Annotated in this window: 92 protein-coding genes and 1 pseudogene (1 of these 93 running past the window's edge); 57 read left to right on the top strand and 36 right to left on the bottom strand. The window is 69.6% G+C overall.

Annotation, left to right across the window (positions count from 1 at the left end; translation table 11 throughout):
* Positions 1-8 precede the first annotated feature (8 nt).
* The gene (locus ACGFIO_RS37850) at positions 9-3890 is read left to right on the top strand and encodes an SDR family NAD(P)-dependent oxidoreductase (RefSeq protein ID WP_392834438.1); all 3882 of its coding nucleotides are present in this window, start codon (positions 9-11) and stop codon (positions 3888-3890) included.
* Here ACGFIO_RS37850 and ACGFIO_RS37845 read toward each other — a convergent pair.
* Together ACGFIO_RS37845 and ACGFIO_RS37840 are read right to left on the bottom strand one after the other, a co-directional pair.
* Positions 3875-5293 (bottom strand): FAD-binding oxidoreductase, encoded by a 1419-nt coding sequence (locus ACGFIO_RS37845; protein WP_392834420.1) that lies wholly within the window; start codon positions 5291-5293, stop codon positions 3875-3877. The two genes, ACGFIO_RS37850 and ACGFIO_RS37845, sit on opposite strands and share 16 nt — an antisense overlap.
* A 283-nt stretch (positions 5294-5576) precedes the next feature.
* Positions 5577-6155: a TetR/AcrR family transcriptional regulator gene (locus ACGFIO_RS37840; RefSeq protein ID WP_392834417.1), complete on the bottom strand. Its 579-nt coding sequence runs from the start codon at positions 6153-6155 to the stop codon at positions 5577-5579.
* Between the two features lie 86 nt (positions 6156-6241).
* Here ACGFIO_RS37840 and ACGFIO_RS37835 point away from each other — a divergent pair, with 86 nt between their 5' ends.
* Positions 6242-7234 carry an NAD(P)-dependent alcohol dehydrogenase gene (locus ACGFIO_RS37835; protein ID WP_392834415.1) on the top strand — a complete coding sequence of 331 codons (993 nt, stop codon included), beginning with the start codon at positions 6242-6244 and terminating at the stop codon, positions 7232-7234.
* Between the two features lie 209 nt (positions 7235-7443).
* Here ACGFIO_RS37835 and ACGFIO_RS37830 read toward each other — a convergent pair whose 3' ends face one another.
* Positions 7444-8133, bottom strand: coding sequence for a TetR family transcriptional regulator (locus tag ACGFIO_RS37830; RefSeq protein WP_392834413.1), 690 nt, complete (start codon positions 8131-8133; stop codon positions 7444-7446).
* Between the two features lie 93 nt (positions 8134-8226).
* Between ACGFIO_RS37830 and ACGFIO_RS37825 the strand changes: the two genes are divergently transcribed.
* From ACGFIO_RS37825 to ACGFIO_RS37815, 3 genes are all read left to right on the top strand, one after another.
* Positions 8227-9108 carry a patatin-like phospholipase family protein gene (locus ACGFIO_RS37825; RefSeq protein WP_392834411.1) on the top strand — a complete coding sequence of 294 codons (882 nt, stop codon included), beginning with the start codon at positions 8227-8229 and terminating at the stop codon, positions 9106-9108.
* A 314-nt stretch (positions 9109-9422) separates the two neighbouring features.
* Positions 9423-9974 carry an RNA polymerase sigma factor gene (locus tag ACGFIO_RS37820; RefSeq protein ID WP_392834409.1) on the top strand — a complete coding sequence of 184 codons (552 nt, stop codon included), beginning with the start codon at positions 9423-9425 and terminating at the stop codon, positions 9972-9974.
* The gene (locus tag ACGFIO_RS37815; RefSeq protein WP_392834406.1) at positions 9961-10818 is read left to right on the top strand and encodes a hypothetical protein; all 858 of its coding nucleotides are present in this window, start codon (positions 9961-9963) and stop codon (positions 10816-10818) included. Before ACGFIO_RS37820 ends, ACGFIO_RS37815 begins: the two co-directional genes overlap by 14 nt.
* Before the next feature lie 206 nt (positions 10819-11024).
* Here ACGFIO_RS37815 and ACGFIO_RS37810 read toward each other — a convergent pair whose 3' ends face one another.
* The 10 genes from ACGFIO_RS37810 to ACGFIO_RS37765 form a co-directional block, all read right to left on the bottom strand.
* Entirely contained in the window at positions 11025-11804 is a 780-nt protein-coding gene (locus ACGFIO_RS37810) for a TIM barrel protein (RefSeq protein WP_392834404.1), read from the bottom strand.
* Positions 11805-11829: 25 nt separating this feature from the next.
* The gene (locus ACGFIO_RS37805; protein WP_392834435.1) at positions 11830-12210 is read right to left on the bottom strand and encodes an MBL fold metallo-hydrolase; all 381 of its coding nucleotides are present in this window, start codon (positions 12208-12210) and stop codon (positions 11830-11832) included.
* Between the two features lie 16 nt (positions 12211-12226).
* Positions 12227-12901 carry a fumarylacetoacetate hydrolase family protein gene (locus tag ACGFIO_RS37800; protein WP_392834401.1) on the bottom strand — a complete coding sequence of 225 codons (675 nt, stop codon included), beginning with the start codon at positions 12899-12901 and terminating at the stop codon, positions 12227-12229.
* A complete protein-coding gene (locus ACGFIO_RS37795) occupies positions 12898-14445 on the bottom strand; it encodes a GMC oxidoreductase (RefSeq protein WP_392834399.1) in 1548 nt (515 codons plus the stop codon). The genes ACGFIO_RS37800 and ACGFIO_RS37795 overlap by 4 nt, the downstream gene beginning before the upstream one ends.
* Positions 14442-14837, bottom strand: a complete 396-nt coding sequence (locus ACGFIO_RS37790; protein ID WP_392834397.1) for a DUF6379 domain-containing protein — start codon at positions 14835-14837, stop codon at positions 14442-14444. The genes ACGFIO_RS37795 and ACGFIO_RS37790 overlap by 4 nt, the downstream gene beginning before the upstream one ends.
* Complete coding sequence (locus tag ACGFIO_RS37785; protein ID WP_392834396.1) at positions 14830-15816, bottom strand: sugar phosphate isomerase/epimerase family protein; 987 nt, start codon at positions 15814-15816, stop codon at positions 14830-14832. The genes ACGFIO_RS37790 and ACGFIO_RS37785 overlap by 8 nt, the downstream gene beginning before the upstream one ends.
* 253 nt (positions 15817-16069) lie before the next feature.
* Positions 16070-17338 carry an ROK family protein gene (locus ACGFIO_RS37780; protein WP_392834395.1) on the bottom strand — a complete coding sequence of 423 codons (1269 nt, stop codon included), beginning with the start codon at positions 17336-17338 and terminating at the stop codon, positions 16070-16072.
* A gap of 204 nt (positions 17339-17542) precedes the next feature.
* Positions 17543-18568, bottom strand: a complete 1026-nt coding sequence (locus tag ACGFIO_RS37775) for a zinc-binding dehydrogenase (protein ID WP_392834392.1) — start codon at positions 18566-18568, stop codon at positions 17543-17545.
* A gap of 298 nt (positions 18569-18866) precedes the next feature.
* Positions 18867-20165: a carotenoid oxygenase family protein gene (locus ACGFIO_RS37770; protein ID WP_392834390.1), complete on the bottom strand. Its 1299-nt coding sequence runs from the start codon at positions 20163-20165 to the stop codon at positions 18867-18869.
* Positions 20162-20764, bottom strand: coding sequence for a hypothetical protein (locus tag ACGFIO_RS37765; protein ID WP_392834389.1), 603 nt, complete (start codon positions 20762-20764; stop codon positions 20162-20164). Before ACGFIO_RS37765 ends, ACGFIO_RS37770 begins: the two co-directional genes overlap by 4 nt.
* Before the next feature lie 57 nt (positions 20765-20821).
* On the opposite strand from ACGFIO_RS37765, the gene ACGFIO_RS37760 reads away from it, so the two are divergent.
* On the top strand, positions 20822-21352 hold the full coding sequence (locus ACGFIO_RS37760; protein WP_392834386.1) for a PadR family transcriptional regulator: 531 nt from the start codon (positions 20822-20824) through the stop codon (positions 21350-21352).
* 63 nt (positions 21353-21415) lie between these two features.
* Here the strand turns inward: ACGFIO_RS37760 and ACGFIO_RS37755 are convergent, their stop codons facing one another.
* Both ACGFIO_RS37755 and ACGFIO_RS37750 read right to left on the bottom strand, forming a co-directional pair.
* Complete coding sequence (locus tag ACGFIO_RS37755) at positions 21416-21811, bottom strand: hypothetical protein (RefSeq protein WP_392834384.1); 396 nt, start codon at positions 21809-21811, stop codon at positions 21416-21418.
* A 247-nt stretch (positions 21812-22058) separates the two neighbouring features.
* Entirely contained in the window at positions 22059-23648 is a 1590-nt protein-coding gene (locus ACGFIO_RS37750; RefSeq protein WP_392834382.1) for a flavin-containing monooxygenase, read from the bottom strand.
* A 395-nt stretch (positions 23649-24043) separates the two neighbouring features.
* On the opposite strand from ACGFIO_RS37750, the gene ACGFIO_RS37745 reads away from it, so the two are divergent.
* Positions 24044-24676, top strand: a complete 633-nt coding sequence (locus ACGFIO_RS37745) for a TetR/AcrR family transcriptional regulator (protein ID WP_392834379.1) — start codon at positions 24044-24046, stop codon at positions 24674-24676.
* Between the two features lie 118 nt (positions 24677-24794).
* Here the strand turns inward: ACGFIO_RS37745 and ACGFIO_RS37740 are convergent, their stop codons facing one another.
* Together ACGFIO_RS37740 and ACGFIO_RS37735 are read right to left on the bottom strand one after the other, a co-directional pair.
* The gene (locus tag ACGFIO_RS37740) at positions 24795-25571 is read right to left on the bottom strand and encodes an alpha/beta fold hydrolase (RefSeq protein WP_392834377.1); all 777 of its coding nucleotides are present in this window, start codon (positions 25569-25571) and stop codon (positions 24795-24797) included.
* A gap of 29 nt (positions 25572-25600) precedes the next feature.
* On the bottom strand, positions 25601-26812 hold the full coding sequence (locus tag ACGFIO_RS37735; RefSeq protein WP_392834374.1) for an FAD-dependent monooxygenase: 1212 nt from the start codon (positions 26810-26812) through the stop codon (positions 25601-25603).
* Positions 26813-27231: 419 nt separating this feature from the next.
* Here ACGFIO_RS37735 and ACGFIO_RS37730 point away from each other — a divergent pair, with 419 nt between their 5' ends.
* Positions 27232-28089: a hypothetical protein gene (locus ACGFIO_RS37730; RefSeq protein WP_392834371.1), complete on the top strand. Its 858-nt coding sequence runs from the start codon at positions 27232-27234 to the stop codon at positions 28087-28089.
* Positions 28090-28270: 181 nt separating this feature from the next.
* Here the strand turns inward: ACGFIO_RS37730 and ACGFIO_RS37725 are convergent, their stop codons facing one another.
* Positions 28271-28957, bottom strand: coding sequence for a response regulator transcription factor (locus ACGFIO_RS37725; RefSeq protein ID WP_392834370.1), 687 nt, complete (start codon positions 28955-28957; stop codon positions 28271-28273).
* Positions 28958-29056: 99 nt separating this feature from the next.
* Here ACGFIO_RS37725 and ACGFIO_RS37720 point away from each other — a divergent pair, with 99 nt between their 5' ends.
* Together ACGFIO_RS37720 and ACGFIO_RS37715 are read left to right on the top strand one after the other, a co-directional pair.
* Positions 29057-30463 (top strand): sensor histidine kinase, encoded by a 1407-nt coding sequence (locus ACGFIO_RS37720; protein ID WP_392834368.1) that lies wholly within the window; start codon positions 29057-29059, stop codon positions 30461-30463.
* 9 nt (positions 30464-30472) lie between these two features.
* Complete coding sequence (locus ACGFIO_RS37715; RefSeq protein ID WP_392834366.1) at positions 30473-31093, top strand: DedA family protein; 621 nt, start codon at positions 30473-30475, stop codon at positions 31091-31093.
* A gap of 144 nt (positions 31094-31237) precedes the next feature.
* On the opposite strand, the gene ACGFIO_RS37710 is transcribed toward ACGFIO_RS37715, so the two are convergent.
* Positions 31238-32131: a M56 family metallopeptidase gene (locus ACGFIO_RS37710; RefSeq protein ID WP_392834363.1), complete on the bottom strand. Its 894-nt coding sequence runs from the start codon at positions 32129-32131 to the stop codon at positions 31238-31240.
* A complete protein-coding gene (locus tag ACGFIO_RS37705; RefSeq protein ID WP_392834362.1) occupies positions 32128-32514 on the bottom strand; it encodes a BlaI/MecI/CopY family transcriptional regulator in 387 nt (128 codons plus the stop codon). The genes ACGFIO_RS37710 and ACGFIO_RS37705 overlap by 4 nt, the downstream gene beginning before the upstream one ends.
* A 291-nt stretch (positions 32515-32805) precedes the next feature.
* Here ACGFIO_RS37705 and ACGFIO_RS37700 point away from each other — a divergent pair, with 291 nt between their 5' ends.
* The 9 genes from ACGFIO_RS37700 to ACGFIO_RS37660 all read left to right on the top strand — a co-directional run bounded on the left by ACGFIO_RS37700 (position 32806) and on the right by ACGFIO_RS37660 (position 42899).
* Positions 32806-33249: a hypothetical protein gene (locus ACGFIO_RS37700; RefSeq protein WP_392834360.1), complete on the top strand. Its 444-nt coding sequence runs from the start codon at positions 32806-32808 to the stop codon at positions 33247-33249.
* 89 nt (positions 33250-33338) lie between these two features.
* Positions 33339-34097 (top strand): ABC transporter permease, encoded by a 759-nt coding sequence (locus tag ACGFIO_RS37695; protein WP_392834358.1) that lies wholly within the window; start codon positions 33339-33341, stop codon positions 34095-34097.
* 108 nt (positions 34098-34205) lie between these two features.
* Positions 34206-34820 carry a hypothetical protein gene (locus ACGFIO_RS37690; RefSeq protein ID WP_392834355.1) on the top strand — a complete coding sequence of 205 codons (615 nt, stop codon included), beginning with the start codon at positions 34206-34208 and terminating at the stop codon, positions 34818-34820.
* A 254-nt stretch (positions 34821-35074) separates the two neighbouring features.
* Positions 35075-36283, top strand: a complete 1209-nt coding sequence (locus tag ACGFIO_RS37685) for a hypothetical protein (protein WP_392834353.1) — start codon at positions 35075-35077, stop codon at positions 36281-36283.
* 336 nt (positions 36284-36619) lie between these two features.
* Positions 36620-37483, top strand: a complete 864-nt coding sequence (locus tag ACGFIO_RS37680; RefSeq protein ID WP_392834352.1) for a hypothetical protein — start codon at positions 36620-36622, stop codon at positions 37481-37483.
* A 329-nt stretch (positions 37484-37812) separates the two neighbouring features.
* Complete coding sequence (locus ACGFIO_RS37675) at positions 37813-40344, top strand: HAD-IC family P-type ATPase (protein ID WP_392834350.1); 2532 nt, start codon at positions 37813-37815, stop codon at positions 40342-40344.
* A gap of 654 nt (positions 40345-40998) precedes the next feature.
* Complete coding sequence (locus tag ACGFIO_RS37670) at positions 40999-41247, top strand: hypothetical protein (RefSeq protein ID WP_392834347.1); 249 nt, start codon at positions 40999-41001, stop codon at positions 41245-41247.
* 26 nt (positions 41248-41273) lie between these two features.
* Positions 41274-42245, top strand: a complete 972-nt coding sequence (locus ACGFIO_RS37665) for an aldo/keto reductase (protein ID WP_392834344.1) — start codon at positions 41274-41276, stop codon at positions 42243-42245.
* A 117-nt stretch (positions 42246-42362) separates the two neighbouring features.
* A complete protein-coding gene (locus tag ACGFIO_RS37660; RefSeq protein ID WP_392834343.1) occupies positions 42363-42899 on the top strand; it encodes a GNAT family N-acetyltransferase in 537 nt (178 codons plus the stop codon).
* 725 nt (positions 42900-43624) lie between these two features.
* Here ACGFIO_RS37660 and ACGFIO_RS37655 read toward each other — a convergent pair.
* Together ACGFIO_RS37655 and ACGFIO_RS37650 are read right to left on the bottom strand one after the other, a co-directional pair.
* On the bottom strand, positions 43625-44440 hold the full coding sequence (locus tag ACGFIO_RS37655; RefSeq protein WP_392834340.1) for an amidohydrolase family protein: 816 nt from the start codon (positions 44438-44440) through the stop codon (positions 43625-43627).
* Positions 44441-44451: 11 nt separating this feature from the next.
* Positions 44452-45912: an aldehyde dehydrogenase family protein gene (locus tag ACGFIO_RS37650; protein WP_392834338.1), complete on the bottom strand. Its 1461-nt coding sequence runs from the start codon at positions 45910-45912 to the stop codon at positions 44452-44454.
* 143 nt (positions 45913-46055) lie between these two features.
* On the opposite strand from ACGFIO_RS37650, the gene ACGFIO_RS37645 reads away from it, so the two are divergent.
* Entirely contained in the window at positions 46056-46619 is a 564-nt protein-coding gene (locus ACGFIO_RS37645; protein ID WP_392834337.1) for a TetR/AcrR family transcriptional regulator, read from the top strand.
* Positions 46620-46671: 52 nt separating this feature from the next.
* Here ACGFIO_RS37645 and ACGFIO_RS37640 read toward each other — a convergent pair whose 3' ends face one another.
* Together ACGFIO_RS37640 and ACGFIO_RS37635 are read right to left on the bottom strand one after the other, a co-directional pair.
* Positions 46672-47478 carry an IclR family transcriptional regulator gene (locus tag ACGFIO_RS37640; protein WP_392834334.1) on the bottom strand — a complete coding sequence of 269 codons (807 nt, stop codon included), beginning with the start codon at positions 47476-47478 and terminating at the stop codon, positions 46672-46674.
* Positions 47479-47497: 19 nt separating this feature from the next.
* The gene (locus ACGFIO_RS37635) at positions 47498-47992 is read right to left on the bottom strand and encodes a VOC family protein (RefSeq protein ID WP_392834331.1); all 495 of its coding nucleotides are present in this window, start codon (positions 47990-47992) and stop codon (positions 47498-47500) included.
* A gap of 106 nt (positions 47993-48098) precedes the next feature.
* Between ACGFIO_RS37635 and ACGFIO_RS37630 the strand changes: the two genes are divergently transcribed.
* The 11 genes from ACGFIO_RS37630 to ACGFIO_RS37580 all read left to right on the top strand — a co-directional run bounded on the left by ACGFIO_RS37630 (position 48099) and on the right by ACGFIO_RS37580 (position 58711).
* Complete coding sequence (locus ACGFIO_RS37630; RefSeq protein ID WP_392834329.1) at positions 48099-48998, top strand: fumarylacetoacetate hydrolase family protein; 900 nt, start codon at positions 48099-48101, stop codon at positions 48996-48998.
* Positions 48940-49896 (top strand): TAXI family TRAP transporter solute-binding subunit, encoded by a 957-nt coding sequence (locus ACGFIO_RS37625; RefSeq protein ID WP_392834327.1) that lies wholly within the window; start codon positions 48940-48942, stop codon positions 49894-49896. Before ACGFIO_RS37630 ends, ACGFIO_RS37625 begins: the two co-directional genes overlap by 59 nt.
* On the top strand, positions 49893-50618 hold the full coding sequence (locus ACGFIO_RS37620) for a class II aldolase/adducin family protein (RefSeq protein WP_392834325.1): 726 nt from the start codon (positions 49893-49895) through the stop codon (positions 50616-50618). The genes ACGFIO_RS37625 and ACGFIO_RS37620 overlap by 4 nt, the downstream gene beginning before the upstream one ends.
* Positions 50611-51354 (top strand): dienelactone hydrolase family protein, encoded by a 744-nt coding sequence (locus ACGFIO_RS37615; RefSeq protein WP_392834322.1) that lies wholly within the window; start codon positions 50611-50613, stop codon positions 51352-51354. The genes ACGFIO_RS37620 and ACGFIO_RS37615 overlap by 8 nt, the downstream gene beginning before the upstream one ends.
* Before the next feature lie 4 nt (positions 51355-51358).
* Positions 51359-52354 carry a hypothetical protein gene (locus ACGFIO_RS37610; RefSeq protein ID WP_392834321.1) on the top strand — a complete coding sequence of 332 codons (996 nt, stop codon included), beginning with the start codon at positions 51359-51361 and terminating at the stop codon, positions 52352-52354.
* Positions 52351-53463 carry an alcohol dehydrogenase catalytic domain-containing protein gene (locus ACGFIO_RS37605; RefSeq protein WP_392834319.1) on the top strand — a complete coding sequence of 371 codons (1113 nt, stop codon included), beginning with the start codon at positions 52351-52353 and terminating at the stop codon, positions 53461-53463. Before ACGFIO_RS37610 ends, ACGFIO_RS37605 begins: the two co-directional genes overlap by 4 nt.
* Entirely contained in the window at positions 53460-55037 is a 1578-nt protein-coding gene (locus tag ACGFIO_RS37600; protein ID WP_392834317.1) for a bifunctional 3-(3-hydroxy-phenyl)propionate/3-hydroxycinnamic acid hydroxylase, read from the top strand. Before ACGFIO_RS37605 ends, ACGFIO_RS37600 begins: the two co-directional genes overlap by 4 nt.
* Positions 55037-56662: a CocE/NonD family hydrolase gene (locus tag ACGFIO_RS37595; RefSeq protein WP_392834314.1), complete on the top strand. Its 1626-nt coding sequence runs from the start codon at positions 55037-55039 to the stop codon at positions 56660-56662. Before ACGFIO_RS37600 ends, ACGFIO_RS37595 begins: the two co-directional genes overlap by 1 nt.
* Positions 56659-57075, top strand: coding sequence for an SDR family NAD(P)-dependent oxidoreductase (locus ACGFIO_RS37590; RefSeq protein ID WP_392834311.1), 417 nt, complete (start codon positions 56659-56661; stop codon positions 57073-57075). Before ACGFIO_RS37595 ends, ACGFIO_RS37590 begins: the two co-directional genes overlap by 4 nt.
* A gap of 32 nt (positions 57076-57107) precedes the next feature.
* Entirely contained in the window at positions 57108-57422 is a 315-nt protein-coding gene (locus ACGFIO_RS37585) for a YciI family protein (protein WP_392834309.1), read from the top strand.
* A gap of 227 nt (positions 57423-57649) precedes the next feature.
* Positions 57650-58711, top strand: coding sequence for a hypothetical protein (locus ACGFIO_RS37580; RefSeq protein WP_392834308.1), 1062 nt, complete (start codon positions 57650-57652; stop codon positions 58709-58711).
* 348 nt (positions 58712-59059) lie between these two features.
* Here the strand turns inward: ACGFIO_RS37580 and ACGFIO_RS37575 are convergent, their stop codons facing one another.
* Genes ACGFIO_RS37575 through ACGFIO_RS37565 form a run of 3 tightly spaced genes read right to left on the bottom strand, consistent with a single transcriptional unit; the run spans position 59060 to position 62048 of the window.
* On the bottom strand, positions 59060-59542 hold the full coding sequence (locus ACGFIO_RS37575) for a CoA-binding protein (RefSeq protein ID WP_392834306.1): 483 nt from the start codon (positions 59540-59542) through the stop codon (positions 59060-59062).
* The gene (locus ACGFIO_RS37570) at positions 59539-60843 is read right to left on the bottom strand and encodes an O-acetylhomoserine aminocarboxypropyltransferase/cysteine synthase family protein (protein ID WP_392834304.1); all 1305 of its coding nucleotides are present in this window, start codon (positions 60841-60843) and stop codon (positions 59539-59541) included. The genes ACGFIO_RS37575 and ACGFIO_RS37570 overlap by 4 nt, the downstream gene beginning before the upstream one ends.
* Positions 60840-62048: a homoserine O-acetyltransferase gene (locus ACGFIO_RS37565; RefSeq protein ID WP_392834302.1), complete on the bottom strand. Its 1209-nt coding sequence runs from the start codon at positions 62046-62048 to the stop codon at positions 60840-60842. Before ACGFIO_RS37565 ends, ACGFIO_RS37570 begins: the two co-directional genes overlap by 4 nt.
* A gap of 98 nt (positions 62049-62146) precedes the next feature.
* On the opposite strand from ACGFIO_RS37565, the gene ACGFIO_RS37560 reads away from it, so the two are divergent.
* From ACGFIO_RS37560 to ACGFIO_RS37500, 13 genes and pseudogenes are all read left to right on the top strand, one after another.
* Positions 62147-62695, top strand: a complete 549-nt coding sequence (locus tag ACGFIO_RS37560) for an OsmC family protein (protein ID WP_392834301.1) — start codon at positions 62147-62149, stop codon at positions 62693-62695.
* A complete protein-coding gene (locus tag ACGFIO_RS37555; protein ID WP_392834434.1) occupies positions 62692-63978 on the top strand; it encodes an NAD(P)-binding domain-containing protein in 1287 nt (428 codons plus the stop codon). Before ACGFIO_RS37560 ends, ACGFIO_RS37555 begins: the two co-directional genes overlap by 4 nt.
* A gap of 7 nt (positions 63979-63985) precedes the next feature.
* The gene (locus tag ACGFIO_RS37550; RefSeq protein WP_392834298.1) at positions 63986-64246 is read left to right on the top strand and encodes a TSUP family transporter; all 261 of its coding nucleotides are present in this window, start codon (positions 63986-63988) and stop codon (positions 64244-64246) included.
* A gap of 89 nt (positions 64247-64335) precedes the next feature.
* Positions 64336-65325 (top strand): aldo/keto reductase, encoded by a 990-nt coding sequence (locus ACGFIO_RS37545; RefSeq protein WP_392834296.1) that lies wholly within the window; start codon positions 64336-64338, stop codon positions 65323-65325.
* Positions 65322-65912 (top strand): TetR/AcrR family transcriptional regulator, encoded by a 591-nt coding sequence (locus tag ACGFIO_RS37540; protein WP_392834293.1) that lies wholly within the window; start codon positions 65322-65324, stop codon positions 65910-65912. The genes ACGFIO_RS37545 and ACGFIO_RS37540 overlap by 4 nt, the downstream gene beginning before the upstream one ends.
* Before the next feature lie 19 nt (positions 65913-65931).
* Complete coding sequence (locus ACGFIO_RS37535) at positions 65932-66708, top strand: alpha/beta fold hydrolase (RefSeq protein ID WP_392834291.1); 777 nt, start codon at positions 65932-65934, stop codon at positions 66706-66708.
* A 374-nt stretch (positions 66709-67082) separates the two neighbouring features.
* Positions 67083-68282: a glycosyltransferase 87 family protein gene (locus ACGFIO_RS37530; RefSeq protein ID WP_392834289.1), complete on the top strand. Its 1200-nt coding sequence runs from the start codon at positions 67083-67085 to the stop codon at positions 68280-68282.
* A gap of 90 nt (positions 68283-68372) precedes the next feature.
* Positions 68373-69818: a hypothetical protein gene (locus ACGFIO_RS37525; protein WP_392834286.1), complete on the top strand. Its 1446-nt coding sequence runs from the start codon at positions 68373-68375 to the stop codon at positions 69816-69818.
* Positions 69819-70462: 644 nt separating this feature from the next.
* Entirely contained in the window at positions 70463-70942 is a 480-nt protein-coding gene (locus ACGFIO_RS37520; RefSeq protein WP_392834284.1) for a hypothetical protein, read from the top strand.
* Between the two features lie 100 nt (positions 70943-71042).
* On the top strand, positions 71043-71696 hold the full coding sequence (locus ACGFIO_RS37515; protein ID WP_392834282.1) for a MarR family transcriptional regulator: 654 nt from the start codon (positions 71043-71045) through the stop codon (positions 71694-71696).
* Positions 71697-71698: 2 nt separating this feature from the next.
* The gene (locus tag ACGFIO_RS37510) at positions 71699-72427 is read left to right on the top strand and encodes an aquaporin (RefSeq protein WP_392834433.1); all 729 of its coding nucleotides are present in this window, start codon (positions 71699-71701) and stop codon (positions 72425-72427) included.
* A complete protein-coding gene (locus ACGFIO_RS37505; RefSeq protein WP_392834279.1) occupies positions 72424-72831 on the top strand; it encodes an arsenate reductase ArsC in 408 nt (135 codons plus the stop codon). Before ACGFIO_RS37510 ends, ACGFIO_RS37505 begins: the two co-directional genes overlap by 4 nt.
* Positions 72832-72834: 3 nt before the next feature.
* Positions 72835-73182, top strand: a pseudogene (locus tag ACGFIO_RS37500) (aldehyde dehydrogenase family protein); the annotation flags it as partial.
* Between the two features lie 142 nt (positions 73183-73324).
* On the opposite strand, the gene ACGFIO_RS37495 reads toward ACGFIO_RS37500, so the two are convergent.
* Positions 73325-75685: a glycoside hydrolase family 65 protein gene (locus tag ACGFIO_RS37495; protein WP_392834277.1), complete on the bottom strand. Its 2361-nt coding sequence runs from the start codon at positions 75683-75685 to the stop codon at positions 73325-73327.
* A gap of 320 nt (positions 75686-76005) precedes the next feature.
* Between ACGFIO_RS37495 and ACGFIO_RS37490 the strand changes: the two genes are divergently transcribed.
* The 5 genes from ACGFIO_RS37490 (at position 76006) to ACGFIO_RS37470 (ending at position 78376) form a co-directional block, all read left to right on the top strand.
* Entirely contained in the window at positions 76006-76296 is a 291-nt protein-coding gene (locus ACGFIO_RS37490) for a 2TM domain-containing protein (protein ID WP_392834274.1), read from the top strand.
* Positions 76297-76327: 31 nt separating this feature from the next.
* Complete coding sequence (locus ACGFIO_RS37485; protein ID WP_392834272.1) at positions 76328-76528, top strand: hypothetical protein; 201 nt, start codon at positions 76328-76330, stop codon at positions 76526-76528.
* 179 nt (positions 76529-76707) lie between these two features.
* Positions 76708-77133, top strand: coding sequence for a spore germination protein GerW family protein (locus ACGFIO_RS37480; protein WP_392834270.1), 426 nt, complete (start codon positions 76708-76710; stop codon positions 77131-77133).
* 434 nt (positions 77134-77567) lie between these two features.
* Positions 77568-77816, top strand: coding sequence for an SHOCT domain-containing protein (locus tag ACGFIO_RS37475; protein WP_392834268.1), 249 nt, complete (start codon positions 77568-77570; stop codon positions 77814-77816).
* Positions 77817-77851: 35 nt separating this feature from the next.
* Positions 77852-78376, top strand: a complete 525-nt coding sequence (locus ACGFIO_RS37470; protein ID WP_392834266.1) for a hypothetical protein — start codon at positions 77852-77854, stop codon at positions 78374-78376.
* A 17-nt stretch (positions 78377-78393) separates the two neighbouring features.
* Here ACGFIO_RS37470 and ACGFIO_RS37465 read toward each other — a convergent pair whose 3' ends face one another.
* Positions 78394-79572 (bottom strand): acetate--CoA ligase family protein, encoded by a 1179-nt coding sequence (locus tag ACGFIO_RS37465; RefSeq protein WP_392834431.1) that lies wholly within the window; start codon positions 79570-79572, stop codon positions 78394-78396.
* On the bottom strand, positions 79521-80195 hold the full coding sequence (locus tag ACGFIO_RS37460; RefSeq protein WP_392834265.1) for a hypothetical protein: 675 nt from the start codon (positions 80193-80195) through the stop codon (positions 79521-79523). Before ACGFIO_RS37460 ends, ACGFIO_RS37465 begins: the two co-directional genes overlap by 52 nt.
* A gap of 79 nt (positions 80196-80274) precedes the next feature.
* Between ACGFIO_RS37460 and ACGFIO_RS37455 the strand changes: the two genes are divergently transcribed.
* Complete coding sequence (locus ACGFIO_RS37455; protein ID WP_392834263.1) at positions 80275-80532, top strand: hypothetical protein; 258 nt, start codon at positions 80275-80277, stop codon at positions 80530-80532.
* A gap of 33 nt (positions 80533-80565) precedes the next feature.
* Positions 80566-81477 (top strand): universal stress protein, encoded by a 912-nt coding sequence (locus tag ACGFIO_RS37450; RefSeq protein ID WP_392834262.1) that lies wholly within the window; start codon positions 80566-80568, stop codon positions 81475-81477.
* A gap of 52 nt (positions 81478-81529) precedes the next feature.
* On the opposite strand, the gene ACGFIO_RS37445 is transcribed toward ACGFIO_RS37450, so the two are convergent.
* Positions 81530-82393, bottom strand: a complete 864-nt coding sequence (locus ACGFIO_RS37445; protein ID WP_392834261.1) for a universal stress protein — start codon at positions 82391-82393, stop codon at positions 81530-81532.
* Positions 82394-82697: 304 nt separating this feature from the next.
* Here ACGFIO_RS37445 and ACGFIO_RS37440 point away from each other — a divergent pair, with 304 nt between their 5' ends.
* Entirely contained in the window at positions 82698-83642 is a 945-nt protein-coding gene (locus ACGFIO_RS37440) for an Acg family FMN-binding oxidoreductase (protein WP_392834259.1), read from the top strand.
* Here the strand turns inward: ACGFIO_RS37440 and ACGFIO_RS37435 are convergent.
* From ACGFIO_RS37435 to ACGFIO_RS37425, 3 genes are read right to left on the bottom strand one after another with little or no spacing between them, the layout of a single operon-like run.
* Positions 83621-83827: a hypothetical protein gene (locus tag ACGFIO_RS37435; protein WP_392834256.1), complete on the bottom strand. Its 207-nt coding sequence runs from the start codon at positions 83825-83827 to the stop codon at positions 83621-83623. The genes ACGFIO_RS37440 and ACGFIO_RS37435 overlap by 22 nt on opposite strands.
* Complete coding sequence (locus ACGFIO_RS37430; protein ID WP_392834254.1) at positions 83824-84696, bottom strand: universal stress protein; 873 nt, start codon at positions 84694-84696, stop codon at positions 83824-83826. The genes ACGFIO_RS37435 and ACGFIO_RS37430 overlap by 4 nt, the downstream gene beginning before the upstream one ends.
* A 54-nt stretch (positions 84697-84750) precedes the next feature.
* The gene (locus tag ACGFIO_RS37425; RefSeq protein ID WP_392834253.1) at positions 84751-85635 is read right to left on the bottom strand and encodes a universal stress protein; all 885 of its coding nucleotides are present in this window, start codon (positions 85633-85635) and stop codon (positions 84751-84753) included.
* A gap of 270 nt (positions 85636-85905) precedes the next feature.
* On the opposite strand from ACGFIO_RS37425, the gene ACGFIO_RS37420 reads away from it, so the two are divergent.
* From ACGFIO_RS37420 to ACGFIO_RS37405, 4 genes are read left to right on the top strand one after another with little or no spacing between them, the layout of a single operon-like run.
* Positions 85906-86109 carry a hypothetical protein gene (locus ACGFIO_RS37420; RefSeq protein WP_392834251.1) on the top strand — a complete coding sequence of 68 codons (204 nt, stop codon included), beginning with the start codon at positions 85906-85908 and terminating at the stop codon, positions 86107-86109.
* Positions 86110-86127: 18 nt separating this feature from the next.
* On the top strand, positions 86128-86988 hold the full coding sequence (locus tag ACGFIO_RS37415) for a universal stress protein (protein WP_392834250.1): 861 nt from the start codon (positions 86128-86130) through the stop codon (positions 86986-86988).
* 19 nt (positions 86989-87007) lie between these two features.
* Complete coding sequence (locus ACGFIO_RS37410; protein ID WP_392834248.1) at positions 87008-87754, top strand: SDR family NAD(P)-dependent oxidoreductase; 747 nt, start codon at positions 87008-87010, stop codon at positions 87752-87754.
* Between the two features lie 41 nt (positions 87755-87795).
* Positions 87796-87984: an SDR family oxidoreductase gene (locus ACGFIO_RS37405; RefSeq protein ID WP_392834245.1), complete on the top strand. Its 189-nt coding sequence runs from the start codon at positions 87796-87798 to the stop codon at positions 87982-87984.
* Positions 87985-88032: 48 nt separating this feature from the next.
* Here ACGFIO_RS37405 and eno read toward each other — a convergent pair whose 3' ends face one another.
* Both eno and ACGFIO_RS37395 read right to left on the bottom strand, forming a co-directional pair.
* Positions 88033-89292 (bottom strand): phosphopyruvate hydratase, encoded by a 1260-nt coding sequence (gene eno / locus ACGFIO_RS37400; RefSeq protein WP_392834243.1) that lies wholly within the window; start codon positions 89290-89292, stop codon positions 88033-88035.
* A 120-nt stretch (positions 89293-89412) separates the two neighbouring features.
* Complete coding sequence (locus tag ACGFIO_RS37395; protein WP_392834241.1) at positions 89413-90279, bottom strand: universal stress protein; 867 nt, start codon at positions 90277-90279, stop codon at positions 89413-89415.
* A 159-nt stretch (positions 90280-90438) separates the two neighbouring features.
* Between ACGFIO_RS37395 and ACGFIO_RS37390 the strand changes: the two genes are divergently transcribed.
* On the top strand, positions 90439-90531 hold the start of the coding sequence (locus ACGFIO_RS37390) for a carboxymuconolactone decarboxylase family protein (protein WP_392834239.1). The gene runs 270 nt beyond the window's last position; only the first 93 of its 363 coding nucleotides appear in the window; its start codon is at positions 90439-90441; the stop codon falls past the right edge of the window.

The following is a 90531-nucleotide window of genomic DNA, read 5'->3' as shown; positions in this document are numbered from 1 at the left end:
AGGTGGATGTGTTGGAGCGGGAGATTCTGGGGGCGTTGGAGTCTGTGCGTCCGGGTCGGGCGCGTCTGCTGATGGTGTCGGCGATGACCGGTGAGGTGTTGGACGGTCCGGAGTTGGGTGCCCGGTATTGGTTCGACAGTTTGCGGGCCCCGGTTGATTTCCAGCGTTCGACGCGGGTGCTGGCTGAGCGCGGATATCGCATGTTCATCGAGGCGTCCCCGCATCCGGTGCTGACTGCTGCGATGACCGAAACCCTTGAGGCAAAACGGATCCACAGTGTCCTGGTTACCGGCACGCTGACCCGGGATGCGGGTGGGGCGGCCGGGTTGTTGACGGCGTTGGGTCGCGCGTATGTGGCGGGCGCCAAGCTGGACTGGGTCAAAGTGTCCGGTCCGGGTCGGCGGGTGGATCTGCCGACGTATGCGTTCCAGCGTGCCCGTTACTGGCTGGAGGCTGCCTCGACGGAAACGGTGGCCGGAGTTCATCCGTTGTTGGGGGCGGTGACTGAGCTGGTGGGTGGTGGCTTGGTGTTCACCGGCCGGGTGTCGGTTCAGAGTCTTCCGTGGCTGGCGGATCATGTTCTGTTGGGCAGCGTGGTGGTGCCGGGTGCGGCGTTGGTGGAGATGGCGGTCGCCGCTGGTGAGCGCGCGGGTTGCGGGCGGGTGGAGGAGTTGGTGTTGCGGGCCCCGCTGGTGATTCCCGCGGACGAGGCGGTTCAGGTGCAGGTGACTGTTGGGGTGCCGGGTGAGGGTGGGGCCCGGTCGGTGGCCGTGCATGCGCGTTCGGGTGGTGGTTCGGCGTCGTGGAGTGAGCACGCTGTGGGTGTGTTGTCTCCTGCTGGGCTTTCCGGGGGTGAGTGGGCTGGGCGGCAGTGGCCGCCGGCGGGTGGTGTCGCGGTGGATGTTTCGGACTTGTACGCGGGGCTGGGGGTGCGCGGTTACGGGTACGGGCCGGCCTTCCGTGGTTTGCGCGCGGTGTGGCGACGCGGCGAGGAAGCCTTCGCCGAAGTCATGCTGTCCGAGACGGAGCAGGACGAGGCCGGGTCGTTCGGGGTGCATCCGGCGCTGCTCGACGCGGTACTGCACGCAGCCGGTCCGGGCGGAGTGCTCGGGGCTTCCGGCGAGAAGACTATGGTCCCGTTCGCGTGGCGGGGCGTGACCTTGCACAACGCCGGGGCGAGTGCGGTTCGGGCCCGGCTTGTGCGCCGCGGCCCCGACGAGCTCCGGATGCAAGCTGTCGACGCCGCCGGCCGGCCGGTCCTGACCGTGGACTCGCTGCTGGTGCGCCCGATGACGGCCGAGCAGCTCGGCGCGGCCGCGGACCGGGACGCGCTGTTCGCCATCCGCTGGGTCCCAGTCGCGGAGTCGGGCCCGGTCGCGGTGCCGGGCCCGGTCGCGGTGACCGGGGGTGGCGGTAAGGAGCTGGCCGCGGCTCTGACGGCGGCAGGTGCCGATGCTCGCGCGTACCCCAACCTGATCGCGGTGGCGAGGGCAGTGGCGGCGGGTGCTCCGGCGCCGCGAGTGGTGCTGGCCCGGATGACCGGCCGGACCAGTGACGCCGCGGCGGGCGGTGCCCGGGTGGCGAGCCAGGCCCTGGTGCTGGCGCAGCAGTGGCTCGACTCCGGGCCCCTGGCGGCCTCCCTGCTGGTGGTGGCGACCAGCGGGGCGGTGTCCGCCGTGCCCGGGGAAGGAGTGCCGGACCTGTCCGCCGCCCCGGTTTGGGGGCTGCTGCGTTCGGCGCAGGCGGAGAATCCGGGCCGGTTCGCCCTGATCGACCTCGACCCGGCAGCCGCCGATGCGGGGCTGACGGCGGCGGTCGCGGCGGTGTTGGCCGGAGAACCGGAGGTGGCGGTTCGTGATGGCCGGGTGCTGGCCCGTCGGCTGGCTCGTCCCGCTCCCGAGGACCTTCAAGGCGGTGATGGTGCTCGCGGGTGGGATCCGGATGGCACGGTTCTGATCACCGGAGGTACGGGCACGCTCGGTGCGGAGTTGGCTCGGCACTTGGTCGCCTCTGATCGGGCCGGGCATTTGTTGCTGGCTTCGCGGGGTGGTCCGGCGGTGCCGGGCGTGGCCGGCTTGGCGGCTGAGTTGGCGACCGCCGGCGCCGCGGTGACGGTCACAGCATGTGACGTGGGCAGCCGGCCGCAGTTGGCGGCGCTGATTGCCGGCGTACCGAAGGGTTGGCCCTTGGCCGCGGTGGTGCACGCGGCGGGAGCTCTGGACGACGGTTTGGTGACGTCGCTGTCTCCCGCTCGTATCGATGCGGTGATGGGGCCGAAGGCGGCCGGCGCGTGGCATCTGCACGAGCTGACAGCGGATCTGAATGTGGGCGCGTTTGTGTTGTTCTCCTCGGCCGCGGCAACATTCGGGTCCCCAGGGCAGGGCAATTACGCTGCCGCGAATGCGTTTCTGGATGGTCTGGCCGCGGAGCGTCGGGCGGCAGGTTTGCCGGCGTCGTCGTTGGCGTGGGGGTTGTGGGAGCAACGCAGCGGGATCACCGCACACCTGACCGACCAGGATGCCGCCCGGATCAATCAGGCCGGGATGCGGATGCTGCAGACCGAGCAGGCGCTGAAGTTGTTCGACACCGCGACCGCCCTCGACGAGCCGCTGACCGTCCTGGCCCCACTGGACCCGGCCGCCCTCGCCGCCGGCGCGGTCCCGCTGCTCGCCGGGTTCGCCCGCCCCACCACCCGCGACGGCAGCAGGTCGGCCGCCGGCGGGATGGCCGGGCAGTTGGCCGGCCTGGCCCCCGCCGATCAGGAGCGGCTGCTGCTCGACCTGATCCGCGCACAGGCCGCCGCGGTCCTCGGTCACTCCTCTCCGGACGCGGTCGGCGGCACGACGTTCCTGGAGATGGGCTTCGACTCGCTGACCGCGGTCGAGCTGCGGAACCGCCTCGGCGCCGTCACCGGCGTCACGCTGCCCGCGACCGCCATCTTCGAGCACCCCACCGCCGCCGCGCTGGCGCCGATTCTGTGGGAGATGCTTTCCGACGCCGGCCACCTGGACGACGGCGTGGAGCAACCTGAGCCGGCCCCCGCGGCGTCCTCGCTGAAGGCCCTCTTCGAGCAGTCGACGAAGAACGGCCGAGGGCAGGAGTTCTTCGACGCGGTTGCCCGCGTCGCGCTGTTCCGTCCGATGTTCTCCGGCCGCGCCGATCGGAAGGACGCGCCGGTTCCGATCAGAGTCTCGCAGGGGAGCGCTGAACCCGGGATCTTCTGCATCCCGACCTTCTACGGACCGTACCGTCCGCAGCAGTACGCGCGATTCTCCCGCCGATTCCGCGAGGACCGCGACGTGTCGATCCTGACGCTGCCCGGATTCGTAGACGGCGAGTCACTGCCGGCCACCGCGCATTCCCTGATGGAGGCGCTCGCCGACAACATCTCCAGCACCGCGCAAGGCGCGCCGTTCGTTCTCGTCGGGCATTCCGCGGGAGGCATCATCGCGTACGCGCTGGCGGAGCACCTGGAAAGCAACGGCATGGCGCCGTCGGGCGTCGTGCTGATCGACACGTACCTCCAGCGCGACAATGTGATCACGAGGAGCGGGCTCCTCAACGACCTGTGGGCGGGAATGGAAACGTACGGGTACAACAACAGTCGCCTGGACGACGAGACCTGGCTGACCGCCATGGCTCACTACGATTCGCTCGGCCTGCGGGATCTCCGGGAGATCGCCGCTCCCACCCTGCTGGTGCGGGCCGGCGAGCCCGTCGGAGAGGCGTCGGCCAACGACGACTGGCGGGTCTCCTGGGAGTTCCCCGGCGCCGCGAGAGTCATCGACACGCCGGGGAACCACTTCACGATGATGCAGGAACACGCCGACGGGACAGCGCTGGCCGTCGGCGACTGGATGACGTCACTGGAGAGTCATCCGTCGAGCTGATCCCCGCCCAGCGGCTTGATGTTGGAGTTGAGACGGAAGAAGTTCTGCGGGTCCCAGGCGGTCTTGACCTGGCGGAGGCGCTGAAGTTTGGCGTCTCCGTAGACATCGGCCAGGGACCCGCTCCCGTCCTGGAACATCATGTTGACGTAGCTGGTGGTCATGTCGAGGTGCTGCCGGGTCGTCTCCCAAGCCCGCCTGGTCCAGCCGACGACGCGCTCACGTTCCTGGGGTTTGGTGAATCCCACTTCGATGCTGCAGTGCCACTGGGCGGCCCGGCCGCTGTAGGCGGTGTCGTCCTCGGCGACATCGCCGGCGGCGCCGCCGATGGAGTGCAGGGAAAAGACCTCTTGAAGTACGTTCGGGGAAGCGATCTCGAGGTGGTCGAGCGAGTGCTGAACGAAGCTCTCGACCAGTGACGAGGAGAGTTCCCGGGTGTGCCCCGACTTCATGTACCAGCCGGTGCCGTGGCCCGACGCATTGTCGAACCGCTGCTGCGCCTCCAGGAAGTTGGCCGGGCCGATGCTGTTGTGGACGGGCTTCGCGAACCCCGTGACCTCCCGGAGCGGTTCGTCGCCGGGCTCGCCCCGGTAGACGACGTTGACGGCCAGCAGCCACTCGGACTCGTCGGCGGCCGGCGTGAAGGCCGGATTGACGGCGAGTCCGTGTGACACGCACATCTCCCGCGGAGCGTGCTCCATGATCTCGCCGAGCCCCAGGATGACGTCGACCGCCTGGCTCATCGGAAAGTAGAGCTGGCCTCCTTGCACGTTGCCGAGCACGTGCGTCCGGCACTCGAACTCGGTCACGATGCCGAAGTTGCCGCCCCCGCCCTTCAGCCCCCAGAAGAGGTCCTCGTTCTCGGTGGCACTCGCGGTGACGACATCGCCGGCGGCCGTGACCACCCGCAGCCGGACGAACTGGTCGCAGGTCAGTCCGAAGGACCGGGTGAGATATCCGATCCCGCCGCCGAGCGCGAGCCCCGCCAGGCCCGTGTGCGACACGATGCCCGCCGGCAACACGAGCCCATGAACGGCCGTTGCGCTGTCGACATCTCGCAGGAGCACGCCGGCCTGGGCGCGGACGATGCCGGTCTCGGGGTCGAGCCGGATGCGGTTCATCCGGCCCAGGTCGATCACCATGCCGTCGTCGCAGGTGGAGTGACCGGGGTAGCTGTGCCCACCGCTGCGAACGGCCACGAGTAGATCGTTGTCGCGCGCGAACCGAACGGCGGCGACGACATCATCGGTGTCGACCGGCCGGACGATGACCCTGGGCCGCCGGTCGAAGTCCCGATTCCAGATCAGCCGCGCGTCCTCGTACTCCGGCACCTCGGGGGTGATGACCTCGCCCTTGAATGTCCCGGTGAACGCCGCACTACCGGCAATCGCTGCAATTCCACCCATCACGTCCCCTTTCACGCCCCACACGCGACACATCGCCATGAACTATTGAAAACGCTCGAAATCCCGACCCGGTTCGGCGGTGTTCACGGAGGCAGGAGGATTGCCCGCGCAGCCTTGCCGAACAACGCACCCGGACGGACATCGTCTCCAGGTCTTCCGCAGCCACAGCAGGAAGGCGCCTTCTGTGTGCACACGACCGGGTCGCCTCCCAAGCTGGGTGCGTTTGCGCTGAGTGACTTCTCGATCTTGGTCAGGCAATTGGTTATCGATATCACTGTGGAGGTCAGTTCAGGAAGGCCAGGGAAAGGTCGGCGACCTGGCGCATGAAGTCGCGGCCACGGCGAGATCGGCCGAGCGCGTCCATGCCACGGACCGTGATCAGCAGCAGCGCCGCAAGCGCGCGGGGGTCGTGCCGGCTGTCGAGATCGCCGGCGTCCTGCGCCTGTGTCAAGCAGGTGACCAGCACCTCTTCATACGTGCCGTACATCCGCTCGGCGCGCAGCGCGACCTCGGGATCGGAGGCGGCGAGCTCGGCACTCGACTTGGCCAGGAAGCATCCGTACTGACTGTCGCCGCAGCTGTCGGCGACGTGGCGCATGTGCGCGCTCAGCCGGGTGGCGGCGCCGGTGTCGTCGCCGTCAAGGTCGGCGTGGACGGCGGCGATCGTCCCGGCGCAGTAGGCATCGAGGGCCCGCAGGAACAAGGCGTGCTTGTCGCCGAAAGCTCCGTAGAGGCTGCCGCGGCTGATCCCGGTCGCGTCGACCAGGTCGTGGATGGAGGTGGCGGTGTAGCCGGCGGCCCAGAAGCAGTTCAGTGCCTTGGCGACCACTTCATCTTCGTCGAACTCTCTCGGCCGCGCCATGAAAGAGAGCCTACCCGTTCACGACCGGCCGTTCCAGAACATGCTATGTTCTGGAACGGCCGGTCGTTAACTCTCAGGAGGAGACCATGATCAAAGCCCTGTCCGTCCTGCGCGCGGGCGCACCGCTGGAACCGGTACGCATCAACCGTCGCGAGCCCGGCCCGGCCGAGATCACGGTCGACGTCGCCTACGCCGGTATCTGCCATTCCGACCTGCACATGGCCCGCAACGACTGGGGTTACTCGACATACCCGACGGTGCTCGGCCATGAGGTGACCGGCTTCGTGTCCGCAGTCGGTACGAAGGTCACCGCGCACACGATCGGCGACCGGGTCGCCGTCGGGATGCTGCTGGGATCGTGCGGAACCTGTCCGAGTTGCCGGGCCGGGCAGGAGCAGTACTGCACGGGCGGCGGAGGGGCCCCGGCGGACGCGGGTGGTTTCAGCGAGCGCATGGTCGTGGGCCAGGACTTTGCGTTGAGCCTTCCCTCGACTTTGGACATGGCCGCCGCGGCGCCGCTGATGTGCGCGGGCATCACCATGTTCTCCGCGCTGCGCGAGTGGGACGCCGGGCCGGGCGTCCGGGTGGCGATCGTCGGCCTGGGCGGACTCGGCCACTTGGGTGTCAAGCTCGCTGTCGCGATGGGTGCTCAGGTCAGCGTCCTGAGTCGCAGTCAGGAGCGGGAGCGGGACGCCCGGCGGTTCGGCGCCACCGGCTTCCACACCGTGCCCGACGCGCCGGCGGGGGCCTTCGACCTGATCATCTCCACCGTCTCAGCGGTTACCGACCTCGCCCCGATGTTCACCCTGCTCGACGTGAACGGAACCCTCGTCATGGCCGGCGCACCGACCACGCCGCTGTCTGTGCCGGTCGGGCCCCTCATCACCGGTCGGCGCCGACTGGCCGGGACGTCCATCGGCAGCCTCCGCGAAGCACGTGAGATGCTCGACTTCTGCGCCACGCACGGCATCGCCGCCGAGGCCGAGATCATCAATGCGGACCAGATGGGTACGGCTTTCGCCCGCCTGGACGCGGCCGACGTCAGATACCGGCTCGTCCTGGATGCCGCCTCGCTGTAGGCACGTCGAGGTATACGTCCGGGTGCGTTTTCGCTGAGCTGAGTGACCCGTGTGATGGATGCCGAACCGGCGTGATCGGAGCGTGCCGCTGCCTGCTGAAGCACCGTCTGGCGATCACCGGTGCCCGCTGGAGCCTGCCGGCGCAGAGGCCGTACTCCTGCTACGCGCCATGATCACCAACGGCGACTTCGAGGCGTGGCCGACCTCGATCAGCATCCGTTGTCGTCGTTGCCCGCGGAGTCCGTGAGGATCACGGTGCCGATGAGGTGAGCCCTGAGGCCAGTACGAAGATCCGCCTCGAAGGAGTCCTCTGCCGGTTCACCCAGCTGCCGAGCCGCTTCCACGAGGGTTTCGGAGCGGCGCTTGTAGGGCCAGACGGCACCGGAGATGATCACCGTCGCCACGGCGAAGGTGAACGCCGATTCATCGGCCAGCCCGGGCAGGCGGTCGGTCAACCACCTGTGGAGCCTCAGCTGGTGCTCGCGCGACCACATCTTGAACTCACGGGCGTACTCAAGGGAGATGTTGTGCTCGAGCACGGCGGCGAGGCTGCTGAAGAGCTCGCACAGCAGGGGCCGCTCGGCGAGCGTGCGGGCCAAGATGTCGGCCACGGCGAGCGACGGGCCCCACGGCCCCCCGGCCGGAGCCGGTGGTGAGTCGTCGAGGGCATCGAGCCATGCGGTCCACTCGGCCTTCAGCAGTTCGAGGAAGATCGCCTCGCGGCTGTCGAAGTAGCGCAACACGTTCGACTTCGAGAGGCCTACCTCGAGGCTGAGCTCGCGAAGGCTGATCTCAGTGAGGCGCCGCTGGGTGAGGAGGTCCCTGGCCACGGCCAGAATCGAGGCCCGCCGCTCGGCGACTTGCTCAGGCCGACGCGCACGCTGGAATCCATCTCGCATGTTGTGAGGATAAGGATCAGTGCCTGCTTGCATAAGAGGCCAGTGGTCCGCTAGCGTGAATGACGGACCACTGGTCTCTTATTGGAGGTGTCCATGTCCGATGCAACACGACGCGCCGTGGTTTTGAGCGGGGGAGGTCTGCTGGGGGCCGCATGGGAGGCGGGACTTCTGCGCGGGCTGACCGATGCGGGGGTCGACCTCGCTGCCGCCGACAGCGTGATCGGAACCTCCGCGGGTTCGCTCTCTGGCGCTTCGTTCACCCTGGGCGGAGATCCGAAGGAACTGCTGAGCACGCTGGATCTGGCGATAGAGTCGACCGAGCCGTTCGTGACCCCGGAACGGTTCTCTACGATGTTCGAGATCATGGCGCAGGCAGCTGCCGACGTCTCACCCGAGGCGGGGCGCCGCCGCATCGGTCGGGCCGCTCTTGAGGTCGAGAGCATCGACGAACCCGCCTTCGTCGAGAAGTTCTCGTTCCTCGGCGAGAAGTGGCCGCAGGCGTTCGTAGCCACAGCTGTTGAGGCCACATCGGGTGAGTTCCAGTCCTGGAGTCACAGTTCGGGTGTCCCGCTATTCCGGGCGGTCGCGTCGAGTTGTGCCGCACCGCTGGTCTTTCCGGCAGTAAAGATCAAAGGACGGCCTTACCTCGACGGTGGGCTCAAGAGCAACCTCAATTCCGATCTCGCACGTGGTCATGGGCGTATCCTTGCCGTGTCCAGCCTTCTGGTCACTACGCCGGTGCCGGATGCCGGCCCGATGCACGACATGATGGCCGCCCAGGTGGTCATGGAACTCGAGGAAAGGCGCCAGGAAGGCAGCCAAGTTGAGCTGATCGAACCCGGCCCGGAGTTCATTGAGATCACGGACGGCGGACGCGACTATATGGTTCGCTCCCGCATCCAGGCCGCGTTTGACGCTGGTCTGCACCAGGCGGCGCAGGCGGCGCAACGCATCAGCGATCTGTGGACGGCGTAGCGGATCGGCAGGTAATAACCACGATCACCCGCGCGGGCGCCCAGCCGCGGCTACTTCCCGCCACAGCGAGATGCCGCTCACGATCCGGAATCCCAGCGTGAGCGGCAAACACTCGCAAAACCACTTCCCAATGTCGGTGTCCGTCCAGGCGCACCGCTGCGCCTGGTCCTGGACCTGGGCGACGTCGGCCCGATCAACCTCCCGCTGGATCGCGAGGCACGTTGTGAGACAGACGCGATCTGTGGCGAGATCGGAGTGCACCCGGACATGTATCCGGTGAGCCGCAGTGCGGTCGTCCCCTGACCGGAGGTGGTATGAACCAGGATACTTTCAGCGCGTTCTATTCGGCTCACGTCGCCGATGTGTGGCGGTTCGCACGTCGCCGTACGGATTCACCCACCGAGGCGGATGACATCACCGCCGAGGCGTTCGCGGTGGCGTGGCGCCGGCGCAGTGAGGTGCCGGCCGGTGAGGGGCGGTTGTGGCTGTTCGGTGTGGCCCGCAACGTGCTGGCCAATCATCGGCGTGGTCATGAGCGCAGGGATCGGCTTCACCTGCGCCTGGCCACCGTCGACCCGACGCCCTCGTCGTACGAGCCGGTGCCACCGCCCGACAACGAGGTCTGGGTCGCGCTTTCGGGGCTGTCGGACGACGACCAGGAATTGCTGCTGCTGCGGGCCTGGGACGAGTTGTCCATCTCGGAGATCGCGACCCTGCTGCAGATAAGTGCCGCGAACGTCTCGTCGCGTCTTTACAAGGCCCGCGCCAAACTGCGGGCCCAATTGCAGCGGCGAGAATCGCGGGCTACCGGACATGAACCTAGCGAATCCCACGCAGAAGGGAGCACCACCCATGACGGGTTCTGAGGACTGGGAGCTCACCGAACTCCGCAGGCTGGATCCGACTCTGCGCGATGCGCCGCCGGCGCCGGGATCGGTCCGGTACGACACCATTCTGGAGCGAGCCATGTCCCTGCAAACCCCGGATACGAACACCCGCACGAATACCCAGGTGCAACGGCCACCGCGTTCGCGGCGATGGATGACCTGGGCAGCGGCCGGAACCGGCGTGGCCGCCTCGGTGCTCGCCACGGTCGTCGTCCTCGGCGGCCACAGCACCTCCGCCTCCGCGGCGGTCCTGACCGCCGCCGAACGCATCGAGAAGGTCGTCACGCTTCGCGGCACCACCCACTCGGAGCTCAAGACGGGCGGGGCGTCGAATACCACCATCGAGGCGAACGGCGCCGACATGAAGATCGTCACGCAGGACGACATCGGCACCATCAACACGACGATCGTCGGCGGCGTCGCATACGAGTCCACTTCCGACTCCGACGGCACCCCCCACAAGAACAAGGGACCGAATGAGCACGGTCTCGCTCCGTTCGCCGAGGCGACCGGGAATGTGGTGCAAGCCGCCCTCGACGGAGCGGACGTGACCGACAAGGGGACCGAGCAGGTACGCGGCGCCGACGCCACGCACTACCAGGTGAAGCTGACGGCCGAGTCGCGCAAGGCCCTTACCGCTCTGCCGGCCGGGCAGACGGCCTGGTTCGAAGTCGAGCACCCCGACCAGATCACGTCCATCGATATCTGGACGGCCGGCGATCTGATCCGCCGCATCACGGTCGACCAGCCGGAGCGGCGCACGACGACCGAGTACTACGACTTCGGGCAGCCCGTGACGATCACGAAGCCAGCCGGCTTCTGAAACAGGGCGGCGAACGAGCGTTACTGCTCGTTCGCCGCTCTCTTCTGTTCCTCGGTGAGCGGCTCGAATCAGAGTGGGCAAACCGCCCAGCTACGAACGTGAGGTCTCTTCTTCCCCGCCTCGTCCGGCCAACCACCATCACCGACCAGCTACAAGCGACACACCGCGACAACCTAACGAAGTCCTGCTGAGTGAACGTCGCCTCGTCACCAGCTTGTGCTGGCAACCTCACGGATGTAGTCGAGCGAGCGAACCGTGTCGCTCGTCGGCCGGTATTCCAATCCGATCACGCCGTCGTATCCGGTAGCGCGCACTTGCCGTAGGCGTAGCGGCCAGTCCTGCGTTCCCGAACCGGGTTCAGTTCGATCGGGGGTGTCCGCGATCTGAATGTGCGCGACGAGGCCCGATGCGGCATCGAGTTCCGCGCTGACGTCTTCGGCCATGCTCACCGAGTGGTATAGGTCGTACAGAAGGCGAAAGCGGGGGGAGGCAACCCTCCGCACGACATCTGCACACTCCGAGGTGCGGTCAAGAAGACTCCCAGGGTGATCGACCCGAGTATTCACATTTTCGAGCAGTAGTGTGACTTCACGCTTGTGGAGAAGATCGGCGGCATGGGCGAAGACCTCGACCAACTGGTCGAGCTGCTGAGCGCGTCGTACCCCCGGGTTGCCGATACCGCTTGTCACGACGAGGTACGGGCATCCCAGGTCTTCGGCCGCGTCCGCGGCCGATTGCAGTCCCTCGTAGAAGGGCTCGTGGCGCGGGTCGAGCATGAATTGTGTACGTGGTTCCACCACCAGGGACAGGAGCTCGACCCCGGTGTCCGTCAGACCGGACTTGAGCGAGTCGATGTTCTTGTCCTGCAGCCCCCAGATCTCGACGGCGTCGAGGCCGGCGTCGGCGGCGGCGCGGACGCGGTCGCCTATGTCCGGCCGGTTCTCCGTGAACAGTAGGTCGAGGCATGCGGAGAGGCGATAACCCATCGTTTCCGTCCTTGGTCGGCCGTCGTCAATGGGCGACGGGGCGGGAGAGGGCGAGGTCGACCAGTTCATCCGCATCGCCGGAGAATGGGTCGCCGTGCCCGGGCAGGATCGTCACGTGGCCTCGCCCGCGGAGGGCGTCGAGGGAGCCGACTGCCTCTGCGACGTTGTGGTGAAACGGACGCGCGAGGAGCTGCGGGCCGTGTACACCGGAGGTGCCGTGCCCGGTCATGAGGGCATCGCCGGTCACCAGGACGCGCTGCCGCGAGAAGGCGAACATCGTGTGCCCTGAAGTGTGCCCCGGCGTTGCGATCGACACCGGGTGCCCGGGCAGGTCGAGCTCCGAGCCCCCTCGGGCTTCCCGAGCTGCCGGATCGACCTCTCGAAGTCGGTGCGCTCGCCTGGGTATCCGCTGTCGATGACGGTCATCCCGTCGGTGTCCGCGTACGGCCTATCTCCGGAACCACAGCCTCAGCAGTGATCGCGGTGTCCGACATGGAGCTTACGAAGTGCTTCGAGCGCTGGGGCCCGAAGCCACTCAGCATCTCCCCGCGCTGCACATCACGGGCGGAGACGTCGTTGAGCAGGAACACCGCCCCGATTGCCTTCGCCGCCGCCTCGGGGCTGGCGTTGTAGAGCGGTTCGGCCAGCACGAACCCGATCTCGAACTCGTAGTCGAAGGCGGTGCTGTACGGAGGCGGAGCTACCGGCGTCCCGGACGGGACGAAGGTGAGAGCGTTGCTCATGTAATAGATTGGCTCCCGATACCACAGCCGATCGGGCCGGAATCGAGGAAACGGGCGCCGACTGACCTGCTCGACGAGGTGGGCGAATCGCGCGACGCGAGGGGCAAACCGTGCGGTCATTCCCCGCGCCGCATCGATCATGTGCCGTTCGAACACCATGAAGTCGCGGAAGGAACGCGGGCGCACGGGAAGCAGGACGGCATCGGTGGAGTCGTCGTGGTCGGGCAACAGCCGCGCCTCTTCCTCAGCGCTGATGGATGTGGCCCATGCCGTCGAGTCTGTGCGCTGCCAGCCGCCGTCGACGAGCTTCTGCGTCTCGATGCGGCCGGACACCAGCCGCCGCCGGAACTTCATCGGACGCGGAATTCGCTAGCGATGGCGCGACCGGTTCGGACACCGAGAGCGACGCTGGTGATGGTGGGGTTGGCGGCCGTCGCGGTCGGGATGACGTTGTTCCCGCCGACGTACAGGTTGCTGGTTCCCCAGACTCGCCCGACGGGATCGCATACCGAGGTCCCGTCATCGTGCTCGCCCATGCGGGTCGCTCCCTGTACATGCATGGACACGCCGCCGGGCATGAGCAGGGGCCCCGGGTGTAGCAGTTCGCCCAGGGCGTCGGCTCCGCGGATCATGGCTTGCCGCATGCCGTCGAGCGACGCGCGGTCCGCATCGGTGACGCGGTAGTGCACGGTTATCGCCGGCATCCCGTAACTGTCCACATCGACCTCGCTGAATTCGATTCTGTCGGTCGCATGTAGCTCCTTCGGTGAGTACCACGACATAGCTACGATGTCCTTCATCTGCTCGACGCCTCCGTTGGCTAGCTGAGCTGGAGAAGCGCCAACCTGCAGGATCTGACCGTGGTACGGGCGGATCGTGTCGACGAACGGCACCCACGTCCCGCCTATGGGCAGCCATGCGGCAGCTGCGTCGTCGGCACCGATCGACGCCTGGTCATCCTCGGCACGCAAGCGGACGGCGGCGAGCATTTGGAAATGGTCGTTGATGTACCTGCCGAGGGCTTCCGGAGTGACACCCGAGGCGAACAGCAGCTGCGGAGTCCGGTAGGCATCGGCCGCGACGACGACCGTTCGAGCGGGCTGCACGTACCGCTCACCCGTCCGCCGGTCCTCCAGTTCGACGCCGACCGCATCGCCGCCTTCCATGACGACGCGGCGCGCCAACGTCTCGTCCCGTAACTCGACCTGCGGCAACTCCAGCATGTCGCCGAGGATTACATCGATGCCGGACCAGACCGCGCGGCCATTTTCGACACGGACGGCGAGTGGAAGGGGCTGCACCGGACGATCGCCGGCCCCGTCGTACACCGCGGACAGGCGTTGCCGCACGAGCCGGTTCACCGGTGCGGCCGCGTTGAGCTGGTGGTCGACCCGGAGCAGGGCGTCCGCACGCTCGAACGCCGATTCCAGCTCATGTGCGGGGATGAACGGTATGCGCTCACTTCCGCTGGGACGAGGGCAGGATGCTGTCCACAGGATGCCCATGCCGCCGACCGCGCTGGTCATCGCGGCGGCGGGCAGCCCGTCCTCCCCGTCGATGCGTGAGCGTTCGCCGATCCGGAACAGTCCGGGTCGTTCGAGCAGCATCGGATCCGCTCCGGGCTCGAGTGCCCGTGCGCGCTCGGAGAACAGCGGGTCCTGATCGACGCGCTGCGTGTAGGGTCCCTGCGCCCTGTGCCGAGCATCGGCCTGGTCAGCCGGATCAGGGATGTTGCCGAGGTGTTGGCCGACCTGATGCGTGAGACGAGGCCCCACCTCGACCAGCAGGACGCGCGCATCCGGCGCCTCATCAGTTATGGTCCGGGCGATGGCGGCGCCGACTGGCCCGCTGCCCACGATGACGACGTCGACGGGCTTGTGCGCGGAGCCGGTGTTCATCGGGCCTCCCGTAGCACCAGGGTCTTCTCGTTGTGCCCTTCGAAGCCCGCCGCGTGGTAGGCGACGCGGACGTGGAGCCGGGCGGCGATGACGTGCTCTCCGACCTCCAGCCCTCCAGGACGCGTCACGGAGAAGGTCGCCGCCTCGTCGAACGGCCAGCGGTCCTCGCTCACCTCCGAGAGCCGGTCGAGCGGGTAGGTGTTCCCGTGCACGGTGAGCGAGGCCGTCTCGGGGGCGATCTCCTCGCCGTCGACGTGGACCGAGACCGTGACCGCCGAGAGCCAGAGACCGCGGTAGTACGGAAGACGGAGGTCCACGGCGAAGCCGGTCACGGACTCGCCCGACTGGGTTGCGCGAAGGCTGTCGTTCACGATGATGTATCGATCAAACATCCGAGGCCACCTTGCTGTGCAGCTCGATGAGACGCTCGAGCATGGAGTGCTGACGCCGAAGTTGATCAACACTGTCGACGGGCATGCGGTCCTGGATGAAGCGGTTCCCCTCGTACTCGCTGGACAGGTACCCGCTCCAGCCGTGACGAGCGAGGACCTCGATCACGCCCGAGTAATCGATACTCGCCTCGTGATCATCGCCGACCATGTCCCAGAACTTGGCCTGGAAGTGGAACAGATACGGCAGGTGAGGGACGAGCGTTTCGGGATCCACCGACGTCATGTATCCCGTCAGGCCGCCGAGAGACGCGTCCGGCCCGGTGGCACCCAGGTAGCCAAGCTCGGCCCCCAAGGTGTGAAGGCTCTTTGGCTCGGGCCCCTCGTAGGCGCTCTTCACGTAGTCGAGCAGGCGGCTCGACGCGCCGATCGATCGCGCCCAGTCGTAGATCACCGGAGCGAACGTCGGCGAGAAGGTCGACATGTCCCCCATCAGACCCAGCCTGCCGTTGTCGACTCGTTCGATCACATCGATGAAGCGCTTGATCCAGCGGCTCTCGTAGGTCATCGGAGCGTGCACCTCGATCGCGAGTCGCTGGTCGAAGTCCTCCGCGTGACGTGCCGCCTCCTCGAAGACGTCGAGCGGGGTGTTCATCTGGACCCTGACGATCTGGCACCCGAGCCGCCACGACAGCCGCATGTCCCGCACCAGGTCATCGAGGAGTTCGTCGTTCGAGAGCACGCGCCCCGAGATCCGCTTGGAGTCGGCGAAGGAGTCGTACGCCACGGGGGTCGTGCCGTGCAGCGCGTGCAGTTCGTGCCAGTGCTCCACCTCGCGATCGCTGAGATGCGGGTACGACGCGAAGGTCTGATGCGGAATGACCTCGATCCCGAGCGCCCCGAAGGAGGCCGCTGCCGCGATCTGAGCGTCGAGATTCATGGTGCCGAGGAAGAACTCCTCCTGGAAGGAGTAGAGACTCACTCCCCGCTGTATGCCCTGCACTGCCACACCCTCCACGGAACGCCACAGGCCGGATGTCGCTGGATGCCATCACCATCGAAAAGTCAACCGGAGGTGAATCAGCAACCCAACCTTTGTTGTTTTCCAGCAAAAGTAACCTGCGTCGGCGACCCTTGCAAGAGAGGTTGGCGACGGCAGGCGGGACGGGCGAGGGGCCCGAACCTGTCCAGGACGCGCGGGAGGTCCGCCCGCCACGGCGGGTCGGGGGCCCGGGCTAGCCCAACTGATCGACCGACTCCGCCAGGTCGGCGAGCGGCCCCGGGTGCGCGCTCCGGCCGTCCTGTCGATACCACTTCAAAAAGGTAGGCGAACGCAGCGCCTGCTCGACGACCAGTTGCGCAGCGCCCATGATGCCGGCGTCCGGACCCAGCGACGAGAGTTCGATCGAAAGGTGCTCAGCCGCGAGCCGCGTGCTCCGCCGGTAGACGATCTCTCGCACTCGCGACAGCACCCTCCCGTCCCCCTCCACCAGCGAACCACCCAGGACGACGACTGCCGGGTTCAGCACGTTGACGAGCATCGCGATGGTTCCGCCGAGCGCGACAGCGGCTTCGTCGACGATCGCCACGGCTACTTGGTCGCCGGACGCCGCGTTCTGAATGACGTCCCGATACGTCCAGGTCTGGTCCGTCGACGGATCACGGCCGACTGCCGGCTGCCGGGCGCGGAGGGCCGCCTGCTCGATGGCGAGGGATCCGATTACGGCGGACAGGCAGCCCGTCGAGCCGCATACACACACCCGGTCGGGGTCGTCCGAGACATGGATATGGCCGATGTCCCCAGCGCCGCCCGTCTCGCCTCGGTGGACCTGCCCGTGGGAGACGATCCCGGCTCCGACCCCACCGGCCGTGTAGATGAAGACGAGGTTCTCGACGGACCGACCCGCACCGGCCCGCAGCTCGCCGAGGGCCATGAGGTTCGCATCGTTGTCGACCCAGCAAGGTGCGTTGAAGGCTCGACTCAGTTGTTGACGCACGTTGTAGCCGTGCCAGCCCGGAAGCGAGAGCGGTGCGATTGGCCGGCCCGTCGTGAACTCGATCGTTCCTGCGATCCCCACGCCCACGCCCCACACCGGAGCCGGTGCCGCGATCGCGGAGAAGAGCGTTCGCAGGTCTCGCTCGACAGCGGAGAGAACCGCTGCGGGCTCTGCGCCGAGCAGGAACTCACCGTCCGCCGCTGAGATGACGGCACCCGAGAGATCGGTGACGGCTACCCGATAGGACTCGATCCCGATACGTGCGGCAAGCGCAACGCCACCACTGTCGTTGAAGCGGTACTCACGCGCTGCTCGACCGCCGGTCGACGCTGCGAACTCTCCCTCCACCAGCAGCCCGGCCGCGAGCAGCGCCTCGAGGCGCTGCGTGACCGGGGCACGGCCGAGGCCGAGCACGGTCGAGAGCTCGCGCCGGGTCGAGACGCCGGCTCGAACGGCGGCAATGATGCGGGCCGTGTCCGCCTGTCCCGCGGACACCTGTTCCGCCATGATGCCTCCTTCTTCGACCGAACCCCTACGACCGGGTAGATACGTCTAGCATAGATAATACTTTTGTTGACCATCAACATAAGATTCGGAACTCTGCTTGCACGGCGCGCATCCACCGGCGACTCCTTCGATGCCAACGAGGCCTGAAAGGAACCGCGCCGGCCGGCCGCCCATGTCCGTCCTGGACTTCACCTGGTTTTCGGACTAGAAGGCGATCAGGGCCTTGAGGACGCTCCGGTCGTTCATGGCTCGGTACGCCGCGGGGACCTCGTCCAGGGCGACGGTGCTGTCGAACACCTGGCCTGGGTCCACCGAGCCATCCAGGACCAGGGGCAGCAGCTCATCGACGTATGCCCGGACGGGCGCGAGGCCGCCGGTGAGGGTGATGTTGCGGCCAAACAGGCTGGCGAAGCCGACCGATGCCTCGTCGTACTGCGGCACACCGACGCGGCTGATGACGCCGCCGGCACGGACCACACCGACGGCCTGATCGTAGGCGGGTCGGTGGCCGACGGCTTCGAGGACCTTGTGCGCGCCGCCGCGGGTGAGTTCGCGAACGGCGGCGACACCCTTCTCGCCTCGCTCGGGTACCACGTCGGTGGCCCCGTATTTGAGCCCGAGGTCGGTGCGGGCCCGGTGGCGGCCCATCAAGATGATGCGCTCGGCGCCCAGTTGCCTGGCCGAGAGGACAGCCAGCAGCCCCACCGCTCCGTCTCCGATGACGGCGACGGTGTCGCCGGCGGAGACGTTCGCCATCTTCGCGGCGTGATAACCGGTCCCGTACACGTCCGCCAGGGTCAGCAACGACGCCAGCAGCGCGGCGTCCGCGTCAGCGGGCAACGGATAGAGGGTGCCGTCGGCGAGTGGGACCCGGACCAGCTCGGCCTGCGCGGCGCTGAACAACCCCGACTCGGGGTGCGAGCAGGAGGTCTGCACGCCGGCGCAGCAGAATTCGCAGGAGTTGTCCTGAGACGAGAACGAGGCGAGCACCAGGTCGCCGGTCTCGACGGTCGCGACTCGGGAGCCGGTCTGCTCGATCACGCCGAGGAACTCGTGACCCATCTGCCGGCCCACTGGCGAGGCGGGCATCGAGTGGTACGGGTGCAGGTCGCTGCCACAGACACAAGCACGCACGACACGCACGATCGCGTCGGTCGGCCTCTCCAGGGTGGGGTCGGCGACGGCCTCGACGCGGACGTCACCTGCGGCGTACATCAGGGCGGCACGCATGATCGCTAGCTCCTCTTGCGAATGGTGGCCGGCATAAGTGGGCTGTTCGGGCCGGCACCTCCACCGCGCGCTGCCCACACCCATCGCAGCGCGCGCGGCGATGGGTGTGGCCGGCATCGCTGGAGAAGCCGGCCCACAACCGGCGGCCCGAACCTCACCATGCGCGCCGCGAGAGCGGTGCGGTGACCGAAGCGGTCACCCAGGGCGCCGGCGGTCAACAGCAACGAGGCGAAGGCCGGCGGGTAACGCGCCGGTCGCCCACCGCAGCTGAGCTGGACACGAGTGGTGGCGCCGCGGATCAGCCTTCGGGCAGCCAGTTGCCGTGGAATCCAATCGGAACGCGTTGCGGCAGGTGGACCGTGGCCACCGGAGCCGCCGCAACGTTCGCGGCATCGAACACGACCAGGTCACTGCGGTCGGTCGTCCGGTCATAGACGTATGTCAGTAGCCACCCTCCACCGTCCTGCGCGGGTACGAAGACCGCTTCGCCGGGGATCTGGGCCGGTGTGAAACGGTGTTCGGCCGACGCGCCGGTGTGCAGGTCATGACGGCGCAGCACGCTCGGGCCGCCGTCCACCACGAGATGGGTGACGTGCCCGAAACGGACGTCGGTGCCGGTCAGCCGGTCGTCGATCCGCGGGAAGTCCGCGGGTCGGTCGTCGAGGCATTCCTCCGTGACGGTGCCGGTCGCGGGATCGAGGGTCCACCGCCACAGTTGCCCCGGTGCCCGGTCGCTGCCGTTGCGCCACATGTAGTCGTGGCGAATGACGTGCACGGCAATGCGGCCGTCGGCGGTGTCGTGGGCGTTGAGGGTGTGGAAGGCGTAGCACGGGTTGATTTCAATCCAGCGGACCCCGGCCGTGGGGTCATTGCGGCGGAGTACGCCGAGACGGGCGCCGTAGCTTTCGTCCCAGTGGTAGGGCATGCCGTTGCCGACCGTGGCGGGGTCGAAGACCACTGGAAGGTCGTAGAACACGGCGTGGCTGGCGGTGAGGGCGAAGTCGTGCATCATCGTCAGGCCCGGCACATCGATGGGCTGTTTGACGACCAGTTTCCCGGCGGCGTCGGCGCGGTAGTAGCTGACGTGCGGTGCGGTCAGGCTGCCGTAGCCGAAGAAGTGGAGCTCCCCGGTCGTGGGGCAGATTTTCGGGTGGGCGGTCATCGAGTCGGCCAGTTCACCGTCGAAGTCGTACGCACCGATCGTGTCCAGGTCGTTTGTCAGCTCGTAGGGCAGGGAGGACTCGACCAGCGCCAGGGTGCGGCCGGCGTGGTTGATGATGTGAGTGTTGGCGCTGCCGTTGCGTAGGTTGCGGGTGCCGTCCGGGTTGTAGATGGGGCTGTTCGGCTGGTCGAAGCTGTCGGTGTGCACCCATCGGTTGCGGTACCACGCGGCGCGGCCGTGTTCGAGCCGGACGCCGTGCACCATGCCGTCACCGAAGAACCAGTGTTTGGAGTCGCTGCGCGGGTTGGGGCCGTTGCGCAGGTACCAGCCGGTCAGTTCCGGTGGGAGGGCTCCCGTTACGGGCAGGTCGTACGCGGTCAGTTCGTCGTGCACGGGCGCGAACGGCCCTGCGAGGTGAAAGTCGGTAGTGGTCATGGGTTCACGACTCCTTCGAAACGGGACCGGACGGCCTTGGGGTAGTAGAAGGTGAAGATCACCGGGAGGGTGAAGGCGGCCACTTTGAGGACGATCTGGCCGACGGTCTGTCCGGGAGCGGCGAGCATGAGCAACGCCCCGGCCGCCGCGGCGACGGTGAAGCTTGCTGCCCAAACCAGAGTGATGGCGACGTTGGCGCGGATGAAGACCGGGTGGTCCCACACCTCGGGCCGGGTTCGCGCACGAGCGATGGCGATGGTGAATGGCTTGCCGATCACCAACGACCCCCATGCGGCCGCGGCCAGCCAGCCCATCGAGATGAAGCCGGTGTACGCCTCGACGGGGGAACGGGGGAACGCGAACGCGACGGCGGTCTGCGCGGCCAAGTAGGTCCAGGCGCTCAGCTCGAGCACCATCAGGTCCCAACCGCGTCCTCTGCGGCGTTCGAAGAACACCACCAGGCAGGCGACGAGGAAACCGGTCAGCCCCGAGACGCGCCAGTCGAACTGCACACCCACCAGGGCGGAGACGATGAACGGGCTGAACCCTTTCAGATAGTTCATGTAACCGACCGCCTCACTATACTCCAATACTGACATGTCGAGAGTAGAAGGTCCTTCTTTGACATGTCAATGGCGGAGTGTAGAGTCGGGGGTGTGAGTCTCAGACACGCTCTGCTCGGGATGCTGCAGGAGCGCCCCAGCAGCGGTTATGACCTGCTCAAACGTTTTGACATGGCGATGGCCCATGTGTGGACGGGCACGCAGAGTCAGCTATATGGCGAGCTGGCGAAACTTCAAGAGGCGGGGCTCATCCGCGTACATGCTGAGGGTCCGCGAGGGCGCACCGTGTACGAGGTGACCGACGACGGCCGCGCGGAGCTGCGCCACTGGCTGGTGGACCTGAAGCCGGGCCGGGCGCCTCGCAACGACGTGTTGCTGCGGGTCTATTTTCTTGGTTCGGTTGCTCCGGAGCAGGCACGTGAGTACCTCGCGTACATGGGCGCGATCAGCTCCCAGCAGCTGAACGATCTCACCGACCTGGAGGCCTCCATCGACTGGACCGCCGACGATGCTTCGCCCTACGGTCACCTCGTTCTGGAATGGGGTAAGCGTTTCGCCGCGATGCAACGCGAGTGGGTCGACTGGGCGACCGATCAGGTCAGCGGACCGGAAACGCTTCCGTAGGCGCCGAGGTGCGGCCGCAGCGGTTCCATACGGAGGGGGCCGGTCTGCGGTGAGTCCATACGACTACTTCAAGCCGCCATGGTGCTGAAGTACCGGGTCGACACCGTGACCGACGTACGCCACGATCCGGCCGTCGGCGGAAACCTCGGCGAACTCCGCCCGTTGGTGAACGACTACCGTGTCGCGGTTCCGGTCGCGTACGGTCCAGCGCAACTCATGAAAGAAGAACCAGTCGTCGGCGTGGCTTTGGGTCACGTCGATCGACAGCACGTCGTAACGCTCGAAAAATGCCATGAAGTGCGCTTGCATCTCGGCGGCGGTGTGCAACTCGACCACGGTGCCCGAATCCGCGACGTAATCACGGACCGCGGTCTGCATCTCCGGATGGGCCAGCTTGACGATGTCATCGTAAGTGTTCAGGACCTTGATGTTCGGAACCGTCCTGCCCGGCTCAAGCACCGGGGTGGCCGTGTACGCCTACGGCCCGGTGGGACTCAAGGTTGCGAGAATCTCGTCGACGACGTCGACCAACTCGGACTGAATGTGGCGCGTTGCGGCGGCGGCCGCACGTATCTGCAAGTCGGACGTACCGAGCAGTTCCTTTGCGCTTACTCGATTCTGCACAGGCTTCCCCAGGTCATTTTCTGCCGGCCGACCGGACACACCGGCGCGTGATCGCATGCCGCAGGAGTCGAACCTGATGAGGTCATGCGATGGTGAAGCCTTCGTACCCGTTCGCAGCGACCTCGTCACACTTCTCGCGGTACAGCCCGACACCGCCGGCGTAAGGAAGGAACACGCGGGGTTTGCCGGGCACGTTGGCGCCCAGGTAATAGGAGTCGGCGGCGGGATAGAGCGTCATGCGGCTGACGTCGGCGACGTGCTGTGTCCATGCGCCCTCGGCCTCGATGGTGGCTTCGAAGGTCGCCGCGCCACGCTCGCGCAGCGCCGCGATGACGTCGGCAACCCATTCGATGTGTTGCTCGATGGAAACGGCCATGTTGGACAGCACCGACGGGCTGCCTGGTCCGGTGACCGTGAACAGGTTCGGGAAGCCGGCGACGGCGATACCAAGATACGTACGCGGGCCTTCGGCCCACTTCTCGGTCAGGGCCAAGCCACCTCGGCCGCGGATGTCGATGCGTGACAACGCACCGGTTATCGCGTCGAACCCGGTGGCGAACACGATCGCGTCGAGCGAATGCTCCTGCTCCGACGTGCGGATTCCGGACGGCGTGATCTCGGTGATCGGTGTCTTGCGCAGGTCTACCAGGTTGACGTGCGGCAGGTTGTAGGTTTCGTAGTAATCGGTGCCCACGCACGGGCGTTTGGTGCCGAAGGGGTGGTCGACAGGTTGCAGCGTCGCGGCGACCTGCGGGTCATCGACGATTTCGGCGATTCGGTCCCGGACGTATCGAGCGACCGTGTCGTTGGCTTCCCTGCTCGTGATCATGTCGGTGTAGCCGACGAGCAGGCCGGCCGGATGATTGTCGGGACCGTACCAATGCTGGTCAAAGTAGGCCGTGCGTTCCTCGTCGCTGACTTGCAACGCCGATTTCGTCGCAAGGGGAAAGGCGGTTCCGAATGCGGACTCACGGTTGGCTTGGCGGAACTGTGCGTAGTTGGACTTGACCGACCGCTGGTGTTCCGGATCGATCGGGTGGTTGTTGGCCGGGATCACGAAGTTCGGTGTGCGCTGGAAGACGGTCAGCTCGGCGGCTTGCCGCGCGATCAGGGGTATCACGTGGACTCCGGACGAGCCGGTGCCGACCACGCCGACGCGCTCGCCGGTGAAGTCCACGGCTTCTTCGGGCCAGTGGCCGGTGTGGTACCAGCGGCCGGTGAAGCGTTCCAAGCCAGGTACCTCGGGAAGCTTCGCCGCCGATAGGCAGCCGGTGGCCATGATGACGTACTGCGCGGTCACCTCGTCGCCGCGGTCGGTACGCACCAGCCAGCGCTGCGCGGGTTCGGCGTAGACGGCCTCGATGACCCGCGTTTTCAGCTGAATGTCGCGACGCAGGTCGAAACGGTCGGCGACGTGGTCGAAGTAGCGTCGCAGCTGTTCCTGTGGCGGGTACTTCTCGGTCCACTCCCAGTCCTGCTCCAGGTCCGGGTCGAAGGAGAAGTTGTACTCCATGCTTTTCACGTCAACCCGGGCACCGGGATAGCGGTTCCAGTACCAGGTGCCGCCAACATCGCCGCCTGCCTCGAACACCTGGACGGTCAGGCCTGCGCCGCGCAACCTGTGCAAAGCGTAGAGGCCAGACATTCCAGCGCCGACGACAACGACGTCCACTGTCCTGATCATCCGACAAACCTCTCCACGAACCGTCGCATCGCAGCCGACGGCAACGCCGTCAACGATGGTTGACTAACGAGCCGATCCGAGTGTTGGGACAGTGTAGGTCTATACGGAGGTCCTACCTCCGGTTCGCGGAACCAAGAGTGCCTTGTCAAGGAGTACTTGGGCACAATACGGAGGTTGAACCTCCGCATCGGCGAGCTTGTTGCCCTTTAAGAACCATCCTGTCATGAAGTGCACTATGCGGTGTACTTTGGATGGCGCGACGAAGCTGGGAAGCAGCAGGCCAGCGGGCCGCCGAAGCTTGGTGCCCTGCCCGGCCGTTAACCTGATGGCGTGGGCGTGTCGATAGTCGGCGAAGGCTATTTCAGCGGAGGCGGGGATGCGCCATGGCGGCTGTGACGGGCCGGCTCCGCGCTGACGCAGAGCGCAACCGCGCCCAGATCGTGGCGGCGGCGCGCGTCGTCTTCATCGAGGCGGGTTCGGCGGCGCCGCTGGAAGAGATCGCCCGGCGCGCCGGCGTTGGCATCGGCACCTTGTACCGCCGCTTCCCGGACCGTTCATCGCTGATCCGGGCCGTGGCGATGGAGAATGTCTCAGCGCTGGAGGCCGAGGCGCGAGCCGCCTTGACCGCGGAGGGCACCGCGTGGGAGTCCCTCGCCCGGTTGATGCGACGCTCGATCGACCTCGGGTTCAGCACCCTGCTGACGATGCTGACTGATGACCTGCAACGGGAGCTGACCGGCGACGCACGATTCCGTGAGTTGCGCGCCGGTTTCATCGTTGCGATGGAGGCACTGGTGACCCGGGCTCAGCAAGAAGGATCGCTGCGTCCCGACGTAGGTACCGGAGATGTCTTCGTCCTGGTGACGCTGTTGCTCCGGAAGGCGCCGGGCGGATCCGCCGACATGAACGACCTGCTGATGCGGCGCTGTGTGGCGTTGATGCTGGACAGCCTGCGGGCGGGCCCGCACGACACGCTCCCGGGCCGCCCGGTTCACGCCGACGACCTTTCCGCCTGACGCCTCTTCCAGTGCCGGATGTCAGCCGGCAGTGCTGGGCGGCGACCAGACAACCTAAGGCCGCCGCCCTGACCGCCATCGCCCTGCTCCGCTGGACCCAAGCGCTGTCAGCGCTGCCTCAGCTGGGCGCGTCGACAGCGGCCCAGAAGTCGGCGAGGACGCGCGCGGAGCCGGCCGGATCCTCGACCATCCACAAGTGGCCCAGGCCATCGAGGGTGGCTGTCCGTGCCCCGGAACGTTCGCTCGCGCCGCGTCGCTGTACCAGGCTGCCGACGAAAGGATCTTCGGTCGGCATCAGGGCCAGACCCGGGCGACCGGCCGCCGCGGGAAGGTCACGGCCCTTACCGGCGAGGGCGGGCTGGGCGGCGGAACGATAGAGCGCGAGGATTGCGCGTCCCATTTCGTCACCCTGCGCGGCGGCGAGCTTGTCGGCGATCCGCGCGGGGAATCCCCATTGTGCCATCATCGCTGCCCGGTCGGCGACGCTGCCGCCGAAGACCTCCTTGATGTTCTGCTCGCCGTCCCCGGGGGTCTGCCAGGTCTGCGCCGTCGGGTGCCACACGTAGTCGGACGCGAACAGTCCGACGGTGTCGGTCGTCCAGCTGTGCAGGAGATCAGGTCGGCCCATCGCGACGTTCATGGTGTGCACGCCGCCGAAGTCGTGGCCGACCAGGTCGACCGGTGCGTCGAACCGCGACAGCTCGGCTATCAGCCAATCCTGGTATCCGTCGAGGGTCGCACCGAACCCGCCGGGCATGGGTGCGCCGAACCCGGGCGGGGACAGCCGGACCACGTCGCGCAGGCCGAGCGCCGCGAGTTCGTCGATGAGTGGTGTCCAGACGTCCGAAGTCTCGGGAACGCCGTGGACAAGGACCTTTGCACGTTCAGGATGCATGGTTCTCCGCCGTTCTGATCGATGGGTGGTCATGCCGCGGCGATGTCGATGAACTTGCCCCTGCCCTGCCTGGCGATGAAGGCTTTCATCGCCCGCGTCGTGACCGGGCTGCCGGCCAGGGTCTGGGTGATCGTCCGGGTCAGCTTGTCGCGGGGTGTCTGCGGTACGAACGTGGGCAAGCCCTCCCGGCGGCCGCTCTGCTGATGAATGTGGACGAACGGCCGCAGTTTCTGTTCCCACTCGCGCAGGCCGCGGGTGAGAGCGCCGGGATTGCGCTGCAGGCTGGTGCCCAGCAGGTCGGCGCCGGCCAGGGCGGTGGAGGCGCCCATGCCGGAGTAGAGGGTCAGGCACCATGCGGCGTCGCCGAGCAGGACGACGCGTCCGGTGTGCCAGCTTGGCATCGTCACCTGGTGGGTGGAGTCGAACAGGTACTCGTCGGCCTCCTCGTACTGCTGCAGGAGGTTCTCCAGGACGGCGCCGGCGGGTTCAGGGCCGAAGGCTCGGCGCAGGGACTCGATCGGCGGACGGCCGAACTCGGTGTCTTCGTGTGTCGTGCGGTAGTTGAACAGCACCGTCGGCTGGTGGTTGGCGAACGCGAAGACCCAGGCTGACCGGCCGGGCTCGGCCAGCACGATGCTGTCGTTGCGGCGGAAGCCCGGCACGGCGCTGTTCAGGATGGCCGCTCCGATGATGTGGTGGAAGGGCTGCACGTAGTCACTGTCGGGCCCGAAGTGCAGGCGGCGCACTGTGGAGCGAAGTCCGTCGGCGCCGACGACGAGGTCGAACTGTTCCGTGGCATCGGTGTGGACGTCTCCCGCGGTGGTACGCAGGGTGACGTCCACACCGTCCGGATGTTCATCGATGGCCACCGGGCCGGTGGAGTACCGGATCTCGGTCAGTGGCTCGACGGCTTCGTAGAGTGCTGTCTCCACGTCGCCCCGAAGCATCAGGGAGGGTTGGGCGGGTATGTCGCCGTAGCCCATTCCCCGTCGGCGACCGCCCGAGCGGTCGATGTCGTAGGTTTCCGTGGTCGGATCGAGCCGGTCACCGATGGCGTCGAGCACGCCCAGCCGCTGCGCCGCCGCGCGGCCGGTGTTGAAGAGCGCGATGAAGTAACCGGCGGAGCGGCGCCCCGCGGCGCGCTCCACGATCACGGTCTCCCAACCGATTTCGTGTAGACGCAGGGCTGTGGCCAGGCCTCCGACGCCCATGCCGACGATGAGGGCACGCTGCGTGGTCATGATTCCTCCCTAACGGATTGCCCGAGTTTTATGCGACAACTCGTCGTAAAGATTACGACGAGTTGTCGGGAAAAACCAACGTGGACGAAAAGGTGACGCTCTTCACCGCGGGCCGGCTACTCCCCGGGGCCGTTGCGCGTGCCGGTCGCACCACTCCGGCTCACCAACCGCTGGGCCGCCGGCCAGGACCGCGCGCACCGCGACGGTCAGCAACCAGCAAGGGGACACCGGATCCGGCCAGCAGGTTGCGGCGCGTCGTCGTGGTGTCTGTTGTGGATGCTGCGGGGTTGGTGGTGCGACTCCGGAAGAGATCGAGCTGGTGCGTCCCCGGGTGCGTCTCGGTCACGCCGACGCTGGTCGGGTGCGGTCTGAACTGTCGGTGGCGGCGCGAACGCCAGCCTCAGCCGGACTATGCCTACGTGCTGAACGCGCGTCGCCCGACCCTGCTCGGCGATGCCCGGCCAGTACGCCTGCCCGACGCGCTGGGACTCGGCGCGGTGTACCGCATCACCCAAGGCCCGGGTCTGGACGCCGCCCGGTCGCCGAACGGCATCATCGGGTCGGCCGATATCGCTGCGAAACCGACCCTGCTCGTCGGTTTCACCACGCCACGGTCGGCCATCCTGGATCCCAGCGAGTGGCTCGCCGCCCGCGTCCTGGTACACGAGGCGTTTCACATTCACCAATCAGGGTGGAAGCCCTATCCCACCCCGCAGCCGAAGCCGATGGAATATCCCCGGGACGCCGAGAACGCGGCACTTGCTCTCCTCGAGGACGCAGTGCTTTCCGTGCCGCCGAGTCGGCCGCTGCCGACTGCGGTCTCGACACTGCGGACGTACCTGGCGATCCGTGCCGCTCGCCGGCTCAGGCTGCCGGAGGCCGACCGCTATGACCGCTTCTACCAGTACTTCGAGGGCACAGCCCGGTTCGTTGAGGACCGGTACGTGCGGATGAGTGGCCATCAGATCGCCGACCGCACTGAGGATCTGACCGACGGGTTCGTGCTGCTGGACTGGCTCGCCAGGCGACGCGGGTACTCCGTCGGCGCCTCGTGCGGCGAACTGCTCGATTCGGTGGTAGGGCCGAAATGGCGCACTCGGATCCCAGAGGGGGAGGCACAGGCCGACATCGCAGCTTCGATCTTGGGCGTGCCGGACGCGGCCTACCGCGAACGGCTGATCGCTGAGGCGAAGGCGACCTTCGACTACCCCAAGCTTCTGGCCATGGTGCAACGAGCCGACCTGCCCAGCGTCGAGGGGCCGCCGACCGGGCGCTGAAGGGGTACAAGCCCTGGCTGAGAACCAGCCCTGTATCCCGGCGCCACGCGGAGCGCTCACGCCGTTGGATCGACTTCGTTCTGGCCAACATCGAGCCGATCCTGTTCGGCATCGTGGTCGTGTCGCTGATCCCGGTGTTCGTCGAGCTTTCCCGCGCGCGGCGGGCCCGGCCGGGACGGATTCAGCCGCCGTCGGTGGCCAGGCGGTAGCCGGCACCGCGGACCGTCTCGATGGCCGTGCGGCCGAACGGATGATCGATCTTCTTGCGCAGATAGCCGATGTAGACCTCGACGATGTTCGGGTCGCCGTCGAAGTGGGCGTCCCACACATTCTCGATCAGCGCCGTCTTGGTCACCGCCTCGCCGCGGTGCCGCAACAGGTACTCGAGCAGCGCGAACTCGCGAGGGGTGACCGCGATCGGGGCGCCGCCACGCTGGACCCGCCGTTCGGCCGGGTCCAGCGTGAGGTCACCGGCGGCGAGCACGGCCGGCCGCTCCGGGGCGCCCCGGCGGATCAGGGCGCGCAGGTGGGCGATCAGCACGACGAACGAGAACGGCTTGATCAGATAGTCGTCGGCGCCGAGGTCGAGCGCGTCGGCCTCGTCGTACTCGCCGTCCTTGGCGGTGAGCATCAGGATCGGCGTCCACACCTGCTTGCCGCGCAGCTGCCGGCAGATCTCGTAGCCGCTGAGCTTGGGCAGCATGATGTCCAGCACCATCACGTCGTAGCGGCCATGGGGGTTCTCCGAGGCCAGCCAGAGGCCGTCGACCCCGTCATGGGCCAGGTCGACGGTGAAGCCCTCCCTGGTCAGCCCATCCCGGACGGTCTCGGCCAGTTCCACCTCGTCCTCGACGACGAGCACGCGCATACGCCACCTCCACCGTTCAGATTGCCGGTCGGCGTCTGTGAAATCCCTGAACCGCCACTTTCAGCGCGTCCTCAGCGCCGCCCCGTTAGCGTGACGGCCATGCGATCCTCAACGGCCCTGGTCGGGCGGCTGCGACGGCGCCTGGGCGTGCGCATGCGCTCGGCCCTGGCCGCTGCCCTGGTCGTCGTGGCCGCCTCGGTGCTCACCGGCGCCGCGCTGCTGGTCACCGCACGCGGCATCCTGCTCGACAACGTCGACACCGCCGCGAGTGACCGCGCCACCCAGGTCGCGGCGGCGCTGCGCAACGGTGACGCGACGGCACTGGACGCGGCGCTGCGTCCCGCCGTGCCGAGCCGGACCGTGGTGCAGGTGCTCGACCCGGCCGGTGCGGTGACCGGCGCGTCCGGCGCCGTCGCCGGGCTGCCGCCTATGTCCGACCGGCGTCCGCTCGACGGCCGGCGGTCGAGGGTGACGGTGCTGCTGCCGGTAGCGCAGGACTCGCCGTACCGAATCGTGGCGGTCGGTGTCGGCGCCCCGGCCGGCCTGGAGACCGTCCTGGTCGGCGAGTCGATGGATGCCGTCGACGACGCGACCGAGGCGATCCTGGCCGCGCTGCTGGTGGGACTTCCGCTGCTGGCGGCCGTCGTGGGGGTGGCCACCTTCGTGTTCGTCGGGCGGACCCTGAGGCCGGTGGACGCGATGCGGCGCCAGGCGGACACCATCACGGCTCGCAACCTGCATGCCCGGCTGCCGGTGCCGGCGGCGGACGACGAGGTCGCCGCGCTCGCGACGACCATGAACACGATGCTCGACCGGATCGAGACCGCGTCGGCGGCGCAGCGCCGGTTCGTCGCGGACGCCAGCCATGAGTTGCGCAGCCCGCTGGCCACCATTTACGCCAACGCGCAGATGCTCGCGTCGGCCGACCTGGCCGAGATCCCGGCCCGCTCGGTCACCCGGATCAGCCGGGAGAGCGGGCGCATGGCCCGTCTCGTCGACGATCTGCTGCTGCTCGCCCGGATCGACGACCAGGCCGTCCCGTCCCGGCGGGACGACGTCGATCTCGACGACCTGGTCTATGCCGAGCGTGAGCGCGTCGCCACCGAGCATCCGGCGCTGCGCGTCACCGGGACCGTGCGGCCGGTCCGGGTCAGCGGTGACCCGGACCAGATCCATCGGGTCTTGCGCAACCTCGTCGACAACGCCGCCCGGCACGCGAAATCCTCCCTCACGATCGAGCTCGCCGCTTGCGACGGGTTCGGCGAGATCGTCGTCGGCAACGACGGCCCGGCCATCCCCGCCGCCGACCGCGTCCGCATCTTCGATCGCTTCGTCCGTCTCGACAGCAGCCGCTCCCGGCAGGGCGGCGGTACCGGGCTGGGCCTGGCCATCGCCCGCGACATCGTCGCCGGCCACGACGGAACCCTGGAGGTGGACGACCTCGACGAGGGTGCGTCGATGCGGATTCGGTTGCCTTTGCCGGACGCACGATCCTACACCTTGTAGGTTTGGAGTATGCCCTCCTTCCTTGATCCTGAATGGCTGATCTCCACCTTCGGCCTGATCGGCATCCTGGCGATCGTCTTCGCCGAGTCCGGCCTGCTCATCGGCTTCTTCCTGCCCGGCGACTCGCTGCTGTTCACCGCGGGCCTGCTGGTCGCCGACGGGACCTACCTGCATCAGCCGTTGTGGCTGATGTGTCTGCTGGTGTCGATCGCCGCGGCGGCCGGTGACCAGGTGGGTTACCTGTTCGGGCGGCGCTTCGGTCCGGCCCTGTTCCGGCGGCCCGACTCGCGGCTGTTCAAGCAGGAGAACCTGACCCGGGCCCGGGAGTTCTTCGCCAAGTACGGCGCTCGATCGATCGTGCTGGCCCGCTTCGTACCCATCGTGCGGACCTTCACCCCGATCGTGGCCGGCGCCAGTCACATGCACTACCGCACGTTCCTGATCTTCAATGTGACCGGTGGTGTGCTGTGGGGCAGTGGCGTCACGACCCTCGGCTACTTCCTCGGCCAGGTTTCCTTCGTGAAGTCGCACATCGAACTGATCCTGATCGCCATCGTCGTCGTTTCTGTCATCCCGATCGGGGTGGAGTTGCTGCGTGGTCGGCGTGGGGTCGCGAACAAATCCGTCTGAAACTACAAGATGTAGGAGTAAGCGGACATCGCGCCCACGTGAGGAAAGACATGACTCCAGTACGACGAGCCCTGCTCGGCGCTGGCGCCGCTCGGCGAGGCGGCGCGCCGCCGTGGGATGCCCAATCTCTGGGCGCCGGCCTGATCAGGCCGACAGCCAGGCGGTGGCCAGGGCGACGAACTGCACGGTGACCAGCACGGCGACAGCCAGGAAGGCGGCGCTCAACAGGATCGGCCCGGCGAGGCGGCGCAGCCTCGCCGCCGGAGCAGGGGCGGCCAGGGCCCGGACCCGCTGGACGAGCGCGCCGCCGTCGATGCCGAGCGCCGTGGGCGGTCCTGCTCCGGTGGCCAGGGCGGCCCTGGCCACCGCCGCCGCGGCCAGGTCGCGGTCGCCGACCTCGGCCGCCGCGTCCTCATCGGCCCAGCGTTCGACCAGGAACGTCACGGTATTCCGGACCGGGATGAGCAGGGGGTTCAGGGCCGCCGCCGCCCCGGCCGCCGCGGTCAGCCGGTGATGCCGGTGGCGCAGGTGGGCCTGTTCGTGAGCGACGACGACGCGTCGCTCCTGGGCGTCCAGGGCGCGCAGGATGCCGGTGGTCAGCAGCAGGTGCCCGGGCCGGCGCGGGCGTCCGGGAACGGCGACCGCGAGCGGGGCCGACCAGTCGGCGATCACCAGCCCGTCCTGGACGGTCCCGACCTCGCGCAGGCGCCGGTTGGTGGTCGTGCGCCGTCGTACATCGAGCAGCAGGCGCAGCCCCGCGCCCAGCAGGAGCAGGCCCGCCACCAGGGCGACCGGGCCGGGCACCGGCTCGGGCAGCTCCAGTGTCGGGTGGTCGTCGAGCGTCTTCAAGGGCGGGACGTCGTCGAGCATGGTCAGCGTCAGCAGGCCGAGCGACCAGGTCGAGCAGGCGGCCGCGACGGTCGCGGTGATGGTGAGGGTCCACACGACCGGACCGGGTACGGCCCGCGCTGCGATCCAATGCGCCGCGAACGTCAGCGGCAGCGCCATGAGCAGGGGCAGGTAGACGGTGAGGGTCATGACGGCCGTCGGCGCGTGGGTTTCACCTCGGCCAGCAGCTCACGCAGCACCGCGGCGTCGGACTCGTCCAGCGACGCGGCGAACTGCTGGAGCACGGCGTGCCGGTCGGAGCGGTCGGCGAGCGCCGCGCGCATCTGCGCCGCGGCCGTGGTGGCCGCGTCCTGCACCGGCCAGTACAGGTGCCCCCGGCCCTGCCGGCGGCGGTCGACGACCTTCTTCTCGTGCAGCCGGATGAGAATGGTCTGCACGGTGTTGTAGGCCAGGTCGCCGCCGACCGCCTCGTGCACGGCGGTCGCCGTCATCGGGTCGTCCGCGGCCCAGAGCACGCCCATCACGGCCGCCTCCAGGGTGCCCGGCGCGCGCCGGCCGTCCTTCGTCGTCACAGTCGCTGACCTCCGGGGGCAGGATATCGTGGCACCATTAGCCTACAAACTGTAGGAGCTCGGGCGGCGGCCGCCTTCACGCTCCTCACGCTGGTCATTCTCGACGCCAGCGGTCCGATTCCCCGCTTCGACAGTTGGGTCAGCGGCGCGGCGCACGCGGTCGCCCTCGCCCATCCGCCCTGGCGCGCGGGCATGGCGACGGTGACAATGGCCGGCAGCACCGCGGTCGTCGGCCCGGCGGCCGTGCTGGGCGGCCTCGCCCTGCTGGCCGCCCAGCGGTGACGTGCGGCCGTGTTCGTGGTGGTCGCGCTGGCCGGCACACTCGGCGTCCGGCTCATCCTGATGAACGCCATTCACCGGCCCCGGCCGGTCGAGCAACTGACGCCCGCGGGCGAGTACGCGTTCCCGTCCGGTCACACCACCGCGTCCGCGGCGGCGGCGTTGAAGGCCGGGCACGGCGTGCTTGGCGATGCCGGCCGCGATGAGGATCAGCAGGAGCGCTGTCCAGGTGAAGAGCTTGCCCAGGTCGATGCGGGCGACCGCCCGGTGGATCCCCACCCCAGCGCCACGGCCGAGAGCGTACCGGCGATCGTTCCCGCCAGGGGAGCGACGGTCTGGGCGGCGGCCTGCGCCGCGGCGAAGACCAGCAGCACCATCTCGACGGGCCTGGCAGCGGTCGGCGCGCACCCGTCGAGGCGCCCACGGCCGGGTGTAGTCGCGTGCAAGCAGGGGTGAACAGCTGCGTGCGGGGCCGTCCGCGCGACGTGCTCGACAACGGTGGGCGCGGATGTCGCGGTCGGGCCGTCGCGGGGTTGAATGCCGGGATGGGACAGGGTGCGATCTCGGTCGGCTTCGGGTTCGTGGCGGTGCTCGTCGTGCTGGCCGCGGTCGCGGCGCTGGCCGCGCTGGCCGGGCGGCTGGGCGTCGGCCGTGGGGTGCTCACCGCGTCGGTACGCGCGGTCCTGCAGCTGGCCGCGGTATCGCTGCTGATCGCCGCCGTTCTGCGCTCGTGGTGGGCGACGGCGGCGTTCATCGCTCTGATGGTGATCGTGGCCTCGGCCACCTCGGCCCGGCGGGCGAGCACGATCCGGCGCGGCTGGCCGGTGGCCGCCCCGATCGTCGCCGGGGCGCTGCCGGTCGGCGCGATCATCGTGGTGTCCGGGACGATGCCGTTGACCGAGGTGGCGGTGCTGCCCGTGGCCGGGATCCTGATCGGCGGTGCGATGACCGCGACGTCGCTGTCCGGCCGCCGGGCGCTCGACGAGCTGCGCGACCGGCACGGCGAGTACGAAGCGGCGCTGGCCCTGGGTTTCCTGCCACGCGACGCCGCGCTGGAGGTGTGCCGGCCGACCGCCGGGCTGGCGCTCACCCCGGCGCTGGATCAGACCCGGACGGTCGGCCTGGTCACCCTGCCCGGCGCGTTCGTCGGGGTGCTGCTCGGCGGGGGATCGGCGGTCCAGGCCGGCGCCACGCAGCTGCTGGTCCTGGTCGCGCTGCTGGCAGCCGAGGCGATCGCCGCCGCCCTCACCGTCGAACTCGTCGCCCGCGGTGTGGTGAGCCGTGAACCGGCCGCCGGGCGGTGACGCGCGGCCGGCGTGGTCAGGTCGGTGGCCCGTCTGCCGAATGGTGTGGCGGTCGAGGCGGACGACGGACGGGGGACGGCTGTGCGGGTGGGACGACGAGCTGCTGCCGTGCTCATTGGTGCGGTGATGGTGCTCGGGACCGGATCCGGGTGTGCCACGGTGGCCGTGACGGCATCCCCGCCGCCGGCCGCGTCGTCGGTGCCGGCCGGGTCGCCCGTACCCGTCCAGGTCCGGACCGTGGCCACTCCCAAGCCTCGCACCGCCGCACCCGGCCTGGCCACGACGGGCACCGCGTGGCCGGCGGTGTTGAGCTCGCTGGCCAGGTACGGTCAGTGGATCCTCGCCAACCCTGACCCCGCCCAGGTCGGTGCCGTCGCCACTCCGGGCTGCGCGTTCAGCGGCCTGCTCTCGCAGCAGGCCGACGGTCTGCTGCGAGACAACGCCTACCTGGTGCCCAGCGCGCCGGTGTTCGGCCCGATCACCGGACCGACGGCCGCCGGCTCGGGACTCGGCACCACCGTGACTCTCAACGTGACCGCCAGCCGCCCGGCCGAGGTGGTGATGAGCCGGTCCGGCCGCCAGATCACCGCGTACGACACTCTTGCGGTGACACCGCTGCAGATCACCCTGATGCAAGGTGCGGACCGGAAGTGGCGGTTCTGCACGGTGGACGCGATGAGTGATGCGGGTGCGCCGGACGACCCGTCGGTACCGCTGCTCTGACGGCGGACGCCGACGAGGTCACGGTGCGCTCTGGGGCGCGTACCTCGGGAAAGGTGGGGAAGGGGCGGTTGGTCGCGCGGACGGTGTGGTCGCGGAACGCCACGAGTACGCGCAGGGGATGTCGTTCAGCGACGTCTCAGCTTTGAACATCCATTCTCCTGTCCGACAAGGCTGCCGCAGGTGGCGGCCGCTCGACTGCGACAGGGGTAACGATGGTCCACTCCGCCATCACAGCGGCGCCGACGCGTCACTGGTTGACGAAGGTCCCGGCGATCACCGCGACGTTCTGGGTGATCAAGGTGCTGTCCACCACGATCGGTGAGACGTTCGCCGACTACCTGGCGGTCAACGTGGGGCTCGGCCCGCTGATCACCGACGCGGTCATGCTGTCCGTGCTCGCCATCGCCCTCGCCATCCAGTTGCGGACAAGCAAGTACACGCCCTGGATCTACTGGCTGTGCGTGGTGCTGGTCAGCATCGTCGGCACGCAGATCACCGACTTCTTCACCGACACCCTGGGCGTGAGCCTGTACCTGAGCACCGTGGTCTTCGCGGTGGTTCTGGCGGCTGTCTTCGTCGTCTGGTACCGGCAGGAAGGCACACTGGCGATCACCTCGATCGACACCCGGCGCCGGGAAGGCTTCTACTGGGGCGCGATCCTCACCACCTTCGCCCTGGGCACCGCCGCCGGCGATCTGGCCACCGAGGCGCTCAGCCTGGGTTTCCGCAACGGCGCTCTGACCTTCAGCGGCCTGATCCTGGTGATCTGGATCGCCCGCCGATTCGGCGCGGCGCAGGTGCTGACCTTCTGGATCGCGTACGTGCTGACCCGGCCGCTCGGCGCCTCGCTGGGCGACCTACTGACCCAGTCCAAGGAGTTCGGTGGTCTCGCGCTGGGGGCGAGCACGACGAGCCTACTGTTCTTCGCCGTCATCCTGGTCCTGGTCGGCCGCGAGCAGGCGCTGGCCAACCGGCATGGGGTAGCCGTCAAGGGCGGCGAGCCGATCGGCGGCCGCACCCGGGACTACGCCTGGGCGGTGGCGGGCATCGTCGCGGTCGCAGTGGCCGGCTGGGCCCTGCAGACCGGTCAGAGCAGCAACCCGGAGACCCCGGACGTCGCGGCCGGCGGCGGCACCTCCTCGGCCGGCGCGACCGCCGAGCAGCCTCGTCCCACCACCCGCCTGGGCAACCTCACCTCGTTCGCCGCGATCACCGGCGACCTGGAGACGAAGGTGGCCCAGAACGACCTCGCGGGCGGCCAGGCTCGGGCCAAGGATCTGGAGGTGAGCTGGGACGACGCCGAGGCCGGGCTCAAGCCGCGGGACCCGGCCGACTGGCGCACGCTCGACGGTGAGATCGACGCCGTACTGACCTCGTTGCGGTCCAGCTCGCCCAGCCGGTCGCAGTGTGCGGTCGATCTCAAGACGCTGCACGCCACGCTCGATGAGTTCGACGGCGTCTGACAGCGCGCCGGAACACGCTCTCGGCTGCACCTACACGTTGTAGGAAGCGGCCCTGTCCGCGTGCCCCGAAGGTGCAGCTGGTGACCGCTGACTACAACGCCCGCGGGTACGCGCGCCGGCCCGCGCCGCCGACGGTGCCATCACCCGCCTCCCGGGCGCGGATCGGTGCGCCGTCGATGTCGTCTACGTGGCCCGCCGCAAGTAGCTTCCCCGGGAGCGGTGCGCCGCGAACGACAACGAGCGAACCACGCCGAGGGTGCGACCGCTTCTTCAGGCTTCTCTTATCAGACATTCCGTACCTTGTTGGCGTTTGTCATCGTCGATCGGAGTGCACTGTTGAGATCTCAGCCGGAAGTCTTCACCGAGGCCGACGTGGCCGGCGTGGGTCGTGTCGTCATGAAGAAGTTGCCCGAGGTGACGCTGGCCTTCTGGGTGATGAAGGTCGCCGCCACCACCCTCGGCGAGACCGCCGGTGATCTGTTCGCGCAGACCCTGAAGCTGGGGTACTTCCTGACGACCGCGGCGTTGTTCGCGGTCTTCCTGGTGACTCTGGTGGTGCAGTTGCGGTCGCGGCGGTACAACCCGTTCTTCTACTGGACCGTCATCCTGGCGACCAGCATGGCCGGAACCACCATGTCGGACTTCATGAACCGCGACGCGAGCTATCTGGCCGCCGGGACCGGCTCACTGGGCTGGGGACCACAGGGTCTGGGCCTGGGCTACCCGGTCGGTGCGGCCATCCTGGTGTCGCTGCTGATCGTCATCTTCGCCGGGTGGCGGGCCTCGGGTCTGACCTTCTCGATCTCCGACATCGACTCGTTCCGCGGCGAGGCGTTGTTCTGGGCGGCGATCCTGGTCTCCAACACCCTCGGTACGTCGGTGGGGGACTTCTTGTCGGACAGCTCGGGGCTCGGCTACGCCGGGGGAGCCCTGCTGGTCGCCGCGGTACTCGGGGTTTTGTTCGGTCTGAAGTACGTCCCGTCCGTACCCGATGTCGTGCTCTTCTGGATCGCGTTCGTGCTGACCCGCCCGCTCGGCGCCACCGCCGGCGACTTCCTCACCAAGCCGGTGGCCAAGGGCGGCCTGGCTCTGGGCACGCTCGGCTCGTCGCTGGTGCTGGTCGCGGTGCTGTTGGCCCTGATGGCGTACGCACACCTGCGGGAGCGCCGTCGTGCGGCGCGAGGCCCGCTACGACCCTGAAGACTGCCGGTGGCAGACCACGATCAAGGATCCTTACTGGCTGCCCGGGCTATGAGAGCACGATCGGCGGTGACGAATAAAGCTGCGGATGGCCGGCGCTGGTGGGAACAATGAGACCGGCGTCCGCCCGCGTCCGCCCGTGTCGGCGGGTGATGGCCGTGTTTTCGGATGAGTCGATCGGCACGCGTGTCAGCCAGAGCGGCCGGGCCGGTGTGGCCACCGAAACAGCTCGCCGCACGACGACTTGGAGCGTCTCCCCGGGTTACACCTACGTCGTGTAGGAAATCGGTATCGTGAAGCCCGGGGTTGCTGACGGTGGGAGATCGCGGATGGACCTGCGTACGGCGCCCGGGACGGTGCCTGTCGGTCTGACGTCCGCGGAGGCCGAGACCCGGCGCCGGCGTGGCGAGGCGAATACGGCCGGCGCCGGCGCGACCCGCGGGTACGCGACGATCCTGCGTACCAACGTCTTCTCGTTCTTCAACACCATCCTGTTCGTCATCGGCGTGGCTCTGCTGGTCCTCGGCCGGTACAGCGACGCCCTCATCAGTGTCGGTCTCGGGCTGATCAACGCGGTGATCAGTGCCGCCCAGGAGATCCGGGCCAAACGCAAACTCGATCAGCTCCAGTTGCTCGACCAGGCGCGGGTGCACGTCGTCCGGGACGGGCGGGAGGTCGAGATCACCCCCGAAGCGGTCGTACGGGGCGACGTGTTGCGCGTCGCGGCCGGCGACCAGATCGTGGTCGACGGACCGCTGCTCGGCGGTGACCGGGTCGAGACCGATGAGTCGCTGCTGACCGGCGAGGCCGATCCGATCGCCAAGAAGCCGGGCGACGACCTGCGCTCGGGCAGCCTGTGCGTGGCCGGCGAAGGCCACCAGCTGGCCCGCGACGTCGGATCACACAGCTACGCCGGACGTCTGGCCAGCGACGCCCGTCGCACCACCACCGACACGACGCCGTTGCAGAGCCGCATCGAGTTCGTGGTGCGACTGGTCATCGTGCTGACCGTCCTGATGAGCGGGGCCATCCTGGCGCAGGCCGTGATCGCCGGGTTCACGCTGCTGCGTACCGTGCAGATCGCCGCGGTGCTGTCCGGGCTGGTGCCGTACGGCCTGTTTCTGCTCATCGCCATCGCCTACACCGCGGGAGCCGCTTCGATCGCCCGTCGCGGCGCACTGGTCCAGCAGGTCAACGCGGTCGAATCGGTCAGCAGCGTGGACGTCATCTGCACCGACAAGACCGGCACCCTGACCACCGGACGGCTCACCGTCGAGGAGATCCGGTCCTTCGGCGACGGCGACGCCGGGACCGCCCTCGGCGTGTTCGCCCGCAGCGTCGCCAGCCCCAACCTGACCACGACGGCCCTGGCCGGGAGCCTGCCCGGCACCCGCCGGCCGGTCCGCGACGAAGTGCCGTTCGCCTCGTCGCTGCGCTGGTCCGGGATCACCACCGCGGAGGGCACCTGGGTGCTCGGTGCCCCTGACGCCCTCGCCGGGCAGCTGACCCGGCCGGTACCCGACGGCGCCGTCGCCGAACTGACCGGGCGCGGCCTTCGCGTCCTGCTCTTGGCCCGGGCGAGCGCGGGGCTCCGCGACGCCGGCGGGCGCCCGCAGCTGCCGGCCCTGGAAGCGGTCGGGCTGGTCGCGCTGGCCGACGAACTGCGGCCGGAGGTGGTGGACAGCATCACCCGACTGCGGGCCGGCGGCGTCGCGCTCAAGGTGTTGTCCGGCGACGATCCGCGCACCGTCGCCGCGCTGGCCGGCCGCGCCGGGCTCGACGTCGGCCAACCGCAGGCCGGCACCGCTCTGGACGGGCTCGACGACGCGGCGTTCGACGCGCTGGTCACCCGCACCGTGGTGTTCGGCCGGGTCGCCCCGGAACAGAAGGAACGGATCGTCTCGTCGCTACGCAGGCAAGGCCTCTACGTGGCGATGATCGGCGACGGCGTCAACGACGCCCGCGCCCTCAAAGGCGCGCAGGTCGGGGTGGCGATGCGCAGCGGCAGCGCCCTCACCCGCGATGTCGCCGACATCGTGCTCCTCGACGACTCGTTCGCCGCGCTGCTGCCCGCCCAGCAGGAGGGCCGCCGCATCATCGACGGCATCTCCACCTCGATGTACGTGTTCCTGACCCGGGTGGCCACCCAGGGGCTGGTCATCCTCACCGTGACCATGCTCGGGCTGGGCTTCCCGTACGCTCCGGCCCAGGTCGGGCTGACCCTGCTCACGGTCGGCGTGCCGACGTTCTTCCTGACCCGGTGGGCGTCGCCGGCCGTGCCGGACGACCGCCTGCTGGCCAACCTGGGCCGGTTCGTCCTGCCGGCCGCGGTCGTCACCACCGCCGCCGGAACGGCCGTCTACGCGATCCTGTACGAGTCCGTCACCACGTTCCTGACCTCGGGCAGCACGCCGGCGGACGTGATCGCCGACTTCGAGAGCTACACCGGGCTGACGTACGGCAAGGACGCCGACTTCGTCCCGGCCGCCGCGTCGATCGGCGCACAGACGGGACTCACCACCTTTTTCTGCCTGGCCTCGTTCGTCCTCATCCTGTTCATCGCGCCACCCGCCCGATTCTTCGCCGCCTGGACGCCGCCGGTCGCCGACCGCCGGCCCACCCTGCTGGTCGGTGTGCTCATCGTGGTCTTCGCCGCGGTGCTGTTCGTACCGGCGCTGTCGACCTACTTCGGCCTCACCGGACCAGCCCCGGCGGTGTTCACCACCGTGCTACCCGCCCTCGTGCTCTGGTTCGCGGTGCTCACCCTCGTCCTGCGACTGCGGCTGCTCGACCGCGTCCTGAAGATCGAGCCGATCAGCCGGCCGGCCGGCCGTCCCGCGCACACCGACGGCGTCTCCTGAGAGGCCGAACGACAGCGTCACCAACGCCTCGACCGGCAGCGAACTCCTGAGTCAGCGGGACGTGGCGAGCGCCCGCAGCAGCCGGCCCCGGCCGCCGGACGCTTCCTCGCGAAGGAAACCCGACAGGTCGGCGAACAGCGCCGACCGGGCCGACGTAGACGTTGCCGGGCACGTCCTGTGTGGCTGCGCGCGACACTCAGACGGCGCCGCAACTCCAGGCAGAACAGCATGACGGCCAGCATGGACGCCTCGTACACGGTACGGGGGCGGGGCCGCCGTGCAGGTGGATTTCGGTGAAGAAGATTCCTTCGCCGGGGGAGTTGGGTGCTGCGGGCGACGCCGACGTAGCCGAGGTGTCCTCCGGGGCGATGCCGCGGATGGCTTGCATCATCGATTCCTGGGTGCCCACGGTCTCGATCACCGAGTGCGTGCCGCATGGGGGCCTTCCTGGGGTGTGGTGCCTCGGGGCGGGCGGGGGCGGAAGTTACTGGTGGAGGGTGTACTGGCAGGGCACCCTGCGCCGGCGGGCTTGCGCGTAGCGTCGATCGGCGTGGACAACCGCAAGGAAGTGAGCGAGTTCCTCACCACGCATCGGGCACGGTTGAGCCCGCAGCAGGCGGGGATCGCACCCGGCACTGATCGGCGGGTGCCCGGGTGAAGCGGGCCGAGGTGGCGTTGCTGGCCGACGGCCAGACCCTGCACGTCACCGCCGGCATAGCGCTCATGCCGGCTCGTGGCGGCGAGGTCATCCGGGTTCACCCCGGCGAGACCGTCTACACCCCGCCGTGCGAAGAACACTGGCACGGCGCCACCGCGGATGACTTCATGGAACACCTGGCCATGCTCGAAGGCACCGCCGACGGCGACGGCACCACCTGGCTCGACCACGAATACCAGGGCTGACCACCGACCTCGTACAGGAGCACCGCATGCGATACACCCGCCTCGGCACCACCGGCCTCACCATCAGCCGTCTCGCGCTGGGTTGCATGAGCTACGGCGACCCGACCACCTCGCACGCCCACCCTTGGGCGCTAACCGAGGACCAGGCCGAACCGTTCTTCCGCCAGGCCGTCGAGCTCGGCGTCACGTTCTGGGACACCGCCAACGTCTACCAGGCCGGCACCTCCGAGCAGATCGTCGGCCGGGCGATCACCCGCTACTCCCGCCGCGAGGACATCGTGCTCGCTACGAAGGTCCGCGGCCACATGCACGACGGCCCCGGCGGGTCCGGCCTGTCCCGCAAAGCCATCCTCGAACAGGTCGACGCGTCCCTGACCCGGCTGGGCACCGACTACATCGACCTCTACCAGATCCACCGCTTCGACGACGACGTGCCGGTCGAGGAGACGATGGAGGCCCTGCACGACATCATCAGGGCCGGAAAGGTCCGCTACATCGGCGCATCCTCGATGTACGCGTGGCAGTTCGCCAAACTCCAGCACGCCGCCGACCTCGGCGGCTGGACCCGGTTCGTGTCCATGCAAAACCAGTACAACCTGCTACGCCGGCACGACGAGCGGGAGCTCATGGCCATGTGCGGCGACACAGGTGTCGGCCTCGTCCCCTACTCGCCCAACGGCAAAGGCCGCCTCGCGCGACCGGCGGGCGAGCAGAGCACCCGATCCAGCACCGACAAGGTCGTTCAGGCCTTCGACTCACCCCACGACGAACCCGTCATCAGCGCCGTCCAGCAGGTCGCCCAGAAGCGCGACGTCAGCATGGCCCAGATCGCCCTGGCCTGGGTGCTACGCAACCCCCTGGTCTCCGCGCCGATCGTCGGCGCGACCAAGTCCCACCATCTGAGTGAGGCCGTCGCCGCCCTCGACATCGAACTGACCGACGACGAGGTCACCACCATGCAGGACCCCTACGTCGAGTACGGCCCCTCCTGGTACTGATGCCCGATCCAACCCCGCTGCGAGGCGCCGTCCTGAGGCGGCTGCCGCTCGTCCTGCTGTTCTCCACCGTCGGGCTGCCGACCGAGCAGTACGTCAGCCCGTGAAAGAGTCGTCGTCATGGCAGCCGCTGCGAATCCGGGTCATGAGGTCGTCCTCGAGACGGATCGCCTCCTGCTCAGACCGTGGCGGGTAGCCGAGGCCGCCGTTGAGCGTGAGCTTTGGACCGAACGTGATCCACGAGTGCCACCGCACCGCCGAATCGACGCAAATGGACATCCCACGGTCTCGGAACTCAGCGACTACATCCGCACCAACCAACCAACTTCTACTCTCGGGATCTTGGCAGCCGAGCGGAAGGCCGATGGTGACGTCATCGGCTACTGCGGGCTGCTCGCCGGACGAGGACCGGAAGGGGAGCCGGAACTGGCGTTCGAACTGCTACGCAGAGCCTGGCGTCAGGGATACGCGACCGAGGCCTCGTTGGCGGTCCTGGATTGGGCGAGATCGTCCGGATACGAACGTCTGTGGGCCACGGTCCGGGACTGGAACACCGCCTCACGCCGCGTGCTCGCCAAGATCGGCTTCACCGAGACCGAGCGCAAGGAAGAAGATCCGGTCCTCGGGACCACTCTCTTCCTCACGAAACGACTCTGACACACCCGGTTCCCAACCTTGGGCGCTTCCCTGAGGTGCGGAAATTCGTGTCCGCGCCTCAACAGCGGTGCCAGCGTAGGACGACAGGGGTCAGTCGCATGCCGACTCCTTGCGAAAATCGCGGGCACTGTTCTGTGCTGACGGTGCGGCGGCTGACGTGGTGCTTGGTGGCGAGAGCGCGGATGGACATGCCGAGCCGAGCGTCGTAGCGGATCGCCGCGAACCGTTCGCGTTCGCGCTGTTCATTCAGGCAAAACTGAACCAACCGTAGAAATACCGCAAGAGATCGGGGTTCAGCGCGGGGTCTCGCCCGACGCCGGGTAGGTCACGGCGACGTGGGGCGCGGCCGCCGGATCAGTCACGGCAAGGTGGGGCGCGTCCGCCGGGTCGGTCACGGCGACGCTGGGTGTGGCCGCCGGTTCGGTTACGGCGGCGGTTGCCACCGTCGGCGCGTCGCCGGGCGCGGCCGTTTGTTCCGACGGCCCCATTCCCATCGGCGCTGCGGCGTGTGCCTCGGCCGTATGGGTGAGGTCCGGCGACTCCACCGCCGCCCGGTGTCGAGCCGGAGGTGTTGGGTCCGGTACCCGTGGTGACCGATCTGTGTCTGCTCCAGACCGCAACCGGCGCAGCTTCGTGGCTGGCGCCTGGCATCGCGCCAAGCTACGGCACGTCCGCGAGAATCCCGGGCAACCTCAGATTCCGCGAGCGCCGTCGAGGGTCGTTGACTACCAATGGCCCTGGCCTGCTGTTTCGGCGGATGGGTGGTGCAGGATCCGTTCGGCGTTCTGGTGGGCGATGAGCTGCTTGTGCTCGGTGGACAGGTCGGCGTCGTGGAGGAAACGCCGGGCGTCTCCGCCGGTGGGCAGGTGGAAGGGGTAGTCGACGGAAAACAGGATGTGCTCGGGGCCCACGAGGTCGAGAGCGCGCTGCAGGAGGTGCTGGTGGAACATCCCGGACGGGGTGAGGTAGAGATTGTCGCGGACGTAGTCGATGATCCTGCGGTCCAGGTTTGGTCTGGACAGCAGGGCGTCCACCCGTTCGATCCAGAACGGGAGCATCTCCCCCCAGTGGCCGAGGACGAGCTTGAGGGTGGGGTGTCGGTCGAACGTTCCGCGCAGGATGAGGCGCAGCGCGGCTAGCCGGGTCTCCATGTGCCAGCCCCAGCCGCCGGCGGCGAGGACGAGGTCGACGACCGGGTCGAAGCCGAGAGTGGCGAACGCCGCGAACCGGTCGGGGTGGGCACGGATTGCCGCGGCCGCCCGGTCGTTGAGATCGCGTGCCATCGACCGGGCTTGCGCGGCCGGCATGCTCTGCGTGGCCGGGGGTCCGACCGACAGGATCTGTACGTCCACGCCCATCTCGTCCATGGCCGCGAGCCGATCATCGGCCAGTTCCTCGAGGCTGCTTTCGATGTTCCGGCCGGCGAAGAGGTCCAGCTCGAAGAAGTCGAGCCCGGCGTCGCGGGTACCGGCCGGCATCGTCCGTAGCGTCTGGAACAGGTCCTGGGTCCACCAGTGTTCTTCGAGCGCGATGATGCGCATGCTAGCTCCTTTCAGCGGCGCGCTTCGGCAGTGCCGTAGCGTTTGAGGTATTGGTAGCTCTCGACCACCGCCGCGCCGGACGCGCTGCCGTGACCGCTCTGCTTGACCGGGTCACCGGCGATCAGCTGGCTGCCCAGGCCCCAGGTGTTGAGCCAGACGTTGGCCACCCGCAGGTGCCGGCCGACGCGGCGGGCCCGCAGGTCGTCGCCGGAGAACACCGACGCTGCCAGCCCGAACTCGGTCGCGTTGGCCCGGCGGATCGCGTCGGCCTCGTCGTCGAACACCTCGAAGGTCTGCACCGGGCCGAATACCTCGGACTGCACGAGGGGCGTGTCCAGATCATCGACCTCGATCAGCGCCGGCCGGAAGAAGGCACCGCCGGCCAGGTCGGGGTCGTCGGGGACGCCGCCCCGAACCAGGATCTTGCCGTACGCCGCGGCCTCCTCGACGATCCGGTCGACCCGCGCGACGGCGGCCCTGTCGATCAGCGGGCCGAGCTGCGAGCCGGGGTCGAGGGAGGGCCCGACGCGGACCGCTTCCAGGGCGGCCGTCAACCGGGGCCGGAGGACGTCGGCGAGGTCGCGGTGGACGAGCACCCGGGCGCCGGTACCGCAGAATTGGCCGTTCATAAAGGTGCTGGCGAAGACCAGGATGGGTACGACGGCGTCGACGTCCACGTCCTCGAAGATCACCAGTGGCGTCTTCCCGCCGAGTTCCAGGTTCAGCCGCTTCACCCGGGCCGCCGCGGCGGCCGCGACCGAGCGACCGACCTGGGTGCTGCCGGTGTAGCTGACGACGTCGACGTCCGGCGAACCGACCAGCATCGGGGCGACCTCGTTGCCGGACTCGGTGACGATGCTCAGCACGCCCGGTGGCAGGGAGGTGGTCGTCCGCGCCAGCAGCGCGTTGATCATCGCCGTCTGGCCGGGCAGTTTCACCACCGCGGTACACCCGGCCGCCAGCGCCGCCGCGAACGACCGGACGCTGAGCAGGACCGGGCCGTTCCAGGGCGAGATGATGCCGGCCACGCCCACCGCCTCGGGCACGTTGTGCCAGTAGACGCCGCCCGGCTGCTCGACGGCCTGCCCGAACACCTGCAACCGGGCGTGCGCGGCGTTGATCCGGAGCGCCTCGACGGCCAGCCCGACCTCGGCGCGGCCTTCCCAGAGCAGCTTCCCGTTCTCCCGCGCGATCATGGTGGCGATCTCGCCGGCGTCCCGCTCGAGCGCGGCCGCGAGTTCGAGGAGCGCCTGCGCACGGCGACCCGGATCACGCGACCAGTCGGTGGTGTCGAAGGCCGTCCGGGCCGCGGCGATCGCGGCCGCGCCCTCGGCGGCACCGGCGGAGTGGTACCTGCCGATGATCTCCCCGGTCGACGGGTCGAGGGATTCGAGCACCTCGCCGCCGTGGTTCCATTCGCCGCCGATCCAGCTGCCGACGGGGTTCGCGCCTGTGTCTGCCGTGGGTGTCATGGTCACCGATGCCTGCCTTCACCGAAGCGGATTATTATCCGGTACGCGTCGAACCGTACCGGATAGTTATCCGCTTACGCAACGACGGACGGACCGCCGTCCGCTACGCTGGCTTCTCAGCGGGGACGAAACGGGAGGCAGGGGTGCCGGAACAGAGGCGCGCGGACGCGCAGCGCAACCGGACGCGCATCCTCGAGACCGCCGTAGTGGCGCTGGCCGAGGGCGACGACCTGTCCCTGAACGCCGTGGCCAGGCAGGCCGGGGTCGGCGTCGGAACGGTGTACCGCCAGTTCCCGACGCCCGAAGCGCTCGTCCTGGCCGTGTACGAGCGGGAGGTCGAGGACCTCGTCGGCGTCGTGCCGGCCCTGCTGCGGCGGTACCAACCCGCGGAAGCCTTCCGGGTCTGGGTCACCGAGCACCTGGCGAATTACATGGCGACCAAGCGCGGACTCGCCCGGGCCCTGCGCCTGGCCGGTAGCGACGACCACGACGGCATCTTCGACCGGATCACCCGAGCGGTCACCGAACTGGTCGCCGCCAACATCACCGCGGGCACCGTCCGCGCGGACATCGAAGCCCGGACGGTCCTGCGGGCCCTCCACGGATTGATGCTGATGAAGTCCGACGACGCCCGGCAGGCCGAGAGCGTCAAACTCGTCGATCTGCTCTGGGAGGGCATGCGGACGCGCGACGACCCGGACGGCTGACGGGTGTTCTACCGCGTCCCGGACCTGCGCCTGAGCGGCGTGATCGGCGGGGTCATCGGTCGCCGACGCGGGCGACCTGAGTGGACAGGGTCGCGGCGGCTTCGCGGACCGCTGTGACATACGGCTCGACATCGACGTCGGTGACGCGGTGGGAGAGTGCGGCGATGCTGATGGCGGCGACGACGCGGCCGTCCTCGGTACGCACCGGTGCGGCCACGCCGAGGACGTCGGGGTCGAGTTCGCCCCGGCTGATCGCGAAACCGGCCGCGCGGATGTCGGCGAGGCGGCTTCGCAGCCGGTCCGGATCGGTCCAGGTCGCGCCGGTGAACCGGGTGAGCGGCGCGGCGAGCAGTTCGTCCAGCTCGGACTCGGGGACCCAGGCGAGCAGGGCGAGGGCGGCGGCGCCGGCGTTGATCGGCAGGACCTCGCCGCGTTCGTACGACAGCCGGAGCGCTTGCTTGGCTTCCTCTCGTTCCAGGCAGACGACGGCGGAGCCGGACCGGCGGGTGAGCAGCACCGGGACGCCGGTCCGGGCGGCGAGATCGCGCATCACCGGCCGGGCCAGGTCGGACAGGCCGACGCCGCGGCGGGCCAGGCGGGCCAGGTCGAGCACCCGCGGCCCGAGCCGGAAGCCGCCGCCGTTCCCGTTCTCCTCGAGGAAGCCGTTGGAGGTCAGCGATTCCAGGTAGCGGTAGGCCGTCGAGCGGGCCACCTGGAAGTGGCCGGCCACCTCGTTGGCCGAGATGGTCAGGCGCTCGTCGTCGAAGAGCAGCAGGATGTCGAGGGCTCGGTCGGCCGTCGAATTGCGGACGCGGTAGCCCGGATTAGTTCCTGTTTCCCGCGGCGCGGTTCCTGACATGCGAAAAAGCTACCAGCCGCTACTGGGCGGGCTGGTAGGCGTCGCCGCCGTCGGTGAGGAGGCGTTCGGCCTCGGCATGGATCTCGTCCGGTTCCAGACCGAAGTCGATCGACTTGCGGAACGGCTGCCTGACGTCTTTCTCGATGCGCAGGTACACCTCGTTGCGGTTGCCTTCGGGGTCGAAGAAGTAGATCCCGTAGGCGTTGCCGTGGGTCACTTCCTGCTGCACCGGAACCCCCTCGTCCTGAAACCTGCGGTGAAACGCGCGGATGTCGTCCAGCGATGCGACCCGCCAGGAGATCTGGTGCTGCTGCTTCTCGCCGATGGCCGAGGTCCGGCCGGTCTGCAGCACGAATTCGTGATGCTCCTCGGCGGGGCGGGCGCTGAAGAAGACGATGCCCATGTCGGTGTCCTGGTCGGTGACGGTAAGGCCCATCACGCGTTCGTAGAAGTCCCGCATGACCGGCAGGTCGTAGACCCACAGCCCGGTGTGTCCCAGTCCGGTGATCGCCATGACGCATCCTCCTGATGTCCTATTTATTGAAACACCTTTCGCGACTAACGAGACAAGAGTACGGTCGGCTTCGTTGACCCGTCAACGACGAAAGGGGTCGGGAACCATGCGACTGGCCACGCTGCGAGTGCGGGGTGGAACGCGGGCGGCGCGCCGCGAGAGCGACGAATATCTGTTGCTGCCGTACCCCGACGTGGGCGCGGTGCTGGCCGCCAGCGCGGCGAGCGCGGACGGCGATGAGCGGGTGCCCGTTCTCGAGGCGGTGTTCGCGCCGCTGGTGCCCCGGCCCAACAAGATCGTTTGTCTGGGCCTGAACTACGCCACCCACATCGCGGAGATGGGGCGCGACACTCCGCGCTATCCGACTCTGTTCGCCAAATACGACGGCGCGCTGATCGGCGCTCACGACGCCATCGTCCTGCCGGAGGTGAGCGACCAGGTCGACTGGGAGGCCGAGCTCGGCGTCGTGATCGGCCGTCCGGCCCGCCATGTGGACCGGTGCGATGCCCTCGGTCACGTCGCCGGCTACACGGTCGTCAACGACGTGACCGTCCGCGACTACCAGCGCCGCACCCGGGAGTTCCTGGCCGGGAAGACGTTCGAGTCGACGACGCCGGTAGGACCGGAACTGGTCACCGAGGACGAGTTCGGCGGGGCCGAGCCCGACCTGGAGATTCGGTGTGAGGTCGACGGCGAGGTGATGCAACGCTCACGTACCTCGGATCTGTTGTTCGGAATCGCCGAGATCGTCGCGTACATCAGCGAGATCATCACCCTGCTGCCCGGCGACCTGATCTGCACCGGCACGCCCGGCGGGGTGGGCGACGGCCGCGACCCGAAAGTCTTCCTCCGGGACGGGCAGCACCTGCGCACGGTGATCGAAGGCCTGGGTGAGACGTCCAACGTCTGCCTGCGGGAGAAGCATGTGAACAGGACGGGAGACCTCGATGTCGCAGCAAGAAGGCCCAGTCATCGGCCGATCACTGACCCTGCATCTGCGTGGTGACTGGGGGACCGCCAACCTGCACCGGGTGTGCGGCTGGATCTCGCAGGAGCTCACCGACCGGTGCGGCCCGTTCACCCGGGTGGCGATCTGGAACGGCCGTGGATTCAGCGACTCGGTTCGCGCGGTCGGCCGTGGTGAGGTCGACATCGCGATGACCACCCCGGTCGCGTTCACCACGGCGGCGCTGGCGGGTCGCGGTGTGTTCGGCGGGGAGCCCTTCCCCGACCTGCGGGCGCTGGGCGTGATTCCGCAACGCGACCGGCTCGTGGTCGGGGTCCGTAGATCCCTGGGCATCACCTCGTTCGCCGAGTGGCGCGAGCGCAAGCCCGCGCTGACCCTCGCGACCTCCGTCAACGACGGGATCAACTACGTCGGCCTGGCGGCGCAGGAGGTCCTGAGCCGCTCCGGCATCGACGTGACCGGTTGGGGCGGGCAGATCCTGGGTGACGAGCGTCCGCCCGAGACCCTCGCCCACCTGCGGTCGGGGCGCGCCGACGCGATCGTGCACGAGGCCTACATGCTGCCCGCCTGGCAGGAGATCGGCCCTGACCTGCACTTCCTCGAGGTGGAAGAGGACGTGCTCGACGGCCTGTGGGCGGACTACAGCTGGCCGGCGTCGTCGGTCGAGGCGGGACACTTCCCGGAGTGCCCGGCCTTCCGGACACTCGACTTCTCCGACTTCCTGGTGCTCACCCGGGCCGACCTGGCCGACGACGTCGCGTACACGATCGCCTGGATCCTCGGCGAGACCCGGCACCTGCTGGAAGCGCAATACCAGCACCTGGCCCCGGAGCGCAGCCCCGTCACTTATCCGCTCGATCCGGTGGCGATGGGCGTGACGCCGGTGCCCCTGCATCCGGGCGCCCGGCGTTACTACGACGCACTACCGCGAGCATGACCCCGGCCGAGGCTCGGGAGCTGGTGGTACGAGCGTCCCGCGCGCTCGCCGCCGCCGGCCAGGGCGACATGGTGTGGGGACATGTAGCCGTCCGCGATCCGGACGGACGCGGTGTCTGGATCAAGGCGCCCGGCTGGGGACTCGACGAGGTCGACGACACCCGCCTGCAGCTGGTCTCCTTCGACGGCGAGGTACTCGACGGCGTGGGGCAACCGCACAAGGAGTGCCACATCCACCTCGAGGTGCTGCGGGCGCGGGCGGAGCTGACCTGCTCGGTGCACACCCACGCGTACAGCGCGGTCGCCTTCGCCGCGCTGGACCGGCCGCTGCTCCCGTTGTCGCACGAGGGGGCCCTGTTCGGCGGTGACGACGTGCCGCGATTCGCTGCCACCGGGGCCCTGGTCGGCACACCCGAGCTGGGGCACGCCCTCGCGACCGTGCTGGCCGACGCTCCGGCCGCCCTCATGCCCAGACACGGCCTGGTCGCCGCGGGACGTGGCGTGGCCGCGGCCGTGATGCACGCGGTGCTGCTCGATCGGGCTTGTGCGATTCAGCTGACCGCGCTCGCGGCGGGCGAGGTCAGCATCTGGTCGAACCCCGCCGAGGCGCGCGCCAAACGCGCCGAGTGCTGGCCCGACAGTCAACTGGACGCGGGCTGGCGCTACCTGACGCGCCGGGCCGGTCTCCCGGACGGAACAACGAAGGAAACACATGATGTCTGAACGCGTCCTCAAGACCGAGTGGGTGAGCCTGTCCACCAAGGACGGTCCGATGCGGGCCTACGTTGCCCATCCACCGGTCCGGGCCGATCGGGCTGTTCTCGTACTCCAGGAAGCCTTCGGGGTCAATGACCACATCCAGGACGTCACCCGGCGCTGGGCCGCCCACGGGTATCTCGGGCTGGCGCCGGATCTGTTTCATCGCACCGGCGTCGAGACCCTGGGGTACGAGCAGCACGACGAAGCCATGCCGCTGATCGGGGCGATCGGGGTGGACCCCATCGTCACCGACGTGACCGCGGCGCTCGAATACCTCGCCGGGACCGAGGGCATTCCCGCCGCGCGTACCGCCGTCAACGGCTTCTGCTTCGGCGGCCGGGCCGCTTTCACCGCCGCCACCGCGATCCCGGGTCTGGCCGCCACCGTGGTGTTCTACGGCCCGGGCATCGCCGCCGGCCCGCACGCTGTCGTGGACCGGGCACCGTCCATCGACGCGCCGATCCTTCTGCACGTGGGCGCCGACGATCCCACCATCCCGGGTGACCAGGTCAAGGCCATCGACACAGCGCTGACCCGGGCCCGGGTCGACCTGGAGAGCCATGTGTACGCCGGCGCGGGCCACGCCTTCGCCTGCGACGCCCGCCCGCACCTGTATCGCCCCCAGCCCGCCCGCACCGCCTGGCAGCGTACGTACGAGTTCCTCGAGCGCCACCTGCCGGCCGAAGCCCGAACGAGGTGACCAGATGGGAATCGTCCAGGAAATGATCCGGACCGTTTTCACCGACCAGCCGGACCGCGCGGTCGCACGCGACGAGGACTGCCTGCTGGCGCCGCCGCACGACAGTCCGCTGCCGATGAAGCTGTGGCGCGACCACGATCCGCTGGCGGTCGTGCACTTTCCGCCGGAATACGTGGCGCAACCCTTCGCTCCGCCGCGCGGCGTCTACGAGAGCGACCGGGTACGGGTCGAGTGGCAGACCATGGACAACCGGCAACCCTTCTACCACCGCAACTGCGACGTCGATGAGATCTCTTACCAGATCGCCGGCGATCGCACCCTGATGACCGAACTCGGCGTCGTCGAGCATCGGCCCGGGGAACTCTCCCGGCTACCGCGCGGCGTTGCCCACGACAACTACGGGCGTCGGGAGAGCCACCTGCTCTTCTACACCCCCGCACCGGTGGCCGAGGAGCGCGCTCCGGAGCGTACCTCGGAGGCACTCTTCCCGGTCTTCCCCGGCTGGGAACCGGCGCCGCACAACGAGGCGATCACCCAATGCCTGGGCGCGCCGGAACATGACATCACCGTTTTCCCGGTCGACGAACGCCTGCTGCTCGAACAGGTGCACGCCACCGACGACAGGCTGACGGTTCTGCGGGCCGCCGACGGCCCCGGAGTCACCTGGTTCTACCGCTCGCCGCACTTCCGGCTGGCGAGTGTCCGGCGCTCGGGCGGCGAAGCGGTCGTCTACCAGCGGACCCTGGACGCGGACGAGATCCAGTACCAGGTCAGCGGCCGGCGCGTGCTGGTCTCACAGCGCGGCATCGTCGAGCTCGGACCGGGCGACTTCGTGCGCGTCCCGCTGGGCCTGGCCCACACCAGCATCAGCACCGAGGACACCGAACATCTGTCGGTGTACGCCGCGACCGAGCTGCCCCAGATCGGGCCGACCGCGCGGACCGCCGAGCCGTACACACCGCGGCGACTCGCCGAACTGCGGGACGGGAGCGGACGATGACCTTGATGCTCGCCGCGCGGGCCAGTGCCGGCTCCACCGCGCTCGAGTTGCACAAGATTCCGATTCCCGCCGTCGGCCCGGACGATGTCCTGATCAAGGTGGGCGCCGGTGGCCTCGCCCCAGGCATGATGAAGCTGCTGGCCATCGGCGCTTTCCGGCATCTGCCGACCACCCTCGGCCACGAGGCGGCGGGCACCGTGGTCGCGGTCGGGGAGCGGGCCGCCGACCAGCCCGATGCGCCGGCGGTGGGCGATCGAGTCCGCGTCCACCCGAACCTGAACTGCCGCACGTGCGAGTACTGCCGTACCGATCGCGACATGATGTGCCACCAGCAGGCGATGATCGGTCACGCCGCGTTCGGCGCCGACCCCATGCCGCTGTACGACCGCTACCACGATGGTGGCCTCGCCGAATACGTCCGCGTCCCGTACTGGCTGGTCGACCCGTTGCCCGACGCGGTCAGCTTCGACGTCGGCGCGAAGGTGCACGACCTGGCCAACGCGGTCCGGGCGCTGAAGTGCGCGGCGCTGTCGTCGGCGGCCACCCTGATCGTGACTGCGGCGACGGGGACGATGGGTACGGCCACCATCAAACTCGCGGCCCAGTTCGGGGTCGGTCGCCTCGTCCTGGTCGGCCGTGACCCGGCCCGGCTGGCGGCCGTCCGCCCTCTGGCCGGCCCGGTCCCCACCGACCTGATCGCCCTCGACGAGTTGCCGACGCGGTGGGCCACCACCGGAGGGCTCACCCACGCGCTGCGCTCGCTGCTACCGCGGGGAGCCGACGCGGTGCTCGACTATGTTCCCGACGGACCGGCCACCGCCCAGTCGCTGGCCGCCCTGGCCACCGGCGGCACCCTCGTGCACATGGGCGGGAACACCACGCCGCTGGCGCTGCCGGTCGCAGCCCTGATGGCCGGCTGCTGGCGCGTCGTCGGCACCCGCGCGTGCACCCGCACCGACGCCGGTGAGGTGCTGGGCCTGCTCGCCTCGGGCGCGCTGGTCGCCGACGACCTCATCACCCATCGGTTCCCGCTGACCGAGGCCGTACGGGCGGTGACGGCTCTGCAGAGCCGTACCGAACCGATCTGGATGTCGGTGGTCCGGCCGTGAGCGGCGGCCGCCACCCGATCCTGGTCGTGGGCGGCGGCCCGGTCGGGCTGACCGTGGCCAACCTGCTCGCCGCCCGTGGAGTGTCCGTCGTCCTGGTCGAACGCAACCGGTCCACCAGCGACGAGGCCAAGGCGATCAGCCTCGACGACGAGTCGTTGCGCACACTGCAGCAGGCCGGCCTGGCCGACGCCGTGATGGACATCGTCGTTCCCGGCACCGGTACTCGCTACTTCGACCGCAAGGGCCGGCCACTGTTCCACGCCGGCGGGCCGCAGCCGTACCGGCACGGCTTCCCGTTCAAGAACCAGTTCGCCCAGCCCGAACTCGAACGGGTCCTGCTCGACGCGCTCCGGGCTCGGCCGGAAGCCGATGTACGTCTGGGTACCGAACTGGTGGCCGTGGACGGCACGTCGGCGAGGCTGCGTTCCGGCGACGCGTCCACCACCCTGGCGACCGAGTGGGTTCTGGGCTGTGACGGCGGCCGGTCCACGGTCCGCGAGCTGTGCGGCATCGGCATGGCGGGCACCAGTCACGATCAGCTTTGGATGGTCGTGGACACCACGGGCGACCACCACGACGAGCGGTACGGGATGCACTACGGCCGCCCCGACCGGCCCACCGTCATCGTTCCCGGCCGGGCCGGCCGCTGCCGCTACGAGTTCCGGCTGCGGGCGGGAGAGGGAACCAAAGGACCGGCCGAGTTCGCCACGATCCGCCGCCTGCTCGAACCCTACCGGCGGATCACCGAGGACCAGATCGAGCGTTCGGCCAACTACACCTTCAACGCCGTCACGGCCGACCGCTGGCGCGACGGCCGCCGGCTGCTGCTCGGCGACGCCGCGCACATGATGCCGCCATTCGCCGGGCAGGGGCTCAACTCCGGCATCCGAGACGCCGCCAACGTCGCCTGGAAGATCGCCGAGGTGTGGCACGGGCGGGCCAGTGCCGGCCTGCTCGACACGTACGAGCCGGAGCGGCGGCCGCACGCGAGCGCGATGGTCCGCTACTCGCGATGGCTCGGCGAGGTCGTGATGACCACTGGCCGGCGGCGGGCCCTCGTCCGCGACGCCGCGATCCGTACGCTGCTGGCCGTCCCGCCGGGCCGCCGCTACCTGACCCACATGCGATTTCGGCCGGACGCCGTGCACTCCGGAGGACTGGTCCTCGACACCCACGAGTTGACCGGCACGCTGCTTCCGCAACCACGCGTACTCATCGCCCCCGAACTGCGTCCCGGGCTGCTCGACACCGTGCTGGGCGAAGGCTTCGCCCTGCTCGGGGTGGATACGCCCGAGCCGGCCTGGGCGAGCCTGGACGCCGCCGGCTGGGGTGCCCTTTCGCTGCCGATCCGGCGCGTCGATGTCGTTCTCGGCGACCGCCTGCCGCGCTGTGCCGAGGGTCGCCTGGCCGTCGCCGACGCCGACGGCCGGCTCGAGGGCGCGCTGGCATCCGCGGCAGGTGGCTTCGTCCTGGTCAAACCCGACCGCTACGTCGCCGCCGTGATCCGGCCGGGCGGGGCGGCGCAGATCGCCGACCGGCTGCGCGCGTTCGACCGATGCAAGGAGGCAGTCTGATGGTGCAGGTCAACGTCGAGCCGTTCGAGATCGAGGTGACGACCCGGGACGGCGATCGAGTCCGCGCCGACGTCTACCTCCCGGCTGACCGCCACGGGCCCGTCCCGGTGCTGCTGGCCGCCTCGCCGTACCAGAAATCGTTGCGTCACCTCCCGGCCCACCCGATCTTTCCGTTCATCGAATACGGCCCCATCCAGCTCTACCTCGACCACGGATACGCCTACGTCGCGATGGACGTGCCCGGCACCGGCCGCTCCGAGGGCATCTGGGACCCGGTCTCGCGAGCGGAAGGCGAGGCGATCCACGACATGATCGAGTACGCCGCGGAGCAATCGTGGAGCACCGGCGCGGTCGGCATGATCGGTATGTCGTACTACTGCTGGAGCCAGTGGAACGCCGCGCGGACCCGGCCACCGCATCTGCGCACGATCGTCGCGTACGACGGTGCCACCGATGCCTACCGCGACTGGATGTATCACGGTGGCATACCGTCGATGGGCTTCCTGCTCAACTGGCTCTATCACGCCGTTCTCATGCAGCATCAGGCGAATGGCATCGACTTCGCCGTCGGCGGCAAGGACCGCTTCCTGTACGAGGCGCTGTCCCACCCCCTCGACGACGACTGGCAACGTCGCCGATCGCCGTTCTGGGAGCTGCCCGACGTCGACATCCCGGTGTTCTCGGTCGGGGTGTGGGGCAAGGCGGGTCTGCACCTGCGTGGCAACTTCACCGGCTTCGAACGCGTACGCGGCCCGAAGCATCTGCTCGTCACCCATCCGCCGACCTTCGACCAGGCGCAGATGTACTACTTCGACGAGGAGTTCCACCGCCGCGAACTCCTGCCCTGGTACGACCGTCACCTGAAGGGCGACGACAACGGGGTGATGGACCGCCCCGCCGTGCGTTACTACGTGAACAACGAACGTGCCTATCGGCGGGCGACCACCTGGCCGCCCGAACACGTGCGGGAGACCGCCTTCCACCTCACCGGTACGCACAGCGGGGTGACCCGGTCGTTGAACGACGGCTCGCTGACCGAGGCCAAGCCGGAGTCGGACGACGACCGGACCACCTGGTCGTATCCCGACCCCCGGTGGCTGGCCGGAGTGACCACCTTCGACCAGCACGGCCGGCCCGACCACGTGGCTCGTGTCACGACCTTCACCAGCGCCCAAATGGACCGGGACCGGGAGTTCACCGGCCAGGGGGTGCTCGTCCTGCACACGTCGACCGACCAGACCGACCTCGACGTCGTCGCCAAGGTCTCGTTGCTCCCGGTCGACGGCGGCCCGCCGCTGAAGGTCAGTCAGGGCTGGCTGCGTGCTTCGCACCGGGCGGAGGATCCGGAGCTGACCACGCCGATGCGGCCGTTCCACACGCACGCGGAGGCCGTGCCGCTCGAACCCGGCCACGTGTACGAGCTGCGGGTCGAGCTGCTGCCGTTCTCCGTCCTGGCCCGGACCGGCGACCGGATCCGCCTGGAGATCAGCAACCACGACTCCTGGGTCACCGACGCCCCGATGACCCACTGGTACGGCCGGAAGGTCGGCACCGACACCTATCACCACGACAAGGCGTACCCATCGGCGTTGATCCTGCACGAGCTGCCACGGGACCGGTCATGACCGCACCCGCACCGCCGCCGACTCATCGGGACCGGATCGCGGTGGTCACCGGCGCCGCCCAGGGGATCGGACAGGCCGTCAGCCGTCAGCTGGCCGCCCGGGGCGCCACGGTGGTGGCCGTCGAGCGCAACGAACCGGCCGAGACCTGCGCGCTGATCGAGGAAGCGGGACATCCGGTCGTGGGGCTGCGGGCCGACGTCGCTGATCCGGACCAGACGGCACGGGTCGGCGAGCAGGTTCGGAGCCGCTTCGGCCGATGCCACATCCTGGTCAACAACGCCGGCATCTACCCGTTCCGGACCATCGACGACCTCGACTACGCGACGTGGCGCCGGGTGCTCGCCGTCAACCTCGACTCCTATTTCGTCACCGGTCAGACGATCATGGCCGACGGTGGACTGGTGCGGCTCTGAACCCCGTCCGGCACCCTTGAAGGAGCAGACCAATGTGGTATCTCACCGTGCATCGCTGGCGAGCGGACCAGCGTACGGCGATCGCCGGCGCCATCGAAGACGGAACCCTCGCCCGCCACCTGACCTGGATGCGCGAGCAGCAGATCGCCGGTCGGGTGCTGATGGCCGGCCCGAGCCCCGACCGTACCCTCGGCATCATCGTCTTCGGGCATTTACCCGAGGAGATCGTCCACGAGCTGTGCCGGAGCGAGCCGATGGTAGCCGCCGGCCATCGTGCCTTCGAGGTCACGCCCTGGGACGTCCACCACGTCCTGGGCATCGGTCAGTTCGAGCTACCCGAAGGGTGACATGACCGGGCCTCGCTGCTGACTGCCGGAGCCGCCAGGAGTTTGCCGCTGCGCGCGGGCCTCACTCGGAGACGGTCGCCGTGGACATTGTGTTCCGCCAATGGGTCTGGTGGAGTTCCACCATGGAACCAATCTCGGCCCTGCTCATCCTGGCTGGCAGCCACGGGGCGGCGGCACTGGTCAAGTCACTGACCGGCGTCGATGAGGCCGGTCAGCTCTCCGGCGAGTTGGTCCGGGCACTGGCCGCGTCGGAGTCACACATCGACGAGCGGCTCGACCGCATCGAGAACAGCCTGGACGAACTGCTCGAGCAGGCCTACCGCGTGGCCCTGCGGCGCGGGGTACGGTACCTGCTTGACGCCACGGCCGGCCACGGTTCCACCCGGGAGCAGGATCTTGGCCGTGCCCGGGACGCGTTCGTCGAGGCGACGGCGGCCGCGCGTGGGCCGCTGCAACAGGCGGTCGCCGAGCGGTACCTGCTCCTGGTGCTGTTGGGACTGGGCCGCCGGAATGCGGGGCCGGCCAGCCTGGCCCGGGTCGAGGAGCACGCCATGGCTAACGCGTTCGACGCGCTGCGGACCAGCGAACACAGCCACGAGGCGACCACCGCACTGATGCGCCGCGATACCACGGTGCTCGGCCGGCTGGCCGGCCGCGACCGCCGACGGCGGGCCCGGTACGAGGTGAAGCAGGCCGCACTCGACTCGATCGGGATGAGCGCCCGGCTACTCGCCGAGATGGCGCTGGTCCGCCAGACGCTCGACCTGCCACCGGTGTCGGCCCCACCGGTCGAGCCGATCGTGGACGACGCGGTCTTCGTCGTCACCGTCAAACAGGACCGCTCTGGGGTAACGACCGAAAACCATGAAATATACAACGAATCGGGCGGCCCGCAGGTGTACTGGACATTGGAGGCGGCATCGCTGTGGCCGTTGCGGATAGGGTCGCTGACCGTCACTATGAGCCCGGAACCGGTTCAAGCCGGCGCGCTGGACCCCGAACTGGCCAAGCGAGTCAAATGGGCCGTAGAGAGAGGCGAGTCAATCCACGGACACGCGCAGGTGGAACTGCGCGCGCCGCTGCCAATCCCGCTGACGATCACCAGTCAAGCGGACTCCGATGTACCTATCCACCCCTACGCCAATGACGAGGATTTCACCGTCACCATGGCCGCCGGACAGACGCTCGTGCACATCCCACTGTGGCTGTCGGCGAACGCCCAGTGTCGTTTACGGCTCACACCACAGTACGTGAACCGCACCCTGATCGAGGTGACCTGCCGGTCATGACCCCCCAGTATCTGGCGCGGCTCGGGGCTCCAACCGGCCGGTGCGCATGCGCGGCGGCATGAAATTCGCATGCCCGAGCTGCCGGGCGGCCGTGAGATCTGGGTGCATTGCGCGTCCGGCTACCGAGCCGCGGCCGCCGCGAGTCTGCTGCGCGCCGGTCATCAGGTGGTGCACGTCGACGACTCCTGTCGAGCGGCGCGGGCGGCTGGCCACTGGTCGCGGTGCAGGACCCCTGCATGATTCGCGAGCGAGCGCTGGACGTGCTGGGCGCGCGGCGTCGAGACCTATGTGGCCTGCGATTCGGGGCGGTTGAGCGGACCGAGCCACGGATTCGTACGATCCCACCGGCTATTGCAGGCCGGTGCGGACCGAGGTGATGCGCTGGGTGTTGAAGCCGAGCCAGTGCATCCGTCCGGCGTACCTCGCGTGTTCGACCTTGAGGCAGCGATCCATGACCACCGTGAGGCCGCCCTCTTCGGCGATCCGGGCGCCCTCGGTGTTGATGACACCGAACTGCGTCCACAGCGACTTGGCGCTGATCGCGACTGCGTCCTGGGCGATCTGTGGCAGCGCGCTCGGTGCGCGGAAGACATTCACCAGATCGATGGGCGCGGGTACGTCAGCCAGGCTCGGATAGCTGGTCTCGCCGAGGATCTCGGGCTCTCGGGGGTTGACCGGGATCACCTGAAAGCCGTGCCGTTTGAGGTAGTAGCCGACGAAGTAGCTCGCTCGCAGCGGATTGTTGGACAGGCCCACGATCGCGATGGTCTTCGTCGTGTACAGCAGCTGCTGAATGGTCGACGGGTTCTGATAGCGCGTGAGATCAGTCATCCGGTCACCCCTTTGAACGCCTGCTCCAGGTCCCAGATCAGATCCTCCACCGACTCGATGCCCACCGACAACCGGACCGTGCCCGGGCCGACTCCGGCGGCGCGCAGCTCCTCGTCGCTGAGCTGGCGGTGCGTCGTGCTGGCGGGGTGGATGATCAGGCTCTTGGCGTCACCCACGTTGGCCAGGTGCGACCAGAGCGAGACGCCGCGGATGAGATCCTGCCCGCCCTCCCGGCCGCCGGCGCAGTCGAACGAGAAGACCGCCCCCGCCCCGAGCGGCAGATACTTCTCCACCAGCGGCCGATAGCTGCTGGAGGCCAGCCCCGGGTAGCTGACGCGGGAGGCCAGCGGGTGCGACTCCAGGAACGCCGCGACCCGCTGGGCGTTGGCGACGTGGCGTTCCATTCGCAGTGACAGCGTCTCGAGCCCCTGCAGGAACAAGAACGCGTTCAGTGGGGCCAGGGCGCCGCCGAGGTCGCGAAGAGTCTCGGCGCGCAGTTTCATCAGGTAGCCGTACGTTCCGAAGGTCTCGTGGAACTGCAGGCCGTGATAGGCCGGGGACGGGTCGGCGACCACCGGGAATCGCCCGTTGGACCAGTTGAAGGTGCCGGCCTCGACCACCACGCCGCCGATGGTGGTGCCGTGCCCGCCGATGAACTTCGTCGCGGAGTGGACGACGATGTCGGCGCCCCACTCGATGGGGCGGCACAGGTACGGTGTCGCGAACGTGTTGTCCACGATCAGCGGCAGGTCGTGCTCGTGGGCGATGCCGGCCACCGTCTCGATGTCCAGGACGTTCCCACCGGGGTTGCCGATGGTCTCGGCGAAGAAGGCCTTGGTCCGCGGCTGCACGGCCGCCCGCCAGGCGTCCGGGGTGTCGGGATCGACCCAGGTCAGCTCCACGTTCATCTTGCGCAGCAGGTGCTTGAGCTGGTTGACGGTTCCGCCGTACAGCGCCGCGGACGCCACCACGTGATCGCCCGGCTCGAGCAGCGTGAACAGGGCGGCTGCCTGGGCCGCGATGCCGCTGGCGAAGGCCACCGCACCGGAGCCGCCCTCGAGGTTGGCCACCCGCTCCTCGAAGACGGCCACCGTCGGATTCATGATCCGCGAGTAGGTGTTGCCGTACTCCTGAAGGTTGAAATACGCGGCGGCCGACTCCGGGTCCTCGAACACGTAGCTCGTGGTCTGGAAGATCGGCACCGCGCGGGCGCCGGTGTTCGGATCCGGCCGCTGGCCGGCGTGCAGCTGGCGCGTCTCGAACCCGAAATCGTGGGCTTCCTCGGTGCGAGGTGTGCTCATGCCGGTCGTTCCTCTTCCAGGAAGCTGCGGACGATGGGAATCTGCCGTGCTTCCTCCAGCAGGAAGCAGTCGTGGCCGTACGGTGCGTCGATCAGGTGATATTCCACCGGTTTGCCGGCGGCGGTCAGGGCGGCCCGGACTTCCTCGGACGCGGCCGGCGGATAGAGCCAGTCGGAGCTGAAGGCGATCAGAAGCGTACGCGCGGAAATCCCCGCCAGCGCGTCCGCGAGCGATCCCTTCCCGTACGCGCGGGCAAGATCGAAGTAGGTCAGGGCCCGGGACAGCCGCAGGTACGTGTTGGCATCGAAGCGCCGCACGAACGAGGCCGCCTGATGATCGAGGTAACTCTCGATCTCGAACTCGGGCTGCTCGAGGGTGTACCGGATGTCGTCGGCGGACTGCAGCCGCCGCCCGAACCGCTCGGTCAGCGCGGACGCCGAGAGGTAGGTGATATGGCCGACCATGCGGGCCACACCCATGCCCGCCTCGGGCGCGTGGCCCGTACCGTAGTAGTCGCCGCCCTGCCACGCCGGGTCCCGCATGATCGCCTCGCGGGCGATCGCGTTCCAGGCGACGCCCTGCGGGTGCAGCGCGTGCGTGGAGGCGATCACCACGATCGCGTCGACCTGATCCGGGTATTGGACCGCCCACTGCAGTGCCTGCATGCCGCCGAGCGAGCCACCGGCGACGGCGGCCAGCCGGTCGATGCCGAGCGCGTCCAGGAAGGCCCGCTCACAGCGCACCATGTCGGCCACGGTGACGACCGGGAAGTCCGCCCCGTACGGCCTGCCGGTGTTCGGGTTGATCGACGAGGGGCCGGTCGTGCCCTTGCAGCCGCCGAGCAGATTCGTCGACACCACGTGGAACCGGTCGGTGTCGAACGCCTTGCCGGGCCCGATCATGCCGTCCCACCAGCCGAGGGCCTTGCCGGCGGCGCCGTCGCGGCGCTCCGCCGCGAACCCGTCGCGGGTGCCGGCGTCCGGCGGGGTGATCGAGTGGCCGGCCGCGTGGGCGTCGCCACTGAGCGCGTGGCAGACGAGGATGACATTGTCGCGCTCAGGGGAGAGCGTCCCGTACGTTTCGTAGGCCACGCGTACCGCTGGTAGCTCGTCTCCGCAGTCGAGCCGCAGCGGACCGGGAAGATCGAGGAACCGGGTCTCCACGCTGCCGACCGAGCCGATGGAATCGGTCGAGGGTGAGACCATGCGGGGAGCATAGCTGTACGACGTCTGTGCAGGCCAGTATGTTTGCCGTTAACACCCATGGGCTTGATAGGTCTTAGAGTAAAAGGGAGCAAACGGATATGACGACGGTGGACAACGGGGTCAACGTGCAGGCGTTGCTCGACGCGCGTGACGCGCTCAAGGGCGCGCCGGAGGCGGCACAGTTCGTCTGGCGCGCGTCGTCGCGGTGGGAGAAGGGTGTCCGCAGCACCGCGACCGTGCAGAAGTTCTTCGGGCTCGGGCAGGAGCAGACCCACAAGGCCGAGTCGACGTTCACCGCCGATCACCCGGAGGTGTTCGCGGCCGAGGACCACGGCATCACCCCGATCGAATACCTCCTGGTCGGTCTGGCCAGCTGCCTGACGGCGGGCGTGGCCTCGGTCGCGCAGAACCGCGGCATCCAGCTGCGCTCGGTCGAGTCGACCGTCGAGGGCAACCACGACATCCGCGGCATCCTCGGCGCCGACAGCGACGTCCGCAACGGCTACAACGACATCAAGGTGACGTTCAACATCGACGCCGACGCCTCCAAGGAGGAGATCGAAGCGCTGGTCGCGCAGTCGCAGAAGCGTTCGGCGGTGTACGACGCGCTGACCAATCCGACCAGCGTCACCGTCGAGGTCGTCTGAAGGCGGGCCGAGCCATCGAACGCGTCACCACGATCGTCGTCGGCGCCGGCCACGCCGGTCTCGCCGCGAGCCACTTCCTCACCGAGCGGTCGATCGACCACGTCGTCCTCGAGCGTGGCGAGGTGGCGAACTCGTGGCGGCGCGAACGATGGGACTCGCTGCGGCTGCTCACCCCCAACTGGCTGAACAGCCTGCCGGGCCGTTTCTACGACGGCCCTGATCCCGACGGCTACATGTCAGCGGCCGAGGTGGCCGGGTTCATCGAGGACTGCGCTGTCGCCGGCCGGGCGCCGGTACGTTCCCGCACCGACGTCACCTCGGTGCGGGCGGCCGGCGACGGTTTCCACCTCTCGACGAGCCAGGGTGACATCCGCAGCCGGGCCGTCGTGCTCGCCGGAGGCGCCTGCAACGTGGCCGCGGTGCCGTCATTCGCCGCGGAGGTGCCGGCCTCCATCGCCCGGCTGACCCCGCTCGACTACCGCAACCCGTCCGACCTTCCCCCCGGCGGAGTGCTGGTTGTCGGCGCGTCGGCCACCGGAGTTCAACTGGCCGCCGAGATCCGGCGATCGGGTCGGCCGGTCATCCTGTCGGTGGGCGAGCACGTCCGGCTGCCGCGCGTCTACCGCCGCCGCGACGTCCTCTGGTGGATGCACGTCAGCGGAGTCTGGGACCAACGCTACGACCAGGTCGACGACCTCACCCGAGCCCGGCGGCTGCCGTCGCCGCAGCTCGTCGGCACCCCGGAACGGCAGACGCTGGACCTCAACGAACTGATCGGTCTGGGCGTCGAGCTGGTCGGTCGCTGGGCGGCAGTGCGCGACGGTGTCGCACTGTTCTCCGGCGGCTTGCGCAACGTGTGCTCCCTGGCCGACCTCAAGATGAAACGCCTACTGGCCGGATTCGACGAGTGGGAACTGGCCACCGGCCGCGACGCCGAGGTCGGTCCGCCCGAGGAATTCCTGCCGACCCGGGTGCCGGCGGATCCGCGGTTGCGGCTCGACCTGACCAGCGGTGAGATCGGTTCGATCGTCTGGGCCACCGGTTACCGCCCGGATTACCACTGGCTGGACGTGCCGGTGGTCGACGAGAAGGGACGGCTGCGGCACGAGGGTGGGGTGCTCGAGCCGCCAGGCCTGTACGCGCTGGGTCTGCCCATGCTGAGACGGCGTCGCTCGTCGTTCATCAACGGTATCGAGGACGACGCCCGGTTCGTGATCGATCATTTGGCCTCTGGGCTGGCCGCGGGCGGTCGCCAGGGAGGGCTCAGCAGTCCGGTTCGGTGACAACGTCGTGGCCGGCCCCGGCGCCCTGGCCCGGTACCGCCGTAACGGCCAGCTCACCGGTCGGCTCGCCCGCCTTCTGATCGCGGGATCCGTTCCGGGCGTCGTGCTCGGCGCGATCATCCGGGTTGTCATCCCCGGACCGCAGGTCTTCCGCATCGTTGCCGCCGTCGTGCTGATCCCGCTCGGAAGCTGGCTCGCCACCCGGGCCCTGCGCGGGCGCACTCCTCGGCGGCTACATCTTCGCGCGGATCCAGCCGCTCGTCCCTGAACGGCATTGCGGCTGCTCGGTCGATCGACGACCTTGCCGGACGAGCAGCCTTGGCGTACTTTACGTGTCGTAACGTAAAGGAGATCGCTGTGGATCATGTCATGCTCGGCTCGCTCGACGTGTCCGCCCAGGGGTTGGGCTGCATGAGCATGAGCGAACACTACGGTCCGACCGATTGGGACCGGGCCACCTCGGCCGTTCACCAAGCCCTCGACCTCGGGGTTTCCCTGCTGGACACGGCCGAAATCTATGGCGCCGGCCACAACGAGGTGCTGCTCGGCCGGGCGATCGTGGGCCGGCGCGACGAGGTGGTCGTGGCCACGAAGTTCGGGGTCGACCGCTCCGCCGGCGACCACCGTCGCTGGGTCCGGGGAGAGCCGGACTACGTGCGCCGCAGCTGTGACGCCTCGCTGCTGCGGCTGGGAGTCGACCATATCGACCTGTACTACCTGCACCGGCCACCGCAGGACGTCGACCTGACCGAGACCGTGGCCGCGATGGCCGCCCTGGTCGCGGCCGGCAAGGTGCGCCATCTGGGGCTGTGCGAAGTCGATGCCGACCAGCTCAGGCGGGCGCACGAGGTGCACCCGATCACCGCGGTGCAGAGCGAGTACTCGTTGTGGAGCCGCGACGTCGAAGCCGTCGCGCCGGCCATGGCCGAACTGGGAGTCGGACTGGTCGCGTACTCCCCGCTGGGACGCGGTTTCCTCACCGGAAGCGTCGCTCCCGCCTCGCTCGTGAAGACGGACTCCCGGCGCGCGCATCCCCGCTTCCAGGGAGGCAATGCGATCGCCAACCAACGTCTGGCGACCAAAGTCGGCGCGGCGGCGGAGAACCTGGGTGTCACCAGCGCCCAACTCGCCCTGGCCTGGGTCCACACCCGCAGTCACCGGCTCGGGATCCCGGTCGTGCCCATCCCCGGCACCAGCACCCCGGATCACGTGACGGACAACGTGAAGGCGCTGGACGTCGTGCTCGACGACGTCGTGCTCGCGGAGTTGGAACCGCTCGCCCAGCAGGTGTCCGGAGACCGCAACGGTGCCTTGCAAACCACCGCGCCCCAGATGGCGCGGCCATGACTCGCTCGCCGGGCCGCCCCCGGGAAAGCACACACGAGGCCCGCGCGCTGGAGAGCGCCAACGAGCTTCTACTGGAAGGCGGTGTGGCCGCCTGCACCGTCGAGGCCGTCAGCCGGCGCAGCGGCGTCAGCAAGCCCACGCTCTACCGGCGGTGGCCACACCGCACCGCACTGGCGATCGATGCGTTCGCCGTCCGCATCGGCCAGCAGGTGCCGCTGGCCGAAACCGGAGATGCCGCGGAAGATCTCGTCCAGGCCGTGGCTCGGCTGGCCGAGCAGTACCAGGGTCGCGACGGAGTTGTCTTCGCCCAGCTCATCGCCGCCGCCGTGCTGGAACCCGGCACCGCCGAACTGCTCAACGACCGCTTCTTCGCGCCCCGGCGCGCCGCGTTACGCGCGCTGTGGACCAACGGCGTCAGCCGCGGCCAACTCGATCCGCACGCCGACGCCGACGCCATGATCGACCTGCTGTTCGGACCGACGACATTCCGCCTGCTCCTAGGACATGCGCCAACCGACGCACGCGCAGCAGTCCAGCTCGCCCGGGCGGCGCTGCGCGGATTCACCCTCAATCCAGCGCACCACTGACATCCGGAGGATCCACCCCATGCTGCCCATCACCGACACTCCGCAGTCAGAAGACGCGACTCACCCCGGTCGCACCCTCGTGACCTCACACTCGTTCAGCTTCGCCCGTCGCGAGTGGATCGAGGCCAGCGCCTCACTGTCGCAACAGTTCCGGGTCGTTGCCGTGGACGCCCCCGGTCACGGCGAGGCGCAAGACATCCCCGGCTACACGATGGCCGAGATGGCAGCCCAGTTCGCCGCCACGATCAACGAGCTCGGCCTGACCGACTACGTGCTCGTCGGTCACTCCATGACCGGTAAGATCATGCAGATCCTCGCCAGCCGCGCGGGCGCTGAGCTGGGACTGGCGCACCCGCCCGCGAAGCTGGTGCTGGTTACCCCCACGCCGCTGGGCCGCGAAGTCGGCGGCCGGGAGCTGCGGGAGTCGCTGTTGGCCAGCCGCCGAGACCGCGCGGACGCCGAGAAGTTCGTCCGCGACCGCACCGCAGTGCCCCTGCCGCAGGAGGTGTTCGATCGCTCCTGCGAGGACTATGCGAGGATGAACCGCAAGGCGTGGGACGCGTGGCTGAACGAAGGCATCTACGAGGACTGGACCGCGCGGGCCGCACCGATCGACGTCGAGACCTTGGTGATCGTGGCCGACCACGACCCGGTCTGGGGCCTGGACATGCAACGCGAACTGACAATGCCCAACTTGACCCACGCGACGATCGCGACGGTCGACAGCGGGCACCAGGTGCCGATGGAAGCGCCGCAGGCCCTCGCCGAGCTCATCACCTCGTTCGTCGCGTCGTGACTTAACTTGAGTTTTGACGTGCCGGACGGGGACGCTGACCCTGGCTGATCAAGGGAAGCCCTTGATCGATGATCTTCTTGTCTAGGGAAGAACATCTGAACCAAGGGCTGTCTGTGATCAGTGTGCACGACGCCGGGCGCAGCCACGGTCACCGCCGCTCAGCTGCACGAGGTCGTTACCCGGCTGATCGTTGGGTACGGCCGGAGGACCTTACCGCCGACCTGGTCGACGGTGCCGCGGTCCTCGTCGCGTAATCCGCCCGCCGCCCGCGCGAAGCAAGCCGGAAACTTCTTCAGATCCATAGTGGACGTGATTGTTCGCCATCAGTAACGCATGTTGTCGAATGGTTCAGGCCGCACTACGGTTCCGGCCTCATGGCCAAACCCTCCGCGCGTGCCTCGATGACCGAGACGGTGCTGGTCGCCGTTCTTGTTCTGCTGGCGGTGCTGGCCCGGTACGCCGGTCGGCGCGAGATCACCATCGACATGCGTACCTTCTTCGCCTGGTACGCGGACCTGACCGAGGCCGGGGTGTGGCACGGTCTGGGCGAAGAGATCGGAAACTACAACGCGCCCTTCCTTTACCTGCTGGCCCTGACGTCGGTGTTGCCCGGTGCCATGGTTCTCAAGGTCAAATTGGTCTGGGTGGCGTTCGACTTCCTGCTGGTGTTCTTCGTGTATCGGCTGGTGGCGGTACGGTGGCCCGGACGGCGGATCCCGATGCTCGCCGCACTGCTGGCCGGGCTGCTGCCGACGGTCGTGATCAATGCCTCGTTCTGGGGACAGACCGACTCCATGTGGACGTCGTTCGCCCTGGGCGGCGTCTATTGTCTCCTCCGGGAGAGGCCGTGGTGGGGCGTCGCGCTGTGTGCCGTCGCCTTGGCGTTGAAGCCGCAGGGAATCTTCATCTTCCCGCTCCTGCTGCTGCTCGTCCTGGCCGGGCGGATCCGGTGGCGGCAACTGCTGGCCGCACCCGCCGTCTACCTGGCGCTCGACCTGCCGGCCCTGCTGGCCGGTCGTGATCCGATGGAGCTGCTCACCGTCTACGACCCCGGGCGGCAGGCGATCCACGTACCCGGCCTGACCTCCAACGCTCCGTCGGTCTTCGTGTTCTTTCCGGTCGACGTCCGCGTGGATTCCCTGAAGGCGGTGGGTTACGCGCTCGCCGCGGCCCTGATCATCGGCCTCTGCTACGTGCTGGTCGCGCGTCGTGTCGAGTTCACGCCGGCGCGGATCGTGCTGGCCGCGGCCACCTTCAGCATCCTCGTGCCGTACACCGTGCCCGGCATGCACGAGCGCTACTTCTATCTGGCCGACGTTCTGACGCTGGTGCTCGCCTTCTACCGTCCGCGGCTCTGGTATGTGCCGGTGCTGGTCCAGACGGCGTCCCTGCTGTCCTACGGCCCGTATCTGTTCGGCCGCGACGCGCCGTTGATGCCGCCGATGGTGCTGGGCACGGTGATGTTGGCCGCGTTGCTCGTCACCGGTCACACGCTCGTCCGGGAAGCCGTCACCGCGCCGGTCGAGGAGGAGGCATCGCCGCCGGCGGCTCCGCGCCACCCTGACGCCATCTGAAGACGCTCTTGGAGGTGTCCGGGACCTTCGACCCCTGCCGCGCACGGCCTCGTCCGGTTGCGTGGACGTACGAGGAAAGGAGCGTCCCCGATGATCGGACGACAACGCGCGGCTGCGACGCGTCTGGCCGCTGTGACCGCGGCTCTGCTGGCCGGCTCGGTCTCTCCGGCGATCCTGCCGGCCCGGGCGGAGGTCGCGCTGCCGGTCGCGGCCCGTTCGCCGGTCCCGGATCCGTGGCTCGATCTGGGTACGCTCGGCGGGGCGAATGCTATTCCCACCGGACTGAACAACCGTGGCGACGTCGTCGGCGTCAGCCCGACCGCCGACGGGACGTCACACGGGTTCCGGTGGCGCGACGGCGTGATGACCGACCTGACCCCCGGAGCGGGCAGCGCCGCTTCCGCGATCAACGACCGCGGTGACATCGCCGGCTCGATCACCGTCGGCGACACCCACCAGCACGCGGCCCTGTGGCGGCAGGGCCGGCTCGTCGACATCGGGACGTTGGGCGGCACCTCGGCCACCGCGACCGCTGTCAACGCGCGTGGCGATGTCATCGGCCAGAGTTCGGTCGCCGGGCACGACGACGACAGCCTGCACGCGTTCTGGTGGCACGACGGCGTCCGCACGCGACTGCCCGGCAACGGCTATCGCACGTTCGCCAACGACATCAACGACCGCGGCGACGTCGTCGGATCACTCGTGCGGCACGACGGAGCCGACCACGGAGCGGCGTTGTGGCGCCGCGGTCGTCTGGTGACGCTCGTGCCGACCTTCGGCGACCCCGACACCGCCGTGGCGACCCGGGTGAACAACCGAGGTCAGGTTCTCGGCTCGGTGCACGTTCCCGGGTCGGGCTGGCACGTCTTCGTGAAGACCGGTCGTACGTACGCCGATCTCGGCCTTGGTGTCGCCGTGGATCTCAATGACCGTGGGGAGGCCGTGTTCGTCGACTTCTCGATCGACCCCAGCCGCGCCGCCCGCTGGTTCCGTGGGGTCACCACGCGGCTGCCGGCGCCGGGCAACGGTGGTACGAGCGCCGCGGACATCGACAACCGGGGGCTGATCGTCGGGAACGCGGCCGGCGCGGTGGTCTGGACACGATCCGGGGACGTCATCGATCTGGGTGCGCTTGTCGGGCGGGCAACGATGATCAACGAGTACGGCCGGGTGGCCGGTTACGTGAACACCCCGGACGGCAACCTGCACGCCGTCGTGACGGACATTCACGGCGCTCCGGATCCTCGGCTGTGGGTACGACCGCCCAGCGCCCGCCCGGGCGACACCGTCCGGATCGGCGGCCTGGTCCCGTTCACCGGGCCCAAGGCCTGCCCGGCCGACGCGGCGGCCGTGCTGACCTCGGTGTCGGCGCTCTTCCCGCCGGAGGGGTTCGGCCCGGCGGTCGAGCGTACGAAGAGCGGTCGCTTCCTCGTGTCCTACCACGTGCCGGCCACCACCCCGCCGGCCACCTACCAGATCGGCGTGCGCTGCTCCGGCGGCAATCTCGGCGTGAACACCACGCTGCACGTCATCTGATCGCCCGGGAGCTCACCGCCGCAAGAGAAGGGACTCCGTCCTGCGCCTCCATCACGTCGCCACAGCCGCAATGCCCGCGGGCGTACCCGGTCGACATCAACAGCTGGGGTCAGGTCGTCGGCTACCTGTCCAACGACTCGGGATGAAGAGGTCGCAGGGAGGGGACACCCGCCGGTCGTCACTCCGGTTCGGCGCTGAAATTGGAGACCTACCTGTGGCTGACTCCGCAGTCGGAGCGCCGGGGCATCTACGCGTACCCCCGAAGGGTCGGTCGACGACCAGGGTGAGCGTTTCTGGAATGCCACCGAGGGCTGGAACGACACCGCACGGTGCCGGCCGTCCGAACCGGTGAGCGTGCTCGCCGTCCACAGCAGCGCGGATGAGACGGTCGCCTTCGGTCCCGCCTTCGCCCCGGCCGTGGTGGATTTCGTGCTTTCCCGGCGCAAGGCTGCTCGATAGCTCGATAGCTCGATGGCTCGATGGCTCGATAGCTCGATAGCTCGTCGGCGAGCCGCGGAGACGGGCGCAGGCTGGGCCCCGCCGGACGCTGCGATGTCAGCACGAGGCCCCGTCGTACGAAGGTCCGGGACGGTCCGGTAGTTCGGCCCTGGCCGGTCGTGGGCCGGGACGATGAGGCTGAAGGCATGACCACGCGAGAGCGGGCGGTGGCCCGCGGCCGGCCGATGGCCGTCCGAACTCTTTTCGGCCTCCTCGTCTTCCTCGGCGTCACCGCTGTTCTGGGCGGCGTGGAGATGGCTTCCGGCCGGTGGCTGAGCGAGCCGCCGCCGGACGCCTGGCTCGATGCGATTCCCTTGATCAGCAACTGGGTCCTGCCGGGGTTCGTGCTGGGCCTGGGCTTCGGCCTGGGCTCGCTCGTCGCCGCGTACGGAATCCGGTGCCGCCCGCGGACGGCCTGGCTGGCGCCGGCCGAGCGGCTGACACGGCATCATTGGTCCTGGAGCATGACGATCCTCCTCGGCCTCGGCATGATCGTCTGGATCGGCGTGGAGATCGCCTGTCTGCCGGCGCGATCGTGGCTCGAGGCCGCTTATGGCGCGGTGGGTGTCGTCCTGACCCTGATGCCGGCCTTGCCGTCGGTGAGCCGGTATCTCGGCGTCCGGTGAGGGCGCGTACGCAGATCTGACCGGGAACGTGGTGACTCACCCCTTGACCGCGCAAAAAATCTCAACAATCATTGACTCAATGGATGCCGAGACTTCTTTGGTGAGGCGGGCGCGGGTGCACTCCGCGCTCGGTGACCCGGCGCGGCTGGCGATCGTCGACGCGCTCTTGATCGGCGACGCGTCACCGGGTGAGATCGGGGATCGGTTCGGTCTGCCCAGCAACCTGGTCGCCCACCACGTCAAGGTCCTCGAGGCGGCCGGGCTGGTCGCGCGGACCCGCTCGGAAGGCGACCGGCGCCGCGCCTACCTACGCCTGGTGTCCTCCACGCTCGCCGCGCTGACCCCGCCGGCCCTGGCCGCGGCCGGGCGGGTGGTCTTCGTGTGCACACGCAATTCGGCGCGGTCGCAGCTCGCCGCTGCCCTCTGGCGCGACCGCGCAGGTGTCCCGGCCGCCTGCGCGGGCACCGACCCGGCCCCGGCCGTGCACCCGGGAGCGGTGGCGGTCGCCCGCCGCCACGGCCTTGCCCTCGACCCGGCCGGCACCGCCCACGTCGACGACGTCCTCCGCGACGGCGACCTGGTCATCGCGGTCTGCGACAATGCCCACGAAGCCCTGCCCGCCCCCGCGGCGGACGGGCCACGGTTGCACTGGTCGGTGCCCGACCCGGTCCGGACCGGCAGCGATCAGGCCTTCGAGGACGCCTTCGCCGACCTGGCCGGCCGCGTCGACCGCCTCGCCCGGGCGGTGGCGTGACCATGGGGCGCCGGCTGCTCGCCGAGTTCCTCGGCACCGCGCTGCTGGTCACCGCCGTCGTCGGCTCCGGCATCATGGCCAGCACCCTGTCCCCGGGGGACGTCGGACTGCAGTTGCTGCAGAACGCGATCGCCACCGCCCTCGCGCTGGGCGCTCTCATCCTCATCTTCGGGCCGGTCTCCGGCGCCCACTTCAACCCGGTCGTCTCCATCGCCGACTGGGCGCTCGGACGCCGCGCCCGCACCGGCCTGCCCACCACCCTGCTCGCCGGCTACCTTGCCGCGCAGACGACCGGTGCGGTCGCCGGGTCGGTGCTGGCCAACCTGATGTTCGACCTCGACCCGATCACTCTCTCGACCAGGACACGGACCGGCGGGCACCTGTGGCTGGGCGAGGTGGTGGCCACCTGCGGGCTACTCCTGCTGGTCTTCGCCCTCGCCCGCACCGGCCGCACCGCCGCCGCGCCGGCCGCGGTCGGCGCCTACATCGGCGCCGCCTACTGGTTCACGTCCTCCACCAGCTTCGCCAACCCCGCCGTCACCATCGGCCGCGCGTTCACCGACACGTTCGCCGGCATCGCCCCCGCCTCGATCCCCGGCTTCCTGCTCGCCCAGTTCGCCGGGCTGGCCATCGGCGCCGGGCTGGTGCTTGCCCTCTATCCGGACGCGGGGCGCGCGGCCGGTGACGTCCTCGTCGGACACCCCGCCACCGCCGAAGGAGACCCGCGATGACCGCCAAACTCAGCGTTCTGTTCGTCTGCGTCCACAACGCCGGCCGTTCCCAGATGGCCGCCGGCTGGCTGCGCCACCTCGCCGGCGACACCGTCGAGGTCCGCTCGGCCGGGTCCGAGCCGGCCGAGGCGATCAACCCCGTCGCGGTCGCCGCGATGGCCGAGGTCGGCATCGACATCACCGCTGAACAGCCCAAGATCCTCGAGTACGAGGTGGCTCGGGACTCGGACGTGATCGTCACCATGGGCTGCGGCGACACCTGCCCGGTGTTTCCCGGCCGGCGCTACGAGGACTGGAAGCTCGACGACCCCGCCGGGCAGAACCTCGACGCTGTCCGCCCGATCCGCGACGAGATCAAGGCCCGGGTGAGCGAGCTGCTCGCCGGCCTTCAGCGGGCCGCCTGAGCCGGACACAACCGGATGCGGGTCTTCCAGGAGGAGATCTTCGGGCCGGTGCTCGCGGTGACGACGTTCGCCGACGAGGCGGAGGCGCTGGCCACCGCCAACGACACCCTTTACGGCCTGGGCGCCGGGGTGTGGACGCGCGACGGCGCCCGCGCTTACCGGATGGGCCGGGGCATCAAGGCCGGTCGCGTGTGGACCAACTGTTACCACCAATACCCCGCTGGAGCGGCCTTCGGCGGATACAAGATCTCCGGGATCGGGCGGGAGAACCATCGCATGATGCTCGATCACTACAGCCAGACCAAGAACCTCCTGGTCTCGTACAGCGATCAGCCTCTCGGTCTCTTCTGAGGGCACCGGAGTCGCCGATCATGCCCCGGGAGCGGGGCCCGGTGGCAGTGTCGGGGTGCTGGTGTCGTCAACGCTATGGGGGCGCGGGCCGGTCCCGGCAGAGGCGCCGGTCCTGGGGGGAGAGAGAACCCCGGACCGCGGGTCAGCCGGTCTCGCGGCGCCGCGGCGCGCGGCCGGCCGGTTGGACCGGGGCGGGCCCGGGCGCGACAAGAGCGGGGATCGGACGGGTCACCGGGCCGGCGCCGGTGACGAGCAGGCGCTCGCCGTGATGCCGGCATTCCAGCTCGGCGGCGCCGGGAGAGCACAACTCGTACGTGGCCTCGTGGGGGCGGACGGTGACCCGCAACCGCTGCCCCCGCCAGAGCAGGGAGAACGCGAGACGGCTGATCCGGGAGGGCAGCCGCGGCGCGAAGGAAAGGGTTCCATCGTGGTCGCGCAGGCCGCCCAACCCGGCGACGAGGGACAGCCATGCTCCGGCCAGCGACGCGATGTGCAGCCCGTCGCGAGTGTTGCGATGAAGATCGTGCAGGTCCATCAGGGCCGCTTCGCCGATGTAGTCGTGCGCCAGATCGAGATGTCCGACCTCAGCGGCGATCACGGCCTGGGTGCAGGCCGACAGCGAGGAGTCGCGTACGGTGCGTTGCTCGTAGTAGCGGAAGTTCCGGGCCTTGTCGGCCGCGGTGAACTCGTCGCCGCACCAGTGCATCGCCAGCACCAGATCCGCCTGTTTGACCACCTGACTGCGATAGAGGTTGAGATAGGGGAAGTGCAGCAGCAGCGGGTACTCGTCGGCCCGAGTCGCGTCGAAGTCCCACTCCTGGAGCAACGTGAAGCCGCGGACCTGCGGGTGGACGCCCAGTTGCTCGTCGTACGGCACGGCCATCGCCGCCGCGGCCGCCCGCCAGGCCGCGATCTCGTCGTCGTCGACCGCGAGCACGCCCCACCGCTCGCGATGACGTTCCGCGGCGTCGGCCGCCGCGATCAGGTTTCGCCGGGCCAGCAGGTTGGTGTAGACGTTGTCGTCGGCGACGGCGGTGTACTCGTCGGGACCGGTGACGCCGTTGAGATGGAAGACACCGTGGCGGTCGTGGTGGCCGTACGAGATCCACAGGCGTGCGGTCTCGATCAGCAGGTCGACGCCCACGCTTCGGTCGAGGGCCCGGTCGCCGGTCGCGTTGACGTAGCGGACCGCCGCGTCGGCGATGTCGGCCCCGAGGTGCACGGCGGCGGTGCCGGCCGGCCAGTAGCCCGAGCATTCCTGACCTCGGATCGTACGCCAGGGAAAGGCGGCGCCCGACCAGCCGAGGGTGGCGGCGCGCTCGCGGGCCAGACCGAGGGTGGCGTGCCGCCAGCGCAAGGCCCCGGCCGCCGCGTCGGGCCGGACATAGGTCAGGACCGGCAGCACGAAGCGCTCGGTGTCCCAGAAGACGTGCCCGTCGTAGCCGGGACCGGTCAGCCCCTTGGCGGCGATGGGCCGATCTTGAGCTCGGGCCGCGGCCTGCAGAACGTGGAACATCGCGAACCGGACGGCCTGCTGCACCTCGGCGTCGCCGTCCAGCTCGACGTCCGCGCTGTTCCAGAACTCGTCCAGGTAGGCGCGCTGAGCCGACAGCAGGCCCGGCCAGCCGTCGTATCGGGCTCCCTCGATCGCAGCGGCCACATCGTCGCGGAGCGCCGTCGCCGAGCGCCGGCCGGACCACCCGTACGCCAGGAATTTGACCAGGCGTAAACGCTCACCGGGCGCGAGCCGCCCGGTCACCGTGGTCCGAGCCAGGTCGGCGTCCGCCTCGCTGGTGCGCCGCAGTCCCGGCGGCCCCGCCCATTCGTGGTCCATCGCGACGGTCAGGCGGAGGCCGCTTTCCCGCGTGAGGTGGGTCAGCATGGCTCCGGAGCTGGTGGTGGAGGCCGCCTCGGCAACCAGCGGAGCCCTCAACACCGCCGACACACGAGGGTCCTTGAGCGAGCCGGGGAGAGCCTCGTTCGCGATCAGCTCCGACTGCACGACCACCCGCACCGGGGTGTCGACCGGCGTGACCTCGTACTCGATGGCCGCGATCGACTGCTGCGCGAAGGACACCAGCCGGGTCGACCGTACCTGTATCGCCCGCCCCGACGGTGACACCCACTCCACCTCGCGCCGCACCACACCGGCGCGCAGATCGAGCACCCGCTCGTGCCGCCGCAGCTGCCCGTGCCGCACGTCGAAGGGCTCGTCGTCGACGGACAGACGGATCACCTTGCCGTCGGTGACGTTGACGATGGTCTGGCCGGACTCCGGGTAGCCGTACCCGCCTTCGGCGTAGGGGAGTGGGCGCAGCTCGAAGAACGAGTTGAGGTACGTTCCGGGCAGAGCGTGCGGGTCGTTCTCGTCGAGATTGCCGCGCAGGCCCATGTAGCCGTTGGCGAGGGCGAAGATCGACTCCGACCGGGCCAGCAGCCGGTGGTCGAGATACCGCTCGCGCAACTGCCACGGCTCGACCGAGTAGGCCGGATCACGGATCACGTCGTCCCCCCGGGGCCGGGTTGCCGAGCACCTTCCGGTGACCGTACCGCCAAACGTACGGCCGCACGGGCCCGCCAGGCAGAGGTGTCGATCCTACCGGCGCGGGTCGTCCGGATGACGACGGTTCTCGATCGGCGGTCGCGAGGCGCTCGGGGTGGGGCGACGTCGCGGCACCGCCCCATCCCGAGTGGGGAAGTGGGGCAGGACCAAGGGCGGCGCGGCGTGACCTTCGGCTCTGGGCCGGCCCTGATGGCCCCTCGTACGTTGACGGAAGGGAACAGCGTGCGGCGCGCGGCCGCGCGACCGGAGGGAGGCCGACGATGACTCCGGAAGAGCCGGATCTCACCACCATGAGTGACCTTCGCCAGGCGGCGGTCACCCGGCTTCGCAAGAAGCGAGACCTGCAGGCCCACGTGCTCTCGTACGTGCTGGTGAACCTGTTCCTCAACGCGATCTGGCTGCTCACCTCGCCGGGCGGCTTCTACTGGCCGATGTTCCCGCTCCTGGGCTGGGGGATCGGGCTCGCGTTTCACGTCTGGGACGTCTACGTCAGCTCGAACCCGTCGGAGGAGGACATCCGCACCGAGATGGAGCGACTGAGCCGGCGCTGAGGAACTGAACGAGCCTGGAAGGGAGACGGGGATGAGTGAGAACACGCGGACGAGACGCGCCGGTGGCTACGGCGGTGCGGGCAACGTCGTGTACGGACTCGGCCTGATCGGCGCGCTCGTCTGGTACATCCAGCAGGCCGGCGACTTCTGGGCCGGCGTGGTGGGCATCCTCAAGGCGATCGTCTGGCCGGCCTTCCTCGTCTACGACCTGTTGCGATCGCTCGCCGGGTGAGGCGGCCCGGCCGTGGCTCCAGGTGCGCAGACCGGGCGGGCCGCGCTGGTCGTGGAGGTGCCGGGCCGTCTGTGCGGGGGACTGGCGGTCATCGCCGGGTCGCGGTGGATCAACTCTGGCCCGGCATCCCGGTCGCTCCCGGCCGGGAAAGGCTCTTCCGACGAGGAAGGAGGATTCGCGTGGGACAGGTGTTTGAGGACAAGGGAGTGTTGGAGGTGCTGCGGCGGGCCGTGGACGCCGGCACGGCCGGCCGGGTGTTCGGCGAGCCGATCGTCCAGGACGGTGTGCTCGTGCTGCCGGTCGCCAAGGTCGCGGGCGGAGGCGGAGGTGGCGCCGGAACGGCGCCGGACGACGGGGAGACGGAGGGATCCGGTACGGGTGGCGGATTCGGCACCGCGGCCAGGGGCCTCGGCGTGTTCGTGGTCAAAGACGGCAAGGTGTCCTGGCGCCCGGCCGTCGACATCAACCGGGTGGTGCTGGGCGGGCAACTGGTAGCCGTCGCCGCGTTGCTGGTGCTGCGCAGCGTCTGGCGTGGCCGGGGGCGGGTTCCGGTACGTGCGTCGCGGTGCTCGGGAAGAAGGTCCCGGCGCGCCCGGAGCAAGTGACGCAGTCCGGGACCTGGTGCCATTTTCTCCTGTCCCGGTCGGCCCTACCGGGGTAGGAGAGCGGCCGCGTCGGCTTGACCTCATGGGAAGAAGGTTGAGCGCATTCGCATTCGGGGCGATCGCCGGGCTTTCCGCGCTCGTCCTCGCGGATCAGCGCGCGTTTTCAGGCCGACCTTCGTCGGCTGGTGCGGATCCACAAAGGAGACGAAGCGTGCCGGGCGGCCGGGGGACGCATGGTTCCTCCTTCGGCTACGCCGGGACCCCGTGAGGTCGGTCGGACTCCAGCACATCGCGGCGCGCCGGACGATCGACAGGGCCGAACGACCCATCCCGCCCGGAAGAGCACTACGGCGCCGATCGGCGGGTCGTCCGGCCCGTGCGCCGGCCACGGCCGGGGCCGACGATGAGGGGCGGAAGCGTGGAAGGGGAAGACAATGATGTATTACGGGCACGGCATGGGCATCGGCTGGATTCCCATCCTCGCCGTCGTGCTGGCGGCTCTGCTGGCCGCCGCGGCGCTGATCGGCACGCAGCTGCGCCGGCCGCCACGCGAGCCGTCCGGGACGACGCTCGAGTCGTCGGCGGAGCGGTTGCTGGCCGAGCGGTTCGCCCGCGGTGAGATCGACGCCGAGGAGTACGAGCGACGCCTGTCCACGTTGCGCTCCCCGCGCGCGCGGGCGTAGCGCGTCCGGCTCTCCGCCGCGGGGAGGTGCTGGGCATGCCGGCGTGGCCACGGATCGTCACCGTCTCGGCGTTCGCGCTGATGGTGTTCGTCGCCCTCGTGGGCGCCGCCTACGTCAACGGGGACGTTCTGATCGACCCGGGCGGGTCGGCCGGGGTGGCCGTGGCCTTGTCCTGGTGCGCGGCGACGGCCGCGCTGGCCGCCTACGCCACGAGCCGCCCCGGGCCCGCCGCCGCCCTGCTGGTCGTGCTCACGATCCTCACGGCCGCTCTGGTCGTGATCGGCGACCTTCCCGGCGTCGCCCCGGTCGAAGCCGGGCAGGCCGGACTGATGAGCGCTCTCGGCGTCGCCATCGCCCTGGGCTTTCTCGGTGTCCCACGGCCGGTCGTGGCCGGCCCGCTGTTGCTGATTGTCGGGCTGGCGACCGCCGGCACCGGCGGCACCGGGGCGGCGATCGCCCTCCCTGTTCTGACGGCCGGCGGCCTCTTCGGCATCGCCGCTGTGGGCGACCGGCACCCGCGCGGGCGGGCCGGCGGCCGTCCGCGTCCGGGCCTCCGCTGATTCGGCACGACCACCGCTCACGCGTCCCGCGCGGCCAGCCGGCGCAGCACCGGGTCGGGTTCGGCGCCGACCGGCGCCAGCCGCAGCTTGGCATCCACCGCGACCACGCCGTCCGGGCCGGCCAGCACCGGGTTGAGGTCGAGCTCGGCGACCTCGGGCAGATCCTCGGCCAGTCGCCCAAGCCGCAGCAGCAGGTCCTCCACGGCGGCGGTGTCCACCGGCGGATCGCCCCGATGGCCGCGGAGCAGCGGCGCGGAGCGCAGGTCACGCCACATCCGGCCGGCGTCCAGATCGGTCAGCGGGACCAGGCGCAGAGCCCGGTCGCCGAGCACGTCGGTGTGCACGCCGCCCAGGCCGACCATCACGACGGACCCGAACACCGGGTCGTGGACCAGGCCGGCGACCAGCTCGATCGGTGCTTTGACCTGGTGCTGCACCAGCACTCCGGCGGCTGGGCGACCGGCCGCGGCGACCCGGTCGAACGCCGCTCGCACGGCGTCGGCGTCGGTGAGCCCGAGGGCCACGCCGCCGGTGTCGGTCTTGTGCACCAGGTCGGGGTCGGCCGACTTGAGAACCACCGGGTAGCCGGCCGTCTCGGCCGCGATGACGGCGGCGGTCGCATCGTAAGCGGTGACCGTCGTGGTCAAGGGGATGCCGTATGCCGACAGGATCGCCGCGGCTCCTTCGTAGGACTGCCAGCCCGGTCGGACTGCCTGGACGACCGACCGGGCCCGGGCGGCGTCGATGCCGCCGAGATCGGGGCGCCGTCCCAGCGGCGCCCGGCGCCAGGCGCCGTAGGCCGCGGCGTGACCGAGTGCTGTCACCGCCCGCTCAGGCATCGGATAGACCGGCACCGCCCGGTTGCCGAGCGTCGGCCGGTCGCCGCCGCCGATGACGACCGCCGCGACGGGCAGACCGGGGTCGGCGTCGACCGCGCCGGCCAGCGCGTCGAGGATCTCGTCGGGCGCGTTGGCCTTCGTGCCGATGATGATCAGCACGAGGGCATCCACCTCGCCGCTGCCGGCGATGGCCTCGGCGGTGGTGGCGAAGGCGGCGGGGGTCGCGCCGGCGCCGAGGTCGAGCGGGTTGTCGGCGCTGGCCGCTCCGGGGACGAGCCGGCGCAGGCGATCGCGCAGCTCACCGCTCAGGGTGGGTACGACCAGGCCGTGCGCCTCGGCCCCGTCGGCGGCGAGCACGTTGAGGCCACCGGCGTTGCCGAGGACGGCGACCCGGTGGCCGGTCGGCACCGGCTGGTCGGTGACCATGGGGCGGCGTCCAGCAGCTCGCCCAGACCGTCGACGCGAATCACCCCGGCCTGCGCGAACAGGGCGTCCATGGTGGCCGACGGCGCGGCCGCGGCGGCCGTGTGCGAGGCGCCGGCGCGCTGCCCGGCGGTGGACCGGCCGCTCTTGGGCGCGAGGACCGGCTTGCGGCGACCCAGCGCGCGTACCGTGCGGGCGAACTTGCGCGGGTTGCCGAACGACTCGAGGTAGAGCGCGACCGCGTGCGTACGCGGGTCGTCGTACCAGTAGGCGATGAGATCGTTGCCGCTGATGTCGGCCTTGTTGCCGAGCGAGACGAACGAGGAGATCCCGCATCCGGTGCGGCGTGCGCTGTCCAGCAGGGCGATCGCCACGGCGCCGGACTGCGAGGCGATCGCCAGGCTGCCCGGCGTCGGCGCGGCCGGGGCGAAGCTCGCGTTGAGCCAGACCCGCGGATCGGTGGTGATGACGCCGAGGCAGTTCGGGCCGACCAGCCGGATGCCGTGCTCGCGAGCGATGCCGAGCAGCTCGTGCTGGGCGGATGGTGACGATGCCACCGTCCGCGGTGAGCGCGTCGACGGAAGTCATCGTTCGCCTCGTTCCCGGGCGATGACGACCGGGACGTCGGCGTGGTGGATGAGTTCCAGACCGACCGAGCCGAGGAGGGCGCCGGCGAGCGCGCCGCGGCCGGCCTCCTTCGGCGAGCAGATCCAGTGTCCGCGTGGGTTCCGGCGGCTGCTCCCGCAGTATGCGTCGGTGCGCGCCGAGTTCCTGATCCGGTGCGTGGAGGTGCTCGGCGGGCGGCTGGCGGCCGTACGCCGGCAGCAGGCTCTCGCCGGGCCCTGCCGGGAAGAACGGACCAAAGTCCCGCGCGCACCGGTCCTCAGGCCGTGACGCGCTTCTCAGCCGAGATTTTAAGGTCCAGTTATGCACGATGTGGTGACGGTGGAGGAACGGCTTCCCGTGCTGGTCGCTGTCGACGGGTCGCGCAACGGCTTGGCCGTCGTCGATCTCGGCGTCGCGGAGGCCGTGCGGCACCGTGCGCCGCTGCTCATCATGCATGTCTGGCCCGGCCAGTACGCCGGACCCTTCCGCGCCCGTGGCCCCGCCTACGGTCCGGACGACGGCCGGCGGCTGCTCGATCTGGCCGCCCGCCGGGCCGTCCATCTGGCCCCCGACCTGTGGGTGGACACCGATCTCGCGCAGGGTAGCGCCTTCGGTTCGGTCACCGAACGATCGGCCGCCGCGCGGTTGCTGGTCGTCGGGCACCGAGACGGGGTGCTCACCCGGCCGAGCTGGGGTTCGACCGCGGCCTACCTGGCCCACCACAGCAGCTGTCCGCTGCTGGTGCATCGCGGCGCGGCGCCTGGGAACGGTCCGGTCGGGGTCGCGGTGTCCGGGCGTCCGGGCGTCACCTCGCCGGTCGCCGTCGAGGAGGCGGCGCTGCGCGGCGTACGCCTGATTGCCGTGCACGCCTGGCGGCCTCCGGACGAGCGCGCCGCGGCCACCTCACGGATTCCGCCGGCCGACCTGCGGGCGGCCGAGGACCGTCTGACCGCAGCGCTCGTACCCGCCCTGGCCACGCATCCGGACGTCCCGGTCGAGCCGGTCGTCGTCTCCGCCACCGACATCGCCTACACGGTGCAGCGCGCCGGGCGCCGCTGTCAGTTGCTGGTGGCCGGGATGGGTGGCACCGGCCGGGTCGCCGAACTGCTCTACGGTCACCTCGACCACTCGCTGACCCGTCAGCCGCCGTGCCCGGTGATGCTGGTCCCGCCCGGGTGGCGGCATCCGCACGGCGGCCTGACCGCGACGACCGCCGACCGGCCGGAGGTCTGACCGGAAACGCATGCGGCGGGCCGGCGGGAACGCCGGCCCGCCGTCGTGCGGCTCATCGGGCGATGTAGACCGGGCAGTCCGCGTGGTGCAGCAGCTGCAGACCGGTCGAGCCGAGCACCGAACCGCTGATCGCTCCGTGGCCGTGGCTGCCGACGACGACCAGCTGCGAGCCGTGGGAGACGCCGGTCAGCACGGCCGCGGCGCTGTCGTGCGACAGCAGCGTCTCGACCCGCACGGCCGGGTACTTGGCGATCCAGGGGGCCACTAGCTCCGCCAGGCGCTCCTTCTCGTCGGCGTCGAACTCCGGCGTCGCCACCTCGGTGGCCGGCATGGCGCCGTACATCCACAGCGGCACCGGCGGCAGGTAGGTCCGGATCAGTTTCAGCTCGGCGCCCCGGGTGGCGGCGGCCTCGAAGGCCGTCTCCAGCACGGCGTGGGCGGCGGGGGAGTCGTCGACACCGGCGCTGATCGGTCCGTCGTCGATGCCCGGCCGGCCGCGGACCACCACCACCGGGCAGCCGGCGTGGGTGGCGACGTGCTGGCTCACCGAGCCCAGGAGCAAGCTGGCGAAGCCGCCCCGGCCCCGATTGCCCAGGACCATCAGCTGCACGTCCTCGGCCAGGCCGAGCAGCCGGGGCACCGTCCGGCCGAGCAGGGTGTCGGTCTCGATGACGATGCCCGGGGCCGCGGCGGCCGCGGCGTCGTGGGCGTTCGCGGTGATCGCCTCGGCGGTCTTCTGCGCGACGTTCAGCAGCTCACCGCTGTAGTCGTACCTCGACTGGGCCCATTCCCAGTCGAACGCGTGCACGATGCGCAGCACGGCTCCGCGCCGCTGCGCCTCCAGGGCGGCCCACCGCGCGGCGGCCTTACCCGGCTCGGCACCGTCGGTGCCGACCACGATCTTCCTGATGCTCATGACGTCCTCCCTCAGGGTCCTGTCCGGATCGTCACGCGCCGGAGAGCCCGTGGGCAGGGCGGCAAGTCCCGCCGGGAGGGGACTTCCGGCCGGTACTCAGCGCGTCGTCAGTGCGATGGGCTGGGGGGAAAGAGCAGGGAGGAGGCGGCGAGGATGCGTCTCCGGGACTGCATGGCCACCGCCATGATGGCGCCGTCACTGCACAACAGTCAGCCGTGGCTGTTCCGGATCGGGCCCGATCGGGTGGAGGTGCACGCCGACCGGCGCCGCCTGCTCGAACTGCTTCGACCCGACCGGGCGGGAGATGCTCATCAGCGTCGGCGCGGCGCTGTTCACGTTGCGGCTCGCGATTCGCGCCGCCGGACGCCGGCCCGAGGTCCGGATGTTCCCCGATCCGCGCGACCGGGATTTCGTGACCACGTTCGAGCTGGGGCCGGAAGAAGTTCCGACTCCGCCGGTCGAGGCCCTGGCCGCCGCCGTGGCCCACCGGCACACGAACCGGTGGCCTTTCGCCCGGTCGGCGGTACCCGAGGACGCCTTCGAGCACCTGCGTGACGCTGCTCGCCGGGAGGGCGCGCGGTTCGAGGGGGCCAGCTCGGTGAGCCGGAACGCGATCATCGGTCTGTCCGAGGTCGCCGACAGCCGGCTCCGGGCCCGCGGCGGATATCGGGCCAAGCTGGCGCGGTGGACGCTTCCGGGCCGGCGCCGGGTCGACGGGGTGCCGAGCTCCGCCGTCGGGCCCTGGGATGCCCTGGAATCCCTGCCGATCCGCGACTTCGGCCTGCTGCAACCTCAGATGCGCCGGGCCAGCGAGACCTTCGAGCCCCACCCCACGATCGCGGTCCTGTCCACCGTGGACGACGCACCGGCGGACTGGGTGACCGCCGGGCAGGCGCTGCAGCGGGTGCTGCTCACCGCGACCTGGCTGAATCTGGCCACCACGCCGATCAGCCAGCCGGTCGAGATACCGGTGATCCGCCGGTTGCTCACCGATCAGGACGCGGGACGCTGGGCGCAGATCGTGCTGCGGCTCGGCTACGGCCGTCCCGCCGCCACACCGCGCCGGCCGGTCGCCGACGTGCTGCTGGCCGGACCCAGGGTCCCGGGCTTCGTCGTGTCGTCCGGTCAGGCGGCCGGATCGTGGACCACGGCGACCGGCGCCGCGGCGCTCGTCGGGCATCCGGCGCATCACCACGAGGTGGTCGCACGGCTGATCGTCGGGGCCGATCACGTCGGCCACCCGAGGTAGACGTCCGGGGCGAGACGACGGTTGAGCTCGACCTCCCGATGACACACGCGTTCCCGCTCGGCGCGGCTGCGGAAGTCCAGGAAGCCGAGGTCCACCGGTTTCTTGAGCTTGTAGGCCCGGTCGCCCACGAAGACCACCAGCGCGGCGTGCGTCTCGCGCACCGCGGCCGGGCCGAAGCTGGTCATGACCGGCCGCTCTCGACCACGACCACCGGGCACGTCGCGTGGTGCAGCAGGTGCTGGCTCACCGAGCCGAGCAACATGCCGGCGAACCCGCCGCGGCCGCGGCTGCCGACGACGACCAGCTGAGCGTGTCGCGCGGCGTCGATCAGCGCCCGCGCCGGTGGCCCAGGCGGCAGCTCACGCCGTACCGTCAGATCGGGATGTTTCTCCCCGATGCCGGCCAGCGCCTCGGCCAGCACGCGCTGCTCCTCCAGGGCGATCGCCGGTGGGTCGTAGGCCAGCGGCATCATGGCCGGCGGTCCCACCAGCGCGGGCATCGTCCAGGCGTGCAGGGCCACCAGCTCGGTCCCGCGCAGCGAGGCCTCCTGGGCGGCGAAGGTCAGCGCCCGCGCCGCCGAGGCGGATCCGTCGACGCCGACCACGACCGGACCGTCCACCGCAGGCGTGCCCCGGACCACGAGCACCGGCGCCGCGCCGTGCATCGCCACCTGGACTGCCATCGACCCGGTCGATAGCCCGGTGAACCCGCCCATGCCCCGATCGCCGATCACGAGCAGGAACGCGCTCGCCGTCGCGCCGATCAGCTTGGCCGCCGGCGGTCCGACGAGGGTTTCCTTGACCAACGGGATCCCGGGCGCCTCCTCGGCGGCGTGCAGCGCCGCGTCGTGCAGCCACACGTGCGCCTGACTCTTCAGCGAGTCGGGCGGGTCGGATCGTCCGTCGCCGAACAGGCGTGGCCACTGCATGACGTGGACGATGCGGAGAGGACGGTGATGGAGGGCCGCCTCCGCCGCGGCCAGCCGGGTCGCCTCGAGCGCCCGGGCCGATCCGTCGATTCCGACGACCACCGGTGCGCCGCTGTGCGTCGTCATGGGGATCACCTCGCAACGTCTGTTTCCAGCGTGCGCCGGACGGGGCCGGGACCGTCAGGGCCGTTGGTCCCGAGCTGGGACCCGGGCGATCCAGACCGGGCATTCGGCGTGGTGCATCAGGTAGGTGCCGGTCGAGCCGAGCAGCGCGCCCGCGACGACGCCGTGCCCACGGTGGCCCACCACGATCAGCCGGGCGTCGCGGGAGAGGCCGGCCAGCACCGCCGCCGTGGCGCCGGTCCGGACCAGGATCCGCACCGGCACCCGCGGGTACTTGCCGTGCCAGCGGGCCACCAGGTCCTCGACGTGCGCGTGCTCGACGGCGTCCTCGTCCGGTCCGGCCACCGCCGACGACGGCAGGTCGATGCCCCACAACGGCGCGACCGGCAGGTAGGTGTGGGCCACGACCAGTTTTGCGCCGCGGTCGGCAGCGGCGGCGAAGGCGGTCTCCAGCACGTGCTCCGCGGTGTCGGTCATGTCGACGCCGGCCACGACCGGGCCGGTGCCTCCGTCGCCGCGGCCGTGCACCACGACCACCGGGCAGGGCGCCTGAGCGATCAGGTGCCGGCCGACCTTGCCGGACGCCAGCCCGGCCAGGCCGGTCCGGCCGCGGCTGCCGATGACCACCAGGTCGGCGTGTTCGGCGGCGTCCAGCAGGGACACCGTCGGGTCGCCGGGCACCGCTTCGGTGAGCACCTGCACGGCCGGGCTGATCGCGTGAACGCTGCGCTCGGCGTCGTTCACCACCGCTTCGGCCAGGTGCTTGTCCTCGTCGGCGAATGCGCAGGTCGTGTCGAACCGGGCCGACCTCCAGTCTCCGTCGTAGGCGTGCACTACCCGCACCCCTGCTCGCTGGTGCGCCGCCTCCCGGGCTGCCCACTCCACCGCGGCGCCACCCGGTGGCGTGCCGTCGGTACCGACGACGATCTCCCCGATCCGCATGGCTCCTCCTCCGCTCTCCCCTCACCGTGGGGCGCGCCGGGTGGTGCACGGCAGGGCCGAACGGCCGGTCGCGCGGGGGCTCACCGGCCCTGCCCCGCGCGACCGGCGGTTCCTAGCGTCGGAGGTGAGGGGGAGTCAGATGATGCGACGATCGGCCTTCGCCGCCGGTGACGTGGGCGATGTGCTCCCGATGGGCCGGGACGGGCCGGGCATGCGGGCGGAGATCTGTGATCCGGCTCGCGCCCTGGTCTTCCGGTCCGAGGACGGTCAGTGGTGTGGTCGTTCACGTTGCTTCCGCAGGGCGACGGCACCCGGCTGATCAGCCGTAACCGGATCGCCGAGACGGGCGCCTCGCTGGGTCGCCGGCTGGCCGACCGGCTGATCATGGAGCCGGGCAGCCTGGTCATGGAACGCAAGATGCTGCGCGGGATCCGTGCACGTGCACAGACGTCGCCGGCTGCGGCGCAGGCCTGAGCCCTGGAGGTGGGATTGATGGCGGGGAACAGGATCGTGGTGGGGTACGACGCGAGCACGCCGGCTGACCGGGCGCTCGGCTGGGCCATGGAGGAGGCCGCCCACCGAGGGGCCACCGTGGACCTGGTGTACGCGCTGGCGTTCCCGGCCTACATGCCGGCCGTCTACATCGTTCCGGGCACGGTGGCGTGGCCCGACGTGCCGAGCCGGGAGGCCGCGCGGGCGCTGCTCTCGGCCGCCGCCGAGAAGGCCCGCGCCGATCACCCGGCTGTTCCCGTCGCCGAGATCGTCGGCGAGGGATCGGCGGCGGCGGTGCTGCGTGACTGCTCGGAGGACGCCGACCTGATCGTGGTCGGCGGGCACAGCGACCACTTGATCGCCGAGCAGGTGCTCGGCTCGGTCGCCGCCTCGGTGGCGGCCCACGCCTTCTGCTCGGTGGTGATCGTCCGCGATCCCGATCCGGGCGACCGCCCGGTGGTGCTCGGCCTGGACGAGAGCGCCCAGGCCGAGGAGGCGGCGCGGTTCGCATTCTGGCACGCAACCATCCGAGGGGTGGCCCTCCGCGCGGTGCACGCCTGGATGCCGCCGGCCGACCCGTGGATCGGCAACCGCTTCCCGGACCGGGAGGAGACCGCGACCGCCGAGCTGGTGTGGGCCAAGAACCTGCTCGCGCCCTGGCGGGCCGAGTTCCCGGCCGTGCCGGTGGAGGTCCGTTCGGTGCCCGGGCATCCCTACCAGGTGCTGGCCGCCGAGGCGCGTCAGGCGCGGCTGACCGTGGTGGGCGCCCGCGGTCGCGGGGGCTTCCGCGACCGGCGGCTCGGCTCGGTCACCCGGCATCTGCTGCACCACGCGACCGGGACGATCGCGGTCATCCGCTGACCCGCGGAAGGAGAGCACCATGATGGACCAGGAGCTCGCCGGCAAGGTGGCGATCGTGACCGGGGCCGGATCCGGCATCGGCGAGGCGACGGCCCTGCTGCTCGCCCGCCGCGGCGCCAAGGTCGTCGTGGCCGACCGGGACGACTCCGCGGCGGAGCGGGTCGCCAAGGCCATCGGCGAGGACGCCATGGCCTACGCCGTGGACGTCTCCTTCCTGTCTAGCTGCGGGGAGATGGTCCGTCACACGCTCGGACGCTTCGGCCGCCTGGACATCGCGGTCAACAACGCCGGGATCGGCGGACCGCAGGCTCTGACCGGCGACTATCCGATCGACGGCTGGGCGCAGGTCATCGGTGTCAATCTCACCGGCGTCTTCTACTGCCTGCGGGCCGAGATCCAAGCCATGCTGGCCACCGGCGGCGGCGTCATCGTCAACATGGCCTCGATCCTCGGCTCGGTCGGCTTCCCGCAGGCGGTCGCCTACGTCGCGGCCAAGCACGGCGTGGTCGGCATGACCAGGACCGCGGCCATCGAGTACGCCCGGCAGGGCGTCCGCGTCAACAGCATCGGCCCCGGCTTCATCGACACGCCGCTGCTGGCCGACGCCGACCAGGAAGTCATCTCCGGGGTCAGCGCCCTGCACCCGGTGGGCCGGATGGGCCGGGCCGAGGAGGTCGCCGAGCTGGTCGCCTTCCTGGTTTCCGACCGGGCCTCCAACATTACCGGCTCATACCTGGTCACCGGCGGCGGATACACCGCGCAGTAAGGACATGAGGAGAAGGCGATGGACATTCAGCGACCGCGGCCATGCGCCTGTGCCAGGCCACGCTGCCCGGGATGCGCTCGGGTGGCGGCGGTGCGGTGGTGAACGTCGCCTCGAGCGCCCCACCGGCCCAGCCCGACCAGATCGCCGCCGTCATCTCCTGGCTCGCGAGCGACGAGGCGAGCAACGTCAACGGCGCCGTGGTGGCGGCCGACGGTGGCTTCACCGCGTAGCAGGACAGCGCCCGCCGGTGCATGGCCGGCGGGTGCTGCGTTTTACGGTCAGAGCACCCCGTAGGGCAGGTGCTTGGCCGCCTCGATCTCGATGAGCCGGTTGTACTTGGCGACCCGCTCGCCGCGGGCCGGCGCGCCGGTCTTGAGCTGTCCGCAGCCGGTGCCGGTGGCGAGGTCGGCGATGAAGGTGTCCTCGGTCTCCCCCGAGCGGTGAGAGACCATTTGCGCCCAGCCGGTGTCTCGGCACAGCCGCATGGTCTCCAGCGTCTCGGTGACGGTGCCGACCTGGTTCAGCTTGATCAGCGCGGCGTTGGCGGCGCGGCGGGCGATGCCCTCGGCGACGATGGCCGGGTTGGTGACCAGCAGGTCGTCGCCGACCAGCTGGGTCCGCGGTCCGAGCCGCTCGGTGAGCCGGATCCAGCCGTCCCAGTCGTCCTCGGCCAGCCCGTCCTCGATGCTCCACACCGGGAACCGGTCCACCATGGCCTCGTACCGGGCGATCATGTCGTCGCTGCTGAGGCTCTCGCCGGCGACGTGGTAGCGGCCGTCGTGGTAGAACTCGCTCGCGGCCGGATCAAGAGCGATCGCGATGCCGTCGCGGCCGGGGGAGTATCCGGCGTCGGTGATGGCGTCGACGAGGGTGAGCAGCACGTCCTCGGGTGCCTCGATTTCCGGCGCAAAGCCGCCCTCGTCGCCCAGGCCGGTGGCAAAGCCCTTGTCGGCCAGCCGCCGGCGCAGCGCGGCGTAGACCTCGGCCCCGGCCCGGACCGCCTCGGCGAGCGTCGGCGCGCCCAGCGGGGCGATCATGAACTCCTGGAAGTCCAAGCGGTTGGGCGCGTGGACACCTCCGTTGACGACGTTGAAGTGAGGCGCCGGAAGCCGGGGCGTGGTGCCCGCCGGGCTGAGGAAGCGCCACAAGGGCACGTCGGCGAGCAGCGCGAACGCCCGGGCGGCGGCCATTGACACCCCCACGATCGCGTTGGCGCCGAGCCGCGCCTTCGTCGCCGTCCCGTCGGCCTTGATCATCGCCAGGTCGACGGCGGTCAGGTCGGCGAGCTGACGTCCGACCAGCAGCTCGGCGATCTCGCCGTTGACGTGGGCCGCCGCGGTCAGCACCCCCTTGCCTCCGTAGCGTTGCGGGTCACCGTCGCGCAACTCGACCGCTTCACGGCTGCCGGTGGACGCTCCGGACGGCACTCCGGCGCGCACGGTGCGGCCGTCGCGCAACCGCAGCGACACGGCCAGGGTGGGGCGGCCCCGCGAGTCGAGCACCTCCACGGCCTTCAGGCCGGCGATCATCAACGTCATCTCGGGCTCCTCCCAGCGTGCGGTGGACGACATCTCCTCCGACTCTCGCAGCGGCTCCGGGCCGCGCCATCGGGCCGAAGGTCCCGTCGTCCCGGGCGAACGGGTCCGCCGCCGGCCGGATCATTGCTCGCCGGGCGACGGATGCGGGACGACCAGGACGAGCCGGTGGGCGCGATGCAGCGTGGCCATCGCCACGCTGCCCAGCAGGATCTCCCGCACGGCGGCGCGACCGCGGGAACCGACCACCACCAGCGCGGCCTCCTGGTCGTGAGCGGCCGTGCTCAGGACCTCCGCGATCGCGGCGGGTGAATGATCGTGACGCGTGGACAATCGCAGCACGGCTGGCGCCTCGGCGAACTCCGGCGGCGGCTTCTCGTCCACGTCGACCGCGGCCAGGATGGGCCGATGCCGTGGCAGGAGCCGGATCACCGCTCGGAGCGCGGCTTCCGCGCCCGGCGAGCCGTCCCAGCCCACCAGGGCCGGGCCCTCGGCCAGTTCGCGGTACTCGGTCGCGAGCAGCGGGTACGGCGCCACCAGCACCGGCTGCGTCGCGTAGTGCACGGCCATGTCCGACACGCTGCCGAGCACGGCCGTCGCGCCGCTGAGACCACGGGCTCCCAGCACCATCAGATCCGTACCGGCGGCCCGGGCCATCTCGGTCAGCTGGAACCCCTCGCCGCCGAACCCCCGGGCCACGAAGGGCTCCGCCGGCCAGCCCGCCGCCCGCGCCAGGGTCACCCCGGTGGCGGCGATCCGGTCGGCCTCGCACCGGCCCTCCCGCTCGACGGCCGCGACGAACTCGTCGACGCAGCCCGCCCCGCGCCACAACCGTCGCCGCAACTGTTCGCTGGCGTACGGCGGGGTCCACACGTGGGCCACCCGGGCATGGGCGCCGGGCAGCAATCGGGCCCCGGCCTCGATCGCGGCGCCCGCCGGCACCGAGCCGTCGTACCCCACCAACACCCGCATCACCGGCGCATCACTCATCGTCATCACCTCGCGCGCTTCCAGCCTGGCCCTGCGCGAGGCCGGCCACCAGGGACAACAGGCCTGCTGAGGCCGGGACCATGGCCTGTGGCGCGGCGCCGGGACGGTGTCCAGCATGGAGGTGTGCCGACTGCGCACCGTGAGAGAGGACCGGGTGCCATGAGCCACGGCAGAGAAGTACGCGACGCACTTCGAGGACCGACCCGAGCGTTGCGCCAGGCCATCCCGCACGTCTACGAGGGATACCGGGAG

Origin of the sequence: Actinoplanes sp. NPDC049265, from assembly GCF_043197135.1 — a bacterium.
Lineage (GTDB): Bacteria > Actinomycetota > Actinomycetes > Mycobacteriales > Micromonosporaceae > Actinoplanes.
The sequence above is the reverse complement of the archived record's forward strand: the minus strand, read 5'-3'. Positions and strand labels throughout refer to the sequence as shown.

Bases quoted from the DNA above. Each gene is read 5' to 3' on its own strand.
- ACGFIO_RS37845 (WP_392834420.1), bottom strand. From the start codon at position 5,293: ATGGGTGGAATTGCAGCGATTGCCGGTAGTGCGGCGTTCACCGGGACA.
- ACGFIO_RS37840 (WP_392834417.1), bottom strand. From the start codon at position 6,155: ATGGCGCGGCCGAGAGAGTTCGACGAAGATGAAGTGGTCGCCAAGGCA.
- ACGFIO_RS37835 (WP_392834415.1), top strand. From the start codon at position 6,242: ATGATCAAAGCCCTGTCCGTCCTGCGCGCGGGCGCACCGCTGGAACCG.
- ACGFIO_RS37830 (WP_392834413.1), bottom strand. From the start codon at position 8,133: ATGCGAGATGGATTCCAGCGTGCGCGTCGGCCTGAGCAAGTCGCCGAG.
- ACGFIO_RS37825 (WP_392834411.1), top strand. From the start codon at position 8,227: ATGTCCGATGCAACACGACGCGCCGTGGTTTTGAGCGGGGGAGGTCTG.
- ACGFIO_RS37820 (WP_392834409.1), top strand. From the start codon at position 9,423: ATGAACCAGGATACTTTCAGCGCGTTCTATTCGGCTCACGTCGCCGAT.
- ACGFIO_RS37815 (WP_392834406.1), top strand. From the start codon at position 9,961: ATGACGGGTTCTGAGGACTGGGAGCTCACCGAACTCCGCAGGCTGGAT.
- ACGFIO_RS37810 (WP_392834404.1), bottom strand. From the start codon at position 11,804: ATGGGTTATCGCCTCTCCGCATGCCTCGACCTACTGTTCACGGAGAAC.
- ACGFIO_RS37800 (WP_392834401.1), bottom strand. From the start codon at position 12,901: ATGAAGTTCCGGCGGCGGCTGGTGTCCGGCCGCATCGAGACGCAGAAG.
- ACGFIO_RS37795 (WP_392834399.1), bottom strand. From the start codon at position 14,445: ATGAACACCGGCTCCGCGCACAAGCCCGTCGACGTCGTCATCGTGGGC.
- ACGFIO_RS37790 (WP_392834397.1), bottom strand. From the start codon at position 14,837: ATGTTTGATCGATACATCATCGTGAACGACAGCCTTCGCGCAACCCAG.
- ACGFIO_RS37780 (WP_392834395.1), bottom strand. From the start codon at position 17,338: ATGGCGGAACAGGTGTCCGCGGGACAGGCGGACACGGCCCGCATCATT.
- ACGFIO_RS37775 (WP_392834392.1), bottom strand. From the start codon at position 18,568: ATGCGTGCCGCCCTGATGTACGCCGCAGGTGACGTCCGCGTCGAGGCC.
- ACGFIO_RS37770 (WP_392834390.1), bottom strand. From the start codon at position 20,165: ATGACCACTACCGACTTTCACCTCGCAGGGCCGTTCGCGCCCGTGCAC.
- ACGFIO_RS37765 (WP_392834389.1), bottom strand. From the start codon at position 20,764: ATGTCAGTATTGGAGTATAGTGAGGCGGTCGGTTACATGAACTATCTG.
- ACGFIO_RS37745 (WP_392834379.1), top strand. From the start codon at position 24,044: ATGGCGGCTGTGACGGGCCGGCTCCGCGCTGACGCAGAGCGCAACCGC.
- ACGFIO_RS37740 (WP_392834377.1), bottom strand. From the start codon at position 25,571: ATGCATCCTGAACGTGCAAAGGTCCTTGTCCACGGCGTTCCCGAGACT.
- ACGFIO_RS37735 (WP_392834374.1), bottom strand. From the start codon at position 26,812: ATGACCACGCAGCGTGCCCTCATCGTCGGCATGGGCGTCGGAGGCCTG.
- ACGFIO_RS37725 (WP_392834370.1), bottom strand. From the start codon at position 28,957: ATGCGCGTGCTCGTCGTCGAGGACGAGGTGGAACTGGCCGAGACCGTC.
- ACGFIO_RS37720 (WP_392834368.1), top strand. From the start codon at position 29,057: ATGCGATCCTCAACGGCCCTGGTCGGGCGGCTGCGACGGCGCCTGGGC.
- ACGFIO_RS37715 (WP_392834366.1), top strand. From the start codon at position 30,473: ATGCCCTCCTTCCTTGATCCTGAATGGCTGATCTCCACCTTCGGCCTG.
- ACGFIO_RS37710 (WP_392834363.1), bottom strand. From the start codon at position 32,131: ATGACCCTCACCGTCTACCTGCCCCTGCTCATGGCGCTGCCGCTGACG.
- ACGFIO_RS37695 (WP_392834358.1), top strand. From the start codon at position 33,339: ATGGGACAGGGTGCGATCTCGGTCGGCTTCGGGTTCGTGGCGGTGCTC.
- ACGFIO_RS37675 (WP_392834350.1), top strand. From the start codon at position 37,813: ATGGACCTGCGTACGGCGCCCGGGACGGTGCCTGTCGGTCTGACGTCC.
- ACGFIO_RS37665 (WP_392834344.1), top strand. From the start codon at position 41,274: ATGCGATACACCCGCCTCGGCACCACCGGCCTCACCATCAGCCGTCTC.
- ACGFIO_RS37660 (WP_392834343.1), top strand. From the start codon at position 42,363: ATGGCAGCCGCTGCGAATCCGGGTCATGAGGTCGTCCTCGAGACGGAT.
- ACGFIO_RS37655 (WP_392834340.1), bottom strand. From the start codon at position 44,440: ATGCGCATCATCGCGCTCGAAGAACACTGGTGGACCCAGGACCTGTTC.
- ACGFIO_RS37650 (WP_392834338.1), bottom strand. From the start codon at position 45,912: ATGACACCCACGGCAGACACAGGCGCGAACCCCGTCGGCAGCTGGATC.
- ACGFIO_RS37640 (WP_392834334.1), bottom strand. From the start codon at position 47,478: ATGTCAGGAACCGCGCCGCGGGAAACAGGAACTAATCCGGGCTACCGC.
- ACGFIO_RS37635 (WP_392834331.1), bottom strand. From the start codon at position 47,992: ATGGCGATCACCGGACTGGGACACACCGGGCTGTGGGTCTACGACCTG.
- ACGFIO_RS37630 (WP_392834329.1), top strand. From the start codon at position 48,099: ATGCGACTGGCCACGCTGCGAGTGCGGGGTGGAACGCGGGCGGCGCGC.
- ACGFIO_RS37625 (WP_392834327.1), top strand. From the start codon at position 48,940: ATGTCGCAGCAAGAAGGCCCAGTCATCGGCCGATCACTGACCCTGCAT.
- ACGFIO_RS37620 (WP_392834325.1), top strand. From the start codon at position 49,893: ATGACCCCGGCCGAGGCTCGGGAGCTGGTGGTACGAGCGTCCCGCGCG.
- ACGFIO_RS37615 (WP_392834322.1), top strand. From the start codon at position 50,611: ATGTCTGAACGCGTCCTCAAGACCGAGTGGGTGAGCCTGTCCACCAAG.
- ACGFIO_RS37610 (WP_392834321.1), top strand. From the start codon at position 51,359: ATGGGAATCGTCCAGGAAATGATCCGGACCGTTTTCACCGACCAGCCG.
- ACGFIO_RS37605 (WP_392834319.1), top strand. From the start codon at position 52,351: ATGACCTTGATGCTCGCCGCGCGGGCCAGTGCCGGCTCCACCGCGCTC.
- ACGFIO_RS37595 (WP_392834314.1), top strand. From the start codon at position 55,037: ATGGTGCAGGTCAACGTCGAGCCGTTCGAGATCGAGGTGACGACCCGG.
- ACGFIO_RS37590 (WP_392834311.1), top strand. From the start codon at position 56,659: ATGACCGCACCCGCACCGCCGCCGACTCATCGGGACCGGATCGCGGTG.
- ACGFIO_RS37585 (WP_392834309.1), top strand. From the start codon at position 57,108: ATGTGGTATCTCACCGTGCATCGCTGGCGAGCGGACCAGCGTACGGCG.
- ACGFIO_RS37575 (WP_392834306.1), bottom strand. From the start codon at position 59,542: ATGACTGATCTCACGCGCTATCAGAACCCGTCGACCATTCAGCAGCTG.
- ACGFIO_RS37570 (WP_392834304.1), bottom strand. From the start codon at position 60,843: ATGAGCACACCTCGCACCGAGGAAGCCCACGATTTCGGGTTCGAGACG.
- ACGFIO_RS37565 (WP_392834302.1), bottom strand. From the start codon at position 62,048: ATGGTCTCACCCTCGACCGATTCCATCGGCTCGGTCGGCAGCGTGGAG.
- ACGFIO_RS37560 (WP_392834301.1), top strand. From the start codon at position 62,147: ATGACGACGGTGGACAACGGGGTCAACGTGCAGGCGTTGCTCGACGCG.
- ACGFIO_RS37540 (WP_392834293.1), top strand. From the start codon at position 65,322: ATGACTCGCTCGCCGGGCCGCCCCCGGGAAAGCACACACGAGGCCCGC.
- ACGFIO_RS37535 (WP_392834291.1), top strand. From the start codon at position 65,932: ATGCTGCCCATCACCGACACTCCGCAGTCAGAAGACGCGACTCACCCC.
- ACGFIO_RS37530 (WP_392834289.1), top strand. From the start codon at position 67,083: ATGGCCAAACCCTCCGCGCGTGCCTCGATGACCGAGACGGTGCTGGTC.
- ACGFIO_RS37525 (WP_392834286.1), top strand. From the start codon at position 68,373: ATGATCGGACGACAACGCGCGGCTGCGACGCGTCTGGCCGCTGTGACC.
- ACGFIO_RS37520 (WP_392834284.1), top strand. From the start codon at position 70,463: ATGACCACGCGAGAGCGGGCGGTGGCCCGCGGCCGGCCGATGGCCGTC.
- ACGFIO_RS37510 (WP_392834433.1), top strand. From the start codon at position 71,699: ATGGGGCGCCGGCTGCTCGCCGAGTTCCTCGGCACCGCGCTGCTGGTC.
- ACGFIO_RS37505 (WP_392834279.1), top strand. From the start codon at position 72,424: ATGACCGCCAAACTCAGCGTTCTGTTCGTCTGCGTCCACAACGCCGGC.
- ACGFIO_RS37490 (WP_392834274.1), top strand. From the start codon at position 76,006: ATGACTCCGGAAGAGCCGGATCTCACCACCATGAGTGACCTTCGCCAG.
- ACGFIO_RS37485 (WP_392834272.1), top strand. From the start codon at position 76,328: ATGAGTGAGAACACGCGGACGAGACGCGCCGGTGGCTACGGCGGTGCG.
- ACGFIO_RS37475 (WP_392834268.1), top strand. From the start codon at position 77,568: ATGATGTATTACGGGCACGGCATGGGCATCGGCTGGATTCCCATCCTC.
- ACGFIO_RS37470 (WP_392834266.1), top strand. From the start codon at position 77,852: ATGCCGGCGTGGCCACGGATCGTCACCGTCTCGGCGTTCGCGCTGATG.
- ACGFIO_RS37455 (WP_392834263.1), top strand. From the start codon at position 80,275: ATGAGTTCCAGACCGACCGAGCCGAGGAGGGCGCCGGCGAGCGCGCCG.
- ACGFIO_RS37450 (WP_392834262.1), top strand. From the start codon at position 80,566: ATGCACGATGTGGTGACGGTGGAGGAACGGCTTCCCGTGCTGGTCGCT.
- ACGFIO_RS37445 (WP_392834261.1), bottom strand. From the start codon at position 82,393: ATGAGCATCAGGAAGATCGTGGTCGGCACCGACGGTGCCGAGCCGGGT.
- ACGFIO_RS37440 (WP_392834259.1), top strand. From the start codon at position 82,698: ATGCTCATCAGCGTCGGCGCGGCGCTGTTCACGTTGCGGCTCGCGATT.
- ACGFIO_RS37435 (WP_392834256.1), bottom strand. From the start codon at position 83,827: ATGACCAGCTTCGGCCCGGCCGCGGTGCGCGAGACGCACGCCGCGCTG.
- ACGFIO_RS37430 (WP_392834254.1), bottom strand. From the start codon at position 84,696: ATGACGACGCACAGCGGCGCACCGGTGGTCGTCGGAATCGACGGATCG.
- ACGFIO_RS37425 (WP_392834253.1), bottom strand. From the start codon at position 85,635: ATGCGGATCGGGGAGATCGTCGTCGGTACCGACGGCACGCCACCGGGT.
- ACGFIO_RS37415 (WP_392834250.1), top strand. From the start codon at position 86,128: ATGGCGGGGAACAGGATCGTGGTGGGGTACGACGCGAGCACGCCGGCT.
- ACGFIO_RS37410 (WP_392834248.1), top strand. From the start codon at position 87,008: ATGATGGACCAGGAGCTCGCCGGCAAGGTGGCGATCGTGACCGGGGCC.
- ACGFIO_RS37405 (WP_392834245.1), top strand. From the start codon at position 87,796: ATGCGCCTGTGCCAGGCCACGCTGCCCGGGATGCGCTCGGGTGGCGGC.
- eno (WP_392834243.1), bottom strand. From the start codon at position 89,292: ATGACGTTGATGATCGCCGGCCTGAAGGCCGTGGAGGTGCTCGACTCG.
- ACGFIO_RS37395 (WP_392834241.1), bottom strand. From the start codon at position 90,279: ATGAGTGATGCGCCGGTGATGCGGGTGTTGGTGGGGTACGACGGCTCG.